The 81,706-nt window shown below is 32.1% G+C and carries 82 protein-coding genes and 1 tRNA gene; 29 read left to right on the forward strand and 54 right to left on the reverse strand.

The genetic code is table 11. From position 1 onward, the window contains the following. Nucleotides 1-193: 193 nt before the first annotated feature. On the forward strand, nucleotides 194-553 hold the full coding sequence (locus HNQ03_RS09810) for a class I SAM-dependent methyltransferase (protein WP_317170370.1): 360 nt from the start codon (nucleotides 194-196) through the stop codon (nucleotides 551-553). Here HNQ03_RS09810 and HNQ03_RS09815 read toward each other — a convergent pair. From HNQ03_RS09815 to HNQ03_RS09825, 3 genes are all read right to left on the reverse strand, one after another. Further along, nucleotides 514-1,680 (reverse strand): glycosyltransferase, encoded by a 1,167-nt coding sequence (locus HNQ03_RS09815; RefSeq protein WP_173779503.1) that lies wholly within the window; start codon nucleotides 1,678-1,680, stop codon nucleotides 514-516. The two genes, HNQ03_RS09810 and HNQ03_RS09815, sit on opposite strands and share 40 nt — an antisense overlap. A 91-nt stretch (nucleotides 1,681-1,771) precedes the next feature. Continuing rightward, complete coding sequence (locus HNQ03_RS09820) at nucleotides 1,772-3,901, reverse strand: catalase (RefSeq protein WP_173779504.1); 2,130 nt, start codon at nucleotides 3,899-3,901, stop codon at nucleotides 1,772-1,774. A gap of 23 nt (nucleotides 3,902-3,924) precedes the next feature. Further along, nucleotides 3,925-4,491, reverse strand: coding sequence for a YciE/YciF ferroxidase family protein (locus HNQ03_RS09825; RefSeq protein ID WP_173779505.1), 567 nt, complete (start codon nucleotides 4,489-4,491; stop codon nucleotides 3,925-3,927). A gap of 453 nt (nucleotides 4,492-4,944) precedes the next feature. Between HNQ03_RS09825 and HNQ03_RS09830 the strand changes: the two genes are divergently transcribed. From HNQ03_RS09830 to HNQ03_RS09845, 4 genes are read left to right on the forward strand one after another with little or no spacing between them, the layout of a single operon-like run. Then, nucleotides 4,945-6,036: a glycosyltransferase gene (locus HNQ03_RS09830; RefSeq protein ID WP_173779506.1), complete on the forward strand. Its 1,092-nt coding sequence runs from the start codon at nucleotides 4,945-4,947 to the stop codon at nucleotides 6,034-6,036. Continuing rightward, on the forward strand, nucleotides 6,033-7,178 hold the full coding sequence (gene glf, locus HNQ03_RS09835; protein WP_173779507.1) for a UDP-galactopyranose mutase: 1,146 nt from the start codon (nucleotides 6,033-6,035) through the stop codon (nucleotides 7,176-7,178). The genes HNQ03_RS09830 and glf overlap by 4 nt, the downstream gene beginning before the upstream one ends. Beyond that, nucleotides 7,162-8,277, forward strand: coding sequence for a hypothetical protein (locus HNQ03_RS09840; RefSeq protein ID WP_173779508.1), 1,116 nt, complete (start codon nucleotides 7,162-7,164; stop codon nucleotides 8,275-8,277). Before glf ends, HNQ03_RS09840 begins: the two co-directional genes overlap by 17 nt. 48 nt (nucleotides 8,278-8,325) lie before the next feature. Beyond that, the gene (locus HNQ03_RS09845; protein WP_173779509.1) at nucleotides 8,326-8,850 is read left to right on the forward strand and encodes a DUF421 domain-containing protein; all 525 of its coding nucleotides are present in this window, start codon (nucleotides 8,326-8,328) and stop codon (nucleotides 8,848-8,850) included. Between the two features lie 181 nt (nucleotides 8,851-9,031). Here HNQ03_RS09845 and HNQ03_RS09850 read toward each other — a convergent pair whose 3' ends face one another. Next, nucleotides 9,032-9,463, reverse strand: coding sequence for an OsmC family protein (locus HNQ03_RS09850; protein ID WP_173779510.1), 432 nt, complete (start codon nucleotides 9,461-9,463; stop codon nucleotides 9,032-9,034). A 624-nt stretch (nucleotides 9,464-10,087) separates the two neighbouring features. On the opposite strand from HNQ03_RS09850, the gene HNQ03_RS09855 reads away from it, so the two are divergent. The 13 genes from HNQ03_RS09855 to msrB all read left to right on the forward strand — a co-directional run bounded on the left by HNQ03_RS09855 (nucleotide 10,088) and on the right by msrB (nucleotide 24,507). After that, nucleotides 10,088-10,822 (forward strand): flavodoxin family protein, encoded by a 735-nt coding sequence (locus HNQ03_RS09855; RefSeq protein ID WP_173779511.1) that lies wholly within the window; start codon nucleotides 10,088-10,090, stop codon nucleotides 10,820-10,822. A 360-nt stretch (nucleotides 10,823-11,182) separates the two neighbouring features. Next, nucleotides 11,183-12,922 carry a thiamine pyrophosphate-dependent enzyme gene (locus tag HNQ03_RS09860; protein ID WP_173779512.1) on the forward strand — a complete coding sequence of 580 codons (1,740 nt, stop codon included), beginning with the start codon at nucleotides 11,183-11,185 and terminating at the stop codon, nucleotides 12,920-12,922. Nucleotides 12,923-12,933: 11 nt separating this feature from the next. Continuing rightward, nucleotides 12,934-13,341 (forward strand): DoxX family protein, encoded by a 408-nt coding sequence (locus HNQ03_RS09865; RefSeq protein WP_173779513.1) that lies wholly within the window; start codon nucleotides 12,934-12,936, stop codon nucleotides 13,339-13,341. Nucleotides 13,342-13,427: 86 nt separating this feature from the next. After that, nucleotides 13,428-13,763, forward strand: a complete 336-nt coding sequence (locus tag HNQ03_RS09870) for an arsenosugar biosynthesis-associated peroxidase-like protein (RefSeq protein ID WP_173779514.1) — start codon at nucleotides 13,428-13,430, stop codon at nucleotides 13,761-13,763. 14 nt (nucleotides 13,764-13,777) lie between these two features. Further along, entirely contained in the window at nucleotides 13,778-14,833 is a 1,056-nt protein-coding gene (arsS, locus tag HNQ03_RS09875; RefSeq protein ID WP_173779515.1) for an arsenosugar biosynthesis radical SAM (seleno)protein ArsS, read from the forward strand. 4 nt (nucleotides 14,834-14,837) lie between these two features. After that, a complete protein-coding gene (locus tag HNQ03_RS09880; protein WP_226927484.1) occupies nucleotides 14,838-15,518 on the forward strand; it encodes a TIGR04282 family arsenosugar biosynthesis glycosyltransferase in 681 nt (226 codons plus the stop codon). A gap of 45 nt (nucleotides 15,519-15,563) precedes the next feature. Continuing rightward, nucleotides 15,564-18,776 carry a SusC/RagA family TonB-linked outer membrane protein gene (locus HNQ03_RS09885; RefSeq protein WP_173779517.1) on the forward strand — a complete coding sequence of 1,071 codons (3,213 nt, stop codon included), beginning with the start codon at nucleotides 15,564-15,566 and terminating at the stop codon, nucleotides 18,774-18,776. A 13-nt stretch (nucleotides 18,777-18,789) separates the two neighbouring features. Beyond that, on the forward strand, nucleotides 18,790-20,232 hold the full coding sequence (locus tag HNQ03_RS09890) for a SusD/RagB family nutrient-binding outer membrane lipoprotein (RefSeq protein ID WP_173779518.1): 1,443 nt from the start codon (nucleotides 18,790-18,792) through the stop codon (nucleotides 20,230-20,232). 1 nt (nucleotide 20,233) lies between these two features. Then, nucleotides 20,234-21,568, forward strand: coding sequence for an SLC5/6 family protein (locus HNQ03_RS09895; protein WP_173779519.1), 1,335 nt, complete (start codon nucleotides 20,234-20,236; stop codon nucleotides 21,566-21,568). Then, entirely contained in the window at nucleotides 21,553-22,404 is an 852-nt protein-coding gene (locus HNQ03_RS09900) for a metallophosphoesterase family protein (protein WP_173779520.1), read from the forward strand. The genes HNQ03_RS09895 and HNQ03_RS09900 overlap by 16 nt, the downstream gene beginning before the upstream one ends. Nucleotides 22,405-22,409: 5 nt before the next feature. Then, nucleotides 22,410-23,222: a purine-nucleoside phosphorylase gene (locus HNQ03_RS09905; RefSeq protein ID WP_173779521.1), complete on the forward strand. Its 813-nt coding sequence runs from the start codon at nucleotides 22,410-22,412 to the stop codon at nucleotides 23,220-23,222. Nucleotides 23,223-23,304: 82 nt separating this feature from the next. After that, nucleotides 23,305-23,961 carry a peptide-methionine (S)-S-oxide reductase MsrA gene (gene msrA, locus HNQ03_RS09910; protein ID WP_173779522.1) on the forward strand — a complete coding sequence of 219 codons (657 nt, stop codon included), beginning with the start codon at nucleotides 23,305-23,307 and terminating at the stop codon, nucleotides 23,959-23,961. Nucleotides 23,962-23,970: 9 nt separating this feature from the next. After that, nucleotides 23,971-24,507, forward strand: a complete 537-nt coding sequence (gene msrB / locus HNQ03_RS09915; RefSeq protein ID WP_173779523.1) for a peptide-methionine (R)-S-oxide reductase MsrB — start codon at nucleotides 23,971-23,973, stop codon at nucleotides 24,505-24,507. 79 nt (nucleotides 24,508-24,586) lie between these two features. Here the strand turns inward: msrB and HNQ03_RS09920 are convergent, their stop codons facing one another. The 20 genes from HNQ03_RS09920 to HNQ03_RS10015 form a co-directional block, all read right to left on the reverse strand. Beyond that, on the reverse strand, nucleotides 24,587-25,618 hold the full coding sequence (locus HNQ03_RS09920; protein WP_173779524.1) for a glycoside hydrolase family 113: 1,032 nt from the start codon (nucleotides 25,616-25,618) through the stop codon (nucleotides 24,587-24,589). A 154-nt stretch (nucleotides 25,619-25,772) separates the two neighbouring features. Continuing rightward, nucleotides 25,773-26,462 (reverse strand): DUF547 domain-containing protein, encoded by a 690-nt coding sequence (locus tag HNQ03_RS09925; RefSeq protein ID WP_173779525.1) that lies wholly within the window; start codon nucleotides 26,460-26,462, stop codon nucleotides 25,773-25,775. A gap of 6 nt (nucleotides 26,463-26,468) precedes the next feature. Next, entirely contained in the window at nucleotides 26,469-26,750 is a 282-nt protein-coding gene (locus HNQ03_RS09930) for a hypothetical protein (RefSeq protein ID WP_173779526.1), read from the reverse strand. Nucleotides 26,751-26,756: 6 nt separating this feature from the next. Then, nucleotides 26,757-27,347, reverse strand: a complete 591-nt coding sequence (locus HNQ03_RS09935) for a sigma-70 family RNA polymerase sigma factor (protein WP_173779527.1) — start codon at nucleotides 27,345-27,347, stop codon at nucleotides 26,757-26,759. Between the two features lie 3 nt (nucleotides 27,348-27,350). Then, on the reverse strand, nucleotides 27,351-28,694 hold the full coding sequence (mptB, locus tag HNQ03_RS09940; protein ID WP_173779528.1) for a polyprenol phosphomannose-dependent alpha 1,6 mannosyltransferase MptB: 1,344 nt from the start codon (nucleotides 28,692-28,694) through the stop codon (nucleotides 27,351-27,353). A 5-nt stretch (nucleotides 28,695-28,699) separates the two neighbouring features. Next, nucleotides 28,700-29,023, reverse strand: a complete 324-nt coding sequence (locus HNQ03_RS09945; RefSeq protein WP_173779529.1) for a type II toxin-antitoxin system PemK/MazF family toxin — start codon at nucleotides 29,021-29,023, stop codon at nucleotides 28,700-28,702. Beyond that, nucleotides 29,014-29,259, reverse strand: a complete 246-nt coding sequence (locus HNQ03_RS09950) for an AbrB/MazE/SpoVT family DNA-binding domain-containing protein (RefSeq protein ID WP_173779530.1) — start codon at nucleotides 29,257-29,259, stop codon at nucleotides 29,014-29,016. Before HNQ03_RS09950 ends, HNQ03_RS09945 begins: the two co-directional genes overlap by 10 nt. Nucleotides 29,260-29,336: 77 nt before the next feature. Next, a complete protein-coding gene (locus HNQ03_RS09955; RefSeq protein WP_173779531.1) occupies nucleotides 29,337-30,818 on the reverse strand; it encodes a cellulose synthase family protein in 1,482 nt (493 codons plus the stop codon). After that, on the reverse strand, nucleotides 30,819-31,508 hold the full coding sequence (locus HNQ03_RS09960; protein WP_173779532.1) for a glycosyltransferase family 2 protein: 690 nt from the start codon (nucleotides 31,506-31,508) through the stop codon (nucleotides 30,819-30,821). A gap of 38 nt (nucleotides 31,509-31,546) precedes the next feature. After that, a complete protein-coding gene (locus HNQ03_RS09965; RefSeq protein ID WP_173779533.1) occupies nucleotides 31,547-31,933 on the reverse strand; it encodes a toxin-antitoxin system YwqK family antitoxin in 387 nt (128 codons plus the stop codon). Between the two features lie 6 nt (nucleotides 31,934-31,939). Then, nucleotides 31,940-33,529 (reverse strand): 4Fe-4S binding protein, encoded by a 1,590-nt coding sequence (locus tag HNQ03_RS09970; protein ID WP_173779534.1) that lies wholly within the window; start codon nucleotides 33,527-33,529, stop codon nucleotides 31,940-31,942. Next, complete coding sequence (locus HNQ03_RS09975) at nucleotides 33,529-34,824, reverse strand: NAD(P)/FAD-dependent oxidoreductase (protein WP_173779535.1); 1,296 nt, start codon at nucleotides 34,822-34,824, stop codon at nucleotides 33,529-33,531. Before HNQ03_RS09975 ends, HNQ03_RS09970 begins: the two co-directional genes overlap by 1 nt. 38 nt (nucleotides 34,825-34,862) lie before the next feature. Continuing rightward, nucleotides 34,863-35,639 (reverse strand): DUF6503 family protein, encoded by a 777-nt coding sequence (locus tag HNQ03_RS09980; RefSeq protein ID WP_173779536.1) that lies wholly within the window; start codon nucleotides 35,637-35,639, stop codon nucleotides 34,863-34,865. A 48-nt stretch (nucleotides 35,640-35,687) separates the two neighbouring features. After that, nucleotides 35,688-36,380, reverse strand: coding sequence for a TIGR04283 family arsenosugar biosynthesis glycosyltransferase (locus HNQ03_RS09985; protein WP_173779537.1), 693 nt, complete (start codon nucleotides 36,378-36,380; stop codon nucleotides 35,688-35,690). Next, nucleotides 36,373-37,287 (reverse strand): DUF547 domain-containing protein, encoded by a 915-nt coding sequence (locus HNQ03_RS09990; RefSeq protein WP_226927485.1) that lies wholly within the window; start codon nucleotides 37,285-37,287, stop codon nucleotides 36,373-36,375. The genes HNQ03_RS09985 and HNQ03_RS09990 overlap by 8 nt, the downstream gene beginning before the upstream one ends. A gap of 65 nt (nucleotides 37,288-37,352) precedes the next feature. Continuing rightward, complete coding sequence (locus HNQ03_RS09995; RefSeq protein WP_173779538.1) at nucleotides 37,353-38,225, reverse strand: sterol desaturase family protein; 873 nt, start codon at nucleotides 38,223-38,225, stop codon at nucleotides 37,353-37,355. A 14-nt stretch (nucleotides 38,226-38,239) separates the two neighbouring features. Beyond that, nucleotides 38,240-39,052 carry a hypothetical protein gene (locus HNQ03_RS10000; protein WP_173779539.1) on the reverse strand — a complete coding sequence of 271 codons (813 nt, stop codon included), beginning with the start codon at nucleotides 39,050-39,052 and terminating at the stop codon, nucleotides 38,240-38,242. Further along, nucleotides 39,042-39,653: a TIGR04282 family arsenosugar biosynthesis glycosyltransferase gene (locus HNQ03_RS10005; RefSeq protein WP_173779540.1), complete on the reverse strand. Its 612-nt coding sequence runs from the start codon at nucleotides 39,651-39,653 to the stop codon at nucleotides 39,042-39,044. Before HNQ03_RS10005 ends, HNQ03_RS10000 begins: the two co-directional genes overlap by 11 nt. Continuing rightward, a complete protein-coding gene (locus tag HNQ03_RS10010) occupies nucleotides 39,643-40,053 on the reverse strand; it encodes a rhodanese-like domain-containing protein (protein WP_317170368.1) in 411 nt (136 codons plus the stop codon). Before HNQ03_RS10010 ends, HNQ03_RS10005 begins: the two co-directional genes overlap by 11 nt. A 207-nt stretch (nucleotides 40,054-40,260) precedes the next feature. Next, nucleotides 40,261-43,332: a hypothetical protein gene (locus HNQ03_RS10015; RefSeq protein ID WP_226927489.1), complete on the reverse strand. Its 3,072-nt coding sequence runs from the start codon at nucleotides 43,330-43,332 to the stop codon at nucleotides 40,261-40,263. Between the two features lie 308 nt (nucleotides 43,333-43,640). Between HNQ03_RS10015 and HNQ03_RS10020 the strand changes: the two genes are divergently transcribed. Beyond that, the gene (locus HNQ03_RS10020; protein WP_173779542.1) at nucleotides 43,641-44,375 is read left to right on the forward strand and encodes a T9SS type A sorting domain-containing protein; all 735 of its coding nucleotides are present in this window, start codon (nucleotides 43,641-43,643) and stop codon (nucleotides 44,373-44,375) included. Between the two features lie 90 nt (nucleotides 44,376-44,465). Continuing rightward, a complete protein-coding gene (locus HNQ03_RS10025) occupies nucleotides 44,466-46,037 on the forward strand; it encodes a T9SS type A sorting domain-containing protein (protein ID WP_173779543.1) in 1,572 nt (523 codons plus the stop codon). A 58-nt stretch (nucleotides 46,038-46,095) separates the two neighbouring features. Here the strand turns inward: HNQ03_RS10025 and HNQ03_RS10030 are convergent, their stop codons facing one another. The 17 genes from HNQ03_RS10030 to HNQ03_RS10110 form a co-directional block, all read right to left on the reverse strand. Further along, the gene (locus tag HNQ03_RS10030; RefSeq protein ID WP_173779544.1) at nucleotides 46,096-48,915 is read right to left on the reverse strand and encodes an aminopeptidase; all 2,820 of its coding nucleotides are present in this window, start codon (nucleotides 48,913-48,915) and stop codon (nucleotides 46,096-46,098) included. Between the two features lie 89 nt (nucleotides 48,916-49,004). Next, nucleotides 49,005-50,363 carry an orotidine-5'-phosphate decarboxylase gene (gene pyrF, locus HNQ03_RS10035; RefSeq protein WP_173779545.1) on the reverse strand — a complete coding sequence of 453 codons (1,359 nt, stop codon included), beginning with the start codon at nucleotides 50,361-50,363 and terminating at the stop codon, nucleotides 49,005-49,007. 106 nt (nucleotides 50,364-50,469) lie between these two features. Beyond that, the gene (locus tag HNQ03_RS10040; RefSeq protein ID WP_173779546.1) at nucleotides 50,470-50,811 is read right to left on the reverse strand and encodes a YkvA family protein; all 342 of its coding nucleotides are present in this window, start codon (nucleotides 50,809-50,811) and stop codon (nucleotides 50,470-50,472) included. An 89-nt stretch (nucleotides 50,812-50,900) separates the two neighbouring features. Continuing rightward, a complete protein-coding gene (locus HNQ03_RS10045) occupies nucleotides 50,901-51,452 on the reverse strand; it encodes a TlpA family protein disulfide reductase (protein WP_173779547.1) in 552 nt (183 codons plus the stop codon). Further along, nucleotides 51,453-52,016: a thioredoxin family protein gene (locus HNQ03_RS10050; protein ID WP_173779548.1), complete on the reverse strand. Its 564-nt coding sequence runs from the start codon at nucleotides 52,014-52,016 to the stop codon at nucleotides 51,453-51,455. 2 nt (nucleotides 52,017-52,018) lie between these two features. Next, nucleotides 52,019-53,080 (reverse strand): chorismate synthase, encoded by a 1,062-nt coding sequence (gene aroC, locus HNQ03_RS10055; RefSeq protein WP_194305182.1) that lies wholly within the window; start codon nucleotides 53,078-53,080, stop codon nucleotides 52,019-52,021. 49 nt (nucleotides 53,081-53,129) lie between these two features. Beyond that, entirely contained in the window at nucleotides 53,130-54,749 is a 1,620-nt protein-coding gene (locus HNQ03_RS10060) for an LIC_10190 family membrane protein (protein WP_226927486.1), read from the reverse strand. A gap of 52 nt (nucleotides 54,750-54,801) precedes the next feature. After that, the gene (locus HNQ03_RS10065; RefSeq protein WP_173779549.1) at nucleotides 54,802-55,350 is read right to left on the reverse strand and encodes a YMGG-like glycine zipper-containing protein; all 549 of its coding nucleotides are present in this window, start codon (nucleotides 55,348-55,350) and stop codon (nucleotides 54,802-54,804) included. Between the two features lie 125 nt (nucleotides 55,351-55,475). Further along, a tRNA-Cys gene (locus HNQ03_RS10070) sits at nucleotides 55,476-55,549 on the reverse strand. Between the two features lie 56 nt (nucleotides 55,550-55,605). Continuing rightward, a complete protein-coding gene (locus HNQ03_RS10075) occupies nucleotides 55,606-56,160 on the reverse strand; it encodes an RDD family protein (protein ID WP_173779550.1) in 555 nt (184 codons plus the stop codon). Between the two features lie 26 nt (nucleotides 56,161-56,186). Beyond that, nucleotides 56,187-57,554, reverse strand: coding sequence for a DUF4403 family protein (locus tag HNQ03_RS10080; RefSeq protein WP_173779551.1), 1,368 nt, complete (start codon nucleotides 57,552-57,554; stop codon nucleotides 56,187-56,189). A 100-nt stretch (nucleotides 57,555-57,654) separates the two neighbouring features. Then, the gene (folB, locus tag HNQ03_RS10085) at nucleotides 57,655-58,014 is read right to left on the reverse strand and encodes a dihydroneopterin aldolase (protein WP_173779552.1); all 360 of its coding nucleotides are present in this window, start codon (nucleotides 58,012-58,014) and stop codon (nucleotides 57,655-57,657) included. A 375-nt stretch (nucleotides 58,015-58,389) separates the two neighbouring features. Further along, nucleotides 58,390-58,608: a hypothetical protein gene (locus tag HNQ03_RS10090; RefSeq protein ID WP_173779553.1), complete on the reverse strand. Its 219-nt coding sequence runs from the start codon at nucleotides 58,606-58,608 to the stop codon at nucleotides 58,390-58,392. 162 nt (nucleotides 58,609-58,770) lie between these two features. Further along, complete coding sequence (nadA, locus tag HNQ03_RS10095) at nucleotides 58,771-59,760, reverse strand: quinolinate synthase NadA (protein ID WP_226927491.1); 990 nt, start codon at nucleotides 59,758-59,760, stop codon at nucleotides 58,771-58,773. A gap of 27 nt (nucleotides 59,761-59,787) precedes the next feature. Next, nucleotides 59,788-60,351: a guanylate kinase gene (gene gmk, locus HNQ03_RS10100; RefSeq protein ID WP_173779555.1), complete on the reverse strand. Its 564-nt coding sequence runs from the start codon at nucleotides 60,349-60,351 to the stop codon at nucleotides 59,788-59,790. Between the two features lie 3 nt (nucleotides 60,352-60,354). Next, on the reverse strand, nucleotides 60,355-60,951 hold the full coding sequence (locus tag HNQ03_RS10105; RefSeq protein ID WP_173779556.1) for a hypothetical protein: 597 nt from the start codon (nucleotides 60,949-60,951) through the stop codon (nucleotides 60,355-60,357). After that, nucleotides 60,952-61,809 carry a YicC/YloC family endoribonuclease gene (locus tag HNQ03_RS10110; protein WP_173779557.1) on the reverse strand — a complete coding sequence of 286 codons (858 nt, stop codon included), beginning with the start codon at nucleotides 61,807-61,809 and terminating at the stop codon, nucleotides 60,952-60,954. Nucleotides 61,810-62,120: 311 nt separating this feature from the next. Between HNQ03_RS10110 and miaA the strand changes: the two genes are divergently transcribed. Further along, nucleotides 62,121-63,020, forward strand: coding sequence for a tRNA (adenosine(37)-N6)-dimethylallyltransferase MiaA (miaA, locus tag HNQ03_RS10115; protein ID WP_173779558.1), 900 nt, complete (start codon nucleotides 62,121-62,123; stop codon nucleotides 63,018-63,020). Between the two features lie 98 nt (nucleotides 63,021-63,118). After that, nucleotides 63,119-63,679, forward strand: coding sequence for a thioredoxin family protein (locus HNQ03_RS10120; protein ID WP_173779559.1), 561 nt, complete (start codon nucleotides 63,119-63,121; stop codon nucleotides 63,677-63,679). A 554-nt stretch (nucleotides 63,680-64,233) separates the two neighbouring features. Here HNQ03_RS10120 and HNQ03_RS10125 read toward each other — a convergent pair. Next, on the reverse strand, nucleotides 64,234-64,872 hold the full coding sequence (locus HNQ03_RS10125; RefSeq protein WP_173779560.1) for an MBL fold metallo-hydrolase: 639 nt from the start codon (nucleotides 64,870-64,872) through the stop codon (nucleotides 64,234-64,236). 81 nt (nucleotides 64,873-64,953) lie between these two features. Here HNQ03_RS10125 and HNQ03_RS10130 point away from each other — a divergent pair, with 81 nt between their 5' ends. Beyond that, complete coding sequence (locus HNQ03_RS10130; protein ID WP_173779561.1) at nucleotides 64,954-66,165, forward strand: type IX secretion system plug protein; 1,212 nt, start codon at nucleotides 64,954-64,956, stop codon at nucleotides 66,163-66,165. Nucleotides 66,166-66,178: 13 nt separating this feature from the next. Here the strand turns inward: HNQ03_RS10130 and HNQ03_RS10135 are convergent, their stop codons facing one another. The 10 genes from HNQ03_RS10135 to HNQ03_RS10180 form a co-directional block, all read right to left on the reverse strand. Continuing rightward, nucleotides 66,179-66,439 (reverse strand): hypothetical protein, encoded by a 261-nt coding sequence (locus tag HNQ03_RS10135; RefSeq protein ID WP_173779562.1) that lies wholly within the window; start codon nucleotides 66,437-66,439, stop codon nucleotides 66,179-66,181. Further along, complete coding sequence (locus HNQ03_RS10140; RefSeq protein WP_173779563.1) at nucleotides 66,439-66,669, reverse strand: hypothetical protein; 231 nt, start codon at nucleotides 66,667-66,669, stop codon at nucleotides 66,439-66,441. The genes HNQ03_RS10135 and HNQ03_RS10140 overlap by 1 nt, the downstream gene beginning before the upstream one ends. A gap of 161 nt (nucleotides 66,670-66,830) precedes the next feature. Continuing rightward, nucleotides 66,831-67,892 carry a ferrochelatase gene (gene hemH, locus HNQ03_RS10145; RefSeq protein WP_194305183.1) on the reverse strand — a complete coding sequence of 354 codons (1,062 nt, stop codon included), beginning with the start codon at nucleotides 67,890-67,892 and terminating at the stop codon, nucleotides 66,831-66,833. 183 nt (nucleotides 67,893-68,075) lie between these two features. Further along, a complete protein-coding gene (locus HNQ03_RS10150; RefSeq protein ID WP_173779564.1) occupies nucleotides 68,076-68,336 on the reverse strand; it encodes a GlsB/YeaQ/YmgE family stress response membrane protein in 261 nt (86 codons plus the stop codon). Between the two features lie 114 nt (nucleotides 68,337-68,450). Next, entirely contained in the window at nucleotides 68,451-69,404 is a 954-nt protein-coding gene (gene ftsY / locus HNQ03_RS10155) for a signal recognition particle-docking protein FtsY (protein WP_173779565.1), read from the reverse strand. A 129-nt stretch (nucleotides 69,405-69,533) separates the two neighbouring features. Then, complete coding sequence (locus HNQ03_RS10160; RefSeq protein WP_173779566.1) at nucleotides 69,534-69,686, reverse strand: DUF4295 family protein; 153 nt, start codon at nucleotides 69,684-69,686, stop codon at nucleotides 69,534-69,536. Nucleotides 69,687-69,707: 21 nt separating this feature from the next. Beyond that, nucleotides 69,708-69,890, reverse strand: coding sequence for a 50S ribosomal protein L33 (gene rpmG, locus HNQ03_RS10165; protein WP_027384735.1), 183 nt, complete (start codon nucleotides 69,888-69,890; stop codon nucleotides 69,708-69,710). Further along, the gene (rpmB, locus tag HNQ03_RS10170; RefSeq protein WP_173779567.1) at nucleotides 69,890-70,135 is read right to left on the reverse strand and encodes a 50S ribosomal protein L28; all 246 of its coding nucleotides are present in this window, start codon (nucleotides 70,133-70,135) and stop codon (nucleotides 69,890-69,892) included. The genes rpmG and rpmB overlap by 1 nt, the downstream gene beginning before the upstream one ends. A 119-nt stretch (nucleotides 70,136-70,254) precedes the next feature. Continuing rightward, nucleotides 70,255-71,889, reverse strand: a complete 1,635-nt coding sequence (gene lnt, locus HNQ03_RS10175) for an apolipoprotein N-acyltransferase (protein WP_173779568.1) — start codon at nucleotides 71,887-71,889, stop codon at nucleotides 70,255-70,257. A gap of 36 nt (nucleotides 71,890-71,925) precedes the next feature. Beyond that, entirely contained in the window at nucleotides 71,926-72,864 is a 939-nt protein-coding gene (locus tag HNQ03_RS10180) for a sulfate/molybdate ABC transporter ATP-binding protein (RefSeq protein WP_173779569.1), read from the reverse strand. 227 nt (nucleotides 72,865-73,091) lie between these two features. On the opposite strand from HNQ03_RS10180, the gene HNQ03_RS10185 reads away from it, so the two are divergent. Both HNQ03_RS10185 and pheS read left to right on the forward strand, forming a co-directional pair. Next, complete coding sequence (locus tag HNQ03_RS10185) at nucleotides 73,092-73,751, forward strand: YceI family protein (protein ID WP_173779570.1); 660 nt, start codon at nucleotides 73,092-73,094, stop codon at nucleotides 73,749-73,751. A gap of 245 nt (nucleotides 73,752-73,996) precedes the next feature. Then, nucleotides 73,997-75,007 (forward strand): phenylalanine--tRNA ligase subunit alpha, encoded by a 1,011-nt coding sequence (gene pheS / locus HNQ03_RS10190; RefSeq protein ID WP_173779571.1) that lies wholly within the window; start codon nucleotides 73,997-73,999, stop codon nucleotides 75,005-75,007. Between the two features lie 149 nt (nucleotides 75,008-75,156). Here pheS and HNQ03_RS10195 read toward each other — a convergent pair whose 3' ends face one another. Next, nucleotides 75,157-77,478: a DUF5916 domain-containing protein gene (locus tag HNQ03_RS10195; protein WP_226927488.1), complete on the reverse strand. Its 2,322-nt coding sequence runs from the start codon at nucleotides 77,476-77,478 to the stop codon at nucleotides 75,157-75,159. Nucleotides 77,479-77,670: 192 nt separating this feature from the next. After that, nucleotides 77,671-78,444: a DUF3108 domain-containing protein gene (locus HNQ03_RS10200; protein ID WP_173779573.1), complete on the reverse strand. Its 774-nt coding sequence runs from the start codon at nucleotides 78,442-78,444 to the stop codon at nucleotides 77,671-77,673. 225 nt (nucleotides 78,445-78,669) lie between these two features. On the opposite strand from HNQ03_RS10200, the gene HNQ03_RS10205 reads away from it, so the two are divergent. The 4 genes from HNQ03_RS10205 to tssD all read left to right on the forward strand — a co-directional run. Beyond that, complete coding sequence (locus HNQ03_RS10205) at nucleotides 78,670-79,722, forward strand: NAD(P)/FAD-dependent oxidoreductase (protein ID WP_173779574.1); 1,053 nt, start codon at nucleotides 78,670-78,672, stop codon at nucleotides 79,720-79,722. Between the two features lie 31 nt (nucleotides 79,723-79,753). Beyond that, complete coding sequence (locus HNQ03_RS10210) at nucleotides 79,754-80,086, forward strand: 2Fe-2S iron-sulfur cluster-binding family protein (RefSeq protein ID WP_173779575.1); 333 nt, start codon at nucleotides 79,754-79,756, stop codon at nucleotides 80,084-80,086. A gap of 62 nt (nucleotides 80,087-80,148) precedes the next feature. Then, nucleotides 80,149-80,958 (forward strand): M48 family metallopeptidase, encoded by an 810-nt coding sequence (locus HNQ03_RS10215; protein ID WP_173779576.1) that lies wholly within the window; start codon nucleotides 80,149-80,151, stop codon nucleotides 80,956-80,958. A gap of 422 nt (nucleotides 80,959-81,380) precedes the next feature. Beyond that, the coding region (gene tssD, locus HNQ03_RS10220) for a type VI secretion system tube protein TssD (RefSeq protein WP_173779577.1) at nucleotides 81,381-81,706 on the forward strand (326 nt) is incomplete at its 3' end.

The raw sequence follows: 81,706 nt of genomic DNA on the forward strand, positions 1-81,706 counted from the left end.
CTTACAAAGCGAAGTCTTGTTTTGTTCTTGAAACGACTTATTTTGAGCTTGTTTTCGGTTATGTAAAAAATACATTATCAATTGCAGCCTAAAAATTAGCCAGCTTCAAAACGCATTTATTGAGGTTTGAAAGGTTGATTAAATTGAATAATTAGGTGGGAATTGAGTTTTTTCACAGCCTGACGTTTCCGAGATAGCTTTGGAAAAAGCAGAGAAAAGGTGTGAAAAACTTAAAAATGTAAGTTTCAGAAATTTAAATTTTGCATCGGAGTTGCCAAATGATCAGTTTGATTTAATTGTAATTTCTGAGGTTGCTTATTATTTATCCCCAGAAGATTGGGAAATAGCAATACTAAATTTATTGAATATTCTATCATTGCATGGGCAAGTAATTTTGGTACATTGGTTGCCAAAAGTCCACGACTATCCGCAAACTGGCGACGAAGTTCATGATACTTTTCGCAATTTAATGTCTGAAAAAATGAAAAATATTTTCTGTGATAGAAAAGAAAATTACAGGATAGATTTATGGGAAAAACTTATATCTGAATAATTTTTTATAAAATCTTTTAACTCCCGAATTGCTATATCGATACTAGTATTAGTAAATCTTTCTCTCCAAAACTGTTCGTTGAAGCGGATTATTTGCGCGAAAAATTCACCAAAATAAATACCTGATTTAAATTGTCTTAGAATTTCATCATTAAAAATAAGTCTAGAGTCAATTTTTTGAAACTCTTCATTAAAATCAAAATTTTCTGAATCTCTTGTTATCCAAAGATTTTGTAACTTTTTTCTAAGATTAAATTTGAATACTGTGTAACTGCAACTTTCTACAAAAATTGAATTTTCCTTGTTGGTAAAATTTTTCCATTGGTTGAGTTGAAAAGACAATCCAACTTCCGTTCTGCCAATATATCTTGCAGATGTATGCACCTTCACATTGTTGCTATGTTTTATCTTTGCGTCAACAGTTTTTAATACCTCAAAAAATGCGCAATCTTCCAAAAATTTCACATCTGGAATTCCACCAGATCTTGCAAAACACTCGGTTGTAATAGCAAAACTACCATTAAAATGTTGATGGTGTTTCGGCCAAGGATCTTCAAAACTACCTAGAATTAAACATTCTAAATTGGCAACAAGTAGAGCATATTCTTCATCTTTTTTATGATGATTGAATGTTGCATCATCTAATTCTTGAAGTTCATTTTCAAAAAGTAAAATTCTACCACCTACTGCTTCGGCTCCATTTTCAATTTCAAGGGAATTTTGTGAAACCCAGGTTGTAGATACTTCTGTATCTCCATCTGTGGTCAAAATGATACCTCCATTATTTTCCATCAATCTAATATACGCAGTATCCATTAAATTTCTACGTATAAAACCTATGTTTGCCTGATGCTCGGGAAGCGTAATTTCTTGTAAATAAATATTTAATTCAGGATGCTTAATTTGGAAATCTTTAATGATGCTTGCACTACTATCTGTGCAATTGTTTGCTAAAAGAAGAATTTCAAAAGCACTAAAATCAAATTTTTCACCATTGGGAAAAACCTGATTTATAAATGCATTTAAAGTTTTTAAAATGTATTTTTCTTCATCTTTTACAGGAATTACGATGCAATATTTAATAGTTGAAGCAACCTTGTGCTCGGTAAAAAATGTTATTTGTTCCAAGTGAATGTCAATTTATAGTGAGGAAAATTATAATTAAGTAAAAAACTCTTCCATCTTGAGGAAGAGCTTTTTAAAAACAATTGAATTAATATTAGGCAGGAATAGGATTTTCTTCTCTTTCCCAAAATCTGCACTTTTTAATATCTGCTACAATATCTTCTAATTTACCAGTGGTAGAAACACCATCAACTTTAGTATTCGTCAATGCTTTTTCTAATAATTTTTTCCCGTTGGAATTAGAAGCTACAGGTTTACAATGTTTAAACGCTTCTGCTACAAAATGTATTGCATCTGCATTTTGTACTAAAGTTTCTACACTTTCTCCACCTGGAATATATACGGCATCAAAAACTACAGATGCAGCAGTAAGAAAACTTTCATCAATTGGCTGTTCATTTCCGTCGGATGTTTTCACGAAACCTTGTTTTGGTGCGATGATCATTACCATTGCATCTAAATTTTCTAGTTCTAATTTCATCTTGGAAAAAGCATCGTCTTCTACTCCATCAGCCACCAAAAATGCTATTTTTCTTGTTTTGATATTATTTGGTAATTTATCTGCCATACTCAAAGAAGCTGCTTCTTCAATAGGTAATTCACCTTTAAAAGAATGAAACTCTTCTAAATTTCCATCTGCGGGAATACTTCCCGTAATTGGTTGTGGTAGTTTTGCAGGAATTAATCCTAAATTACCTCCAACAATTTTCGCCAAACTTTCATCAATTTCTAAAAGCATATTTACAACTCTTTGTCTAATAGGCACAGTTTTCACTTTCCCTAATTCGAAAGAAAATGCGTTTTGGATGTGTCTTTTTTCATGGGAAGTCATGCTATTATAAAAAAGAGCTGGCTGGCTAAAATGATCAAAAAAACTTTCGCTTCTTGCTCTAATTTTAGTAGCGTCTATTCTTTCTTCAAAGGATGTAAAACCTCCCTCCATTTTCCCCGCTTGGAAAGGACATCCACCACCCAATGTATTTGGATGATAAGAAACTCTTCCCGTATTAATTTGGGTTCTATGTATCCCTTGTCGTTGGTTATTTGTAACTTCAGGAATAGATTTATTGATCGGTATTTCGTGAAAGTTTGGACCACCCAATCTAGAAATTTGAGTATCTGTGTAAGAAAATAATCTACCTTGCAAGAGCGGATCATTACTGAAATCTATACCTGGAACCAAATGTCCGGGGTGAAAAGCGACTTGCTCCGTTTCTGCAAAAAAATTATCTGGATTTCTATTTAAAGTCATTTTACCAATAATTTCTACTGGCACCATTTCCTCAGGAATCAATTTTGTTGGATCCAAAAGATCAAATGGATGTTTGTGCTCATCTTCTTGTGCTACAATTTGCACACCCAATTCCCACTCAGGAAATTGTCCAGAATCAATTGCTTCCCACAAATCTTTTCGGTGAAAATCACTATCCTTCCCAGAAATTCTTTGTGCTTCGTCCCATGCCAATCCTTGTACACCTTGCAACGGTTTCCAGTGAAATTTTACGAAATGCGAAGCTCCTTCTTCATTTATAAATCTGAAGGTGTGTATTCCAAATCCCTCCATCATCCTCAAACTTCGTGGAATTGCACGATCGCTCATTGTCCAGAAAATATGATGCATAGATTCTGGCATCAAAGAAATAAAATCCCAAAAAGTATCATGTGCAGATGCAGCTTGTGGAAATTCTCTATCTGGTTCTGGCTTTACAGCATGGATAAGATCTGGAAATTTAACAGCATCTTGAATGAAAAAGACAGGCATATTGTTCCCTACCAAATCATAATTCCCTTCCTGCGTATAAAATTTCACGGCAAAACCACGCGTATCTCTTGCTACGTCTGTAGAACCTTTGCTACCTGCAACAGTAGAAAATCTCGCAAAAACGGGCGTTTTGATCGTAGTTTCATTTAAAAATTTTGCTTTTGTATATTTCCCCATAGGCTTATACAATTCAAAAACACCATGTGCACCAGAACCTCGCGCATGCACAATTCTTTCTGGAATTCTCTCATGGTCAAAATGTGTTATTTTTTCTCTTAGAATAAAATCTTCTAATAAGGTTGCACCTCTTGGACCACTTTTTAAGGAATTTTGATCATCGTTTATTTTCAAACCTTGGTCTGTCGTTAGAAATTCACCCTGATTATCTGTGGTAAATTGCCCCAATTGCTCTTTTTTAGGATTTGCGCCGTTCTCAAAAGGCTCTTTTTCATCTATTTTCATAATAATTTGTTTTTAAAATCCTTTTAATCCGCTTTTTCATCTTTCGCTTGAAAATCTTGTGACGCTGCCTGCGAATTTAGATTGGTATCTGCAATTGTACTCAGTAGACAATCAGATTTTTTTTCTTCGCCTAGTGTTTTTAATAGTAAATCTAACGCTGGTCTTTTGTTCAGCGTTTTTGCAAAAGCAGCCAAAGTGCCATACGTTGCAATTTCATAATGTTCAATTTTTTGTGATGCAGCTATTATTCCAGCATCTCGAACAGCACCTTTCTCGGTTTCTTCAAGAATTTCTTCGCCTTCTTTTATAAGACCTTCCATTGCCAAACATTTTTTACCTTCGGCTTTTTCGCCAAGAGATTCAAAAACTTGATCCAAGCGGTTTACATGCTCCTTTGTTTGTGCTAAATGTGTATCTATCGCCGTTTTTAATTTTTGATCTGTTGCATTATCAAACATCACCGGCAATGTTTTCACCAAGGCATTTTCTGCCCAATAAATATCCTTCAAACTGTCTAGAAAAAATTCTTCTAAATTTTTTGCTTTATCAGATGAATTTCCCCCTTTTGATTTTTCATTTTTTGTAGCCATTGTTTTTATTTTAGGTATTATTTGTTTGAATTTTTCAACTAATTTATTTATTGTTTTTTGAGGAATTTCCTCCGTTAAATGAATGTCTAAAATACATTTTCTAATTCGATTACATATTGAAAATATTGACGCTAGATTTTTAAATATCATTTAAATAAATACATAAAACTTTATGTAACCATTGATTTACAACGGTTTAAATATTTATTTCATTTATAATAAATCCAATAATTTCATTTATAATTTTCATTGAATCAAATTTAAAATTAATAATCTTAAAAATAATTCAGATAGTTTTAAAATTAAAAAAAAATTAAAAATTCTATAAAAACAAAAAAAACTTATAGTGTATTTTTGTTTTAATATTTAGAAACAAAGAAGAAATCATACGATTATTTGGCTAGTTCTATACATCAAATTCGAATAAAAATCATTAATTAAAACTTGGAAAAAATGGAAAACTCTTGGGATAAAATGGAAAAATTACCTGAATATGACATGCTTGTTTTTTGCCATTTGCGGTGGGATTTTGTGTATCAAAGACCGCAACATCTTATCACGAGATTATCAAAAAAATATAATATTCTAGTAGTTGAGGAACCAATTGGTAGGATAGAAAATTCGGAAAACAAACCAGAACTTTTTGAAATCACAAATTCACTTCATGTATTACGACCAAGAATAAATCAACTTCACGAATTGGGATCTTATTTAAACGAGCATATAAAGCAGCGAACTTTTCAAATCTCGTGGTTTTATTCTGCAGCTTTTATTTCTGTGTTAGAATCTACGGAATTTGAAACTGTAGTCTACGATTGCATGGATGAATTAACCTTATTTAAAGGTGCATCGCCAGAATTGATTGAGCAGGAAAACAATTTGCTTTCTGTGGCAGATGTTGTATTCACTGGTGGAAAATCTCTTTTTGAATCTAAAAACAAAAAGCACAACAATGTCCATTGCTTTCCAAGCTCTGTAGATATAAATCATTTTTCTGGTTCGCAATTAAATAAGGTAACGAAACCAAAAGATCTTGAAAATATAACCAAAAAAATAGTTGGCTATTTTGGCGTGATTGACGAAAGAATTGATCTTGATTTAATAAAAGAAACTGCGCAAAAAATGCCAAACCATGATTTCGTAATGATTGGGCCAATTTGCAAAATTGAAGAAGAAGATTTGCCTCGCGTAGAAAACATCCATTATCTGGGTATGAAATCTTACGAAGAATTGCCGCAGTATCTGCATTTTTTCGATTTTGCAATGATGCCTTTTGCCTTGAATGATTCTACAAAATTCATCAGTCCAACAAAAACGCTGGAATATATGAGTGCGATGAAACCTATCATCTCTACAAAAATAAAAGACGTACTAAGAGATTACAGTGATTGTGTGAATTTAATTAATGGATCTGAAGATTTTTGTAATGTAATTGAAAATCCAATCGAGACTTATAAAAATCAGTATAAAACAATTTTAGAAAATACTTCTTGGGACAAAACTGCAAAAAGTATGATCAACTTAATAGAAAAAGTAACCGCATGAAAAATTACGATATTTTAATAATTGGAGCAGGAATATCTGGTTCTGTATTAGCTGAAAGATATGCTAGAAAAGGAAAATCTGTTTTGATAATGGACAAAAGAGATCATATTGCAGGAAATTGTTTTGATTACAAGGATCAAAATGGGATTCTGACCTCAAAATATGGTGCTCATTTGTTTCATACAAACGATGAAGGTGTCTGGAAATATGTAAATCGATTTTCTGATTGGTATAAATGGGAACATAAGGTGATTGCGAGAGTAGACGATAAAACGGTACCAATTCCTGTAAACATAACCACTGTAAATACATTATTTAATATAAATTTGACTACAGAGGTAGAAATGCAAAAGTGGCTTGCAGATAATCGCATAGAATATTCCCAACCAAAAAATGGCGAAGAAGCCGTTTTAAATAGAGTTGGCGAAGTTTTGTATGATAAAATGTTTAAGCATTACACCAAGAAACAATGGGATAAATATCCTGCAGAATTGCATGCTTCCGTTTTAGAGAGAATTCCCGTGCGAGATAATTATGACGATCGTTATTTTTCCGACATCCATCAAGCGCTTCCAAAAGGTGGCTATACGCAAATGTTTGAAAATATTTTGGACCATCCCAATATTCAAATTTTATTAAACACAGATTATTTTGAAGTAATGGACCAACTTTCTGGTTATGAAAAATTATTCTACACTGGACCAGTTGATCGCTTTTTCGAATTTAATGATAAACTCACGGAAAAATTGGAATATAGATCCATCAATTTTGTGACGGAACATCTGGAGAAAGAATATTTTCAAGAAAATTCTGTGGTTAATTATCCCGGTAAAGATGTAGAATTTACTAGAATTGTAGAATATAAGCATTTTGGAAATCAACAATCAGACAAAACAACTATCGTAAAAGAATTTACAGTTGATGAAGGTGAACCATATTATCCTGTACCGAACGAAAAAAACCAAGAAATTTATAGTAAATATAAAGAAGAGGCAGATAAATTGACCGATGTTTATTTTGTTGGAAGGCTAGCAAATTACAAGTATTTTAATATGGATCAAGCATTTAGAAATGCGCTAGATCTTTTTGAAGAATTAGAATGTTCTGAACCAAAAATATTGGAAAATGCACAATCCTTTTAGTTCCTACTTTATAGGTGGGTTTGAGTGCGCAGATCACCTCAATAGATCTGGTGAACGCGTAAATCTTTTAAAGAATACAGAGCATGACATTCGTGCAGAAGAAGATTACAAACTGCTACTAGACATAGGAATTACAACAGTACGAGAAGGAATTTGTTGGAGCGAAGTGGAAACTGGCAAAAATATATTTGATTTTTCAGAGGTTTTAAATAGAATTCAAATTGCTGAAAATCTAGGAATTCAGATTATTTGGGATATGATTCATTTCGGATATCCGGAAGATCTTTTTCCAACACATCCGAAATTCTGCGAGCGTTTCATAAATCTCTGCAGCGCTTTTGTGAAGTTTTACTTAGAAAATTCCAGCCAGCCTTTTTTAATCGTTCCTATCAATGAAATTAGTTTTCTATCATGGTTTTCAGGAGATGTACGCGGAACTGCGCCTTATCTGGAGAGATGCGGTTTTGATATGAAATACCATCTTTGCAAAGCGGCGATATTAGGTATAAAAACTATAAAAAAATTAGATCCAACTGCGACTGTTTTTTTGGTAGAACCTGCCATACAAGTACATAATAACGGACTTCTTTCTGAAGAAGAATTATTAAAAATAAACGGTTATCAGTTTGAAGCTGTAGATATGATTTCTGGAAGAATGTGTCCAGAATTGGGCGGAAATGAAGAATTATTAGATATTTTTGGTTTAAATTATTATTGGAATTGCCAATGGATAGAAGGTGGAGAAACTGTGTATTGGCCAGATCCACTTAAGAAAAGAAAACCTTTGAATGAAATAATTTCAGAAATTTATACAAGATATGGAAAGCCAATTTTTCTATCAGAAACAGGACATTTTGGAGTGGGAAGAGTTCAATGGATTGAGGAAATACATCAAGAATGTTTGATTGCAAATAATAATGGCGTTCCGTTTTGGGGCATTTGTATTTATCCTGTAACGGATCGTCCAGATTGGGACAATTTAGAAAGCTATAGCAATTGTGGAATTTTTGATCTGGATTCTCAAAATAATAGAATACCAGAAAAATCTTATGTTGAATGTATAAAAAAATTGGTAGATGAAACCTCTGTTCATCAATAAAAATGTAATTTTTAAATTATATTTTTTATTTTTAGGAAAAGTAAACTTATGAATCAATTATTTTTCGACAACTGGGATGGTATTTTAAGAGTATTAATTACCACGGTGATTGCTTATTTTCTCGTAATTTTAATGCTTCGCATTTCTGGTAAAAGGACTTTAGCCAAGATGAATGCATTCGATACCATCGTTACGATTGCATTAGGTTCAATCTTGGGATCTGTCATTTTAAATAAAAGTACTCCCATTGCGGAAGGATTATTAGCAATTGCTTTGCTGATATTTTTACAATTTGTAATAACTTCTATCACAGTTAGAAGTCGTTTTTTCAAGAAAATAATTAGCAATACACCAACTTTGATTTATTACAAAGGAGAACTATTACATCCTACGATGAAGAAAGAGCGAATTTCCATAGGAGAAATAAATAAATCTGTGCGAGAAGCAGGTCACGCCAATTTTGACGATATAGATGCAATTGTGCTAGAAACAACTGGAGATATTACCATCATTACAAACAATAAGGAAGAAAGAAATTCGGCCATGACGGATGTAAAATCTTCCAAATTCTAGAAATAATTCAGAAAAGAAGATCGATCAATTTTTTATAAATCTTCTATAAAGATATAATATCAATTTATCTTTTTTTTAAATTTATTGAATGCATAAGATACAATTATTGACCTTAACCACAAAGAAAACCCTGCCATCAAATGATTGCAGGGTTTTTGGTATTTACGAGTGAAATTGTAATTTATTTCTCCGCCTCAATTTTAATTTCCGAAATTTGTGTTGCTGGCTCAATATTCCATTCGCCATTTAATTGACGATGGACATGACAATTATCCGCTTGCTTAAATAATTCTTGCCTTTGCTCTTCCGTTATGTCTCCTTCAATTTCAATGCTTACCTTAATATTAGAAATTAAACCATGATCTCCACGAGAAGAATCTTGCGACAATTCTGCTCGCACTTCGCCAATATCCCAAGCTTTTTGGGTTGCAACATAGCGAATAGTTGCAACTTTACACATTGCCAATCCACTTAAAACCAACTCTGATGGCCCAAAACCTAAACCTGTGCCTTTGCTTTTTAAAGGCTGATCTCCGATGATGACGTTGGTACCATTCGTAATAATACTTTGATAACCTTCTTCTAAATTTTTAATTTTAATAACTGTTGCCATAATTTTAACTTTTATATATTATTATTTTATTTTTTACAATGCTTCTAGTTCACATTTTATAATCAATTTCTTTTCTTCAGAAAGTTTTAGACTAATAATTGAAAAATTGTGTTAAAAAATTTTCTGTATTGTTTTATCTAAAAACTTAGATTGTTGATTACAAGTATCGCGTACTGTAAAACCATTTTTTTCTAAACAATCCTTCACAAGCAAATTTGCTCTGTGGATCATCTTTGAATAATCAGACTTTGTAATGCCAAAATCCTGACAAATTTTGTTTGAAGTTTTATACAGTGAATTATCTGTGTTGATGCTACTTTTCCATTTATCTTGTAAATTGTCCAAACAAATAGAAAGCTGGTTGGTAAAATCTTCATTATCCCACAGACTTTTTTTGAATCCAAATTAGCTCTCTTTACATTGAATTCCAAATATTATTTCAAAATAATCTCTGCTTTTTAAATTGCATTTTCTTACAACATCAGCATTTTTAGCTCTTCAAAAATATAAATCTGAAAGGAAAATAATTACCATTAATTTAAGACTAAGTTGTAAGGTTTCCACTTTCTAGCGTCATTTTATATGATAGTTCTTAATTTTAACCTAAAATAATAATTTCACATTATGACGAAACCAGACTTCAGCAATCTTAAAGCATTATTCATCAATTGTACTTTAAAAAAATCTCCTGATAAAAGCCATACCGAAAATTTATTTCAAATAACGAAAGGCATTATGGAGAAAGAAAATGTAGATGTAGAAATTATCCGCTTCATCGATCATGATGTGGCAACAGGTATTTATCCGGATATGACGGAACATGGTTGGGAAAAAGATGAATGGCCAGAATTATTTAAAAAAGTGATGGAAGCAGATATTTTAATTGTTGGTACTCCAATTTGGCTCGGCGAAAAATCTTCTATCGCACAAAAACTCATAGAAAGATTGTATGCAATGAGTGGAAAAACCAATGAAAAAGGGCAATATATTTTCTACGGAAAAGTAGGTGGAACCATCATCACTGGAAATGAAGATGGCGTGAAACATTGCGCTATGGGAATTTTATATGCATTGCAACATATTGGCTACTCTATTCCACCACAAGCAGATGCAGGTTGGATTGGAGAAGTTGGTCCAGGACCAAGTTACGGAGATACCGAATGGAAAGGGCAACCCATTTCTCCTCCACTTGGAACCGATACGGAATTCACTAATAAAAATACCACTTTTATGACGTACAATTTGTTGCATTTAGCATCAACATTGAAAAAACAAGATGGTTATCCGCAATATGGCAATTCTAAACAAGATTGGGAAGATGACACAAGATGGAATTTTGAAAATCCAGAATACAGATAGTTTATAATACCAGAGAGATTAAAGAACATTGAAATGCGCAGTTTATACATTTAAATTAATGAGCACTTTTTCCAACTTTTTTCAATGAGCAATTTTACTTCAAAATCTAATTTTAAGTTTTTTGTTTTTACTTACTGATTAAGATTTGTTCGCTAATAAATTCTAGAATCCTAGGCGTTGCTAATTTTTTTAAAGTATTTATAAAGCAATTGGAATTTACGCACAGTTTTGTACAGTCATCATTATTTTGTCTGTACTTTTTGCGATTCATAAAAAAAATTAAAATAGCTTTTTGAAGGCTGATTTTAACCACATTGCCACAAATGATGACAATTATATTTTAACTTAAACCTATATACAATGAACGTTTCAGAACAATTATTACAGATTTTAATCAGTACTGGTGTAAAAAATGTACACGGTGTGACTGGAGATGCCTTAAATTTTTTCGTAAAAGCCATAGAGAATAGCGACGAAGTGGAATGGCGCGCTTTCAAGCACGAAGGCAATGCTTCTTTTGCAGCCTTTGGAGAAAGCGAGACTACGGGAAATCTAGCAGTTTGTGCTGGAACTGTTGGTCCAGGTGCTTTACACCTCATCAATGGTTTGTACAACGCTAAAAAAGAACGAACACCCGTAATTGCAATCACAGGGCAAATTCCACGCGCTTTGCAAGGCACAAACTATTTTCAAGAAGTAGATTTAAAAAAAGTTTACGATGATGTTTGTGAATATCAAGCCATCATAAAAACTCCCGAAGAAGCTCCACAAATAATTCAGCGTGCTATAAAAATTGCTCTTAATAATCGTACGGTTTGCAGAATAGAATTGCCCGCAGATGTTGCTGAAATGGAGGCAGAAAATCAGGAATTTGTATATCCATTGATGAAGTCAGAAGCTATTTTGACTCCAAGTAATCTCCAAATTGAGAATGCGGTAGAATTGATAAATAAAGCAAAAAAAATTGCAATTTTAGCAGGTCATGGTTGTAGAGAAGCACGCGAAGAAGTCTTGGCTTTATCCAAAAAATTAAAAGCTCCCATCACACATACTCTCAAAGCTGCAGATATTTTTGATCACGATGCAGAAAATGTTGTTGGATTAACGGGTTTAATAGGAAATCCTTCTGGATACCAAGGAATTATACAATGTGATTTATTGATTATGTTGGCTACAGATTTTCCCTATATTCAATTTTTACCTCACGAAACCGATACCATTCAGGTAGATATTCGCCCAGAAAATATTGGCAATAGAACTTCAGTAAAATTGGGTATCCATGGTGATGTGAAAAACTTTGTAGAGCGACTGCTACCAAAAATTGAAGAAAAAACAGACTCTAAGTTTCTTGATATATTGACAGCAAATTTTGCAGCATATAGAAAAGATAAATTGGCAGAAGCCTCGCCAGAAAGAGATATAGAACCTTTGCATCCGCAAATTTTTGCACGGTATATTAATGATCATGCTTCTAATGATGCAATTTTCACCATAGAAACTGGAACTTCTGCAATTTGGGCAGCAAAACATATTTCATTCCACACGCAAAGAAGAATTATCGGATCATTTAATCATGGTTCTATGGCAGTTGGTTTGCCTTCTGCAATGGGAGCACAATTCGCTTTTCCAAATCGAGAAGTGTGGTGTATTTCTGGTGATGGAGCCTTTAATATGGCGATGCAAGATTTCATAACCGCAGTTCGATACAATTTACCCGTGAAAATTTTAATCCTAAATAATAGCCAATTAAGTTTTGTAAAATTGGAAATGGAACAAGTTGGATTGACACCTGCGATGGATGCTTTGCATCAAGACAATGTAAATTATGCAGATTATGCCAGACTTTGTGGTGGAGAAGGTGTGCGCGTGGAAAAGGCTGCAGATATTGAAAAGGCTATTGTTATGGCAAAAAATAGTAAAAAACCTTTCATTATCGATGCGGTGGTCAATAGTGGAGAATTATCTTTACCACCTCATATAGGAATGAAACAAATTTTAGGATTTGGAACTTCAAAAGCAAAAGAAGTTTTACAGGTGATTAGTGGTGATAAAAACCAATGGGAAAATTTAAAAAAGGAATTGAAGACCTACTTCGATTAATTAAAAAATATATGAAAAATAAAAAATTAGCTTATTTCCTTTTAAGAATTATCGTTGGGATGAGCATGTTCGGGCATGGCTTAGTAAGATTACCGAAAATAGCCGCGTTCAGCGCAGGAATGGCGGAGAAATTTCAGGATTCTATGATTCCACTTTTCTTGGTAGAACCATTTGGATATATTTTAACTATTGCTGAATTTATCATTGGAATTTTACTTCTCTTTGGGTTTTTAACCAGACAAAGCTTAGTTGCTGGTAGTATTGTGATGATTGCACTTGTTTTTGGAAGTTCAGCCGTAGAAAATTGGCCCGTAATAAATTCTCAATTGTGGCATGCCGCATTATTTGCTTTTCTACTTTGGAATCTAGATTATAACTCTTGGTCTATCGATACGAGGAATAAACTTGAAGAAAACTAATTACAAGAAAATTTAATCATTAATTTTTGTCAGCATTAGAATGTAGCATCGTCTATTATTGTAAATTGTGGCAAAATTTAAAAAAAATGGAAAAAACATATTACAATCCCGCAGATCTTAAAAAATTTGGGAAAATAGTAGAATGGGGAAAAGAACTAGGCGAGAAGTTTTTCGAATATTACGGAAAAGTTTTTGAAGAAGGAAAACTAAGCGCACGAGAAAAATCGTTAATAGCATTAGCTGTTTCTCACACCGTTCAATGTCCGTATTGTATAGATGCTTATACTGGAGATGGCTTGCAAAGAGGCATCACCAAAGAAGAAATGATGGAAGCCGTGCATGTTGCAGCTGCAATTAGAGGTGGTGCAACATTAGTGCATGGTGTTCAAATGATGAATAAGTACGAAAAATTATCAATGTAGTTTTAAATTAAAATATGCTCTTAAAATCTTTACAAGCAAAAAGTAGCGCACTCTCACAAACTCAAAAACAACTTCAAATTCTTTCCGGAGGTGTATTTCAAGATGGAAGTTTGCCCACTTTTGCAAAAAAAATAGAACAATCCAATCAATTTCCGCTTCGTTCAAAAAAAATTGAGATTCTACAATTAAATGTTGGCTATATGTGCAACCAAGTTTGCGCGCATTGCCACGTAGATGCAGGACCAGATCGAAAGGAAATCATGACGGTAGAAACGATGCAACAATGTTTGGATGTCATCAAAAATACGGGAGTTCACACGCTAGATTTAACAGGTGGTGCGCCAGAAATGAATCCAAATTTCCGCTGGTTTGTAGAAGAGGCTTCAAAAATTGGTGTGAAAGATTTTATCGTTCGGTCTAATCTTACCATTATTTTGGCCAATAAAAAATACCACGATTTACCAGAATTTTTTGCAAAACACAACATTCACGTTATTTCTTCTCTACCCTATTACAAAAGAGAAAAAACCGATAAACAACGTGGTGATGGAGTTTTTGATAAATCTATAAAAGCTTTGCAAATGCTAAATGCAGTTGGATACGGAATGCCAGGAAGTTCTTTGAAACTAGATTTGGTCTACAATCCATCTGGTGCTTTTTTGCCAACCGATCAAGAGGCTTTGCAAAATGATTTTAAAATTGCTTTGAAAGAAGATTTTAATATAAATTTCCATCAATTATTTGCCATTACCAATTTGCCAATCAGTAGATTTTTGGATTATTTGATAAAATCTGAAAACTACGAAGACTATATGTATGCCTTGGTTGAAGCCTTCAATCCGAAAGCAGTGCAAAATGTGATGTGCACCAATACCATTTCCGTAAGTTATGATGGTTGGTTGTACGATTGCGATTTCAATCAGATGTTGGATTTAAAAATTGCAGTATCCGAAAACCATATTTCGCAATTTAACGAAGAAATATTGACGGATAGAAATATTTTAATTTCTCAACATTGCTATGGTTGCACAGCAGGAGCAGGAAGCAGTTGCCAAGGAACGGTAGCCTAAAATGATGAATGTTTCAAAAACAGCCATATTAATTTTTGCAAATTCTGCTAAATATGAAGCGTCTAAAAAACGATTCTATAAAGCAGAACTTTTGTTTGATGAATTAAATGCAAGTATTGAAAACAAAGTACAACAGACCAAAATCCCTTATTTCATCATTACTGAAAAGGAGCAAATTGGGACAAAATTTGGCCAACGTTTTTCCAATGCTATTCAATCTATTTTTGATAAAGGTTATGATTCCATCATCACTTTGGGGAATGATACACCACACATTCAACCTAAAGATATTATTGAGGCCTACCAAAATTTAGCTTCAAATAAAACCACTATTGGAGCATCTCATGATGGCGGATTTTATCTTTTAGGAATTTCGAAAACAAATTTTGACCAATTAAATTTTCAAGATTTACCTTGGCAAACAAGTTCTTTATTTGGGACAATTACCAAGAATTTTTTAGCTAAAAACATTCAATTTTCTAGATTAAAATCTCTGATTGATATTGATAATTTACGTGACGCCGAAAAAGTTTTACACCATTCTCATTTCATTTCAAAAGTTTTAAAATTAATTTTAATCAGTGTTTTTTATATTGATTCTAAGATTAATTTTCATCTGTTTAGTTTTAAAAATGATATCTACCGATTGTATTATTACAACAAAGGTTCGCCTTGTTATAATTAATATTTCGATTTATAATAAACATTTTTAATAACTAATTATCTATATATGAGGCATATATACTTATATTTTATGCTATTTTTTAGCATCATCGCATTTTCTCAAAATACAATTACCGGAAAAATAACAAGCAATTACAATGGTTCCCCTATTTCATTGGTGCAGATTTCTTCTTCTTCCAAAATGATAACAACATCTGGTAATGATGGCAATTATAGCATCATCATAAATTCAGATTCAGAAGAACTATCGTTTACTGCTCTTGGATATAAATCGCAAATAATTAAAATTAAAAATAGATCTACCATAAATGTAATATTAGAAGATAACACCGGAAATATTGGCGAAGTAGTAATTACCGCATTAGGTATAAAACGCGAGGCAAAAGCTTTGGGATATGCCGTTCAAACTTTGAAAGCAGAAGATCTTGCAGAAGTGAAAACGGTGAATTTTTTAGATAATCTATCCGGAAAAGTTGCAGGAATTTCTGTAACGCAAGGTGCAACAGGTGTTGGTTCTTCCTCAAAAATTACCATACGTGGAGAATCTTCTTTTTCTAACAACAATCCTTTGTTTGTAGTAGATGGAACACCTATTAATAATCAAACTGTATTTAATTTCACCAATGAAGCAGCAGCAGGTTTTCAAGAAATAGACTATGGAAACGGTGCGATGGAAGTGAATGCAGATGATATAGAATCTGTTTCCGTTTTGAAAGGACCAAGTGCAGCAGCTCTGTATGGAACGAGAGCTTCCAACGGCGTAATTGTAATAAACACAAAAAGCGGAAATGAGAGGAAAGGCTTTCAAATAAGTTTTAATTCTACATTTTTGGTGGAAACCGCATTTAAATTACCAAAATTTCAAAATGAATACGGACAAGGAAATTCTGGTAAATTTGCTTTTGTAGATGGTTTAGGTGGTGGTACAAATGATAACATTTCTTATTCTTGGGGACCAAAATTAAACGCTGGGAATTTCACCACACAATTTGATGGTCAGGTACAATTGTCGGATGGAAGTTTTGTGCGAGGTGGCGATACTTCATTATATTCAGGTTTGCCGATTAGACCTACAGAATTAATTTCTCATCCAGATAATATCAAAAATTTCTACAATACTGGAACCACCGCCATCAATAATATTGCAATTTCTAATGGTTTTGATAAAGGAGATTACAGACTTTCCATCACAGATTTAAGGAGTGAATCTATCATTCCGGGAGTAAATTTAAATAGACAAACTATTGCTACAAAATTCAATTTTAAACCTTCTGATTATACCACAATTTCTACTTCCATTAATTATGTAAATTCTAATAGCGACAATAGACCCTCGAACGGATATGGAAGTGAAAACGTGAATTATTCTCTTGTAGCGTGGGGACCAAGATCCTTAAATATTGATCATTTAAAAAATTATTGGCAACCAGGATTAGAAAAAATTCAACAATATTCTTTTAATTATACTTTTTTTGATAATCCTTACTTTATACTGTATGAAAACAGAAATTCATTTAATAGAGATAGATTGTTTGGAAACATTCAATTAAAACAAAAAATTACAGAAGATTTAAGTTTTTCAATCCGTTCTGGAATGGACTATAGCAATGAAACTAGAGAAATGAGACGAAATTTCAGCAGCAATCGTTTCAAAAATGGCGCTTATGCAGAGCACGATGTTTTTTATAGAGAAATAAACACAGATTTTCTATTAAATTACACGAAAAACATTAGAAATTTCTCTTTTGATGTTTCTGTAGGTGGCAATAGATTAGATCAAAACGCTTCTACCAAACAGATTCAAACGGTAAATTTAGCGCAGCCAGGCATTTTTAATTTAAATAATGCGGCGTCACCAATACAGGCTTTTCAATTTGAAAGTAAAAAGCGCATCAATTCTTTGTACGCGCTTGCAAAGTTTGGTTTCAAAGATTATTTATATGTAGATATTACCGCAAGAAATGATTGGTCTAGTGCTTTGGCAACGCCTTTTTCTGTAGATGGAACCTCATTTTTGTATCCTTCTGTTTCTAGTAGTTTCATTGTTTCTAATTTATTTTCTCTACCAAAAGCCATTTCTTTTGCAAAACTGCGGGCAAGTGTAGCACAAGTGGGAAATGATACCAATCCTTACCAAACATCGGGTGCATTTGTATCGCAAATTCCATTTGATAGTCAACCCACTTTTACGGCGCAAAATTTCATTCCAAATGCTCAATTGAAACCAGAGCAAACCACATCTTACGAGTTTGGTGCAGATTTGAGATTTTTCAACAATAGATTAAATTTTGATTTCACCTATTTTAATTCTAATACGGTAGATCAAATTATTTCGCTGCCCATCGCTATTTCTTCCGGATATGATCAGCAAGTTGTGAACGGTGGAAAAGTAAATGCTCAAGGAATTGAAATAATTCTAGGAATTACACCTATAAAAACACAAAATTTCAATTGGAATACCACCTTTAATTTTGCACAGAGCAAATCTGTAATTAAAGATTTACCCCAAAATGGCGGAAGATTAACGCTTGCGTACAGTAGAATTTATGATAGCGCCAACCAAACTGTTTGGATTCAAGTGGAAGAAGGTGGCAGAATAGGAGATTTGTATGGAACCGGATATTTAAAAAATGAAAATGGAGATTTCATATTAACAAGTGATGGAAATTATATTGCCGATAATGTTTTGAAAAAATTGGGCAATTACAATCCAGATTTCACTTTGGGTTGGAGCAATAATTTTAAATATAAAAACTGGAATTTAAGCCTTTTGTTTGATTGGAGACAAGGCGGCGAAATAGTTTCTAGAACCAGCGCTCTGGGAAATGTAGGCGGACAATTAGCCGAAACTTCTTACAGACCAGAAGCAGGAATTGTTGCGCAAGGTGTTGTAAATACGGGAACTGCAACCAATCCTATCTATGTGCAAAATACAAAAGCAATTTCTGCAGAAAGCTATTATCGCCAATATTACGATAGAAATCAGGAAGAAAATAATACGTATGATGCTTCATTTTTAAAATTTCGCCAGTTTTCTTTAGGCTATTCTTTCCCAATAAAGGAAGGGTTTTTTGGCTTAAAAAAAGGCGGAGATTTTTCTATTGCCTTGGTGGGAAACAATTTATTTGTGTTTTCTAAAGTTCCACATATAGATCCAGAGCAATTGGCGGTGCAAGGAAATGGCTTTGTGAGCGGTGTAGAAGATATAAGTTATGCTACTTCTAGAAGTATAGGTTTAAAATTGGGATTAAATTTTTAAAAAATTAGAAAACATGAAAAACTACAATATCATATCAGTTTTTATATCATTCTTCATTTTACTTAGTTGTACTCGCGATTTTGAAAACATCAATACCAATCCGAATGCGCCCAATTCTGTAGAACCGAGTTTTCTGTTGCGCCAAATAATTTATAATTATGGCGAAAATATGAGCTATGAAGGTTTTGTAGCCGGAGATTTATTGTCTCAACACAGAACGGCTTTAGATTTTAATTTATTTGATAGACATGCTCTAAATTCCCCACAATTAGGCGGAAATCCTTGGTCTATTTTTTATAAAAATTTAAGAGACAATGAAATTATTTTAAACCAATCTAGAAATTCTACGGCATACAAAGTCTATGAAGGACCCGCATTGATAATGAAAGCATATATGGCTGCAGGATTGACAGATTTATTTGGAGATGTGCCTTATTATCAAGCATTTAATGGCGTAAACGGAACAGTGACACCAGTTTATGATAAGCAAGAAGACATTTATCTAAAAGCAGGTGGAATTTTAGATAATATAGATAAAGGAATTCTGGCCATGCAAAATTATAGCGGCTCTATTGCTCTGCAAGGTGATATTATGTACAACGGAAATCTACAATCTTGGATTCGGTTTGCAAAATCTCTTAAAATAAAATTATTGCTAAGAATTTCTTCTAAAATTAATGTTGCATCGCAATTGCAAGCTATTTATACAGAAGGAAATTACATAAAACTAAATTCTCAAAATGCTATTTTTAATTTTACAAATACGGCACCCAATAGTTTCAGATTGGCGCAATTGAGAGTGGGAGATTTTAATAATTTTGTACTTTCCAAAACGATGCAAGATATTTTGCTAAACTTAAATGACAGCAGAATAAATAAATTTTTCAGACCTTTTTCCAATTCAAATTCTGGCGCTTATAATGGTTTAATCAACGGGATTGATGCTTCTCAAACTTCTATTGTTTTGGCAAATTATTCTCTCGCTGGAACAAGTTTTAGAGAAGATACTTCCACTTTAGATGCCAATTTTCTTACAGCTTGGGAAGTTCAATTTGCTTTAGCAGAAGCAGCTCAAAAAGGTTTGATAACTGCCAATGCACAACAATTATATGAATCTGGAGTAAGTTTGGCTTTTCAATATTGGAACACGGCTTTGCCGACAAATTATTTATCCGGTGAAGCGTCTTTTAATAATATAAATTCTACACCTTTGAAGCAAATTATCACCCAAAAATGGATTGCCAATATCATCAATGGATATGAAGGTTGGGTGGAATATAGAAGAACAGGTTTTCCAAATTTAAAGCCAGTTTCTGCCAGTTTAAATAATGGATTGATACCTGTAAGAATGCCCTATCCTACTGAAGAAGCCGCTTTGAATGGGCAAAATTACAACGCTGCTGCAGCAACTACCAATAACAATAGTATAAACTCACCAGTTTGGTGGAATCAATAATATGGAAATAATTTACTGGCAATGGTTGCTAATTATAGGTTCTAGTTTAGCATTTTTCTTTTTGTCGCCATTAGCGAAAACTACCGAGCAATTTTATAAAGCCATCCAAAACAACAAAGCACCTTCTGCAACTGTATTGACGGGAAGTTTAATCATCTCGTGGATTTTTGCAAAGAGCATTACCAATGCAGCCAATTTAGGACTAGAATTTGGAATTCTTGGTGGCATCGCGTATGCCGGATATTATTTTTCTTTTGCGGTAGCTGGTATTTTAATTTACCAATTGCGCGTGAAAGGCAATTATAAAAGTATTCATGATTTTATCGTTTCAAAATTTGGCAAGCAAGCCATGTTTTTGTTTTCTTTATTAATAGCCATTCGTTTGTTTAATGAAGTTTGGAGCAATACCATGGTTATCGGCACTTATTTCGGAGATTCTGGAACATCAGCTTATTATTGGGCAATTATATTATTTACCGTTCTCACTTTGGCCTACACTATAAAAGGTGGATTAAGCAGTTCTATATTCACAGATGTAATTCAAATGATTTTCTTTTCTGTGCTATTGTTAATTATTTTATTTAATATTTTCAGTTCAGAAAATTTTAAAGTTCAAGATATTTCACAATCAAGTGTTTGGAGTTTTGATTTGGGACTGAATCTTTTTTTCGCCGCCATTATTCAATCTTTAAGTTATCCTTTCCACGATCCTGTTCTCACGGATAGAGCATTTCTAAGTTCGCCAAAAGTAACTAGAAAAAGTTTTCTTTGGGCAAGTTTTTTGGGAGCAATTTGTATTATTTTGTTCAGTATTGTAGGCGTTTATGCAAAAGTAAACGGAATGCAAGGAGATGCAGCTTTTGAGGTTGGCAAAGCATTTGGAGTGATTATTTTATTGGTCATTAACTTCATCATGATAACCTCTGCAGCTTCTACTTTAGACTCTACCTTTTCTTCTTTTTCAAAATTGGCTGCAATAGATTTAAAACTGGGAAAAACAGTAAAGTTTGGTAGAATATCAATGATAATAATAGCAATTTTGGGTACAATTCCAGTATTTTTGAATGCCGAAATTTTATCTGCTACCACAATTTCTGGAACAATGGTGATTGGTTTAACCCCAGTTTTTGTATTTTGGAATATGAAAGTTCCCAAAATAAGTTTTTATTTAAGTGTGCTTTGTGGTTTGTTTTTCGGAATGCTCTTGCTTTTTAAAATATTTCCCGCAGAATTAATTTTCACAGAAGGGAAATATGCCGATTTATTATGGATCAATTTCTGGGGAATTTTATGTTGTATAATTGTATTTATGATTCCAAAATGGATAAAAAATTAGAAAATTTAGGTAAAATAGAAGGCAAAATATTGCTTTTTGGAGGTGTTTATAGCAATCTTCAAGCATTAGAAGCTTTGAAAACTGTGGCAGAAGAAGAAAATATTCTACCAGAACATTGCATTTGTACAGGAGATATTGTGGGTTATTGTGCGCAACCAGAAGAAAGTATTCAGTTTTTTAAAAATTGGAAAGCAAAAGCAATAAGAGGAAATGTAGAAGAACAATTGATTGAAAACGCAGAAGATTGCGGCTGCGATTTTACCGAAGGTTCGCGCTGTGATATTTTATCTCAATTTTGGTATCCTTATGCTAAAAGCAAATTGTCTGAAAATTCAATAAATTATTTAAAAACAATAGCCAATCATCTCACTTTTGAAATTGCTGGTAAAAAAGCAAGCGTTGTACATGGCGCGTATTCCAATATTTCAGAATTTATTTTTAAATCTACCCATTGGTCTAAAAAAGAAGAAAATTTTGAACAAACAGAATCCCAAATCATAATCGCCGGACATTGTGGTTTGCCATTTTTAGATGTAAAGGATCATAAATTTTGGATCAATCCTGGCGTAATTGGCATGCCTGCAAATGATGGAAAAACAGATGTTTGGTATGCTATAATGCAAGAAAAAGATAACACCTTAGATATTGAATTTAAAAATTTAAAATACGATTTCAAATTAGCAAATAAACTCATGATTGAAAATAATTTACCTTCAGAATATGCAAAAACATTAGTAACGGGAATTTGGAACAACATGGAAATCTTGCCAAATGAAGAAAAAAATTTACAAGGAAAAGAAATAGTATTTGACGCTATTAAAATTTCGAAAAAATAAAATAAATGACAAAAGAAAAATTACAAACAACCGCAGATTTTTTAATTAAAAAAGGATTTGACAAGCCAGAAATTGGGATTGTACTCGGAACAGGATTGGGCCAATTGGTGAATCATATTAAAATTGAAGTAGAAATTGATTATCAAGATATTCCAAATTTTCCGGTTTCTACGGTAGAATTTCACAGTGGTAAATTAATTTTTGGCACTTTAGAAAACAAAAAAGTAGTGGTATTACAAGGTAGATTTCATTTATACGAAGGCTATTCTTTGCAAGAAGTTACCTTTCCTATTTGGGTTTTGAATGCATTAGGAATAAAAAAATTATTTATTTCTAATGCAGCAGGAGCTATAAACCTCAATTTCAAGAAAGGAGATTTGATGTTGATAGAAGATCACATCAATCTGCAAGGAGGTTCGCCTTTAGGTTTTGCGAATGTATCAGATTTTGGCGAAAGATTTACAGATATGTGCGAACCATATGATTTAGAATTGAGAAATTCTGCCATAGAAATTGCTAAAAATCAAAATATTACTTTACAAAAAGGAGTTTATGCTGCAGTTTTTGGTCCGCAATTAGAAACAAAAGCAGAATACAGATATATAAAAATTATTGGTGCAGATGCAGTAGGAATGAGCACCGTTCCAGAAGTGATTGTAGCCAATCATTTAAAACTACCTGTTTTTGCAGTATCAGTTTTAACGGATGAATGCGATCCTGATGATCTAAAACCCGTAAACATTCCAGAAATAATTGCCATAGCTGGCGAAGCCGAACCAAAAATGATTACTTTATTTAAAGAATTGATAAAATATTAATCACAAATAATGCTAAAATTTACTAATAATAAAGCCAATTATAAAACAATCTCGTAAATAATATCACAACTAAAAATCTATTATGAATATTAAAATTTTTAATTATCTTTTCGTTATGTTGCTAATGTTCAGCTGCAATTCGAAAGGACAGAACAACAAAGTAATGGCTGAAAAGCAAACAAAAACTGAAGCTAAAAAAGGCGAAGCAGTAGCTGTTTTTGCAGAAGGCTGTTTCTGGTGCAGCGAGCATATTTTCGAATCTGTAGTTGGCGTGAGAGATGCCGTTTCTGGCTACACTGGCGGAACTACGGAAAATCCTACGTATGAAGAAGTAGGTTCTCATACAACTGGACATGCAGAAGCTATTCAAGTTTTTTACGATCCAAAAATCGTGAGTTATAAAGAATTGGTAGATGTATTTTTCGCATCGCATGATCCTACAACTTTAAACCAGCAAGGTCCAGATATCGGCGATTCTTATCGTTCTGCAGCTTATTATCAAAACGATGCAGAAAAAAAAATAATTGAAGATGCCATCAAAGATTTAACCGCGAAAAAAGCTTTTAAAAATCCGATTGTAACGGAAGTTGTACCCGCAGTTCCATTTTACAAAGCTGAAGATTATCATCAACAATATATTGATAACAATCCAAATAACGGATACGTGCAAGGAGTTTCTATCCCACGATACAACGAATTCAAGAAAAAATATAAAGGACAATTAAAACCTAACAAATAATATCTACCTATGAAAAAATTACTTCAAATATTGGCATTGCCACTAATAATTTTAATTTCTTTGGCCTGCACAAAGGTTGTTAGTAAAAACAACAGCGTTGCCGCAAATCCACCAACCGAAGTTCAAGAGGGACTTTCTTTAAGCGATACTTCTCTAAAAAAAGTTGAGAAAACGGATGCAGAATGGAAAAAAGTTTTGACAGCAGATCAATATTACATATTGAGAGAAAAAGGAACTGAACAACCTTTCAATAATGCTTTTAATGACAACCATGAAAAAGGACATTTCTTTTGCGCAGGTTGCAAATTGCCTATATTCTCTTCCGAAGCAAAATTTGAATCTGGAACAGGATGGCCAAGTTTCTACCAGCCAATTGCTAATACTAGAGTAAAGGAAGCGGTAGACAATTCTTTTGGAATGACGCGTGGAGAAATAGTTTGCGCAAGATGTGGTGGACATTTAGGTCATGTTTTTGATGATGGCCCAAAACCTACAGGATTAAGATATTGCATGAATTCTGCAGCAATGTTATTCAAAAAGTCTTAATAGAACACAATTTTTAATGATAACTAAAGCTACTTTCTAAAAGATTGTAGCTTTTTTTTGTAAAAACTTATTAGATATTTTACTTGTAATATTTTTTAATAATTTCTAAAGAAGGCTTTTCTTGCGGTGTGTAATCTATAGTTTTCCTTTTTTTATAATAATCATCCGCATACCATTTCCAGGCAAAACCACCAATATACCAAGATTTGTTTTCAAAAGATTGAAACAAAGCTTCATAAGCATTGGCTTGTCCTTGGTTATTTTCTACGGCATTGGTTTCCGTCCAAGGTTCGGCAGCACTATTATTTGAATTTCTATAACCAAATTCTGTAAAAACTACCTTTTTTTTGTATTTCTTTTGAATCAATTCTATATCTGAAATAGGTTTTTCCCAACTCAAATTCAGTTCTTCTACAGAAGGCGTTTCGACTTTAGATAAGGGAAAATAAGCATCAATTCCTATAAAATCTAATTCTTTCCAAAAAGGTGTTTTATCAAATTCATCCCAATTGGCTGCGTAAGTTAATTGACCTGAATAAATTGCTCTTATTTTTTTAATCAATTGAAACCAATAGTCTGGTCTTTTTGAAATTGGATTTTGTAATTCTGTACCAAAGCAAAATATTTCTACTTTTTCCGTCTGTGCAATTTGTGCGAAATTTAAAATGTATTTTTCATATTCTGCTTCCCATTTTTGCCAATCTTTTTCTGTGTTAAAATCTAAAAACCCGGTAAAAGTATTGTGGTTGATCCATAGATGAGGTTTCAGCATCACCTTCAGATTGTTGGTATGCGCGTGATTTATGCTCTCTTTTATGCCAGCAGAAGTTTCGCCCCACCATTGTCTTTGATGGTCATAACTGATGGTAATATCATCTAAATTCACAAATGCGTACGGAACAAGAGAAACGGAATTAATGTTATTTTCCTTCAACTCTTCAAAAGTTTTACTTTGAATTTCTTTCTTTGGCGCAACCAAATTCATCCCTTTATACTTTTTATTACTGGTAGTAACAGAACTTTCGGCCGGCTGCAATTTATTAAAAATCACATAACTACTCGATATTAAGACCAAAGCTATCAAAGAAATATAAATTAAGTTTTTGCTCATATTTTTGAATTGTAAATTATTAACAAATTTAAAGAAATCAAATTTGGTTTAAAAGAACAAAAAAATTTCGAAACTAATTTTCCTCGCATCACTAAATCAATATTTTTACAAATTTTAAAATATCGAAACTTCTATTTCTTGCTCAAACTCTAATTCAAGAAAAATTTTCAAGATGACTTTCCCAACTGTAATCGCTGTACTTGATTTTAAAATATTTCATTTGAATTTCCAAAACTTCTTTTAACATTTTTTTTAGGTCAGATTTTCCACCAAAATCACCTTGATACCACAATAATAATTTACTTGTAGTGACTGTTTTTTTCTCTTTATCAATCGTAGATTCTGAAGTTAAAAATGAAATCATCGCAGTTTTCAACTGTTCATCCAATTTTTCTACAGTATAAAATGCAATTGGTGGGCAACTTTTGGCACCACAGTTTACTGCAAAATGAATTCGGTAATCAATTTTCTCTACTGCGAGATTTTTAATAAAGCGAGACTGGAAAATATTGGACAAATAACCAAAACTATATTTCCAGCGAAATCTGCGCAATATTCCATGTTCAATATCATCTAAACTAAAACGATTTCCCGCAATTTCTATCAGTTTTAAAGTGAAAATTTTTTTACCTAAATTTTCTTCTTGGCGTGATACTATTTGAAAGTAAGCATTATAAATATTGATCCAAAAAGTGTTTTTTGCTGCCTCTGTTTTTAATTCATTTTGCAAGCTCGAAATGGAATAATTAGCTAAAATACCTTCCTCAATTTTAGTTTCAGAACTCATTTTCACATTGAGAAGCAAGTTTCCAGAAACTGTAATTAAGGTTTTATTATTGCTCATTTCAAATTACAGATTTTTTAGTTCTTTTATGATGACCAATTTTTTTTCATCAGAAAGTTCTACTTGCTTATGTGGATTTTCCTGATTAAATATTTTGCCAATTGCTTGATCTAAAAATTCGGAACGTTGCTCATAAGAATGGCAAGTTTTGCACAATATTTTGTGCATTTTCAATTGCATTTCTTCTACTACACTCAAAGGAATACTCTCTTTTTTATCAATCAGCTCTGTTGTTTTTTTACAAGAGTTAATCAATATATTCATTACTAATATAATGGATTTTTTCATTTCAAATTAACTTTTTAGTGACCAATTTTTTTCTAAACAATCTTTTAGCAGCAGCTTTGCTCTATGTATGATCTGCCAATAATTAGACACCGTAATATCTAAATCCTGACAAATTTCCGCCGCTTTTTTGTCAGAATAATATTTAGATTGTATGGCAAAATTCCATTTCTCAGGAAGTTGGTCTATACAGTTTGAAAATACATGATTGAATTCTGGATTATCAAGTAATTTCGATTCATCATCCCAAATTGGACTAATTTCCATGGATTTCCAATGCTCCAATTCGTCAAAGAAACCATCTGACAAATGATTGGCAACATTTTCTGAAATCCTAAATTCGTGTTGATTTACTTTGGCATTTTTTCGGTAAAAATCAATGATTTTATTATTTAAAATAGAAAACAACCAAGTTTTTGGCTGACTTTTGCCTTCAAAACTTTCTATTTTGTGAAAAGCAGAAAGGAAAGTATCTTGTACCAAATCTTCCGCAGTTACTTTGGAAGAGGTTTTATAAAATGCCCAAGAAAAGAGATCATCACCGAAATCATTCACCCAAATTTCAAAGGTTTTATGAGCATTTTCTTTATTAATTTTCATTTATTAATTTCTTACAGCAAAAATAGCATTTATTTTACGCCTTAAAAGTGGACTGATCTCCCATAAAATATAAATAAGTACAACTGAATATTCTAAAAATATTAACCAATAATTTTCTTTGAAAATAGCAGTAGCGTAAGCACTATAACTTAGAATTGCAGTTAGACTCCAAATAATCGGAAACTTATATTTGGTAAAAATTCCAAGCAAAACTAAATTAATAATATACCAAGGATGAACTGTGGTAGAAGTTAAAAAATAGATCGTTAAAACAACTAAAATGCTTTGAAGTAAGTCTAAAGTGGTTTTATTTTTAGTGAAGAAAGTTCGATATAAAATATACAATACCATCAAGATCGGGATAATTTTTCCTGTGGTTTGAATGATATTATAGCCCGTGAAATAAAAACCTATTTCTCTTAAAATATAATAAAAACTGGCATTAAATTCAAAATTAGTAAACCATAAACCGATGGTTTTGGAATAATTTTCTATAAGCGTTTGTGAAAAGAATGGTGCAAAAAACAATAAATTGATTCCTAAAATTATTCCATAGAAAGCTATACTTTTTTTCCACGCTAATTTTTGAAAAAACAGAGGTAACAAGAGTAAAGGCAATAGCTTTGTAGAAATAGACAGTGCCAAAATTACCGCTGCAAATTTCCATTTTTTTTGATGCAATAAATACATACTCCACACAAAAAAGAAGAGCATAACGCCTTCGAAATGCAGGTTTCCAGTCAGTTCTATAATCACTAATGGGTTTAAAATATACCAGAAAATTCGGTTTTTATTTAAGCCTAAATTGGTTAATAATTTAGCACCAAAATAAAGCGTTCCTAAATCAGCCAAAATAATTATTACTCTTAAAATAATTACAGATCCAATAATAGAATTTTTGCCAAAAAAGCCGGCAATCGTAAAGAATAATTGATTGATGGGTGGATAATTGGAATAATGAGAAGCACTTAAATTTCCCATTTTTTGAACTAAATAATTTGCTTGAGATAATTTAAAGTCGGGATCAGAAATTAAATCATTTGGCAAATGAATGTATGGATTTAAACCTTCTACGATTAATCTTCCATCCCAAATAAAGCGGTAAAAATCTTGGGATAAATTGGGTAAACTGAAGAGAAAAATCAATCTCAAAACGATTGAAATGATTGCTAAATTTTTAAAACTAAATTCTTTACTTTGAATTAATTTGAAAGTGAAAAAAAATAATAAACCAAAGGAAATTATTAAAAATAAAAAATCTGTTCTTTCTAAAAAATAGGCAATAGCCACGTAAAAGATGGCTAGAGATAATAAGGAAATGTATTTTCTAAAATAGCTAAATATCATAGAATTTAATCTACAAAAGTTTCTTTTAAAATATCTTTAAGCATCGTAATTTCTCTCTTACTTAATATGCCCAAAACTTTTAAAATGCGTTTTTTGTCAACCGTTTTTATTTGATCTATTGCAATCATTCCTTTTTTATCATTGTGATTTACAGGAATTCTAGAAGGATATTTATTTAAATTCGTGGTCATGGGAACAATTACAATTGTTTTAAGATGCCTGTTCATTTCGTTTGGCGAAACAATTACGCACGGTCTTGTTTTCTGAATCTCGCTCCCTATCGCAGGATCGAGATTTACAAGAACTATAGAATATTGTATTAATTCCATTCCTCGAAATTTTCATCTTCAAAAACATCCTCGATCATCAAATTATCATCTTCTTCTAGGCTCATTTTTTCAAATGCAGCTTCCCAATTTTGCCTTGGTGAATGAATTGGTTTCAAAACAATTTGATCATTTTCTAGAATTACTTCTACTTTATCTTTAATATTATATTTATCTAGAATAGTTTTACTTAAACGTAAACCTTTAGAATTACCAATTTTTATGATTGAAGTTTCCATATAACTTTGATTTAATTGTTATTACAAAGTAAGCACATTATTTATTATATACAAAATTAAATTCTATAAATTTATTGTCATTTCGTAACCTGTAAAGATTTTATAAAAACAAACCCAAAACCTATAAATAACATCACATGAAATGGCATTAATCCGAAATCATTTAAATGAAAACCGCTAAAAATTCCGAAAAGAAAATAGAGGGTTAAAATACCTTCTATAATTACATTTTTCGATACTTTTTTTGAAATATAAGTATTTTGTTTCCACTTGTCTTTTAAGCTTTCTATATTGAATTTCGGTGTGCGGATGAAATCACTTTTTTTACCAAGAAGTCCTTCTAAAACCGCAATACTATTATGAAAAGAAAAACCCATCGCGATGGTGTAAAACGTAAAAAACAAACCAATATATTTTAAGAAATTTTTAAAACCTCCGCCTTGAATACTTTTGAAAGTGAACCAATAATTAATGAAAAATATAACAGAAGTAAGCACGAAAAATATCAACACATTAAACAAAAGTGCTAAGTCTACAAAACTATTTTTCACGAATAAAACGGGAACGCTTAAAATAGCCATTAAAAAAATAATGAGAAACAAAGAGCTGTTGAGCAAATGTAAAATGCCGTGGGCTTTCGTTTTCATTGGGACATTTTTGGAAGTTAGAACACGCCAACTCATTTTGCGGAAATTTTCTGCACCGCCTTTATTCCATCGAAACTGCTGAGATCGCGCTGCACTTATGATTACTGGCAATTCTGCGGGCGTCACCACATCAACCAAATATTTGAATTTCCAATTTTTTAATTGTGCTCGGTAACTTAAATCCAAATCTTCTGTGAGGGTATCACTTTGCCAATTTCCAGCATCAAGAATACATTCTTTCCGCCAAATTCCCGCTGTTCCATTAAAATTAATGAAATGTTTTTGCGAATTCCTACCAACTTGTTCTAAGGTGAAATGAGCATCCAAGGCAAATGCTTGAATTTTGGTTAAAATTGAAAAATTTCTGTTCGTATGTCCCCATCTTGTCTGCACAACGCCAATTTTGTCATCCTTAAAATAAGGGATGGTTAGATACAACCAATCTTCTTGCGGTAAAAAATCTGCATCAAAAATCGCAATAAATTCACCTTTTGCTATTTCCAAACCTTCTTTTAAAGCACCAGCTTTGAAGCCAGTTCTAATTTTTCGGGTGATGTGTTTTATATCTAAACCAGATGTTTGCAAATCATTGATGATGTTTTTAGTTTCAAAAACACTTTCATCTGTGCTATCATCTAGAACTTGAATTTCCAATTTTTCCCTTGGATAATTTAATTTAGAAATGGATAAAAGTAATCTTTCCATCACATATTTTTCATTAAAAATAGGCAGTTGAATGGTTACGATCGGAATCTCATTCGCATTTTTAAAATCAAATTTTGGGGAATGGTCGGTTTGATTTTTACTTTTCAAAAAATTAATCAGCAAATTGAGTTGCGCCAAACTATAAATGAAAAGCAGTAGAATGCAAAAACTGTAAAGAAAAACGAGGATGTAAGAAAGTACGAGCATTTATTTAAAACTATATTTAAAAATCCAACCTATAATTTTTATTCCAGCCATTACAGTACCTTTTACCGTTCCAGAAACTTTGGAAACGCCGATTCTATTGCGGTAATTTACAGGAATTTCCATGTAGCTTAATTTTTGTTTTAGTACTTTTAATTGCATTTCTACAGTCCAACCATAGGTTTTATCTTGCATTTCTAAACCCAAAAGCTTTTCATATCTAATCGCGCGAAATGGTCCTAAATCTGTAAAAGTGGATTTAAAAAATAATTTCATTAAAAAAGTAGCCAGCCAATTTCCAAAGATTTGTTGCGGCGTCATAGATCCATTTTCTCTTAATTCTGAAACTCTTGCTCCTAAAACAAAATCGGTTTCTCCATTTATAATAGGCTCAACAAGTTTCGTTAATTCCTCTGGAAAATCTGAATAATCACCGTCCAAAAATACAATAATATCTGGTTTTATTTCTTGTTTAGCAATATAGTCCATACCTTTTAAACAGGCATAACCGTAACCTTTTCTATTTTCAGAAAGTACCGTTGCGCCATTTTCTTTGGCTACTTCTTCAGTATTATCCGTAGAATTATTGCTAATGACTATTATTTCCGAAACTATTTTCGGAATATCTTGAATGACTTTCCCGATAGATTTTTCTTCGTTAAAGGCAGGTATTATTACTTTTATATGGTGCATATCTTTCTTCGTCGTCTTGTGATAAATGAGTGAAAAATTTAATTATCTCTTTTAAAATCAGCAATTGTAGTCCAAGTTTTCACTTTTCTATTATCAATATATTTTTCTGCTTTTAGAATATTTCCACCGGAATATATAATGGTTAATCCGTTTAGTTTATCATTTTTAAATTCACATTTTTTGGTAATATTTTCTTTGGAATCGTAAAATACCCACCATTTAATTTTTTTGTTATTTTTATAATGTCCTTCACTTTTTTTGCTACCATTTTCATAGTATGTGAACCAATAATTACTTTTCATACCATCAATTAGCCAACCTTCTTCTTTCATATTTCCGTTTTCATAGTAGGTTTTACTGTAGATTTCCCCCACATTATGCAGCAAAGAAAAAATAGGCAGAAGTAAAATTAAAAGAAATTTCATTGTAAATTATTTGTTGAGCAAATCAAGTAAATTAATATCGTTTCCTAATAAAATTTCATTAGAATTGATTCTCCCCTCTTCTTTCCCATTCTCTAATTTTAAAACTCCTCGCGGACAAACTGCAGAGCAAACACCGCAACCAACGCAGGAAGAACGAACGATATTTTCGCCTTTTTGAGCGTAACTTCTTACATCAATTCCCATTTCACAATGCGTGGTACAATTTCCGCAAGAAATGCATTGTCCACCATTTGTGGTAATTCTAAATTTTGAAAATAAACGTTGTTGCAACCCCAAAATTGCAGCCATCGGACAACCGAAACGGCACCAAACTCTGTTACCTAATATTGGATAAAATCCAACTCCCACTACTCCACTAAACATAGAGCCAATCGCAAAACCATACCATGAACGTAGCGAATAGCTATCTAAAAATAATATATTTTGCTTATTTGAAAAGAAATTAATTAAAAGGGAAATGATGATAATCGCAACCAAAGTGAGCATGGTATAAACTGCATCTTCATCCATATCTTTTCGCTTAAAAATATACAGCGCTCCAGTAAAAACAGTCAGGAAAATCACAATTCCATAGATAAATTGACTTCTTGTAATGATGCTTAAATCTGGATTATCAGAAAGGAAAGTGAAAACCACGGCAATAGTCATTACAAAGGCAAAAACTAAAACCAAATGAATCATCCAACGTTCTATTTTCCAGGCAGTTTCTGTAGAACTAGAAAGGTGGCGAAAAGAATCTCCCGCAGTTTCAGCCAATCCACCACAACCGCAAACCCAAGAACAATACCATCTTTTACCATAGAAATAAGTGAGAATTGGGGAAATTATAAATATCATGGCGATGCCAAAAATCAACATAAATAGTCCCAAATTTCCACCATTGAGCATGCCTTTTAAATTCCAATCTTCGAAAAAATAGTAATTCAAAGGCCACATATTTTTGATGTCTTTCGAAAAATAAGGCAACTCTGGATTTAATTTGGTTAAAATTTCTGGAATTAAAAATGCAAAGCCCAATTGAAAAAATATCACCGAAATGGTACGAACCAACTGATATTTATTATTCCTATACTTTAAAATGAATTTATAGCCCAAACCAAGAATTGCAACGGTATATAAAGTGCCATACAAAAACCATTGCGTTGCGGCATTTCCATTTAAAAAATAACTTAAAGGATCAAATAATGCTACAATTCCGGTGTTTGCATCTCCATTTTCCCCATAACCCAAATAAGCTGGAAACCAATACAATACGACATAAAAAGCCGTTAATAATATTCCTATAATCCAAGCGATTGTTCCTCTATTCGTCAAGGAATTATGAAAAATGCCGTTGTTGGAAATTCCTGGCGGTTTGTTAAGATAAGTGCTTCTTGCGTAAATTACAATTCCGGCAAAGATGCTTGCAATCGAGATGGAAAGCCACAAGGTTTTATTCGGAAAATCGACATTAAAAAAGGCCAGCGTTAAAATAAATAAGCCCAAAAAACCAATACCCAAACCTAATTTTTGAAAGGTAGATAAATCATTATTTGCGTGAGCTGAAACTGATAAATTTTGTGGAAGTTTGCTCATTATTGTATTTTTAATTCTGAAAATTGACTTTTAAATTGCGCTTGAATTTCTTGTTCGTAATGTTTGTAGAATTCAGGATCAAAATTGGCTTTATTTAAATGCTGAATTACAAAATCCACTGATTTTTTTTCATTTAAAACTGCATCAAAAAACTCGTGTCGCATTCTAATTCCGAAAGTATTGATGCCTAAAAATTCTCGATTATTTTTATTAAATGAAATTCTAATAGCGATTTTACCAGCAGAATGTTCCCAATAAAATTGTTCTTCATTTTCCTTTTTCTGTGCCCAAACCCAACCGTACGTTTGGTATTCTATATCCAAAAATTTCGCAGAATTAAACCAATTTCCAGGTTTATATTCCATGGGATTTCCTGTTAATGTTTGTGCTAAAGTTTCGCCCATCATTCTTCCGGTGTACCAAACTGCCTCAATATTTCTGCGCGAACCAATAGCTTCGTGTTGCTCTGCACAATCTCCGATAGCGTAAATATCTTTGATGTTGGTTTCTAAAAATCGGTTTACTTTTACGCCTTTTCCTAGTTCAATTCCAGAAGTTTTAAGGAAATCTATATTTGGGGAAACTCCCGCTGTTAAACCTACTATTTCACATTCTATCGTTTCACCTTTATCTGTAACTATGGCTTTTGCGTTACCGTTTTCATCAGATAAAATTTTATCCAAATTGGTTTCTAATCGCAAATCTATGTGATGTTCTATAATATGACGGTTGATCATTTCGCTTTCGCCAGATGGTAAAACGCCGCTCCAAAAACTTTTTTCTCTGACTAAAAACGTGACTGGAATATTTCTAGATCTTAACATTTCGGCTAATTCAATTCCAATTAATCCACCACCAACAATAACTGCTCGTTTACAATTTGGCGTTAGTTTTTCTAAATTTTCTAAATCTTGCTTAGAATATAAACCTAAAACGCCATTTAAATTTTCACCTTCCCAGCCAAATTTATTCGGCTTGGAACCTGTGGCAATAACTGATTTGTCATAATTAATGACGGAATTATCTTCTAATACTATGGATTTATCATTCGGTTTGACTTCTTTAACGAAGGCTTTTACTAAATCAATTTTGTTTTTCTTCCAAAAATGATTTTCATAAGGCTGCGTATGTTCAAATTTCATATGTCCCATGTACACGTACATCAAAGCAGTTCTGGAAAAGAAATAATCTGATTCTCCAGAAATTATGGTGATTTTTGCATCAGATTTTTTGCGAATATGGCGCGCCAAAGTTACCCCTGAAATTCCGTTGCCGATGATTACGATATGTTCCATAGAATCTGAATTAATCTGTTAAGTTCTTAAAATGAAGTTTACTTTGTTTTAAAATCAGCACCAGGTTTGAAATAATTTTGATCTGCTTTGATGAATTTTATGTTGCTCAACGTTGCATTTCCCAATTCATCCGTTAAACCAAGACCTTCTTTCCAACCCCAAAAAATCCATTTTGTAGCAATAGGAACACCATCCACTTTTTCATAATTAAGATATTGAATTGCGTGAGGATCTTTTTCAGCTTCTTCTTTTCCTGCTTTCAAGGTAACAATATATGTTGCCTTATCAACCAAATTGGTTTTTTTATCTGCATAAACAATGTACCAATCATCTGGTGCATCTCCAGTTCCAGATTTAAAAGTTAATTTCTCTGTATTGTAATTTGCATTGTCTTTTTCTTTGTTTTCATAAGGATTCCAAATGGTTCCTGGATCGCTTAATTTATTAGGAAATAAGAAGAAATAATTCCAAGTATAAGCATCAAAACGCACTGATTCTTCACTCAGGATATCAGCGGAATAAAAAACTTTATCTCCATCGGTAATAATTTTCGAACCATTTTTAAATTCTATTACTGATTTCGAAGAATTTGTTAAGGTCGTCATTTTCGCATTTAATCTTTCTTTTCCGCCAAAATTTAATACAACATCAAATTGCACAGCTTCTTTTGCCAGAAAAGCCTCTTTTTGGTGTGCGTTTTCAATCTTGTCTGTGAAAGTTTCCTTTTTATCCGTAATTGTTTCTGTTTTCTCTGGTGATTTACACGCAGTTATCGCTACAAGTAGAAATAGTACAATTGGAATTAGTTTTTTCATAATTTATTTTTATTAGATAGTATTACGTTTAAAAAGTAAAAAATTATTTTACTTGATGTTTTTTTTATAATAATTCAACAAACTTTCTGCAGAATGTCCTAATTTTTTTTTGATGTGAATGACTAAAAAATGGTATTGCAAACGCCAAACTCCATTTTCCCGATATCTTCTAGCGGAAGTAGTAATCGGCTTTTGTATAACAATAAATTGCTCTTTCAAATATAATCTTTTGCAAATTTCATTGTCTTCATAAATGGTATAATCTTCATTAAAACCACCAATTTCATTAAATAAATCTTTGGCAACAAATAAAGATTGATCTCCACCTCTGCAAGATATGTGATTAAACCGTGTAAACCACTGCGAAAGCAACAAAACTGGATGTGAATTATTAAATTTCATTCTAAAACAACCTGCTAAATTCCCTTTTTCAATTTCATTATTGATTAAAATATCGAAATTTTTAGGTGGAATACTATCGCAATGTAGAAAGTATAAAATGTTTCCAGTTGCAGCTTTTGCGCCTACATTCATTTGTTTTGATCTCCCTTTTTCAGCAGATAAAAATAGAACTTTTTGATGTTTTAAAACTTCTTTTTGAGAACCATCATCACTTCCACCATCTACCACAATTATTTCATAATCAATAGTTTGAGATAGATTTTTTTCTAAATACAAAAGAAGTGAATTAATGGCATTCACTTCATTTAAAATAGGAATTATGATAGAAATTTTATTCATTCAAAGCCCAATTGTACTCTTTATAATTTACTTTTGCATTGTTATCAATTTTCGTTGTGCTGTATTTATTTAAATAATCAATCACACTTCCTTTTGTTTTAAAATCGCCAGCAAACCAATCGAAAATTTTTGAAATTTCTACTTTATCTTTTGCTATCGTATTCTTAGTTTTATCATTCACAAAAGATTTTGTGGCAGCGTTTAATTTACTCTCAACATTATTTTCTGTAAAGGCTGAATTGGATAAATTCGGACAAGAAAAAGAAGCGCAAACAATGGCGAAGTGAATTCTTGGCTCATTCATTTTTCTTAAAATTTCATGTTCTACTTCTTCTAAACTGTACTTTTTTGTACCCAACGTGAAAAATTTATTTCCCCAAGGATTTTTAATGTCTTTTATACTTTTTAAAGGATAATTATCGATGATTAATTTTACAGTGTACGCATTGTACACATTGATCCAATAAGCTAAAACTGCATTTTTGGAATCAGATTTTGCAGGTAAATTATTTGATAAATTGCTTAAATAAGATTGTAGCGCTTTCTCATCTTTTTTGAAACCTTTGTAATTTACTTTTCCGCTTGGCGAAACATATTTTTGCAAAAGACTGTTCCACTGTTGATGATCCACTCCTTTCACTGCAGCTGCGACTTCTTCTTTTTTAAAAGTTTCAACGTTTTCTACAACTTCAGTTTTTTCAGTTGGTGTAACTTGTTTTAAATCTGTTGCAGCGACTTCATTTTCAATAGCGACAGGCAAATCCGGATCAGCTACTATTTCATTTTCAGCAATACTTGTTGTTTCCGTAGAACTGTAAGCAATATCTGGAATTTTTTCTTTTGAATCTTTGGTATTTCCACAATAAACAAGTGGTAAAAGCATTAAGGCAGCTATATATTTTCTCATCTTACTTTTTTAATATTATATACGAATAGTCGCAGGAATTCTATTTCCTTACAAATTTTAATCAATTACTTTTTCAAAGGATAAATTTCCTGCTGAATAAAATCCTTTGGAAATTCCTTTTCCCCATGAAAACCTAATTCTATATCTCTACCATCGGAAGGAATGTGGTTTGTTTTAAATAAATAATCCCATAAACTCAAGGAAATTCCGAAATTGACACCATATTTATTGGGTAATTTTTTGCTGTGATGCCAAATGTGCATTTTCGGATTGTTGAATATGTATTTCAAAAATCCGTAATCCCAACCAAGATTGGCGTGGTTTAAATGTCCAATGGCAATGGTGATAAAATGAACGATGAAAATCTCTTGTAAATTGGCGCCACCAATCAAGATTATTGGCAAATACAAAACCGTTTTATAAACGATAGGTTCTAGCCAATTGTACCGGAAATGTGCCGCAAAACCCATTTCTTTTACACTGTGATGGGTTTTATGAATATTCCACAAAAATGGAACACTATGCAAAAGCCGATGAACATTCCATTGGATGAAATCTACTACAATAAAAATGATGATAAGCGATAAATAAGTTGGTAATTTCGAAAGATCAAAGAGCTGAATAGAAACCAATTGTAAGCCGAATATATTGAGGAAATCATTTAACAATTGTTCTGTTACATTAGATAATGCAATCAGCAATATTAAATTAAGAATAAAAAAATTGAAAAATAGATAGCCTAAATCAAACCAAAAATCTTTTCTGAAAATTCTTTGGTTTTTCCGCCAAGGAAATAGAATTTCTAGAAGCCAAACCACGAGTGAAATCGCGATTAATCCGTAGAAATAATTGTCTAATTTCCAATACAAAACCTCATCTATCAGATAATTAAAATAACCTGAATACGAGTTTTTTATAAGTTCTAAATAGTTTTCCAACTTTAATTTATGTTTTAAAATTTAGCGTAAACACCAAAATTAATTGTCGGGGCCAAAGGTGCATTATCTATACCTGTTGCGCCAATTACGCCCAAATTTGCTCCAAATTTATCTTTTTGAAATTCATAATTTCCCTTTATTCCGATAGCATTGTATGTTTGACGATCTAAATAAGATGGCCATTGCGCAGTATCATTGATAAAAGCGTTTTCTTTGTTCACAACATTTTTGGTATCTAAAAGAAAAATTAAATGACCGTCTTTTATTATTTCATACCCAACTTCTAGGCTCGCTTTAAAAAAATCTGAATAATCATTAGTCATATATCCGTAACCGATATTTCCGAAGTAATACCATTTATTTTTGCTAGAACCTACCGTTACATAAGGTAAAAAAGTAGAAGCATTAAAACCTGTAGACAGACCAATATTTTCATCAATTTTAATAGAATTAGCTGAATAAATAGCACCTGTACTAATTTTCCAAGTTTTATCAGAAATTTTATATTTCAAACCAACTGAAACATTTCCTAAACCAGAAATGCTTTCAGAATTGCTGCCATTTTTTACACTGATAGATTTATAAGGAATCATCACAAGTGCTTCTAAATTTTTTGCAAGTCCGTATTCTGCATAAATCTGCGTGGTAATATCGCTTACATCTGCACCGATATTGACTTCTGAACCATCATATTGAAAGGAATCGTAGAATAATCCAGTGACACCTACTTGCACAAAAGCTTTACCTTGATCTCTTGTCCACGGACTTTGAGCGCTGATAAATATAAATCCTAACAGGAATAAAGTAAGAGTAATTTTATTTTTCATAAATTTTTATATTTTGATAATAATTGCTTTTTTCTAAATCTTCGAAGGTGTCGATGTCATTTAAAGATACTAAAAATTCTACGTATTGGTTTTTTAAATCTTTCAAAGTATCATCTAAAACGGTTTCTGTTCCCCAGTTTTTATGCTGAAAAATTTCTGGAATCACTTTTTTCAAACCTAATAAATAATATCCGCCATCTTCTGCCGGACCAATAACGACCTCACCATTTTCCAATTTCTCGAAAGCTTCGTCAACAATTTTCGCTTGCAAGTCAAATAAATCGCTTCCAACGATGATGCAGTTTTTGTAACCCTGATCAAACAATTCTTGAAAAGCATTTTGCATTCTTTCACCTAAATCTTTGCCCGATTGCAGTTTTTTTGAATAAATTTCATCTGACCAAATATCATTTATAATAATGTTTTGGTCATAAAAAACAAACTTATCACCATCTAAATTTTGGGTTTCAGATTTTGTATGAAGCAATAATTCTTTGTAAATCTCTAAGGCTTTTTCATCACCAATGGTTTTAGCCAAACGGGTTTTCACTTTTCCCAATTCAGGATTGCGGGTAAAAATTATCAGTGCATTATTTTTCATAAACCTTCTCTCCTTTTTTCAGATATTTGCTCCAATTCTTATCGAAAGTGTGAATTTTTTCAGTTTCTAAATTATCTTTATCAACTACTTTATTGCCTTTATTTTTCCACTCGAAAATACCGCCATATAGATTTTGTACGTTTTTATAGCCCAATTTCTTCAATTTATCGCCAATGGTTTCACTTCTAATGCCGATAGAACAATAGACTACAATATTTTCATTTTTATTCGGGAAATCTTTTACAAATTTTTTGCTGTCAAATTTATCATAACCGATATTTACAGCATTTTTTAGATGGCTAACATTAAATTCTTTTGGTTCTCTGGAATCTAAAAAAGTGTAATTTTTACCTTTTGCAATATCATCCACATAAATATAGGCCACCGTATTTTTGTTCATTTTTTTCAAAACTTGCGGAATTGTATTTTGCGAATAACAAAATATTGATAAAAGCAGAAAAAATATAAGGCGAAATTTCATAAAGATTTATTTAAGAGTTTAGACGGGGGAAATAATGATTCCTGACATAAAAATATGTAATAATATTTTATATTTAAGCAAAAATCGTGAACAGCTTCAATATAAACAACAAAGTAGAGAAAATTTTTAAAAACTCGCCTTCACTTGCATACTTCCTATATGTATCGTTCTTTCTCCAGAATTTCTACCTTCGTAGTTCACATCCAATTGAATAAAGGAATTGATGGATTGCTGCAAAAATAAACTCCAAACTTGATTTTTCCCAGGTTTCAAACCATCCAACATTTGATTGCCAACAATTGAGAAGTTATTTCCGGTAAAATCATGATTTATAAATGAAAAATTGGCGCGCACAGATGTTTTTTTGCGTTCCCATTGCAAAGTTCCAGTTAAATCTATAGTCTTCAAAAACTCTTCTCCATCCAGTCTTTTTTTCTGTCGAAATGCCGAAGAAAGTTCTGCTTGTATAGCATCTGTAAATTTATATGTTCCCTTCGGTTTGCTTTCTATATTGCTCAGTTCGTAATTTCTAGAAGAGAATAATTGCGAGGCATTTTGAAGTTGGTACAAGCCATTTTCCCAATCTATTCGAAATACTTTGCTGAAAGTGTACCCAACATTCACCACATTTGAAAGTTGATCTCGCTCTTCATTACTAAAATTTGCATTGATTAAATTGGTATTGGAAGAGAAACGATAGTTACCATTCCATCCAGATTTTTCGGTAGGATTAAATTGTGCAGAAGCTAAAAAACTTTGATTTTTCAAAATCTGATCCTCATTCTTCTCGAAAGGATTTAAGATTAAAACTTTATCTTTTTTAAAGAAAGAATTTTGAGAATTTAAAGATAAATTAAAATTCCAGCGTTTCAAAAAATCGTTTTCGGATTTTAAAACTATAGAAGGATTTACAAATAATGCCAATTTTATTTGATTTTTGTTAGACGGAATATAGCGGACAGAATTAGTATAAATCCTTATATATTGCGCCAAATCTACATACTCTGCAATTTCAAATTCGTCTATTTGTTGGATTCCATCTCCGTTATAATCGGTCCATTTGTAGACACCTTGCCCATCAATCACTTTTATATATTGAAATTCTCGTTGCGCTTCTTGTCCATTTCCGAGTTCATAAAATGCTTGCAAACGCATTCCATTATCAAATAATTGTTGATTGTACAGTAAATTTCCGACCACAAAATCTCTATTGAAAATTTGAACATCGGTTTGATTTTCATAATAGAATTTTCTATAATGAACCAAAGCATTTAAAGTTGTTTTTTCCGTTTTGATGAGCTGACTTTCTAGCATCAAGCCCAAAATCTGGTTTCTATTTACCAATTGATTGTTTTGCACAGAATCATTATCACGAAAATACACTTTTGTGAGGAGTTTGATGCGTGCAGAATCTCCTATTTGCTTTTGCAGAAAAACTTCTTTCCAGCTGAAACTTGTAACGTCCAAAAGATTTGTTTGGTTAAAATTTTTCACGTTTCTCTCCAAGCTTCCACCTGTAGACCAGTTGCCTTTTGAGCCTTGTAAAGTAGTAGAAAGTGCAGCTCTGGCAAATTTCGTATCTTGAAGTTCAGATTTCGTATCTAAATAAGAAACATTTCCTACGGTATTAAATTTACCTTTCAGCCAGCCAAAATCCAGATCATTTTTTAATCCTTTATAAAAATTTTCTTCTTTTAAATAGTTAAATTTGTAATTGATAAAGCTTGTTGCGCTCCATTTATTTAGAAATGTGAAAATAAATCTATTTTGAGTTCTGCCATTAAATTCTTGTTCAAGATTAAAATCACGAGAAAATTCTACATCATTTATTCTATCTAAAATTCTAAATTGAGAACTGATATGCTGATACTCAAACGAAGGAGTTCCTTGCCATTCATTTTTCTTGAAGGTTTTGTAGCCAAAGATTCTGGCAGCGTATCCAAGATTTTCCACCGCATCTTTTGAAGAGAAAAGATTCACATCATAATTGCTAAAAGAAACATCTGTACCTATTTTTCCATCTTGTAAATTATATTCTGCATTTCCAGAATATACTTGTGTTTTCTGTGGAGAAGGCAATTTTCGCACGGCTTTATAGTCTCCCAAATTGTTGCCTACAAATTCAAAAACTCTACCATTGTTTGTAGTCTGTTTCAATATATAATCACCTTTTTGCGTTCCAAAAAAGGTAAAAGCTACTTGATATAAAGTCAGATTGGCATCATTAGAAAATTCAAAATAAGTTCCTAGATTATCGGATTTTAATTGATACAGAATCTTGTTCACATCGTATTCAGAAATTACGCCAGAAGGAGCAAACATCAAATCTTGATTATTACCCGCATCAGCAAGTATTTTCTGATCTTCTTCTGTTAAATTTAAAGCGAGTGGCGCATTTTTATTATCATTTTCTAAAAACCATTGGAAGCCAGCGCGCCATTTTTCTCGTTGATGTTTTACAGAACCTGTAATTAAATACCTAGAATAATTTCTATTGGTATAATTGTAAGAGATTGTGATAAAATTCTGCTGGAATATTGGTCGAAAACTTGTAAAAGTGATTTCTCCCGTATTATAATTGATTACATAATCTAGATTTTCGCCACGTTTCATTAATATGCCATCTATAAAAACCTGTTCAGAACCAGAAATAATGGTAATGAATTGTTCGCCATTTTTTCCAGACAAACGATAAGGTCCTTGATTTCCTTCCACACCTTGAAATCTTATTCTAAAAAATTCGCTTCGTGCAACACCACCCGCAACATCTATAAAGGTTTTATTTTCTGTACCCAATTTCGTTTGAAATCTTAAGCCTAAACTACGTCTTTGGTAGCGTGCAAAGTAGGTTTCTTCTTCCAGCAAATCTATATGGCCCGCTCTTAAAATAGAATTTTGTTTAATATTTAACTGCAGATAAATTTTATCAAACTCTTCTAAAGTTTGAGTATAACCATCTGCTTGTATTGGCAAATTGCTATCTGAAATAGAGGCTAAAATAGAAATATCTGGTGAAAGTTTGCCAGAGATTTGCAAATCTAGAGAACTTTGAACAGAAGAACCTTGATTATTACCAAATGTGATACCTCTTACAATAGAACCTTTTGAATTGAGATCTCCCAAAATTTTAGCACGAGAATTTTTGGTAAGTATGGCTTCATCATAAACTATTTTATTTTGAAACTTCACAAAATCCATAGTATCTTTTGCAAAGATGTCTCTTTCTATTTTGGCGGCAAGAACGCTATCTTTTTTTAAGGAGTCTTTCGGGAAATTGGGGTTTTTCCACGTGAAAATTTGAGCATCAAAAAAATTGAAAACCGAAAGAAAAAAGATAAAAAAAAGTAATTTTTTGTTCAAATTTATATAAAAGTTTAGCCGCGTAAAAATAACGAAAAATTGCGGTTTCTATTGTTAACGAAAATTATTATAAAATTTTAAATAAAGCTATTTCAAATCTGCCATATTTTGTAGATTTGCCGCAATATTAAAATAAAATAATTATTATGAAAAAACTTTATTCTTTAGTAGCAGTTGCGATGATTTCCGCTGCTTCATTTGCACAAACTGCAACATTCAATTTTGGTACTCAAGGCTATGCAAATGCTCAAGTAATTTCATCAGGAGTTGTTGATGCTAACGTTAGTTTCACTACGTCGCAAAATACAGGTAGTAATCCGCCTACATATTATACTACTGGAGCAGCTATTAGATTCTACGCTGATTCTAGTACAGGAATTGGTGGTGGAATGACATTAACACCTGCAAATGGAAAAAAAATTACAAATTTGGTAATTAGCGCAGTATCCTCTACTTATGCACCGCAAATAAGTTATAGTGTTGATGGAGGAAGCCCAGTCTCTTTAACTGCCTCATCAGCAGGAATTTACACTATTTCTGGAATTAATGCAGTATCTTCACTTACATTCTACAATAACATTACGGGTACTTCTACGCAGTTAAGAATTCCATCTATTGAAGTAACTTATACTGGTTCATTAGCTGTAAATGATATTAAATCAATCAAAAATACTTTCGTTAAAAATACATTAGTAGAAAACGAAATTAATTTTGGTGCAAAAGCAGAGGTGAAAATCTTCTCTACAAATGGGCAAATTGTAAAATCTGCAAGCGTTTCTGAAAATAAAAGTTTAGAAGTTTCTGATCTTGCTCCAGGAATGTACATTGTTACAGGAATGGTAGATGGACAAGCAGTTTCTACAAAAATCGTGAAGAAATAAAATATTAACTTTACGTTAAGTCTAGCCGCTCTTTTTTTAAGAGCGGTTTTTTTTTGTAAATTTGGGGTAGTATTAATTAAATCTTTACAAATGAAAAAAATTTACCTTCTATTATTAATCGTTTTTACAACGCTTGGATTCGCACAAACCTACACTGCGGATTTTGAAGCAGAAACAAAATCCAGTTATGCATCTGCAGATTTGGATATTGGTACACCAGCAATAAATTGGAACCTGACAGAAACTGTGATTGGAAATTTATCCAATGATTGGTTTAATGGTACAAAAAGCTTGAGGTTTAGAGGTTACGCTGCCTCTGCTGCTACAATGAATGCCAATAAAGCTGGAGGAATAGGTACAATCTCTTTCTCTTACAGACAATATGGTACAGATTCTCAACTTCCTTACAATGTAGATTGGAGCTCAAATGGAACTACATGGACAACCATTGGGACAATCACTGCTACTGCTACAGTTCAATTATTTAGTTTTTCACTAAACCAAGCCAATGCAAGAATAAGAATAGTAGCTGTTGGTGGCGCATCATCCAACCAAAGAATGAATATTGATGATATTTCAATCACAAACAATGGAGCTGTTGGAAGTCCAACACTTGCTGCAAATCCTACTTCTGTTGATTTCGGAAATCAAGCTACTTCTACAGCATCTGCAGCAACATCTGTTTCTGTGATAGGAAGTTCTCTTACGGTTGTACCAACGTATGCTATCTCTGGTACAAATGCAAGTATGTTTTCCGCAACGGGAACACTTACAGTATCTGGTGGTACGCTAAACGTAAATTTCACACCTACATCTATTGGTGCAAAAACAGCAACACTAACCATTACTTCTGGAGCGAATACTTCTACAGTTTCCCTATCTGGTAATGGAGTAAGTGCAGGAAATCCTTATGGTTTAAATGATGGAGCACCACTAAACATGTTGATGGAAAACTTTGAAAGTGGAACCGCAAATACAACGGCAAATCCTACCGGATGGATTAATGTTGCAGAAAACGGAAACAGAACTTGGGATACAAAAGCTTTTGGAGGAAATCAATATGCACAAATGAGCGCCTTCAGTGGTTCAGGAGTTTATAAAGTATTGCTAATAAGCCCAGCTGTAAACTTAAACAATATCAACAAGACAAATGTAACCTTTGATTGGAATTCAGGTTTTGCTAATGGTGCTACATTGGATGTATACGTTATTAAACTAGTTGGTGGTGTGATGCAAAAAACTTTATTGCAAAGCATAAATGATACTACGAATAGTTCTGGTTATGGAACTACTTTTAATACCGTAACTCTTAATCTTTCTGCTTATTCTGGTACTGGATTTTTAGCTTTCGAATACAATGGTGATGCTGCTTCTACAACTACAACATACCAAATAGACAATGTGAATATGCCAACTACATTGGGCGTTTCAGATTTACAGAATATTAAAAACACTTTCGTGAAAAATACTTCCGTTACCAACGAAATTAATTTTGGTGCAAAAGCAAACGTGAAAATATTTTCTATGAACGGACAGCTTGTAAAATCTGCAAACGTATCTGAAACAAAAAGCTTAGAAGTTTCTAATCTTGCTTCGGGAATGTATATCGTTACTGGAATTGTAAACGGTGAGGCAGTTTCTACAAAAATATTGAAGAAATAAGTATAAAATACTTCCTTATAATTTATTTAAAAGTTGTTCAGAAATGAACAACTTTTTTTTAGTAATATCCTCTCCTTAAAGTATTTACCAAAGAACTAAAGTTTAATACCAAAGAAAACCGTACCCTGCTAAAATAGTCTTTGAAACTAGGTTCAAAACCTAAAGTAGAATATACTGGAAGAAAGAACTCTATAAAATCTGGGATTATTTTCACCTTAACTCCAGTATCATAAATGAATTTAGATGGTACACTTTTGTTTTTATAAAATCCTACATCTGCATACACATCAAACAATTTCCAGACGTGAGAATTTACATTTACACTTGTGATAAACTGGTTTGCGGTTGTATCTATAAAAGATTTAAAACCAGCATCTGCCAATATAAACTGCTGAGAAAGAATACCAGAAGTTGCGCTTTGGCCAACTAAATTATAGCTAAAAGAATAATTGGAAACCCGAGAAATTCCAAAATCAAATTCACTATTTCTTGTATTATTTTCTAAAAAGTATCCCGCGAAAAGGCGAAAACTCATTTTTTTATTTTTTGCAAACTCCCATCTGTAAAAGGCTTCTGCAGAAATTTTATTAAAATCTTCCATCAATTGATAGCTCGTACTGAAATATTTTTCGTGAATCAACTTATTGTCAGAATATCCAAAATTCACATTAAATAAATTATACTTATCATATTCATTATTTAAAATTGCACGTGCACTCAAATCTTTTTCAAAATGATTGTACGAAAGAGAAAAACTTCTATTGATGGCGCTCCTAGGGTTTTTTGCCCAATCTATAGATGCAAATGCTGAATATTTTTGGTAAGCTAAATCAAAATCATAATGAAAGAAGGAACCAGCAACACCGAAATTTAAACTTCTGAAAAAACTTTCTGATGGTCTTATTTTATAAACCACACTTCCAGAACCAGCAATTTCTTGGGTTCCAGTGCTGTAATAAGGCGTGAGCGAATATTCGAAATTTTGATCAAATAGAGATTTATTTTTAAAATTTAATCCTAGTAATATCCTATCATAAGCATTGAAAGCCAATCTTGGATTCAAATATATCTCATTATATTCTGGATTTGGAATATCTTTTAATAATTTAAATTTAATCTTTTTCATATTTGAAAAAATGCCCTTCGTGTACAAATAATTATCTCGAAGAGAAGATTCTGGAAAAGAATTACCTTCGTTCACTTCTATTTTATATGCATTTTTATCAGGAACTTCGTAGTATTCATCGGTTTTTTTTGAAGGAGTATCATACCAATAACTTTGGACTTCCCCATTTTCCGAAAATGTTTTTAATTGAAAGGGAACAGCAAGATTGGTATTTTTCTTAATCCGAACTAATAATTTCCCATCTTCTCTTTCAAAGCTTTTTGTCTTAAAATTAACGCGCTGTTTTTCAGAAATATACTCTTCAAAAAAATTAGATGAACCATTGCTTTTTGTAGATAGTTGATTCAAAAATTCTTCAGAACTGAGCAAAGCGTCTTTATTTTCAACTAAAAAATTTTTTAGAAAAGTTTCAAAATTGAGCTCACCCATTTTCTCGGCTACAAAATTAAATAGGCTCCCCGTTTCAAAACCACTGATTGCGTTGCTATTGAAGTTACTTAAATCTTTGAAATTCTCTCCAATTTTTTGATCAAGATTTTGTGTCATCATATATTGATAAGACAAACCATAACGGTCTGAAAGATTCAAATCTGATGCATGAAACAATTTTAAAGGTTTAATACCAAGCAATTTAGTTTCTGGTAATTTCCCCAAAAGTTTGCTTTCGCTGTAGAATTTTTTTAAATATTGTATTTCCAGATAGGATTGCAAACCATTCGTCATCCAATGGTTTTCATTTTTATTCACAGCAAAAGTTTCTTCCATCACTTTTTGAGAAAGAATGCTAAAATAATCTAAATCTACCTGTTCAGACTCTGTGAATAATTCAAAATTAAATTTCCAAAATTTGAGCGATTTTATGCCTACAAATTCTTCCTTATTTCTAAATTTTTCACTGATGAAAATTTTCTGCGGAAGACTTCCTGTTCTATCATTTATAAATTTTAAATGTAACGGGGCATAAAACTCAAGATTTTCTAGAATCTCGGCATTTACGTTATATCCAAAAACGACAGGAATATTTGCGCCATCAAGAGGTACATTTATTTTTTGAAATTTTGTTTTAGAAATAAAAATTTCTGGATCAGTTTTTAAAATTCCTTCAAAATAATTGGGTAGAATTTCGGGCAAATTGCTTTCGGCATATTCAGCATTTGGCAACTCGAGTTGTATTTTCCAATGTGTATTGTAATTGGCAGTTTCTTCTATATCATTATAAAATCTATCTTTTCTTTCTCCTTTTTCAAAACTATCTGGTACAAGAAAAAAATATTTCAGCGCAACTTGATTGGTAGAAATTCCATAACCAGTGAAAGATATGGAAGGTAATTTTAATGTATATTCTAAATGCAAATTTATACTTTCGCCAGACTGCAATGGTTTATTTAAGGAAAAATAAATATTTTCTTTGGTTAAATCTATTGCAGATTTAATGCTAAAATCATCACATCTGATGTCTAAACTTTCTAATTTCCCGAGCTCATTTTTGTTTGAAAAGTATAATTCTCTATCTCTATCTTCTAATTTTCTTTCAGATAAAGCGGTGCCTTTATTTTTGTAAGCCGCTATCCAATTGAGTAATTTGACTTCATTTACATCTGTTTGATTTTTATTGTGATAGACAATATCTTGCGAAACTATAAGCGTTTTATAATCCGAAGAAAGTTTGGCTTGGATGTAAATAGAATCTTGTTGTGCAGAAAATTCTGCAACAAAAACAAAAAGTAAAAAAAGGATGAGGTTTTTTTTCAAACAATATTTTAAAAGTGAACAAAGATAACAAGCTAAATTTTAAATATTTAAAACGCTTAATTTATATACGTTTACAATATTTTAATAGTTTACAAACTCGCTAAATATGCATTCCATCCTGCAATTTTGTATTCCAAAGATGCTTTTTCCGCATCGTCTGCTTTATAAATTCCTCTTCCAACGATAATGAAATCTGAATGTAAATTTTTGAAAACGTGCTCTGGCGTATTGTATTGTTGTCCTTTTCCGTCTCCTGCAGTTGCAAGATTTACACCGGGAGTGAATAGTAAAAGACTATCAGAAATTTCATTTTGACAGACACCTCCAATGATATTAGGATGCTCTATTGCTATTTTTTCTGCCTCGTTTCTGTAATGATTATCCGTTAATGTACCTTTTGAAGACATACCTAAAATAGCGACAATTCCGGAATTTAAAAAATATTCCATTGCAGCATAGCCACCAATTACTTGGGAGGTCACCAAATCTGCCCAACTAGAAATTCTGTAGATTCCGTAAGAATATTGTAATTCTTGCGTATTTCCGATATCTGCAAATTTCCGATCTTCCATCAGCAAAAAATCGTGCCTTTTTGCTATTTCTAAAAGCGGAACAATTGTTTTTTCATAATCAAAATCTGTAATGATATCGATGTGCGTTTTCAAAGCAACAATATTAGGCCCTACTTTTTCTGCCAAAGAAAGCAATTCAGAAGTTGTCAAAACATCTGCTGAAGCAATCAAGTTGGATTTTTTTGCGATCGCAATGTTTATCAATTTTTGAGAAATATGATGTTGCGTTTCTTTATTTTTTTCTTCGTAAGATTTTCTTGTTCTCTTTTCAAACTTAACAATATTCCCTTCCAAAAAATCTTTGATTCTTGCAATCTCATCGTCCATCAAAAGATTTTCTTCACTCAACATTTCACAAACTTCTGTAATGTTGAAAAGCGTATGCACATTGTAGCCTTTCTCTTCTAGCATTTCTTTTCCACCTTGTTGGCGATCCAAAACAACTACAATATCAGAAACTGTGATTCCTTCATTTTCAATCTCGGGTATGGTTTCCAAAAGAGATTTACCAGAAGTAATGACGTCTTCTACCAAAAGACAGTTTTGTCCTTTTTTATAAATTCCTTCTATCAACTTTTTCGTGCCATAGCTTTTCGCCTCTTTTCTTTTGATGATTAAGGGAATATAACTTTCTAGCGACATTGCCGTTGCCATTGGAAGCGCAGCGTATGGAACACCACAAATTACATCAAAATTATCCAATGGAAGCATTTCCAAAAGATAGTTTGCTAAATGTTTCAAAATTTTTGGATCTGAAGCTAATGGTCTTAAATCTACATAAAACGGACTTTCAATACCGCTTTTTAAGGTAAATTTTCCAAATTTTATGATGCCTAATTGATAACATTCTAGAAAAAATTGTTTTTTGGTCTCCATTGATTTTTGAATTTTTGTAAAGTTACTATTTTAAAAAAAGTTCTGAAAATTATACACAAAAAAATCGTTCTTTATTTAAAAAACGATTTTTTATATCTAGATAATTTTAAGAAACTATCTCTGCGTCTACGATTTGGTTTTGCTTTATCCTATTTTCTGCTTCCCAAAGTAAAAATTTATCAACTTCTTTGATTAATTTTGGAATTACTAAAGCCAATACCGCAAAATCATCTGCTAAGCCAAGAACAGGAATCATCATCTCTGGCAGCAAATCTATGGGTGAAAGTACATACAAAAAACCTAGAAGTGGAAGAATAATATCCAAAGTCTTCATTTTGTATGTTCCGTTTCGCCACATTTTTAGCATTCTATAGATGTCTGGAACTTTTTTTAAAAAACCTTTATGCTTAATAGCTTCCTTTGCAATATGTATTTTAGAATATTTCATTTTTATATAAATTGAAGTGTTTAACTCTTACAAAAATAATCAAAATACCTGCCAATTAATAAGTTATATAGTTAATAAAAACTTAAATTTTAGCGTTGTACATTATCTATGAATTCATTTGCAGTCTCGGAATTCCAATTTCTAGTGCTGGTTTCTTTCAATAAAATCCTTCCATCAATATCCAACAAATAGGTAGTTGGAAATACAGAAGGCAACAAATTTTTGGAAAGCGGACTTTGCGCAATGTACACTGGTACACTATAATTATTTTCTTGTAAAAATTTTTTCACGGCTGCTTCTTCATCTTGCACGGCTATTAAAACGAAATCTACTTTACCTTTTTTTGCATCGTATAATTCTTGAATGGAAGGCCATTCCGTTCTGCAAGGTGCACACCAAGTTCCCCAAAAATTAAGGAATACTGTTTTTTTACCTTTAAAGTCTTTCAAATTTGCATCTGGAACATTCATGCCTTTTAGCGCGATATCATAATCTGTATCGTCTAGTTTCAGAGCACTTTCTACCGCTGCAATTGGAAAAAATGCATCTCGAATACTGGTTTTCACATTTGGAAAAGCAAAAATTACAAATACGAAAACCAGCAAAATTGCTGAGAACCAATATTTTTTTACAAAATTCATTTAAATTAAATTTAGAATTTCTTCGATGGTATCTTTCCCTTTATTTTTTGCGTAGTAAACTTGCAAATCATTGTGGAGATCATCAATGGTATAATTATCTGGATCGGTTTTATATTTTTTTAATAATTCCAAACCATGTTTTGGCCTTGGTCCCCAAGTATTTTTAACGGTAAAATCTTCATTAAGAATTAATACTTTTGGGATAGATTGCCCACCATTTGTAAGAAATTGATCAATCAAAGAATGATCTTCATCTCTATGAAAAATTCTTACTTCATTTTTGCCTTCAAAAAAAGCATTCAGCGTAGGAATTGCTTGGCTTGCATCTCCGCACCAAACTTCGGAAATAATTAATATTTTTCCGGTAAAGTTTTTAGAATCAAGCGTTGCCAAATCTTCTTCAGATGGTTTGTATACTTTTTCCATACGAGCCATTCTGTGCAAACCTAGTTCGTAATATCCTTTTTTTTGTACGTCGTCCTCATTTCGAGGGTTAGAAAGTCTTGCTGCTCCTTCTTTTTTGTAGGCTTCATAAGAAACCGCTTTGTCCCAATATTCTTTCATATTTATATTTTTCTCAGTTTATCAATCAAATACAAATCCGTTAGCACAAATGCTGCCAAATTTTCTACAATTGGCACTGCTCTGGGCAAAACACAAGGATCATGTCTACCTTTTCCTTCCACAACTACTTTTTCACCATCTTTATTGATGCTATTTTGTGGTCGCAAAATCGTTGCTACAGGTTTGAAAGCTACACGAAAATAGATATCCATTCCGTTGGATATTCCACCTTGTATTCCACCAGAAAGATTGCTAATCGTAGTTCCATCTTCGTTGAAAATATCGTTGTGATCTGAACCTTTCATTTTTGCGCCGCAGAATCCGCTTCCATATTCAAAACCTTTTGCAGCGTTGATATTCATCATCGCTTTGGCCAATTCTGCTTGCAATTTCCCGAAAACAGGCTCTCCGATTCCAACAGGAACATTTTGAATAACGCAAGTTATGGTACCACCAATTGTATTTCCTTCTTTTTTAATTTCTTTAATTTTAGAAATCATTCTTTCCGCAGTTTCCGCATCTGGACAGCGAACATCATTATCTTCAATTTTAGAAAAATCTAAATCTTGGTATGGCTTTTCACAGAAAATATCTCCAACAGAAGAAACGTATGCATTTATTTTTATTTCCTTTGGCAAAAGTTGCTTTGCAAGACTCCCCGCAATAACCCAATTTAAAGTTTCTCGTGCAGAAGATTTACCACCACCGCGAAAATCTCTTACCCCAAATTTTTTATCGTAGGTAAAATCTGCATGCGATGGTCTATAATACTCAGAAATATGATCGTAATCTTTAGATTTTTGATTTTCATTCGGTACCAAAAATCCTATAGAAGTTCCAGTAGATTTTCCCTCGAAAATGCCAGATAGAAATTGAACTTTATCACTTTCTTTTCTCTGCGTAACGATGGAGGATTGACCAGGTTTTCTGCGATCTAGTTGATGTTGAATTTCTTCATAATCTATTTCTAAACCAGCGGGAAAATTATTTAAAATTCCACCATAAGCTATGCCATGACTTTCACCAAAAGTAGTGAGCGTAAGAAAGTTTCCAAGTTTAAACATGATACAAATTTACTGAAGATATTATGATTTTGAGATTGAAAGCTTAATTTTATTCTTGATTTTTGATGATTTCTTTCAGTTCGACCTTTTCTTTTTCACTTAAATTTATATAAATAAAACCTTGCTTTAAATTATCTCCAATTTTTTTGGGAAAAATCCCAATTTTTAAGTAATCTCTTAAATATGAAGGACTGATGGCTGGTAAATCGGTATCAAAACTGAATGGATAATTTTGTACAATATTAAAAGTTAAATTACCAATGGTATACTCTTTAGATTTTTTCCAAACATACTCAGGAGGTTGGTACCACTGTTCTTTTTGAAATCCGGTGAAAAATTCTCCCAAGCGAAAACTTGGTATTTGTGATTGAATAATCTTTGGGAATGTAAATAAAACGATTAAACAAAAACTTAAGACAGAACTAAAAATTATTGCTAATTTTTTAATTTTTAATTCAAAAAATAATACGATAAAAATTACGAAAAATACATCTATAAAAAAACGATATTGCGCTGAAAAAAGAAGAACAAAAATGCTTTTAATTATAATTGCAACCCACAAATAATAAATTATTTTCTTTTTTTTGATAAATGTAAAAACGCTAAATACAATTAATGAAATGATAAACAAATAATGCATTTTTGATTTTATTCCCCCTATTAAAAACCACTTTTCTATATATCCCCAAAAAGTAAATTCTTGTATTTCTGAATAGCTAAACTGCATGTCGTATGTTTTCATTTTTGCCATTTCTGAAGACAATTGCATCAATGCTGGATTTGATTTCCAGGAGATTCCCAGATCTAGGATTGTCATTGGAAATATGGGATACCCAAAAGTCCACATATTTTTAATTAGGAATAAGATGAATAATAAAACTCCTACAATGGAAAATTTCAAATTTACTTTAAGGTAAAAAATAGAATAAAATAATGTAAAAATTGGTAACCAAACTAAAGTTGGTTTGATGGTAAAAATAAAAATTGAAATTAAAAAAAGTTGAGCTACCTTTTTATTTCCGAGTAAGATTTCTTGCAAAACCATCAATGAAAAAACTATAGCAGGTAAATCTGGACTCGGAGATTGCACGAAAAAAAATAAAACTGGAAATAAGCAGAAATGAATCCATGTTTTTTTCTCTAAAATATAAATAGCATAAACTAAAAGTACTACGGCATTTATTTTCAAAAAAGAATCTGTAAAGTTCGAAAAACCTGCTTGCAGAATATGCCAAGTAGACATTTGCCCTAATATTAAATCTAAATTTGAAATACCCTTCACCAAACCAACTTCTGAAATCCATTTAATAGTTGGAACATAATATCCAAAATGATCTAAAATAAATGGTGAAAAAGAACCGAAAAATATTATTAATAACACCAGTATAAGTGTAGAATACTTATATTCCTCTAAATAAACCCAAACATTTTCATAATTTTTGAAATAAAAAAAAGAAGCAAAACCAATGCAAATTGTAGAGATTTCTACGATAATATTGAGCGGAAAAAAGAATGAAAGGAACGTCCAAATTGTAGCTAGAAAAAATATACCTGAGAGAATTTTCAAGGATAGACCATCACCAATTTTCCCGAAAATTTTCGTGAAAAAATTACCAAAACCCATAAAAATTGGGATATAGAAAATAAGTGAAAATAAAATAAACAGCATAAAAAAAGATTGCTTAAAAATAAGCAATCTTTTTTATAAATAATTTAAAATATTAATTTGTTGGTTGTACTCTACCTGTTTTTCTATCTTTTGCTCTTCCTATTGTATACCCAGTTGCACCACCAACTACACCACCAATAACGGCTCCTGCACCTCTATTTTTTTTACTGATAATTGCTCCAGCTGCAGCTCCACCAACTGTACCTATAATTGTACCTTTTGCAGCATCACTAATTCCTTTTTTCTGTGCTACTGGTGCATTTGTAGAAGAACCAGAGGATGTTCCTGCATTTGAATTTGATGTACTAGCTCTAGGAGTATTATTTACGTAAACGGTTTTTACTTTTTCTGGCTGCGGAGAATTTTTAACTGGTGCAACTTTTATTTCCTTTTCGTTTTTTTCTAAACTATCGGATTTTTTTTCTTGTTCAAAAGTAAATCTCTCCTTCTCTATGGCTAATTTTTGTTTTTCAATTTCCAATTGTCTTACTTGAAATTCCATTTTCTGGTCTGCTAAACTTTTTGTGGTCTCTTCTTTCTCTTTATTACAAGCCGTAAAACTCATTAGAGAAACTATACCAACTATCATTAACTTTTTCATAACTACATTTTTTCAAATTGGATGTGGGTTATTCAATAGTACAACCAAACTTGTGTTAATAAAACGTTAAAAGAACTATATCTGGTAATTATATAAAAAGAGCTGTTGAAATTCAACAGCTCTTTTGGAGGTTTCGAGCGGATTCGAACCGCTGTAGATGGTGTTGCAGACCACTGCCTAACCACTCGGCCACGAAACCGTATTTTTTAGAAGTGCAAATATAAGGTTTTTAATCTTTTTAAATGTACTTTTATTTTAAAATTTTCTTAAATCTATTGTGGGCTTATTTGGAATTGCAATATCTTGAGAAGATTGATTTCCTAAGCTATTCAAATCGTGCTGACTTTTTAGCGCTTCTTCAAATTTTTTCTTTACAACTACCCTAGTTTCAGACCAACTGTCATGCCATCCATTTTCGCCTAAAAAAGACAAGGCATTGAATGGAACGAGACGAATAATACTCCTTAAAAAAATATCGTAAGTAGTTGGTGCAGTACCATCTATCTTCACAACGATGGTTCCTGTCACATATTTTCCAAGCGTGCGACCTTTAGAAAAGTACTCGAAAACAAAATAGTACACAATTAGTATACTTGAAGTAATGATAATATCTAAAAAAGAATTCACATTTTCAAAGCTGTCTAGTAAGTCCATGAAGAGATCTATCCCGAAAAAGCTTGATAAAATTCCCGCAAATAAACCCAAAAAGAAAAATAAAGACATAAATGCAACTCTATCTATTAATAAATTTACAAATCTTGTCCCTTGACTTGCTTTGTTGTCTTTTACAATTTTTAGATATTTCGCCATATTTTTTTTTCAAAAATAGGGAAAATTTACATCCCTTTTAATATTAATTGCAATTTTGCTTCCGTTAATATAATTGCAGTAATTCCGTTTGGTGTAAGAAGAATTTGTTGCGGTTTTAATTTAAAAACCTGCCCGCTAATTTTCAAACCTTTGTAATATTCTTTATTGAAAGCTTCTTCTATACTTTTTTTAGAACTTAATTCCAAGTCTGAAGTGGGAATTCCATATTCCTCTTCTATCATATTTATGATTTTACTTTTAAACAAAAGCGTCAAAGTTTTTTGGAAAACGTTTTTTGTTTTTAATCTAAATTTGGTATCAGAAAGTACAATTTTTTGTTTTGTTTCATCGTAAACAGGGATACCGGAAATATATGAAGTCCCACTGATAGTACCAAAAGTTTCCGCTTCTATGGTAATTCGATCTTCTTCGCCATAGACCTTTATTTTTTCTATTGTGATATCTGATTTACCTTCTCTAAAATCATATTTTTTATTGAGGAATGTTTGCTCTGCAATTCTTGTTGCTTCTTCAAAAGGAATGTTTGTGGTTGTATTTAATGTAAACGTATTTTCCAAGTTTGGCACAAAATTGAAGTTAGCAATCCCACCAATTGTTGGCGAAATTGCAGGCTTTACACCTGTGAAAGTCTCTGAATAAACATCAATACCAATAGAAGTTTGCAATTGATCTGCATAAAATTTCACTGGGGTAAGATTTATTTTTAAAGGGGTGATTTTCAGCCAAGTTTTGTAATCTTCGGAAACCTCAAAAGGTTCTGCAAAAAGATTCCATGCCGTGATTGCTAATTGCTGAAAGTTGAGTTGTTCTTTCATCTGTTCATCAATAATTTTGGTAAATTTCGTCTGCTCATCTTTCAAACTTTTATCTACCAAAGAGGTAATGGGAATTTTTACTCTACCAAAATCTAAAACTGGTTTTGTAACCCATTTAAAACTATTGGCAGTTGTTTTTGTATCTATCGTCCAGTTAGAATTTACTTTTAATTCTGTGCTGAAGTACATTTCTGTTTCAAAAGTAGTGCTTTGATAATTGTATAAACCAAAAGTTCCAATACCTTTTTCAGCCCAAATTTTCAGTGGAACTGCTATTATTAAATTATTTTTTACACCACCTACAATTCTAATCGGTTTTGCTTTCCAGACTTTCACTTTAAATTGGTCGTTGTCATTATCCTCATAAGAATTGTCTTCGAATAGTAAACCTTGCACAGAAGAATTCACCATATTGCTGATTTCGCTCAAAGGAATTTGAACTGGCATCGTAATGCTGGATTTTATTTTCGGGAAAACGTAGGTTGGATTTGAGAATTGGACTTGTGCAAATCCAAATGTGCTAAAAATTATAAGAAATAATGAGATTAAATTTTTCATTTTTAATAATCAGAAGTTTATTTGAACCATTAAGCGATTAAGGAAAATTAAGTTGGCTGCATTAATTTGAACTTTGAATTTCAAATATTGTACCTTAAATCTAAAACCTTTTTTCAATTTCCACGCTTACACCATCCATTTCGCCTTTCATTGGTGGATTAGTTTTGGTGAGTTTCACTTTGATGAAAGAGATTTGAGGGAATTTATTTTTGGTTTTGTTTATGATTCTTCCAATCACATGTTCCAAAAGTTGAGAAGGAATCGCCATTTCGTTGTGCAAAATATCGTTGATTTCTGCATAGTTGATGGTATCCTTTAATTCATCAGATTCCGAGGCTTTTTCTAAGTCCGCCTGTATTTCTACATTGAGAATATAGTTTGTTCCCAGAATTTTTTCTTCTGGTAAAACGCCGTGAAATGCGAAGATTTTTAGGTTTTCTATGAGGATTTTTGTGGTCATTACTTAATTTTTACGATAGAGAAGATTTATTCAAATTAATAATTTTACCAATTTTTGTGAAGACTTTATATATAATAAACCAAAAAATTGTTGGGTTTAATAATGTAAATAAGGTGTTTACTAAATCGTTTTCAAAATTAAAATACTTAAAAAAATGAATTGGAAAAAGAAAAATATAACCTAAATAATCGATGAAATCACCTAGATAATTGTCTAAAAAAGAAGCACCTTCATCTTTCATAAATACTAAAATATATAGAACAAATAGAATGATGAAAAATGATATAAAAATTTTTAAATTGAATTTAATAGTTTTCAAAATATCTGTTCTTAAAAACTTTGTCAAAGATTTAAACTTAGACAAAGTGGATTAAATTATTTTTTAGTAGCAAATCTTTCTGACCTCACTTCATCGACAATTTCTGAAATTTCTTCAAGACTTGGCGCAGAATCTGCGTTTTTTCTCATCTCTTTAAGATAAGATTGCATTTTAGAAACTGGTTCTTTGGATATTTTAATTAGATTGAGATTTTGCAATTCTTTAAGCAATTGTAAAGCCTTCGGATTTATAATTTCTATTTGTAGTGCTTCCATAATAATCAAAGTTAATAAATAAAAGGTATAGATGAATAAATAAAATTTCAACTAAATAAATAATCTCATTCAAAGCGAAAATCTGCAGCCCAACTTGAGTGGAAATCCTTTTTTGCAAAAAAAGATTGGGAACGGAAGGTGGAAATTGCTGCCCAAATAATTCTACTTAATACTCGTGCTCATTTCCAGCATCTTCTCAATTGGAACCAATGCTTTCAATCTTAATTCTTCGTCCATTGTGATTTCTGGAATTTCGTATTTCATGCAGAGATATAGTTTTTCCATGGTGTTCATTTTCATGTAAAAACATTCGCTGCAATTGCAACTTTCATCAAAAACTAGAGCGGGAATTAACTCTTTTTCTGGTGCGCGTTTTCTCATTTCGTGCAAAATTCCTTCTTCTGTTGCTACGATAAACTTTTGACAGTCGTCTTTTTCTACATAATTAAGAAGCGCAGAAGTGGAACCGATGAAATGTGCTAAATCTAAAACTGGCGTTTCGGATTCTGGATGAGCGATGAGTTTTGCATCTGGATTTTCTGCCATTTGCTGGGCAATTCTTTCCATAGAAAAAGCTTCGTGCACGATGCAAGCACCATCCCACAAAATCATTTCGCGACCTGTTTTTTTCATCAGATATTTACCCAAATTTTTGTCTGGCGCGAAAATTAAAGGAACATCTTTTGGCAAAGAATTGATGATTACTTCCGCGTTTGAACTGGTTACGATGATATCCGATTCCGCTTTGGTTTCTGCATTACAATTGATGTAAGTGGCAATCATCGCACCTGGATGTTTGGCGCGCATTGCTCGCAAACCTTCTCCGCTACAACCATCTGCAAGAGAACAACCGGCTTTTAGATCTGGCAAAACTACTTTTTTTGTAGGATTCAAAATTTTTGCAGCTTCTGCCATGAAATGTACGCCGCAAAATACGATCATATCTGCATCTGTATCTCTGGCTTGCCTTGCCAATTGCAAAGAATCTCCCAGAAAATCTGCAATATCTTGTATGTCTGATGTTTGATAATAATGCGCCAAAATAATGGCGTTTTTCTCTTTTTTTAGTTCCAAAATTGCTTTCACCAATTCTTCTCCTTGTGGAAGAGCAATTTTATCTATTGCGGAAAAATCTTTTACGGGTAGGTTCATATTTGTGTTTTTTGTGCTCATTAGTTTTTATTTTGTAAAATTTTCAATTATCTGTAAAATCTCTTGTTTTGCTTTTGTCAAATCATCATTAATTAAAACGACATCAAACTGGTTTTCAAACGCTAGTTCTTCTTCCACTTTTGCCAATCTGGTTTTGATAGCAGCAATATCATCTGTATTTCTACTCAATAATCTTCGTTCCAACTCTTCTATAGAAGGTGGTTTTATGAAAATTGAAAGTGCCTGATCTCCGAAATATTTTTTTAAAGCAACACCACCTTTCACATCTACATCAAATATAACTACTTTTCCGTTTTTCCAGTTATTTTCTACTTCGGATTTCAATGTTCCGTAAAATTTCCCGGGATAAACTTCTTCAAATTCTACAAAAAATTCTTTTTCAATATTATTTTTAAATTTTTCTATGCTGATAAAATGATAATCTTTGCCATCTATCTCTTCGCCTCGCAAATTTCTGGTGGTGCAAGAAATTGAAAAGGCTAGATTCTCAAAATATTGCATTGCGTGAGCTACCAAAGTAGATTTTCCACTTCCGGAAGGCGCTGAAAAGATGATGACTTTTTGCTTCAAAGTTTAAAATTTAATGTTAAATTCTTTTCGAATATAATTTAATATATCAACAAAATAATTAAGTTCATCAATTTCCGGATAAATTTCCAAATAACTTTCTGGATTACTATAATTAAATTTATTTATCTGATTGTGAGATTTATAATCTACTAAATAACTATTTCCATCAATGATAGTTGATTTTGCACTTATTATTACTAAATCTTTTTCTTCATCATCAAAAACAACTTTATTCTTTGATTTTTTGTATGTAAAGTTTTCTTCTTGCGGTAAATATTTAATGTTTCTTGCTTCAATATTCATAAAAATTTCTTCCAATTTTTTATCTGAACGAAGTTTAGTAATTATCGGTGCAACCATTTCAAAATCATCTTCACTAATTTGTTTTGGCAAAAACCATTGAATAAGTTCTGCTTTCCAATTTTTATTTTCTTCGTAAATTCTAAAAACCATTCCGCTATTTGTAATGCCTCTATCTTTATAAATCCTCAATTCTCTTTGATTTTCAATTTTTGCTGAAAGATTTGTAATCTTATCTAAAGATTGACAATTGATTGCAATAGCAGAAAATAATAGAATTATTATTTGAAAATATTTCATTTACAAAACATTTAGTGTCTGCTCCTTTATTTTTTCCAAATCGTCTTTCATCATCACTACCAATTTTTGAATTTCGGCGTGATTGGCTTTTGAACCTAACGTATTGATTTCACGTCCAATTTCTTGTGAAATAAAACCGAGTTTTTTGCCATTCAATGTTTCGGTTTCCATTACTTCTTGGTAATATTTCAGATGTTGAGACAAACGAACTTTTTCTTCTGCGATGTCCAGTTTTTCTGCGTAATACGCCATTTCTTGGTAGAATCTTGTTTCATCGATGTTATCAAATTCCTTCAAGGTTTTTCTGTAGCGCTCTTTTACTGCATCTAAACGGATGTCTTCGTATTGTAAAACTTGTTCTAGATTCTCTTCTATACTTTTGATGTTTCTAGATAATTCTTCTTGCAAGATATTCCCTTCTACACTACGGAAATCAGTAAATTTTTGAAGTGCTTCTTTAAGTAGATTATCTACATAATTCCATTCTTCATCATTCAAATCATCTTTTTGCACCGTTACAGATTCTGGCAATTTCATAGCGATTTTTAGAAATTCTATTTCAGAATCCTCTGTAGAAATAGCTTTTAATTGCTGGATATAATCTTGCACAATTTCATTATTAATGATGATATTGTTCTTGGCTTCTGTATTTTCTATATTGATGTAGCAATCTATTTTGCCTCGCATCAAACTATCATTCAGAGATTTGCGAATTTCAAATTCTTTTTCTTTGTATCTGTGTGGAATTTTTATGTTGAGATCAAAGGTTTTGCTGTTTAAAGATTTTAGGTCGATGGTTATTTTTTTTCCGTCGAAAAAACCTTCGCTTCTTCCAAAACCTGTCATGGATAATATCATATTGCTTATTGTGTTACAAAGATAAAAATTTAATTTTGCAAAAGAGATTACTTAATATATTAATGTATGTCCGTTTTTAGTAATAACATTACTGAATTAACACAATATAGTCATTCCGTAAGAAACCTAACGAAGTGGTTCATCGAAGTCAATATCAACGCATTACAAAACAGAACTTTAGATTCCTACGGAATGACAAAAAACTGTATAAAAAGCTACTTATGATAAATTGTTACTAAACATATAATCTTTTATTACTTTTGCGGTTAAAATTATAACAGTCTGTTTTAGTTTTTTAAAGTGATTTTTAAATGAAAACATTAATTTCTATCGTCGGAACTACCGGAATTGGAAAAACTGCTTTGGCTATTGCTTTAGCAAAACATTTCTCTACAGAAATTATTTCTTGCGATTCTCGTCAGTTTTTTAAGGAAATGAATATTGGAACCGCAAAACCAACTGCGCAAGAATTGGCCGAAGCTCCGCATCATTTTATAGGCAATTTATCTGTAGAAGATTATTATTCCATCGGTAAATTTGAAGTTGAAAGTTTGGCAAAATTAGAAGAATTATTTCTAAATAATGAAGTAGTAATAATGGTTGGTGGAAGCATGATGTATGAAAAAGCTGTAATAAATGGTCTCAATGATTTGCCAGAAGCTAATGAAGAAAATCAATTTAAATTAAATAATATTTTGGAAACTGAAGGGATCGAAAGTTTGCAGAAATTACTGGAAAATCTAGATCCGGAATATTATAAAACGGTTGATATTCAAAATCCCAGAAGATTGTTGCGAGCAATAGACATCATTTGGCAAACAGGAAAATCTTACACTCAAAATATTGCAGAAAGCACTGTAGAAAGAGATTTCAAAAACATAAGAATTGGCATTGAAGCGCCACGAGAAATTATTTACCAAAGAATAAATGACAGGGTAGATGTGATGATGGAAAATGGTTTGCTGCAGGAAGTGCAAAATCTTGAATTTCATAAAGATTCTGTTGCTTTGAAAACGGTAGGTTATACAGAATTATTCAAATTTATAGACAAAGAATGGAATTTAGAATTTGCCATTTCTGAAATTAAAAAAAATAGCCGAAGATTTGCAAAAAGACAATTGACTTGGTATAGAAAAGAGGAAAATATTCATTGGGTAAATTTTGAAAATCCGCTGGAAGAATCCTTATCTTTGCTGAATAAATTAATGTAACAATATACCAGTGGACTAGTGTAACAATTTACCAATTTGAAATCTACTTAAATTATTTAAACATTGAATAATTAATATCAAACTTTAAACAAAAGATCATGGCAAATACACCCTCAAATATGCTAGAATTAGGAACAAAAGCACCTTTTTTTGAGCTTCCAAATCCTTCCATCAGCAATGAAATGCAATCGCTAGAAGACTTGAAAGGCGAGAAGGGAACACTTGTAATTTTCATGTGCAATCATTGTCCGTTTGTGTTGCACATCATCGATAAATTATCTGAATTATACGAAGACTATCAAAATAATGGGATAGAATTTATCGCTATCAATGCTAACGATGCAGATAAATATCCTGCAGATTCTCCAGAAAAAATGGCGGAATTTCAGGTAGAAAGAAAGTTTGATTTCCCTTATTTGTATGATGAAAGCCAGGCAATTGCAAAAGCCTATGACGCTGCTTGTACGCCAGATTTTTATTTTTTCGATGATAAATTAGACCTTATTTATCGCGGACAAATGGATGATTCTCGACCAGGAAATAATAAAGAAATTACGGGTGAAGATTTGATTATCGCTTTTGAAAATTTACTTGCAGAGCAAACACAAGAAGAAATTCAAAAACCGAGTATTGGCTGTAATATTAAGTGGAAAGCTTAAATAAAAAGTATCACTTTGTCAAAGTTTTATACCGATAGAAATCGGGATGACGAAGTTTTTTTTATCGTGGGTGCAGATTTATTACCATTAAGGTAGTGAAGGAATTAAGGACATGAAGAATTTTTAGTAATGCTTATTATGATAAGGAACAAACTACGTTTATTCTGGTTAAGGTAATTAAGTCGTAGTTCGTTAATTCATATTAAAGTTTTGCGATATTTGAGTTTTCTTGAGAGTCTTGGTTTCCGCACATTTTTTAAAGTTCTATTCCGAAAGAAATCAAGGTCACAAAGTTATTTTTATCGTGGGTGCAGATTTTTCACTATTAAGGTAGTGAAGGAATTAAGGACATGAAGAATTTTTGATAATGCTTATTATCATAAGGAACAAACTACGTTTATTCTGGTTAAGGTAATTAAGTCGTAGTTCGTTAATTCATATCAAGGTTTTAAGATATTTGAGGTTTCTTGAAAAGCTTAGTTTCCGCACACTTTTCAAAATTCTTTCCCGATAGAAATCGGGATGACAAAGTTTTTTTTTGTTTAGTATTTAGTCTACTTAAAAAACGGATTAAATTCCTTCTCAAAGCCAACTGTCGTAGGGTTTCCATGTCCGTTGTACACTTTGGTTTCTACTGGAAGCGTGAACATTTTGCTGCGAATACTTTCCAAAAGTTGCTCGTGATTTCCTTTGTGCAAATCTGTTCTGCCGATGCTTCCTTCAAACAAAACGTCCCCAGAAATAATCAGGTTTTGAGCTTCGTTGTAAAATCCGATATGTCCCGGTGAATGTCCTGGAAGATGTAGAATTTTAAATTCATCTTCATCTAATTTTAAAATTTCGTCTTCTTTTAAATAAGAAATTTCACCTTCAAATTTTGAAAATTGAAAGCCAAATCGCATTGCATCCATCGGATTTCTATCCAACATTTCTTGTTCTATTTCGTGCATTAAGACAGGAACTTTATACTCATCAAAAGCCCATTGAAGCCCCAAAACATGATCGATATGAGCATGAGTAAGCAATATGTTTTTTATTTTCAAATCATTTTCTACGATAAATTTTTTCAAAACTGAATTTTCATCGTCACCGAAATTACCCGGATCTAGTAGGAAAGCAGATTTGTTTTCGTTGAAAATGACGTAAGTATTCTCTGAAAAAGGATTGAAAGCGAAAGATTGTATGGTCAGCATGAAAATTTGTTAAAATTAATAATGACAAATTTAATGAAATTGCTTTTAAAATTTGGCTTAATTTTCGTTATCTTCGTGTAGATGAAATTATTATTTGCCTCCCTACTATTATTTTTTAGCACCTTGAAAGCGCAACAGATTGAAGGTGTCCAACTTTTCAATCCACAAACAAACGACGAAACTCCTGTTATCGGTTTTGATGAAAATTTGGTTTTAAAATTTGATGATTTTTCTAATGGAAGTAATGTATATCGCTATACGATAAAGCATTTTGATAGAAATTGGCAAGATGATGGACTCTTTTTTACAGAATATGCCAATGGAAGTTTGAATGCATTATTGGATGATTTTCAATACTCTTTCAATACTTTGCAGAAATATACACACTACAATCTTTCGTTTCCAAATGATAGAATGCAGCCAAAAATTTCGGGGAATTTTAAATTAATTGTCTATAAAGATAATGAGGACGAACCACTTTTCACCAAAAGATTTTCCATCGTTGAAAAAGGCGCCAGTCTTGCTCTTCAGGTTTCTAGATTTTCTGATGCAAGAATGCCAGAAAAAAATCAACGAATTGAAGTGCAGGCAGTTTCTACGGGTGCAAATCTGAATGCCAACATTCCTTCTATGACTTTGAATATTCTACAAAATAACAATTGGGAGACTGGAATATTTAATAAAAAAGTATCTACTAGTTTGGGTAGTCAAATACTTTTTCAACAATTAGAATTATCTTTTCCAGGCAATAATGAGTTTTATTATTTCGATAACAAAAATATTACCAGAGGATTTGATGCTGTTGCTGGTGGCGAAGTTTTCGAAGGACAAAATTATACTTACTTACATCCTGCTTTTGCTTATCCTTTAAATTATCAATACCAACCAGACGTGAATGGAGCTTATTATTTCCGAAGAAGTGATCTTGGAATTGAAAGAAATGCAGATACGGAGGCAGATTATTCTTGGGTACATTTCTATTTAGATTCTGATCCTGTAGAACAGAAAATTTATGTTTTAGGTCTTTTCAATAATTATAAAGCAGACGAAAAGAGCGAGATGAAATATGATGGAGAGCAGAAAAGATATGTTGCAAAAATTTACTTAAAACAAGGATTCTACAATTACATTCTTGCTACAAGGAAAGGAGATGAAGCTTTAAATTTTGGAGAAATCAACGGTAATTTTTGGCAAACAGAAAATTTATATCAAGCGTTTCTGTACTATCGTCCTTTTGGCAGAAACTTCGATGGATTGTTGGGCTACGGTGAATTTCGCAAAGAAGTGAGATAAGATGTAGCGTTTCTTAATCCTTGAAGATTGCTGTTACAAACAGAGTGTTTTTTTTCTCAATAATATAATGGATGGAAACTGGAAAAATATCGGTTTTATAAATTTGAATTTCAGCGCCCTTTATATCTAAATTCTTATTTAAATCCACTATTTTCTGAATAGATTTTTTAATGACTTTTAAAAAAATTTTGGCGTTTTCTTTATCTTCTGCTTTGAAAATTCTAATTAGTAGCCGCAGATCATTTTTAGCAATTGATGAAAGCAATATTTCCATTAAGCGCAAAATTTCTCTAAAGATTTTATATTTTCAAAAAAATCTAATTTCGTAAGTGGATTTTCTTTATGAAATTGTATTCTATAAAGAACCTCTTCTCGCTGTACATTCATCATTGTAGAAGTTGGCACTTCTTCTAAACTTTCTATTATTCTAGAAAATGCTTCAATAAGATCTGGGGGAAAATTTGCGATTTTTCTTTTTAAAATTTCTACGTCTCTTTCCATCATTCAAAATTTAAATATTAATTATTTTGATATTGTAAAAATAAACAATTTAATTTTAATATTTATTATACCCCATAAAAAATAGGTGAAATATGTCAAAAATGATAAAATTTATAACTTTACCCCGAATAAACAGGGGGTTGACTAAAAAAAATCAACTTTATTTAAACTAGAAAGAATTCATTTATCTTTTCCATACACAATGTCTTCACCACTTCTATCCAACGATCTTCATCATTTAGACATGGGATATAATTGAAAACTTCTCCTCCTGCATGCAAAAATTCCTCTTTTCCTTCAACCGAAATTTCTTCCAAGGTTTCCAAACAATCTGATACAAAAGCCGGACAAACAATTGCCAGGTTTTTAATACCCATTTTTGGTAAATTTTCTAAAGTTTCATCCGTATAAGGTTCCATCCATTTATCTTTCCCGAGGCGAGATTGGAAGGTAACCATCACTTTTTCCTTTGGTAATCCAAGTTTTTCTATCACTTTCTCTGTTACTTTAAAACATTGGTGTCGGTAGCAAAACTGATGACTTGGGTTGGAATCTCTAGAACAGCAGTCGTTCAGATTACAGGTTTTTGTAGGATCTGTTTTGTAAATATGACGTTCTGGAACTCCGTGATAAGAAAATTGCAAAGCATCAAAATTTTCAGGTAGTTTTTCGCGGATGCTTTCTGCCAAACAATTAATGTAAATTTCTCTATTGTAAAATGGCTGAATGTAATTAATTTTAATGTTTGGAAATTTTTTCTTTCTTACCTCTTCTGCTTTTTCTATTACAGTTTCTGTAGTGCTCATCGCATATTGAGGATAAAGTGGAAACAAAACAATTTCTGTAACGCCTTGGTCTACTAGTTTTTTAATACCATTTTCTATGGAAGGTTGCGCATATCTCATCCCAATTTCCACAGGAACATCTACTATTTTTTCCAGTTTATCCATTATTTTTTGGGTAAAAACAATAAGTGGAGAACCTTCTTCTGTCCAAACGGTTTTGTAAGCTGCAGCAGATTTTTTTGGTCTGGTATTTAAAATAATACCTTGCACCAAAAGCGAACGGAAAAACCAAGGATAGTCTATAACTTTATCGTCCATTAAAAATTCATCCAGATATTCTCGAACATCTTTAGTTTCTGTGGATCTTGGCGAACCGAGATTTACAAGTAAAATTCCTTTTTTTTGTTGAACTTTTGAAGTTTGAATAAGATCTGTATGCAATGGAAATGATTTTTTATTAAAAATAATTAGCACTAAATTTTTCTATTTTAAAATATTTAGTCGAGTAAATTTACAAATAACAAAGGAGCTTGTCAAATATTTTTTGCTAAAAAAAATCATTTATCATTTTAAAAAAAAATCGTGCTCATTTCTGAACACGATTTCTACTTTTATACTTTTTAATTATTTTCCTTTGGTTACAGCTCCGTAAATGACCAATACCAAAATGGCTCCTAATACTGACATTGCTATGGAACCGATATCCCACATATTACCATCTTCACCAATTCCTAATAGATTGCTTCCAATAAAACCACCTACGAAAGCACCAACGATACCTAAAATGATTGTTAAAAGCCAACCCATGTTTTGATTTCCTGGCATTACTAGTTTTGCTAGAGCTCCAATGATTAATCCAAAAAGTAACCATGCTAAAATTCCCATAATTTTTAATTTTTAATTGTTAATATATATTTTTAATACGGCTAAAATAGAAACAAAATTTGTAACATTTGTTAAGATGCGTTAAAATTATAAAAATCCTAAAAAATTCTGAAATTATCTTTTCTTGAAAAAGGAATCTACGAACTCTTTTCCATTAAACAGTTGTAAATCCGTCATCTTCTCTCCTACTCCAATATATTTAACCGGAATTTGAAACTGATCTGAAATTCCAATCACAACACCACCTTTTGCGGTACCATCTAATTTTGTAACAGCCAAAGAAGTAACTTCCGTTGCAGCGGTGAATTGTTTCGCTTGCTCAAAAGCATTTTGACCAGTAGAGCCATCTAAAACCAGCAAAACTTCATGCGGCGCGTTTGGAATTACCTTTTGCATCACGCGTTTTATTTTGCTCAATTCGTTCATCAAATTTATCTTGTTGTGCAACCTTCCCGCGGTATCAATTATCACAACATCAGCATCTTGCGCAACGCCGCTTTGTACGGCATCAAAAGCTACAGAAGCAGGATCAGAACCCATTTCTTGCTTCACGATATTCACACCAACACGCTCACTCCAGATTACCAATTGATCTACAGCAGCTGCACGAAAAGTATCTGCCGCACCTAGAACTACTTTTTTTCCTTCAGATTTAAAGTGATGGGCCAATTTACCAATGGTAGTAGTTTTTCCAACACCATTCACACCTACAACCATTATTACGTAGGGTTTTTGGGTAGAAATTTCGCCAAAATTGTTATTATCTGCGTTTTCTGAAAGAAGATTTGTTATTTCTTCTCGCAAGATAACGTCTAATTCTGTTGTGTTTAAATATTTGTCTTTAGAAACACGGGCTTCAATTCTTTTGATGATTTTAATGGTCGTTTCTGATCCTACATCTGATGCGATGAGAATATCTTCCAATTCATCTAGTACCTCTTCATCTACAACGCTTTTTCCAACGATGGCTTTAGACATTTTAGAAATAAAATTATTCCCAGATTTCTCCAGACCTTTGTCCAAAGTTTCTTTTTCTTCTTTGCTAAATATTTTTTTGAACCAGCTCATTTAATTATATTAATTGAAGACTTTAAAATTGAAACTAAATTTTTTTTAGTTGTGTATTGTTTACAAATATAACAAAAAAACTATCCAAATTAATTGGATAGTTTTTATAATTGTCTACAAAATAGATGCTTATTTCTTAAGAAAAGCTTCTACTTCTTCAGCGTCCATTACTTGTTCTGCAAAAACGTAAGCTCCAGTTTTAGGAGATTTTACCATTTTTACAACTTTGGTCATTTTTTTTGCGGAACTATCTTTTAGGGATGCTACTACTTTTTTTGCCATCTTTTTATATTTTAAATAAGATTACTTAATTTCTTTGTGTACGGTGTACTTTTTCAATACCGGATTGAATTTTTTCAATTCTAATCTTTCGGTAGTGTTTTTTTTGTTTTTAGTAGTAATGTATCTAGACATTCCTGCTACACCACTTTCTTTATGTTCTGTGCATTCTAAAATTACCTGCACTCTGTTACCTTTTTTAGCCATTATTTTGATTTTTTAATGAATCCGCCTCTTGTTCCTCTCAATATCGCTTCTTCAATTCCTATTTTATTGATGATTCTTAATCCGTGTGCAGATACTCGCAAGGATACTTGCTGTTCTGTTTCTGGAAGATAGAATTTCTTCTCCAATAAGTTTATTTCAAAACGACGCTTCGTCTTATTGTTTGCATGGGAAACGTTGTTTCCTACCATTGCGCGCTTTCCTGTTATCTGACAAATTCTGGACATATCTGTAATTTCTTAAATTCTACTTGAATATTTGAGAGTGCAAAATTAGGAAGAATATTTTGATTAGGCAAATGTTTTGCAAAATTCCTTTAAAATAAATTTTTCCACCCACTTAATTTTTACACAGATTTCTTATTTCTGCTTTGCAATTTCTTGATTAAAGTGTAAAAAACCAAAAACCCGAGAATATAAATGCAAATTCTCGTGAGTAAATCTCCGTATTTAACGTAGAAAGTTTGACCATCGTACAATTTAATTTTTGCAAAAAGCGCTGTTTGGTCCTCGTACAAGGTGTCTTCTTCTATCTCTCCTTTTGCGTTGATGTGAGCGGAAATCCCACTATTAGCAGCTCTTGCAATTTCTCTTCTTGTCTCAATTGCACGCAATTTTGCATAAGAAAGCAATTGTTTGTGACCTTGCGTTACACCCCACCAAGAATCATTAGTTACAATGGCGAGAAAATTTGCACCTTTTTTTACATAGTCTGTTACAAATTCGCCGTAGATACTTTCATAGCAGATGATGGGCGCTACTTTTCCTTTATTAAAATTATTTGCAAATACTTTTCTTTCCTTGCTTATTCCTAAAGAAGTTACGCTACCACCAAGATCAATCATTGCGTTTCCTAAAATTGGTTTAAAAAACTTCATATAAGGGAAAATTTCTACACCAGGCACCAATTTTCCTTTGTGATAAGCTTCTACTTTCTGGTTGGGAATTATTTGTACCGCCGTATTATAACTTTCTGCCCAAATTCCTGGTTGCAATTCGTAAGCACTAGTATTTTCTGGTTTAGTTTGAGAAATTTTGTGAGAAGAAATGCCCGAAATAAAAACTGAGTTTGGTTTGGTTTGTAGAAAAGATTTCACATCATTCAATAAAAAACTATCTTCAAATCCGCCTTCCGAAATAGAACCTCTTCCTGGAATTGCCGTTTCTGGGGCAATGTAAAAATCTATTCTCCCCTTAGAATTTTCCTCAGCAAGTTTCAAAACATCTTTTAAAATTTGTATGCTGTCTTTGCTGTATTTTTCGTTGTAAGGATCGAGATCTGGTTGTATCATCAATACGGACACTTCCCCAATTGGCTTTTCAGCAAAATTATTAAATTTAATAACAGAAATTATGATCGGAATCCCTATTAATAATGACGTAATAATAGAATTTGTGACTAAAGATTTTATTTTTCTTCCAGCTTGCCACATTCTTACGGTATAAAAGATGAAAACATTGCACAATAATATCCAAAAGCTACCTCCAGTTGCGCCAAAAGTATCATACCATTGTATCAATTTTGGATACTCAGAAAATGCATTTCCTAAATTTAACCAAGGCCAAGAAATTTCCCAATTGAGATGTAGCTTTTCAAAAGCCATCCAAATTGCCACGAAAAACACCAAGCCAAAATAGGTTCCTTGCAATTTCTTGTACCAATGATACAGCATAAAAACAAAAGCATACAGCAACGAATTTGTGATCACAGGAAGCACTACTGCAGCCATAGAATGCGTACCATCGGGATTCTTTGAGCCATACAACCAACCTGTAGTTACAATATTCCAAATGATAAAGGTTATATATGCCAGACCAAAAACCGACCAAGATTTTCTTTTCAGTTTAGAGAAATTGGTAATTTCGTGCTCCATCAAAAGTAGAGGAACCAATGCGAAAAATATAAAAATTGGGAAACCATATGTTGGCCAAGAAAGCGATAAAAGTATCGCGGAAAATAAGGAAAGAATAAGGTATTTCATTGCAGAAATTTATGGGCAAAATTAATAACTTGATTTTTAATTAAATTGAAGCTGAATTTTTTCATCTTTCAACTCACGATTGGTGTAAATAATAAGGTTTCTGTTTTCAATTTTTATTTTATTCCAAAAAAAGCTTCCAGAAAAACGAGATTCCAAAACTTCTGCTGGAAAACCATCATCAACTACCGAAATTTCGTGCGGATACCAAGAGTTTTTATGTAAGTTAAATAGAATTTTCTCTTCATCCGAAAGAATATTTACCTCGCCAAAAAGCGCTGAAACATAAGAATTATAAGGGTTTTTAAAAATTTCTTCTGGCTTATCTTTTTGTATCAATCTGCCTTCTTGTAATACAATCAATTCGTCTAGCCAAGGCATCACTTCCAGAATTTCATGCGTAGAAATAATCAAAGAAATATTTTTTTCTTTCACATAATTAAATAATTTTTCTCGTAAAATTATCTTTCTAGAAAAATCTATATTGCTGAAAGGTTCGTCCAAAAGAAGCAATTTTGGCATCACAGAAAGTGCTCTTGCTATTGCAATTCTCTGCTGTTGTCCACCACTTAAATTTTTTGGAAGTTCGTTTGCAAAATCTTGCATTCCCACAACATCCAACAATTTTGCTACCTCATCATTTTTATCCACAAGATGGATATTAGAAATAAATTTTCCTACATTTTCTGCTACCGTTGCATACGGCATCAAATCATAATCTTGGGCTACCAATTTTATATTTTCTTCGCCAGGTACAATATTTCCTTTTGGCCCTTGCAGTTTAATGGCATCCAACATTATATCGCCTTCTTGCCAATCTAATAGCCCATAAATTAATTTTAATAAAGTAGATTTCCCGCAACCACTTTCGCCAGCAAGAGCAACTATCCTACCTTCATCTACTTTTAAATTTATATTATTAAATAATTTTTTTTCTTGGGTATAAGAAAAATGAAGTTTGTTTAATTCTAATAGCATTCTACAAAATTAAGGATTTGTTTTTAATCCAATTAAATTACCTTTTATTTCCTACTAAAATTTAATACTTAAAAATGACTAGAAAATTCAATTCAACTTTAATTCAAAAATTTCACAAATACTTTCCCTTATAAATACTTCAGATAGTTATTTTCAATGAGCACCATTTATTAAAATCGCTTTTATCAAAATTAAAAGTTTTATTTTCGCGTCTAAATAAAATTATTATGAAAAAAAGATTTTTTATGCCAGTTTTGGCTTTAGCAATCACCTCTTTAACGATGACATCTTGTAAAAAGGACGTGCCATTAACGAGTGAAACGAAAGAAGTTGCAACCACAAAAGATGGCGCAGTATATACATTGGACACTGCTGCAAGTAAAGTAGATTGGAAAGGTTATAAAGTTGTAAAAACGGAAAGCACAAGCCATTTCGGAACGATTATGTTTGAAAATGGAGAAGCAACAGTGAAAGATGGCAAACTAGAAAGTGGAAAATTCGTAGCGAATGTAAATACCTTATCAGCAGAAGATTTGAAAGACGATGCTGAGCAAAAAGGCAAATTGGAAGGTCATTTAAAAAGTGGAGATTTCTTTGAAACAGAAAAATTTCCTACAGCAACCTATGAAATTACAAAAGTTTCTGCAACAGAAGGTGGAGATTACAACACACTTTTAGATGGAAATTTAACGATAAAAGGAATTACGAAACCAATACAATTTAAAGCAAATGTATCCGTAAATGCTGGAGAACTTACCATTGCTACAGAACCTTTGGATGTAATGAGAGAAGATTTTGGCGTGAAATTTCAAATGCCAATTGAAAATGGTTTGTTGAAAAACGAAGTAAACCTTCAGATTTTTATTAAAGCAAACGAAGCAAAATAATTTTTTTAAAAATTGATTTCATTCACCACAAAAGAAACAAAATTGTAAAGTATTTTCAAACTTAATTAAAGTGAAAATAAGCGTTTTAAAAATTTATTTTTCTTCTAAAACTCATTATTTTTAAATTTTTCTTTTTGTGCCTTTTGTGGTTAAAATAATCCTGCGATTTCAGAATTGTAGGATTTTTTTTGTTTTCATTTTAGCACCTTGCTACAAATTCGTATTTTTGCACTTTAAATAAAAAAATGTTAGACAATATAGATCAATTAATTACAGATATCGATAGTTTTCAATCTTCAAATAAAGATGAGATTGAGCAATTTCGTATAAAATACAACGGTAAAAAAGGTATTTTGAATGATCTTTTTGCACAATTCAAAGAAGTGCCAAATGAGCAAAAAAAGGAGTTTGGACAAAAAACAAATGCTGTAAAACAAGCATTCAACGCAAAAATGGAATCTTTGCAAGTTGCAGAAATTTCTACAAAATTCATTAATAAAGAAGATCTTACAAGACCTGGTTTTCCTTTGGAATTAGGAAGCAGACATCCGATTAATTTGGTGAAAAATAGAATTATAGAAATTTTTAATTCCATCGGTTTTGCAGTAGCAGACGGACCAGAAATTGAAGACGATTGGCACAATTTTTCTGCTTTAAATTTACCAGAATACCATCCTGCAAGAGATATGCAAGATACTTTTTTCATAGAAACAGATCCGGACATTTTGTTGAGAACGCACACTTCTTCCGTACAAATCCGCTACATGGAAAACAACAAACCGCCGATTAGAATACTTTCGCCGGGAAGAGTTTTCCGTAATGAAGCCGTTTCTTCTCGTTCGCATTGTATATTTCATCAAATTGAAGGTTTGTACATCGATGAAAAAGTGAGTTTTGCAGATTTGAAACAGACTTTAGAATATTTCACCACCGCACTTTTCGGAAAATCTAAAATACGATTGAGACCTAGTTATTTCCCATTTACCGAGCCAAGTGCAGAAGTAGATGTGTATTGGGGATTGAATTCTGAAACAGATTACCGCATCACAAAAGGAACAGGTTGGCTAGAAATTATGGGATGTGGAATGGTAGATCCTGCAGTTTTGACGAATGTAAACATAGATCCAGAACAATATTCTGGCTACGCTTTTGGGATGGGAATAGAAAGAATTGTAATGCTGCTGCACCAAATGGGCGATATTCGCATGTTTTTTGAAAATGATAAAAGGATGTTGGAGCAGTTTAAAGGACTTTAAATAGACTTTGAGAAAATAGATGATAATAGATTATCTTTTATTTTTAATGCACCAACATAAGCATCTATTCCTTTCAATTTAATTATTTTCCAATTTTTTGGAACTTGCATTTCAAAAAATTGGAAATCTAGTTTTTTTGATGGTTCAATCTAATTAAATACTTTCTTCACCTTATTATAATCTAAAAAGTAAGTAATCTTCAAAGATAAATTATTCGCCATTGGTTCATTAAACAATTGTTGAAAATTGTTTTTAAAATTTATCCTCGATTCCGAAAGATAATTTTGCGTAGCATTTCTGAACAATAACGTAAGGTTACTTCCCGGTGCAAACCACCAACTGTAGCGCAAATCTACATTCCAGGTGTTGAAAGTTTCATTGTCTTTATTGAAAGTTGGAGCGTTTGTGAGCGTTCCGTCTTGATTTAAAGAATAAAATTGATTGTTGTTTACTTCCGAATAATAATGGCGAAATGCGAAATTCAAACCCATTTTATCGTTGATGGTATATTGCGCACCAATTCTATTCTCTGCGGAGTTTACACGTCTTCTACTGATGAAAATATCATCTGTATTTCTGCCCGCAAATCCTGTTTCGTTGTTGCTATTTTGAAAATTATTGTCATAATAGGCAGATATTTTATCTGAAAATCGATAGCTAAAATAGGAATTAAAATTTACTGTATTTCTCGCTTTTTCATCGTAGGCATAATAGTCTACAGATAGATTGTACCTAAATTTTTTGCGAGAATCAGAATTGTACCACAGCCAAGAATCAAAATATCCTGGAAGTTGCAAATATCTTCCAAATCTTCTTGGCTCGTAGAAATCGTTTTCTTTGGTGAAGGAAACTTCTATACCACCACCAAAGTTGCGAAATTCTTTGTCTGTAAAACTAATATTAGAATTCAATTCTAAGCGTCCGTAAAGATCGGTTTCCAATCTTCTTCTGTGAGAAAGATTGGTATTGATGTTAATATTATTAAATCTTTTGGTAGGTTGCAAAATTCTGAAACCATAGTAAGCGTTTGCATCGAAATAATTTGTACCACCGGTATATCCTAAGTCATCTATGTTGTAATCTTTTGTTCTAACCTCAGTATTGAATGAAAACCTGTGTTTACCAGAAATTTTCCCGAATCCGGCAGAAAGTTCTGTTCCAAATATATCTTCTCCATCTTTCACCCAGCTTCCTTTCGCATTCCCGAAAAAATTGTAGGTATTTGCTTTGTTGGTAAGGTCCAAAAGCAGCGCAGAAACATTGGCATCTCGAAAGTCACCTTCTCGCAATGTACTTGTATTCACAAAAGCTAGAGAAGAATTTTCTCGAAATCTTTGGTCCAAGACAAGCACATTATAATTTGCAAGTGGCTCTACAATTTCTTCTCTTGTTTCGCCAGTTATTTCATTTTTTATGGTAGCTCTTGCCCTTTCTGTAATCCCATTAAAAACACCAATTCCTAAACCAGTACTTGTTCTGCCAGAAATTTTTGTAGCATTTATTAATTTTACTTCTGTAGGATATATTTCTACATTTTCGTCGTCATTTGTATTTGGATATCGGGAAGGTGAGCCACCAACTCTGCGAGAATAAAATAAATTTCCTTTGTTGAATAGTTCTGTACCTTCTGTGAAAAATGATCTTTGCTCTTCAAACTGCTGCTCAAAAGGAGATAAATTCAAAACTCGACGATCGATATTGGCTTGCCCAAAATCTGGAATTAGGGTTGTATCTAGTGTAAATGCATCACTTATTCCGTATTTTACATCCATTCCACCATTGATGCTTTGCGTACTTTGCCCATCGTAGGAATTGGTGTACGTAGAAAAATAGGGCAAAAATGATAGTCTAATTGGTGGATTTATGTTTTCTATTCCCAATAAATTTCCATCATAGAGCAAAGAAGAACCTTTGGTATTATCTACCATATTCCAATCGTACGAAGTTCTGGTTCTTTGTATTCTACGGAAAAAATTGATTCCCCAGTTTTGTTCGGCTTTTTTTGGAAATCTGAGTTCAAAGTAAGGAATTCTAATTTCCACCGTCCAACCTTGGTCGTCTATATGTGCCGCGCTTTGCCAAACTGCGTTCCAAGAGCTGTCTTCGCCGTTGTCTGTCGTTATTTTTGCGTCATATTGTACTCCAGTTGGCATTACCAAAAATTGCAGACTCTGCTGCTTATCATTATATCCATTGATGAGCACAGCAAAAATATCATCATTTCCTACATCATCTCTTTCTACTAATTCTTTTTGTATTAAATGTGGCTCTGGATCATACATTCTTGCAGCAATATATAGTCCATCATCATCGTATAGAATCTTTACTTCTGTCCTTTTATCTTCAGATTCTGGTGCTCCATTATTTGGGTCTCTTTCTATAAAATTCTTTGCAACAGGTACATTCATCCAGGCTTCGTCATCTAGAATTCCATCAATTTTTATGTTGGATGTTTTTTTGCTCGTAATCAAAGTTTTACGTTTTATACTATCCTGCTTTTTTATTTGTGCGTTAAAAGAAAGATTAAAACAAAAAAATAATAGGATTAAATATCTCATGAAAAAGTTTGGTTATTAATTTTCTATAAGTGTGAAAATCGGAAAAATTGTTACAAAAAAAACACCGACAATTGCCGATGTTAATTTTATTTAATATTGAAGAATTTATTTAAAATTCAAGGTATACTTTACGTTTTTGTAATCGCTAATGCTCGCCTTCAAAGATCCAACAGCTAATTCTGCTTTAATGCTTATTGGCACATGGTTTTTATCATTGCTTACCCAAAGTGTAACTCCCTCCTTTTCTTTAAAAACTCTTCCACTTTTTACCAATGGTATTACTTTCAAACAACTTATTTTTCCATATTTCGTATCTACATCTTCTATTCCCGTTACTCTTAATTGAAAAGGAAACATTTCATCATCTATCCAAATATTAAGGTTCTTCACCATTCCAACCTTTAATTCCGAAGAATCTAAAGATCTTAAATAGTAGAAGGCAGAAAGCATATCTTGCACTCCTTTCACAGAATTTATAACTTTAGAACTATTCGCAGATTTCTCTTTGTCGGTTAATATTAAAGTATGATTATCATGGTTGAATACCGTCTGAAAATGCTGAGTGTAACCACCCTCTTTCACATTTCTTACATAATAACTGGGCAAACCAGTTTTCATATTGATAAAACTCTCATAATTATCTTCTACTTTAAAAAAAGTTCGCACGGCGCCCGTTGTTTTCCCGTATCCTTTCACATAAAAATGAGGCTCACCTTGAAAATTCGTTTGCAGCGTACTTAGTGTTGCTGTTCCAGCATTCAAAAAGCCATAGTGAATCCTGTAAGAAAGTTGTTCTCCAGAATTTATATTATCAAATTTTTGGCTTTGCATATAGCCAGCCATCAAAAATGCTATTATTAAGGTAAAAATCTTTTTCATTTTTATATTTATGTTTTTTTTGTTTAATAAATATCATCTGTGGAATTCTTTTCTTATTAGCAAAATTGACAACAATGATTTTCTAGCAACACTTTTGCAAATAGTTTGCCAATATAAAAAATAAACACAAAATGATAAATATCAATGCCAAAAGCCTTCATTAAAAATTATTTAAACTAGAATTATTTTTAAATTTAGTATTTTTGTCATAACAAATTTTTTATAATGATTACCACAGATATATTGATAATAGGAGCAGGACCAACGGGATTATTTGCAGTTTTTGAAGCAGGACTTTTAAAAATGAAATGTCACATTATTGATGCATTGCCACAATCTGGCGGACAATTGACAGAGCTTTATCCAAAAAAACCAATATTTGATATTCCAGGATATCCATCTGTAAATGCTGGAGAATTAATAGATAATTTGATGGAACAAATAAAACAATTTCAACCTGGTTTTACATTGGGCGAAACTGCAGTTTCATTAAACAAAATAGACGAAGAATGGTTTGAAGTTATTACCAACAAAGGAACTATACATCGTGCAAAAGCAGTTGCGATTGCAGGTGGATTGGGAACATTTGAACCAAGAAAACCACCATTGGAAAATTTGGAGATGTATGAAGAAAATGGTGTAGAATACTTTGTAAAAGAACCAGAAAATTTTCGAGATAAAGATATTGTAATAGCGGGTGGCGGAGATTCTGCATTGGATTGGAGTATTTTTCTTTCCAATATTGCAAAATCTGTAACCTTAATTCATAGAAGAAATGAATTTCGTGGCGCTTTAGATTCTGTAGAAAAAGTACAAGAATTGAAAGATGCGGGAAAAATAAAACTAATAACTCCAGCAGAAGTTATCGGCCTAAAAGGCGATGGAAAAATAGAAGCCATCACTATAAAAACAGATGATGAAACGTATGATTTGGAAACAGAATATTTCATTCCATTGTTTGGTTTAACTCCAAAATTGGGAGATATAGCCAATTGGGGATTAGAAATTCAGAAAAATGCAATCGTTGTAAATAACGCTTTAGATTACCAAACAAACAGAGAAGGAATCTACGCAATTGGTGATGTAAATACTTATCCGGGGAAAATGAAACTAATTTTATGCGGATTTCACGAAGCAACCTTGATGTGCCAAAGCGTATACCAAAGATTGAATCCAGGCAAAAAATTTGTTTTAAAATACACAACAGTGAGTGGTGTAGATGGTTTTGACGGTACTAGAAAAGAAGCGGAAAAAGCTGTAGTAAAAAAAATAGATTAATATTATTAAGAATCATTCATCAATAATAAATATGACCGACATAAATTTAAAAATAACAGACAGAGACGGAGTTTTACACGAAATTATTGCGCCCACAGATATGTCTATGAATTTGATGGAAGTTATACGTTCCTACGAATTAGCAGAAGAAGGCACGGTGGGAGTTTGCGGAGGAATGGCAATGTGTGCATCTTGCCAATGCTACATATTGGATGGTTCTCAAAAATTAATAGAAATGGGAGATGAAGAAGATGCCATGCTGGGAGAGGCATTTCATACAAAAGAAAATAGCAGATTGGGTTGTCAAATTTTCATCACAGAAGAAATAGATGGTCTGGAAGTGGAAATTGCTCCTTATCCTTAATTTTAAAATAAAAATTTGTAGTTAAATAATTTTCCTATTTTTAACGCAATAAATAAACAAACATGAAAAAAATTATTACTAGTATTTTTATCGTTGCAGCAGTATTTTCTGTAAATGCACAGATAAATCTTGGGAAAATAACGAAAGCCGCATCTAAAGGTGTAGAAGCGCTTTCCTTTTCTAATGCAGATGCACAGAAACTGGCGAAAGAAGGAGTAGATTGGATGGATAAAAATAATAAAGTTGCCGGTGCAAAAGATCCTTATACTGTACGTTTAAACAAATTATTCGGGAAACATAAAAACGAAGATGGTTTGCCATTGAACTATAAGGTATACTTGGTGACAGACATCAATGCATTTGCTTGTGCAGACGGCAGTGTGCGCGTATTTTCTTCTTTGATGGACATCATGACAGATGATGAATTACTAGCAATCATTGGTCATGAAATTGGACACGTAAAAAATGAAGATTCAAAAGATGCTGTAAAAAATGCATATTTGAGAGCAGCAGCAATGGAAGCAGCAACTGCATCTTCTGGCACAGTTCAAACTTTAAACGATAGTCAATTAGGAGAATTTGCAAACAGTTTTTTAGACTCCAAACATAGTAAAAAACAAGAAAGCCAAGCAGACGATTATTCTTATGATTTTATGAAAAAACATGGCTACAATGTAGTTGGCGCTTATACTGCTTTCAAGAAATTAGCATTATTGGGTGGAAGTGCAAAAGCAACATCTTTTCAAAAAATGATGAGTTCGCATCCAGATAGTGAGAAGCGAGCAAATTCCGTGAAAAAAAGAGCCGAAAAAGACGGAATTTGGAAAGATCCAGGTGAGGTTTCTTTACCAACTGCAAAGCTGACAAAATAAATTTTTAAAAAATAATTCCTTCACATTATCTGAAGGAATTTTTTTTGCTAAATGCTTGTGAAAATGTAGCTAAATAAAGTGAGGAACCCAATACTTCCAATAAAATATGTATCGTAATTTTCATTATAAATAAATTTAGGAAACTCTATAAACACTCATTGTTTTATTCTTTAACCTTTTAATTGAGAGAATAAATTTCTCCTTTTATTTAAGTAAAATAACTCCTACAACTAGACTTTTAAATATTAATTTGAATACATGCTTTAGAAAAGTGAAAGTTTATCAATATGATGCTTTATTTGTATTCAGTTAAATATTTAAAAGTAAAAATTCGCAAATTGTAGTAGAACTACTACAAAGATTCTAGAAAATGTGTTTTATCTTTGAGGTATAATAATTAATTAATTTAAAACTTAGAAATTATGGCAGCTAACAATTCAAGAGGAGTTTTGAAATTCAATGGAGGATCAGAACAAAAAGTATTAAAATTAAACTACAGCGTTTCTAGAAGTACAGACGTTTCAGGGCGTGTAGCTTCAGATCCATCTAATGCATTAATTAAAATTACGATTGAAGCAACAGAAGATTCTCATGTTTTGGAGAGTTTATTAAACGGAAAATACAAACCAACAACTGGTGAAATTACCTTCAACAAATCTCACGAAGAAGGAACTTTGATCACTTTGAAATGGAACAACGGTTATGTAATTCAGCACGAAGTAGCATTTGATGCAATAGATCAAGACAA

This window comes from Frigoriflavimonas asaccharolytica (genome assembly GCF_013294015.1).
Lineage (GTDB): Bacteria > Bacteroidota > Bacteroidia > Flavobacteriales > Weeksellaceae > Frigoriflavimonas > Frigoriflavimonas asaccharolytica.

Coding starts and splice junctions, on each gene's coding strand:
- HNQ03_RS09820 (WP_173779504.1), bottom strand. CDS start 3,901: ATGAAAATAGATGAAAAAGAGCCTTTTGAGAACGGCGCAAATCCTAAA.
- HNQ03_RS09825 (WP_173779505.1), bottom strand. CDS start 4,491: ATGGCTACAAAAAATGAAAAATCAAAAGGGGGAAATTCATCTGATAAA.
- HNQ03_RS09830 (WP_173779506.1), top strand. CDS start 4,945: ATGGAAAACTCTTGGGATAAAATGGAAAAATTACCTGAATATGACATG.
- glf (WP_173779507.1), top strand. CDS start 6,033: ATGAAAAATTACGATATTTTAATAATTGGAGCAGGAATATCTGGTTCT.
- HNQ03_RS09840 (WP_173779508.1), top strand. CDS start 7,162: ATGCACAATCCTTTTAGTTCCTACTTTATAGGTGGGTTTGAGTGCGCA.
- HNQ03_RS09845 (WP_173779509.1), top strand. CDS start 8,326: ATGAATCAATTATTTTTCGACAACTGGGATGGTATTTTAAGAGTATTA.
- HNQ03_RS09850 (WP_173779510.1), bottom strand. CDS start 9,463: ATGGCAACAGTTATTAAAATTAAAAATTTAGAAGAAGGTTATCAAAGT.
- HNQ03_RS09855 (WP_173779511.1), top strand. CDS start 10,088: ATGACGAAACCAGACTTCAGCAATCTTAAAGCATTATTCATCAATTGT.
- HNQ03_RS09860 (WP_173779512.1), top strand. CDS start 11,183: ATGAACGTTTCAGAACAATTATTACAGATTTTAATCAGTACTGGTGTA.
- HNQ03_RS09865 (WP_173779513.1), top strand. CDS start 12,934: ATGAAAAATAAAAAATTAGCTTATTTCCTTTTAAGAATTATCGTTGGG.
- HNQ03_RS09870 (WP_173779514.1), top strand. CDS start 13,428: ATGGAAAAAACATATTACAATCCCGCAGATCTTAAAAAATTTGGGAAA.
- arsS (WP_173779515.1), top strand. CDS start 13,778: ATGCTCTTAAAATCTTTACAAGCAAAAAGTAGCGCACTCTCACAAACT.
- HNQ03_RS09880 (WP_226927484.1), top strand. CDS start 14,838: ATGAATGTTTCAAAAACAGCCATATTAATTTTTGCAAATTCTGCTAAA.
- HNQ03_RS09885 (WP_173779517.1), top strand. CDS start 15,564: ATGAGGCATATATACTTATATTTTATGCTATTTTTTAGCATCATCGCA.
- HNQ03_RS09890 (WP_173779518.1), top strand. CDS start 18,790: ATGAAAAACTACAATATCATATCAGTTTTTATATCATTCTTCATTTTA.
- HNQ03_RS09895 (WP_173779519.1), top strand. CDS start 20,234: ATGGAAATAATTTACTGGCAATGGTTGCTAATTATAGGTTCTAGTTTA.
- HNQ03_RS09900 (WP_173779520.1), top strand. CDS start 21,553: ATGGATAAAAAATTAGAAAATTTAGGTAAAATAGAAGGCAAAATATTG.
- HNQ03_RS09905 (WP_173779521.1), top strand. CDS start 22,410: ATGACAAAAGAAAAATTACAAACAACCGCAGATTTTTTAATTAAAAAA.
- msrA (WP_173779522.1), top strand. CDS start 23,305: ATGAATATTAAAATTTTTAATTATCTTTTCGTTATGTTGCTAATGTTC.
- msrB (WP_173779523.1), top strand. CDS start 23,971: ATGAAAAAATTACTTCAAATATTGGCATTGCCACTAATAATTTTAATT.
- HNQ03_RS09920 (WP_173779524.1), bottom strand. CDS start 25,618: ATGAGCAAAAACTTAATTTATATTTCTTTGATAGCTTTGGTCTTAATA.
- HNQ03_RS09925 (WP_173779525.1), bottom strand. CDS start 26,462: ATGAGCAATAATAAAACCTTAATTACAGTTTCTGGAAACTTGCTTCTC.
- HNQ03_RS09930 (WP_173779526.1), bottom strand. CDS start 26,750: ATGAAAAAATCCATTATATTAGTAATGAATATATTGATTAACTCTTGT.
- HNQ03_RS09935 (WP_173779527.1), bottom strand. CDS start 27,347: ATGAAAATTAATAAAGAAAATGCTCATAAAACCTTTGAAATTTGGGTG.
- mptB (WP_173779528.1), bottom strand. CDS start 28,694: ATGATATTTAGCTATTTTAGAAAATACATTTCCTTATTATCTCTAGCC.
- HNQ03_RS09945 (WP_173779529.1), bottom strand. CDS start 29,023: ATGGAATTAATACAATATTCTATAGTTCTTGTAAATCTCGATCCTGCG.
- HNQ03_RS09950 (WP_173779530.1), bottom strand. CDS start 29,259: ATGGAAACTTCAATCATAAAAATTGGTAATTCTAAAGGTTTACGTTTA.
- HNQ03_RS09955 (WP_173779531.1), bottom strand. CDS start 30,818: ATGCTCGTACTTTCTTACATCCTCGTTTTTCTTTACAGTTTTTGCATT.
- HNQ03_RS09960 (WP_173779532.1), bottom strand. CDS start 31,508: ATGCACCATATAAAAGTAATAATACCTGCCTTTAACGAAGAAAAATCT.
- HNQ03_RS09965 (WP_173779533.1), bottom strand. CDS start 31,933: ATGAAATTTCTTTTAATTTTACTTCTGCCTATTTTTTCTTTGCTGCAT.
- HNQ03_RS09970 (WP_173779534.1), bottom strand. CDS start 33,529: ATGAGCAAACTTCCACAAAATTTATCAGTTTCAGCTCACGCAAATAAT.
- HNQ03_RS09975 (WP_173779535.1), bottom strand. CDS start 34,824: ATGGAACATATCGTAATCATCGGCAACGGAATTTCAGGGGTAACTTTG.
- HNQ03_RS09980 (WP_173779536.1), bottom strand. CDS start 35,639: ATGAAAAAACTAATTCCAATTGTACTATTTCTACTTGTAGCGATAACT.
- HNQ03_RS09985 (WP_173779537.1), bottom strand. CDS start 36,380: ATGAATAAAATTTCTATCATAATTCCTATTTTAAATGAAGTGAATGCC.
- HNQ03_RS09990 (WP_226927485.1), bottom strand. CDS start 37,287: ATGAGAAAATATATAGCTGCCTTAATGCTTTTACCACTTGTTTATTGT.
- HNQ03_RS10000 (WP_173779539.1), bottom strand. CDS start 39,052: ATGAAAAATAAAATTACTCTTACTTTATTCCTGTTAGGATTTATATTT.
- HNQ03_RS10005 (WP_173779540.1), bottom strand. CDS start 39,653: ATGAAAAATAATGCACTGATAATTTTTACCCGCAATCCTGAATTGGGA.
- HNQ03_RS10010 (WP_317170368.1), bottom strand. CDS start 40,053: ATGAACAAAAATACGGTGGCCTATATTTATGTGGATGATATTGCAAAA.
- HNQ03_RS10015 (WP_226927489.1), bottom strand. CDS start 43,332: ATGGATTTTGTGAAGTTTCAAAATAAAATAGTTTATGATGAAGCCATA.
- HNQ03_RS10020 (WP_173779542.1), top strand. CDS start 43,641: ATGAAAAAACTTTATTCTTTAGTAGCAGTTGCGATGATTTCCGCTGCT.
- HNQ03_RS10025 (WP_173779543.1), top strand. CDS start 44,466: ATGAAAAAAATTTACCTTCTATTATTAATCGTTTTTACAACGCTTGGA.
- pyrF (WP_173779545.1), bottom strand. CDS start 50,363: ATGGAGACCAAAAAACAATTTTTTCTAGAATGTTATCAATTAGGCATC.
- HNQ03_RS10040 (WP_173779546.1), bottom strand. CDS start 50,811: ATGAAATATTCTAAAATACATATTGCAAAGGAAGCTATTAAGCATAAA.
- HNQ03_RS10045 (WP_173779547.1), bottom strand. CDS start 51,452: ATGAATTTTGTAAAAAAATATTGGTTCTCAGCAATTTTGCTGGTTTTC.
- HNQ03_RS10050 (WP_173779548.1), bottom strand. CDS start 52,016: ATGAAAGAATATTGGGACAAAGCGGTTTCTTATGAAGCCTACAAAAAA.
- aroC (WP_194305182.1), bottom strand. CDS start 53,080: ATGTTTAAACTTGGAAACTTTCTTACGCTCACTACTTTTGGTGAAAGT.
- HNQ03_RS10060 (WP_226927486.1), bottom strand. CDS start 54,749: ATGCTGTTTATTTTATTTTCACTTATTTTCTATATCCCAATTTTTATG.
- HNQ03_RS10065 (WP_173779549.1), bottom strand. CDS start 55,350: ATGAAAAAGTTAATGATAGTTGGTATAGTTTCTCTAATGAGTTTTACG.
- HNQ03_RS10075 (WP_173779550.1), bottom strand. CDS start 56,160: ATGGCGAAATATCTAAAAATTGTAAAAGACAACAAAGCAAGTCAAGGG.
- HNQ03_RS10080 (WP_173779551.1), bottom strand. CDS start 57,554: ATGAAAAATTTAATCTCATTATTTCTTATAATTTTTAGCACATTTGGA.
- folB (WP_173779552.1), bottom strand. CDS start 58,014: ATGACCACAAAAATCCTCATAGAAAACCTAAAAATCTTCGCATTTCAC.
- HNQ03_RS10090 (WP_173779553.1), bottom strand. CDS start 58,608: ATGGAAGCACTACAAATAGAAATTATAAATCCGAAGGCTTTACAATTG.
- nadA (WP_226927491.1), bottom strand. CDS start 59,760: ATGAACCTACCCGTAAAAGATTTTTCCGCAATAGATAAAATTGCTCTT.
- HNQ03_RS10105 (WP_173779556.1), bottom strand. CDS start 60,951: ATGAAATATTTTCAAATAATAATTCTATTATTTTCTGCTATTGCAATC.
- HNQ03_RS10110 (WP_173779557.1), bottom strand. CDS start 61,809: ATGATATTATCCATGACAGGTTTTGGAAGAAGCGAAGGTTTTTTCGAC.
- miaA (WP_173779558.1), top strand. CDS start 62,121: ATGAAAACATTAATTTCTATCGTCGGAACTACCGGAATTGGAAAAACT.
- HNQ03_RS10120 (WP_173779559.1), top strand. CDS start 63,119: ATGGCAAATACACCCTCAAATATGCTAGAATTAGGAACAAAAGCACCT.
- HNQ03_RS10125 (WP_173779560.1), bottom strand. CDS start 64,872: ATGCTGACCATACAATCTTTCGCTTTCAATCCTTTTTCAGAGAATACT.
- HNQ03_RS10130 (WP_173779561.1), top strand. CDS start 64,954: ATGAAATTATTATTTGCCTCCCTACTATTATTTTTTAGCACCTTGAAA.
- HNQ03_RS10135 (WP_173779562.1), bottom strand. CDS start 66,439: ATGGAAATATTGCTTTCATCAATTGCTAAAAATGATCTGCGGCTACTA.
- HNQ03_RS10140 (WP_173779563.1), bottom strand. CDS start 66,669: ATGATGGAAAGAGACGTAGAAATTTTAAAAAGAAAAATCGCAAATTTT.
- HNQ03_RS10150 (WP_173779564.1), bottom strand. CDS start 68,336: ATGGGAATTTTAGCATGGTTACTTTTTGGATTAATCATTGGAGCTCTA.
- ftsY (WP_173779565.1), bottom strand. CDS start 69,404: ATGAGCTGGTTCAAAAAAATATTTAGCAAAGAAGAAAAAGAAACTTTG.
- HNQ03_RS10160 (WP_173779566.1), bottom strand. CDS start 69,686: ATGGCAAAAAAAGTAGTAGCATCCCTAAAAGATAGTTCCGCAAAAAAA.
- rpmG (WP_027384735.1), bottom strand. CDS start 69,890: ATGGCTAAAAAAGGTAACAGAGTGCAGGTAATTTTAGAATGCACAGAA.
- rpmB (WP_173779567.1), bottom strand. CDS start 70,135: ATGTCCAGAATTTGTCAGATAACAGGAAAGCGCGCAATGGTAGGAAAC.
- lnt (WP_173779568.1), bottom strand. CDS start 71,889: ATGAAATACCTTATTCTTTCCTTATTTTCCGCGATACTTTTATCGCTT.
- HNQ03_RS10180 (WP_173779569.1), bottom strand. CDS start 72,864: ATGCTATTAGAATTAAACAAACTTCATTTTTCTTATACCCAAGAAAAA.
- HNQ03_RS10185 (WP_173779570.1), top strand. CDS start 73,092: ATGAAAAAAAGATTTTTTATGCCAGTTTTGGCTTTAGCAATCACCTCT.
- pheS (WP_173779571.1), top strand. CDS start 73,997: ATGTTAGACAATATAGATCAATTAATTACAGATATCGATAGTTTTCAA.
- HNQ03_RS10200 (WP_173779573.1), bottom strand. CDS start 78,444: ATGAAAAAGATTTTTACCTTAATAATAGCATTTTTGATGGCTGGCTAT.
- HNQ03_RS10205 (WP_173779574.1), top strand. CDS start 78,670: ATGATTACCACAGATATATTGATAATAGGAGCAGGACCAACGGGATTA.
- HNQ03_RS10210 (WP_173779575.1), top strand. CDS start 79,754: ATGACCGACATAAATTTAAAAATAACAGACAGAGACGGAGTTTTACAC.
- HNQ03_RS10215 (WP_173779576.1), top strand. CDS start 80,149: ATGAAAAAAATTATTACTAGTATTTTTATCGTTGCAGCAGTATTTTCT.